The 100,036-nt window shown below is 60.4% G+C and carries 92 protein-coding genes; 43 read left to right on the top strand and 49 right to left on the bottom strand.

The window, feature by feature from the left end; genetic code table 11:
- Together GA0061103_RS28175 and GA0061103_RS28170 are read left to right on the top strand one after the other, a co-directional pair.
- The coding region (locus GA0061103_RS28175) for a methyl-accepting chemotaxis protein (protein WP_092717090.1) at positions 1 to 1,368 on the top strand (1,368 nt) is incomplete at its 5' end.
- A 173-nt stretch (positions 1,369 to 1,541) separates the two neighbouring features.
- Positions 1,542 to 2,507, top strand: coding sequence for a magnesium transporter CorA family protein (locus tag GA0061103_RS28170; RefSeq protein ID WP_092717087.1), 966 nt, complete (start codon positions 1,542 to 1,544; stop codon positions 2,505 to 2,507).
- Positions 2,508 to 2,767: 260 nt separating this feature from the next.
- Here the strand turns inward: GA0061103_RS28170 and GA0061103_RS28165 are convergent, their stop codons facing one another.
- Positions 2,768 to 3,226: a DUF3237 domain-containing protein gene (locus GA0061103_RS28165; RefSeq protein WP_092717085.1), complete on the bottom strand. Its 459-nt coding sequence runs from the start codon at positions 3,224 to 3,226 to the stop codon at positions 2,768 to 2,770.
- A 114-nt stretch (positions 3,227 to 3,340) separates the two neighbouring features.
- Here GA0061103_RS28165 and GA0061103_RS28160 point away from each other — a divergent pair, with 114 nt between their 5' ends.
- The 4 genes from GA0061103_RS28160 (at position 3,341) to GA0061103_RS28140 (ending at position 6,234) form a co-directional block, all read left to right on the top strand.
- Complete coding sequence (locus tag GA0061103_RS28160; protein ID WP_092717082.1) at positions 3,341 to 4,213, top strand: LysR substrate-binding domain-containing protein; 873 nt, start codon at positions 3,341 to 3,343, stop codon at positions 4,211 to 4,213.
- Positions 4,214 to 4,644: 431 nt separating this feature from the next.
- Positions 4,645 to 5,082, top strand: a complete 438-nt coding sequence (locus tag GA0061103_RS28150; RefSeq protein ID WP_092717076.1) for a curlin — start codon at positions 4,645 to 4,647, stop codon at positions 5,080 to 5,082.
- 64 nt (positions 5,083 to 5,146) lie between these two features.
- Entirely contained in the window at positions 5,147 to 5,545 is a 399-nt protein-coding gene (csgH, locus tag GA0061103_RS28145; protein ID WP_092717073.1) for a curli-like amyloid fiber formation chaperone CsgH, read from the top strand.
- A gap of 275 nt (positions 5,546 to 5,820) precedes the next feature.
- Complete coding sequence (locus GA0061103_RS28140) at positions 5,821 to 6,234, top strand: curlin (RefSeq protein ID WP_092717070.1); 414 nt, start codon at positions 5,821 to 5,823, stop codon at positions 6,232 to 6,234.
- Between the two features lie 300 nt (positions 6,235 to 6,534).
- Here the strand turns inward: GA0061103_RS28140 and GA0061103_RS28135 are convergent, their stop codons facing one another.
- Genes GA0061103_RS28135 through GA0061103_RS28115 form a run of 5 tightly spaced genes read right to left on the bottom strand, consistent with a single transcriptional unit; the run spans position 6,535 to position 11,449 of the window.
- A complete protein-coding gene (locus tag GA0061103_RS28135) occupies positions 6,535 to 7,311 on the bottom strand; it encodes an ABC transporter permease (RefSeq protein ID WP_092717067.1) in 777 nt (258 codons plus the stop codon).
- Between the two features lie 2 nt (positions 7,312 to 7,313).
- Positions 7,314 to 8,132, bottom strand: a complete 819-nt coding sequence (locus GA0061103_RS28130; protein WP_092717064.1) for an ABC transporter permease — start codon at positions 8,130 to 8,132, stop codon at positions 7,314 to 7,316.
- 33 nt (positions 8,133 to 8,165) lie between these two features.
- Complete coding sequence (locus GA0061103_RS28125; RefSeq protein ID WP_092717061.1) at positions 8,166 to 9,242, bottom strand: ABC transporter substrate-binding protein; 1,077 nt, start codon at positions 9,240 to 9,242, stop codon at positions 8,166 to 8,168.
- 14 nt (positions 9,243 to 9,256) lie between these two features.
- A complete protein-coding gene (locus tag GA0061103_RS28120) occupies positions 9,257 to 10,087 on the bottom strand; it encodes an ABC transporter ATP-binding protein (protein ID WP_092717058.1) in 831 nt (276 codons plus the stop codon).
- Between the two features lie 6 nt (positions 10,088 to 10,093).
- Positions 10,094 to 11,449 (bottom strand): LLM class flavin-dependent oxidoreductase, encoded by a 1,356-nt coding sequence (locus GA0061103_RS28115; protein ID WP_092717055.1) that lies wholly within the window; start codon positions 11,447 to 11,449, stop codon positions 10,094 to 10,096.
- 311 nt (positions 11,450 to 11,760) lie between these two features.
- On the opposite strand from GA0061103_RS28115, the gene GA0061103_RS28110 reads away from it, so the two are divergent.
- The 6 genes from GA0061103_RS28110 to GA0061103_RS28085 are packed head-to-tail and all read left to right on the top strand — an operon-like array spanning position 11,761 to position 18,076.
- Positions 11,761 to 12,939 (top strand): acyl-CoA dehydrogenase family protein, encoded by a 1,179-nt coding sequence (locus GA0061103_RS28110; protein WP_092717052.1) that lies wholly within the window; start codon positions 11,761 to 11,763, stop codon positions 12,937 to 12,939.
- 11 nt (positions 12,940 to 12,950) lie between these two features.
- Positions 12,951 to 14,306 carry an LLM class flavin-dependent oxidoreductase gene (locus tag GA0061103_RS28105; RefSeq protein ID WP_092717050.1) on the top strand — a complete coding sequence of 452 codons (1,356 nt, stop codon included), beginning with the start codon at positions 12,951 to 12,953 and terminating at the stop codon, positions 14,304 to 14,306.
- A gap of 11 nt (positions 14,307 to 14,317) precedes the next feature.
- The gene (locus GA0061103_RS28100) at positions 14,318 to 14,656 is read left to right on the top strand and encodes a DUF3088 domain-containing protein (protein WP_092717047.1); all 339 of its coding nucleotides are present in this window, start codon (positions 14,318 to 14,320) and stop codon (positions 14,654 to 14,656) included.
- A gap of 13 nt (positions 14,657 to 14,669) precedes the next feature.
- Positions 14,670 to 15,890, top strand: a complete 1,221-nt coding sequence (locus GA0061103_RS28095; protein ID WP_092717044.1) for an acyl-CoA dehydrogenase family protein — start codon at positions 14,670 to 14,672, stop codon at positions 15,888 to 15,890.
- Positions 15,887 to 17,215: an LLM class flavin-dependent oxidoreductase gene (locus tag GA0061103_RS28090; RefSeq protein WP_245304887.1), complete on the top strand. Its 1,329-nt coding sequence runs from the start codon at positions 15,887 to 15,889 to the stop codon at positions 17,213 to 17,215. Before GA0061103_RS28095 ends, GA0061103_RS28090 begins: the two co-directional genes overlap by 4 nt.
- A gap of 12 nt (positions 17,216 to 17,227) precedes the next feature.
- Positions 17,228 to 18,076, top strand: a complete 849-nt coding sequence (locus GA0061103_RS28085; RefSeq protein ID WP_092717038.1) for an NADPH-dependent oxidoreductase — start codon at positions 17,228 to 17,230, stop codon at positions 18,074 to 18,076.
- 8 nt (positions 18,077 to 18,084) lie between these two features.
- Here GA0061103_RS28085 and GA0061103_RS28080 read toward each other — a convergent pair whose 3' ends face one another.
- Positions 18,085 to 19,095: a LysR substrate-binding domain-containing protein gene (locus tag GA0061103_RS28080; protein WP_092717035.1), complete on the bottom strand. Its 1,011-nt coding sequence runs from the start codon at positions 19,093 to 19,095 to the stop codon at positions 18,085 to 18,087.
- 317 nt (positions 19,096 to 19,412) lie between these two features.
- On the opposite strand from GA0061103_RS28080, the gene GA0061103_RS28075 reads away from it, so the two are divergent.
- Positions 19,413 to 21,029, top strand: a complete 1,617-nt coding sequence (locus GA0061103_RS28075; protein ID WP_092717032.1) for an ABC transporter substrate-binding protein — start codon at positions 19,413 to 19,415, stop codon at positions 21,027 to 21,029.
- A 62-nt stretch (positions 21,030 to 21,091) separates the two neighbouring features.
- Here GA0061103_RS28075 and GA0061103_RS28070 read toward each other — a convergent pair whose 3' ends face one another.
- The 7 genes from GA0061103_RS28070 to GA0061103_RS28040 form a co-directional block, all read right to left on the bottom strand.
- The gene (locus GA0061103_RS28070) at positions 21,092 to 22,513 is read right to left on the bottom strand and encodes an FAD/NAD(P)-binding protein (RefSeq protein ID WP_092717029.1); all 1,422 of its coding nucleotides are present in this window, start codon (positions 22,511 to 22,513) and stop codon (positions 21,092 to 21,094) included.
- A gap of 3 nt (positions 22,514 to 22,516) precedes the next feature.
- Positions 22,517 to 23,752, bottom strand: coding sequence for an acyl-CoA dehydrogenase family protein (locus tag GA0061103_RS28065; RefSeq protein ID WP_092717026.1), 1,236 nt, complete (start codon positions 23,750 to 23,752; stop codon positions 22,517 to 22,519).
- Positions 23,753 to 23,813: 61 nt separating this feature from the next.
- A complete protein-coding gene (locus GA0061103_RS28060; protein WP_092717023.1) occupies positions 23,814 to 24,872 on the bottom strand; it encodes an aldo/keto reductase in 1,059 nt (352 codons plus the stop codon).
- Between the two features lie 14 nt (positions 24,873 to 24,886).
- Positions 24,887 to 25,822 carry an ABC transporter ATP-binding protein gene (locus tag GA0061103_RS28055; protein WP_092717021.1) on the bottom strand — a complete coding sequence of 312 codons (936 nt, stop codon included), beginning with the start codon at positions 25,820 to 25,822 and terminating at the stop codon, positions 24,887 to 24,889.
- Positions 25,800 to 26,795 (bottom strand): ABC transporter ATP-binding protein, encoded by a 996-nt coding sequence (locus GA0061103_RS28050; protein ID WP_092717018.1) that lies wholly within the window; start codon positions 26,793 to 26,795, stop codon positions 25,800 to 25,802. Before GA0061103_RS28050 ends, GA0061103_RS28055 begins: the two co-directional genes overlap by 23 nt.
- Entirely contained in the window at positions 26,792 to 27,796 is a 1,005-nt protein-coding gene (locus GA0061103_RS28045) for an ABC transporter permease (RefSeq protein ID WP_092717015.1), read from the bottom strand. The genes GA0061103_RS28050 and GA0061103_RS28045 overlap by 4 nt, the downstream gene beginning before the upstream one ends.
- Positions 27,793 to 28,782 carry an ABC transporter permease gene (locus tag GA0061103_RS28040; protein ID WP_092717012.1) on the bottom strand — a complete coding sequence of 330 codons (990 nt, stop codon included), beginning with the start codon at positions 28,780 to 28,782 and terminating at the stop codon, positions 27,793 to 27,795. The genes GA0061103_RS28045 and GA0061103_RS28040 overlap by 4 nt, the downstream gene beginning before the upstream one ends.
- Positions 28,783 to 29,070: 288 nt before the next feature.
- Here GA0061103_RS28040 and GA0061103_RS28035 point away from each other — a divergent pair, with 288 nt between their 5' ends.
- Genes GA0061103_RS28035 through GA0061103_RS28020 form a run of 4 tightly spaced genes read left to right on the top strand, consistent with a single transcriptional unit; the run spans position 29,071 to position 34,134 of the window.
- Entirely contained in the window at positions 29,071 to 30,675 is a 1,605-nt protein-coding gene (locus GA0061103_RS28035) for an ABC transporter substrate-binding protein (RefSeq protein WP_092717009.1), read from the top strand.
- A 23-nt stretch (positions 30,676 to 30,698) separates the two neighbouring features.
- Positions 30,699 to 31,877, top strand: a complete 1,179-nt coding sequence (locus tag GA0061103_RS28030) for an LLM class flavin-dependent oxidoreductase (protein ID WP_092717007.1) — start codon at positions 30,699 to 30,701, stop codon at positions 31,875 to 31,877.
- Between the two features lie 11 nt (positions 31,878 to 31,888).
- Complete coding sequence (locus GA0061103_RS28025) at positions 31,889 to 32,926, top strand: ABC transporter substrate-binding protein (RefSeq protein WP_092717004.1); 1,038 nt, start codon at positions 31,889 to 31,891, stop codon at positions 32,924 to 32,926.
- Positions 32,927 to 32,943: 17 nt separating this feature from the next.
- Positions 32,944 to 34,134: an acyl-CoA dehydrogenase family protein gene (locus tag GA0061103_RS28020; RefSeq protein WP_092717001.1), complete on the top strand. Its 1,191-nt coding sequence runs from the start codon at positions 32,944 to 32,946 to the stop codon at positions 34,132 to 34,134.
- On the opposite strand, the gene GA0061103_RS28015 is transcribed toward GA0061103_RS28020, so the two are convergent.
- Positions 34,107 to 35,708 (bottom strand): ABC transporter substrate-binding protein, encoded by a 1,602-nt coding sequence (locus tag GA0061103_RS28015; RefSeq protein WP_092716998.1) that lies wholly within the window; start codon positions 35,706 to 35,708, stop codon positions 34,107 to 34,109. The two genes, GA0061103_RS28020 and GA0061103_RS28015, sit on opposite strands and share 28 nt — an antisense overlap.
- Before the next feature lie 420 nt (positions 35,709 to 36,128).
- The gene (locus GA0061103_RS28010; RefSeq protein WP_092716995.1) at positions 36,129 to 36,707 is read right to left on the bottom strand and encodes a TetR/AcrR family transcriptional regulator; all 579 of its coding nucleotides are present in this window, start codon (positions 36,705 to 36,707) and stop codon (positions 36,129 to 36,131) included.
- Positions 36,708 to 36,848: 141 nt separating this feature from the next.
- Here GA0061103_RS28010 and GA0061103_RS28005 point away from each other — a divergent pair, with 141 nt between their 5' ends.
- The 5 genes from GA0061103_RS28005 to GA0061103_RS27985 all read left to right on the top strand — a co-directional run bounded on the left by GA0061103_RS28005 (position 36,849) and on the right by GA0061103_RS27985 (position 41,437).
- The gene (locus GA0061103_RS28005; protein WP_092716992.1) at positions 36,849 to 37,583 is read left to right on the top strand and encodes an SDR family NAD(P)-dependent oxidoreductase; all 735 of its coding nucleotides are present in this window, start codon (positions 36,849 to 36,851) and stop codon (positions 37,581 to 37,583) included.
- Between the two features lie 70 nt (positions 37,584 to 37,653).
- Complete coding sequence (locus GA0061103_RS28000; RefSeq protein WP_092716989.1) at positions 37,654 to 38,253, top strand: NADPH-dependent F420 reductase; 600 nt, start codon at positions 37,654 to 37,656, stop codon at positions 38,251 to 38,253.
- 10 nt (positions 38,254 to 38,263) lie between these two features.
- On the top strand, positions 38,264 to 38,884 hold the full coding sequence (locus tag GA0061103_RS27995; protein ID WP_092716986.1) for an NADPH-dependent F420 reductase: 621 nt from the start codon (positions 38,264 to 38,266) through the stop codon (positions 38,882 to 38,884).
- A 297-nt stretch (positions 38,885 to 39,181) separates the two neighbouring features.
- Complete coding sequence (locus GA0061103_RS27990) at positions 39,182 to 40,171, top strand: AraC family transcriptional regulator (RefSeq protein WP_092716983.1); 990 nt, start codon at positions 39,182 to 39,184, stop codon at positions 40,169 to 40,171.
- A gap of 57 nt (positions 40,172 to 40,228) precedes the next feature.
- The gene (locus GA0061103_RS27985) at positions 40,229 to 41,437 is read left to right on the top strand and encodes an MFS transporter (protein ID WP_092716980.1); all 1,209 of its coding nucleotides are present in this window, start codon (positions 40,229 to 40,231) and stop codon (positions 41,435 to 41,437) included.
- Positions 41,438 to 41,787: 350 nt separating this feature from the next.
- Here the strand turns inward: GA0061103_RS27985 and GA0061103_RS27980 are convergent, their stop codons facing one another.
- The 14 genes from GA0061103_RS27980 to GA0061103_RS27910 all read right to left on the bottom strand — a co-directional run bounded on the left by GA0061103_RS27980 (position 41,788) and on the right by GA0061103_RS27910 (position 55,033).
- On the bottom strand, positions 41,788 to 42,801 hold the full coding sequence (locus GA0061103_RS27980) for an aldo/keto reductase (protein ID WP_092716977.1): 1,014 nt from the start codon (positions 42,799 to 42,801) through the stop codon (positions 41,788 to 41,790).
- Positions 42,802 to 43,115: 314 nt separating this feature from the next.
- Positions 43,116 to 44,195: an ABC transporter ATP-binding protein gene (locus GA0061103_RS27970; protein ID WP_092716971.1), complete on the bottom strand. Its 1,080-nt coding sequence runs from the start codon at positions 44,193 to 44,195 to the stop codon at positions 43,116 to 43,118.
- Positions 44,192 to 44,992: an ABC transporter permease gene (locus tag GA0061103_RS27965; RefSeq protein WP_092716968.1), complete on the bottom strand. Its 801-nt coding sequence runs from the start codon at positions 44,990 to 44,992 to the stop codon at positions 44,192 to 44,194. The genes GA0061103_RS27970 and GA0061103_RS27965 overlap by 4 nt, the downstream gene beginning before the upstream one ends.
- 1 nt (position 44,993) lies before the next feature.
- A complete protein-coding gene (locus GA0061103_RS27960) occupies positions 44,994 to 45,866 on the bottom strand; it encodes an ABC transporter permease (protein ID WP_092716965.1) in 873 nt (290 codons plus the stop codon).
- Between the two features lie 114 nt (positions 45,867 to 45,980).
- The gene (locus tag GA0061103_RS27955; RefSeq protein ID WP_092716962.1) at positions 45,981 to 46,991 is read right to left on the bottom strand and encodes an ABC transporter substrate-binding protein; all 1,011 of its coding nucleotides are present in this window, start codon (positions 46,989 to 46,991) and stop codon (positions 45,981 to 45,983) included.
- Between the two features lie 55 nt (positions 46,992 to 47,046).
- Complete coding sequence (locus GA0061103_RS27950; protein WP_092716959.1) at positions 47,047 to 47,361, bottom strand: NIPSNAP family protein; 315 nt, start codon at positions 47,359 to 47,361, stop codon at positions 47,047 to 47,049.
- Between the two features lie 5 nt (positions 47,362 to 47,366).
- Positions 47,367 to 48,830, bottom strand: a complete 1,464-nt coding sequence (locus GA0061103_RS27945) for an aldehyde dehydrogenase (protein WP_092716956.1) — start codon at positions 48,828 to 48,830, stop codon at positions 47,367 to 47,369.
- Between the two features lie 5 nt (positions 48,831 to 48,835).
- A complete protein-coding gene (locus tag GA0061103_RS27940; RefSeq protein WP_092716953.1) occupies positions 48,836 to 49,876 on the bottom strand; it encodes an LLM class flavin-dependent oxidoreductase in 1,041 nt (346 codons plus the stop codon).
- Positions 49,873 to 50,808, bottom strand: coding sequence for a flavin reductase family protein (locus GA0061103_RS27935; protein WP_092716950.1), 936 nt, complete (start codon positions 50,806 to 50,808; stop codon positions 49,873 to 49,875). The genes GA0061103_RS27940 and GA0061103_RS27935 overlap by 4 nt, the downstream gene beginning before the upstream one ends.
- The gene (locus GA0061103_RS27930; protein WP_092716948.1) at positions 50,805 to 51,647 is read right to left on the bottom strand and encodes an alpha/beta fold hydrolase; all 843 of its coding nucleotides are present in this window, start codon (positions 51,645 to 51,647) and stop codon (positions 50,805 to 50,807) included. The genes GA0061103_RS27935 and GA0061103_RS27930 overlap by 4 nt, the downstream gene beginning before the upstream one ends.
- Positions 51,648 to 51,662: 15 nt before the next feature.
- Positions 51,663 to 52,265: an amino acid synthesis family protein gene (locus GA0061103_RS27925; RefSeq protein ID WP_092716945.1), complete on the bottom strand. Its 603-nt coding sequence runs from the start codon at positions 52,263 to 52,265 to the stop codon at positions 51,663 to 51,665.
- A gap of 351 nt (positions 52,266 to 52,616) precedes the next feature.
- Positions 52,617 to 53,528, bottom strand: coding sequence for an agmatinase (locus tag GA0061103_RS27920; protein ID WP_092717151.1), 912 nt, complete (start codon positions 53,526 to 53,528; stop codon positions 52,617 to 52,619).
- 21 nt (positions 53,529 to 53,549) lie between these two features.
- The gene (locus GA0061103_RS27915; RefSeq protein WP_092716943.1) at positions 53,550 to 54,245 is read right to left on the bottom strand and encodes a GntR family transcriptional regulator; all 696 of its coding nucleotides are present in this window, start codon (positions 54,243 to 54,245) and stop codon (positions 53,550 to 53,552) included.
- Positions 54,246 to 54,331: 86 nt separating this feature from the next.
- Entirely contained in the window at positions 54,332 to 55,033 is a 702-nt protein-coding gene (locus GA0061103_RS27910; protein ID WP_092716940.1) for an ArsR/SmtB family transcription factor, read from the bottom strand.
- A gap of 129 nt (positions 55,034 to 55,162) precedes the next feature.
- On the opposite strand from GA0061103_RS27910, the gene GA0061103_RS27905 reads away from it, so the two are divergent.
- The 9 genes from GA0061103_RS27905 to GA0061103_RS27865 all read left to right on the top strand — a co-directional run bounded on the left by GA0061103_RS27905 (position 55,163) and on the right by GA0061103_RS27865 (position 67,443).
- On the top strand, positions 55,163 to 55,930 hold the full coding sequence (locus GA0061103_RS27905) for a metallophosphoesterase family protein (protein ID WP_092716937.1): 768 nt from the start codon (positions 55,163 to 55,165) through the stop codon (positions 55,928 to 55,930).
- A 225-nt stretch (positions 55,931 to 56,155) separates the two neighbouring features.
- Positions 56,156 to 56,740 (top strand): tyrosine phosphatase family protein, encoded by a 585-nt coding sequence (locus GA0061103_RS27900; protein ID WP_092716935.1) that lies wholly within the window; start codon positions 56,156 to 56,158, stop codon positions 56,738 to 56,740.
- Between the two features lie 348 nt (positions 56,741 to 57,088).
- Positions 57,089 to 58,153, top strand: coding sequence for an ABC transporter substrate-binding protein (locus tag GA0061103_RS27895; RefSeq protein WP_092716933.1), 1,065 nt, complete (start codon positions 57,089 to 57,091; stop codon positions 58,151 to 58,153).
- A gap of 148 nt (positions 58,154 to 58,301) precedes the next feature.
- Positions 58,302 to 60,068 (top strand): ABC transporter permease, encoded by a 1,767-nt coding sequence (locus GA0061103_RS27890; RefSeq protein WP_208603576.1) that lies wholly within the window; start codon positions 58,302 to 58,304, stop codon positions 60,066 to 60,068.
- Positions 60,061 to 61,122 (top strand): ABC transporter ATP-binding protein, encoded by a 1,062-nt coding sequence (locus GA0061103_RS27885; protein ID WP_092716929.1) that lies wholly within the window; start codon positions 60,061 to 60,063, stop codon positions 61,120 to 61,122. The genes GA0061103_RS27890 and GA0061103_RS27885 overlap by 8 nt, the downstream gene beginning before the upstream one ends.
- 103 nt (positions 61,123 to 61,225) lie before the next feature.
- The gene (locus GA0061103_RS27880; protein ID WP_092716928.1) at positions 61,226 to 61,897 is read left to right on the top strand and encodes a response regulator transcription factor; all 672 of its coding nucleotides are present in this window, start codon (positions 61,226 to 61,228) and stop codon (positions 61,895 to 61,897) included.
- Positions 61,887 to 63,278 (top strand): sensor histidine kinase, encoded by a 1,392-nt coding sequence (locus GA0061103_RS27875; protein ID WP_092716926.1) that lies wholly within the window; start codon positions 61,887 to 61,889, stop codon positions 63,276 to 63,278. Before GA0061103_RS27880 ends, GA0061103_RS27875 begins: the two co-directional genes overlap by 11 nt.
- On the top strand, positions 63,275 to 64,378 hold the full coding sequence (locus GA0061103_RS27870; protein WP_092716924.1) for an ABC transporter substrate-binding protein: 1,104 nt from the start codon (positions 63,275 to 63,277) through the stop codon (positions 64,376 to 64,378). Before GA0061103_RS27875 ends, GA0061103_RS27870 begins: the two co-directional genes overlap by 4 nt.
- A gap of 263 nt (positions 64,379 to 64,641) precedes the next feature.
- The gene (locus tag GA0061103_RS27865; protein WP_092716922.1) at positions 64,642 to 67,443 is read left to right on the top strand and encodes an autotransporter family protein; all 2,802 of its coding nucleotides are present in this window, start codon (positions 64,642 to 64,644) and stop codon (positions 67,441 to 67,443) included.
- A 170-nt stretch (positions 67,444 to 67,613) separates the two neighbouring features.
- Here the strand turns inward: GA0061103_RS27865 and GA0061103_RS27860 are convergent, their stop codons facing one another.
- Together GA0061103_RS27860 and GA0061103_RS27855 are read right to left on the bottom strand one after the other, a co-directional pair.
- Positions 67,614 to 70,694, bottom strand: a complete 3,081-nt coding sequence (locus tag GA0061103_RS27860; RefSeq protein WP_092716920.1) for an efflux RND transporter permease subunit — start codon at positions 70,692 to 70,694, stop codon at positions 67,614 to 67,616.
- Between the two features lie 9 nt (positions 70,695 to 70,703).
- The gene (locus GA0061103_RS27855; RefSeq protein ID WP_245304886.1) at positions 70,704 to 71,825 is read right to left on the bottom strand and encodes an efflux RND transporter periplasmic adaptor subunit; all 1,122 of its coding nucleotides are present in this window, start codon (positions 71,823 to 71,825) and stop codon (positions 70,704 to 70,706) included.
- Between GA0061103_RS27855 and GA0061103_RS35160 the strand changes: the two genes are divergently transcribed.
- Positions 71,803 to 72,072, top strand: coding sequence for a hypothetical protein (locus GA0061103_RS35160; RefSeq protein WP_167376656.1), 270 nt, complete (start codon positions 71,803 to 71,805; stop codon positions 72,070 to 72,072). The genes GA0061103_RS27855 and GA0061103_RS35160 overlap by 23 nt on opposite strands.
- Before the next feature lie 276 nt (positions 72,073 to 72,348).
- On the opposite strand, the gene GA0061103_RS27850 is transcribed toward GA0061103_RS35160, so the two are convergent.
- Complete coding sequence (locus tag GA0061103_RS27850) at positions 72,349 to 72,822, bottom strand: VOC family protein (RefSeq protein WP_092716916.1); 474 nt, start codon at positions 72,820 to 72,822, stop codon at positions 72,349 to 72,351.
- Between the two features lie 206 nt (positions 72,823 to 73,028).
- On the opposite strand from GA0061103_RS27850, the gene GA0061103_RS27845 reads away from it, so the two are divergent.
- A complete protein-coding gene (locus GA0061103_RS27845; protein ID WP_092716914.1) occupies positions 73,029 to 73,556 on the top strand; it encodes a GNAT family N-acetyltransferase in 528 nt (175 codons plus the stop codon).
- Positions 73,557 to 73,875: 319 nt separating this feature from the next.
- Here GA0061103_RS27845 and GA0061103_RS27840 read toward each other — a convergent pair whose 3' ends face one another.
- Entirely contained in the window at positions 73,876 to 74,262 is a 387-nt protein-coding gene (locus tag GA0061103_RS27840; RefSeq protein ID WP_092717149.1) for a hypothetical protein, read from the bottom strand.
- Positions 74,263 to 75,019: 757 nt separating this feature from the next.
- Between GA0061103_RS27840 and GA0061103_RS27835 the strand changes: the two genes are divergently transcribed.
- Positions 75,020 to 75,655, top strand: a complete 636-nt coding sequence (locus GA0061103_RS27835) for a Crp/Fnr family transcriptional regulator (RefSeq protein WP_245304885.1) — start codon at positions 75,020 to 75,022, stop codon at positions 75,653 to 75,655.
- A 90-nt stretch (positions 75,656 to 75,745) separates the two neighbouring features.
- Here GA0061103_RS27835 and GA0061103_RS27830 read toward each other — a convergent pair whose 3' ends face one another.
- Positions 75,746 to 76,648, bottom strand: a complete 903-nt coding sequence (locus GA0061103_RS27830) for a LysR family transcriptional regulator (RefSeq protein ID WP_092716911.1) — start codon at positions 76,646 to 76,648, stop codon at positions 75,746 to 75,748.
- An 84-nt stretch (positions 76,649 to 76,732) separates the two neighbouring features.
- Between GA0061103_RS27830 and GA0061103_RS27825 the strand changes: the two genes are divergently transcribed.
- From GA0061103_RS27825 to GA0061103_RS27800, 6 genes are all read left to right on the top strand, one after another.
- The gene (locus GA0061103_RS27825; protein WP_092716909.1) at positions 76,733 to 77,167 is read left to right on the top strand and encodes a PACE efflux transporter; all 435 of its coding nucleotides are present in this window, start codon (positions 76,733 to 76,735) and stop codon (positions 77,165 to 77,167) included.
- Positions 77,168 to 77,449: 282 nt separating this feature from the next.
- Positions 77,450 to 78,475: an ABC transporter substrate-binding protein gene (locus GA0061103_RS27820; RefSeq protein WP_425349550.1), complete on the top strand. Its 1,026-nt coding sequence runs from the start codon at positions 77,450 to 77,452 to the stop codon at positions 78,473 to 78,475.
- Positions 78,472 to 79,512: a FecCD family ABC transporter permease gene (locus GA0061103_RS27815; protein WP_092716905.1), complete on the top strand. Its 1,041-nt coding sequence runs from the start codon at positions 78,472 to 78,474 to the stop codon at positions 79,510 to 79,512. Before GA0061103_RS27820 ends, GA0061103_RS27815 begins: the two co-directional genes overlap by 4 nt.
- Entirely contained in the window at positions 79,509 to 80,270 is a 762-nt protein-coding gene (locus GA0061103_RS27810; RefSeq protein ID WP_092716903.1) for an ABC transporter ATP-binding protein, read from the top strand. Before GA0061103_RS27815 ends, GA0061103_RS27810 begins: the two co-directional genes overlap by 4 nt.
- A 151-nt stretch (positions 80,271 to 80,421) precedes the next feature.
- Complete coding sequence (locus GA0061103_RS27805; RefSeq protein ID WP_092717146.1) at positions 80,422 to 81,189, top strand: SDR family NAD(P)-dependent oxidoreductase; 768 nt, start codon at positions 80,422 to 80,424, stop codon at positions 81,187 to 81,189.
- 246 nt (positions 81,190 to 81,435) lie between these two features.
- Positions 81,436 to 82,524, top strand: coding sequence for an ROK family protein (locus tag GA0061103_RS27800; protein ID WP_141694478.1), 1,089 nt, complete (start codon positions 81,436 to 81,438; stop codon positions 82,522 to 82,524).
- 7 nt (positions 82,525 to 82,531) lie between these two features.
- On the opposite strand, the gene GA0061103_RS27795 is transcribed toward GA0061103_RS27800, so the two are convergent.
- The 12 genes from GA0061103_RS27795 to GA0061103_RS27740 all read right to left on the bottom strand — a co-directional run bounded on the left by GA0061103_RS27795 (position 82,532) and on the right by GA0061103_RS27740 (position 95,396).
- Positions 82,532 to 83,539 carry an SIS domain-containing protein gene (locus GA0061103_RS27795; protein ID WP_092716899.1) on the bottom strand — a complete coding sequence of 336 codons (1,008 nt, stop codon included), beginning with the start codon at positions 83,537 to 83,539 and terminating at the stop codon, positions 82,532 to 82,534.
- Positions 83,540 to 83,607: 68 nt separating this feature from the next.
- The gene (locus GA0061103_RS27790) at positions 83,608 to 84,498 is read right to left on the bottom strand and encodes an ABC transporter substrate-binding protein (RefSeq protein WP_092717144.1); all 891 of its coding nucleotides are present in this window, start codon (positions 84,496 to 84,498) and stop codon (positions 83,608 to 83,610) included.
- Positions 84,499 to 84,561: 63 nt separating this feature from the next.
- The gene (locus GA0061103_RS27785; protein WP_092716897.1) at positions 84,562 to 85,350 is read right to left on the bottom strand and encodes an amino acid ABC transporter ATP-binding protein; all 789 of its coding nucleotides are present in this window, start codon (positions 85,348 to 85,350) and stop codon (positions 84,562 to 84,564) included.
- Positions 85,347 to 86,213, bottom strand: a complete 867-nt coding sequence (locus GA0061103_RS27780; RefSeq protein ID WP_092716895.1) for an amino acid ABC transporter permease — start codon at positions 86,211 to 86,213, stop codon at positions 85,347 to 85,349. Before GA0061103_RS27780 ends, GA0061103_RS27785 begins: the two co-directional genes overlap by 4 nt.
- Positions 86,210 to 87,163, bottom strand: coding sequence for an N-acetylglucosamine kinase (locus tag GA0061103_RS27775; protein ID WP_092716893.1), 954 nt, complete (start codon positions 87,161 to 87,163; stop codon positions 86,210 to 86,212). The genes GA0061103_RS27780 and GA0061103_RS27775 overlap by 4 nt, the downstream gene beginning before the upstream one ends.
- A gap of 218 nt (positions 87,164 to 87,381) precedes the next feature.
- The gene (locus GA0061103_RS27770) at positions 87,382 to 88,371 is read right to left on the bottom strand and encodes an NAD-dependent epimerase/dehydratase family protein (RefSeq protein ID WP_092716891.1); all 990 of its coding nucleotides are present in this window, start codon (positions 88,369 to 88,371) and stop codon (positions 87,382 to 87,384) included.
- 15 nt (positions 88,372 to 88,386) lie between these two features.
- On the bottom strand, positions 88,387 to 89,595 hold the full coding sequence (locus GA0061103_RS27765) for a glycosyltransferase family 4 protein (protein WP_092716889.1): 1,209 nt from the start codon (positions 89,593 to 89,595) through the stop codon (positions 88,387 to 88,389).
- Between the two features lie 315 nt (positions 89,596 to 89,910).
- Entirely contained in the window at positions 89,911 to 91,107 is a 1,197-nt protein-coding gene (locus GA0061103_RS27760; protein ID WP_092716888.1) for a glycoside hydrolase family 172 protein, read from the bottom strand.
- Positions 91,108 to 91,135: 28 nt separating this feature from the next.
- Entirely contained in the window at positions 91,136 to 91,984 is an 849-nt protein-coding gene (locus GA0061103_RS27755; RefSeq protein WP_092716886.1) for a carbohydrate ABC transporter permease, read from the bottom strand.
- Entirely contained in the window at positions 91,974 to 92,918 is a 945-nt protein-coding gene (locus GA0061103_RS27750) for a carbohydrate ABC transporter permease (protein ID WP_092716884.1), read from the bottom strand. The genes GA0061103_RS27755 and GA0061103_RS27750 overlap by 11 nt, the downstream gene beginning before the upstream one ends.
- A 61-nt stretch (positions 92,919 to 92,979) precedes the next feature.
- Positions 92,980 to 94,332 (bottom strand): ABC transporter substrate-binding protein, encoded by a 1,353-nt coding sequence (locus GA0061103_RS27745; protein WP_092716882.1) that lies wholly within the window; start codon positions 94,330 to 94,332, stop codon positions 92,980 to 92,982.
- A 59-nt stretch (positions 94,333 to 94,391) separates the two neighbouring features.
- Entirely contained in the window at positions 94,392 to 95,396 is a 1,005-nt protein-coding gene (locus GA0061103_RS27740; protein WP_092716880.1) for a LacI family DNA-binding transcriptional regulator, read from the bottom strand.
- Positions 95,397 to 95,602: 206 nt separating this feature from the next.
- Here GA0061103_RS27740 and GA0061103_RS27735 point away from each other — a divergent pair, with 206 nt between their 5' ends.
- Genes GA0061103_RS27735 through GA0061103_RS27725 form a run of 3 tightly spaced genes read left to right on the top strand, consistent with a single transcriptional unit; the run spans position 95,603 to position 97,315 of the window.
- Positions 95,603 to 96,193, top strand: coding sequence for a hypothetical protein (locus GA0061103_RS27735; RefSeq protein WP_092716878.1), 591 nt, complete (start codon positions 95,603 to 95,605; stop codon positions 96,191 to 96,193).
- On the top strand, positions 96,190 to 96,753 hold the full coding sequence (locus GA0061103_RS27730; protein WP_092716876.1) for a DUF4352 domain-containing protein: 564 nt from the start codon (positions 96,190 to 96,192) through the stop codon (positions 96,751 to 96,753). The genes GA0061103_RS27735 and GA0061103_RS27730 overlap by 4 nt, the downstream gene beginning before the upstream one ends.
- A complete protein-coding gene (locus tag GA0061103_RS27725; protein ID WP_092716874.1) occupies positions 96,743 to 97,315 on the top strand; it encodes a hypothetical protein in 573 nt (190 codons plus the stop codon). Before GA0061103_RS27730 ends, GA0061103_RS27725 begins: the two co-directional genes overlap by 11 nt.
- A 28-nt stretch (positions 97,316 to 97,343) precedes the next feature.
- On the opposite strand, the gene GA0061103_RS27720 is transcribed toward GA0061103_RS27725, so the two are convergent.
- Together GA0061103_RS27720 and GA0061103_RS27715 are read right to left on the bottom strand one after the other, a co-directional pair.
- The gene (locus GA0061103_RS27720; protein WP_092716872.1) at positions 97,344 to 98,732 is read right to left on the bottom strand and encodes a hypothetical protein; all 1,389 of its coding nucleotides are present in this window, start codon (positions 98,730 to 98,732) and stop codon (positions 97,344 to 97,346) included.
- On the bottom strand, positions 98,732 to 99,874 hold the full coding sequence (locus GA0061103_RS27715; RefSeq protein ID WP_245304884.1) for a LacI family DNA-binding transcriptional regulator: 1,143 nt from the start codon (positions 99,872 to 99,874) through the stop codon (positions 98,732 to 98,734). Before GA0061103_RS27715 ends, GA0061103_RS27720 begins: the two co-directional genes overlap by 1 nt.
- Positions 99,875 to 100,036 lie beyond the last annotated feature (162 nt).

Below are 100,036 nucleotides of genomic sequence, written 5' to 3'. Positions count from 1 at the left end.
CTGATCGCGCTTGGCGTTCTTTTCGCGGCTGCGGTCGTAATCGCGGCCTTTGTCTCGGCGCGCGGGATTGCCGCCCCGATCGAACGGCTGCGGGCACGCATGGTATCGCTTGCGGACGGCAAGACCGATGAGCAGATCGCCGGCATTGGCCGCAAGGACGAAGTCGGCCAGATGGCTGCTGCCGTCTCCATCTTCCGCGACCATGCCATCGAGCGGATAAGACTGGAACAGGAGGCGAGCGCCAATCGCAGCCTCTCCGAGAAGGAAAGGCTGGAGCGCGAAGCGCAGAAGGCCAAGGATGCGGCGGACACGCAATTTGCCGTCGATGGCCTGGCAAGCGGTCTGGCCGAGCTTTCGAACGGCAATCTGGTCTATCGCATCGAGCAGCCCTTCGTTGATCACCTCGACCGTCTGAGGGCCGATTTCAATGCCTCGATGGCGAAGCTGGAGGAAACGCTGCGCTCCGTTGGCCAGGGAGGTCAGGCCATTGCCGCCGGCGCCAGCCAGATCCGGTCTGCAGCCGATGATCTTTCCAAGCGCACCGAGCAACAGGCAGCCTCCGTCGAGGAGACGGCGGCCGCACTCGAGGAGATCACCACGACCGTCAAGGATTCCACCCGGCGCGCCGAGGAAGCAAGCTCGCTGGTCGGACGCGCGCGCATCGGCGCCGAAAAATCCGGGGAAGTCATGCAGGAAGCGATTGCCGCCATGGAGGCAATCTCGAAATCCTCGGGCGAAATCAGCAATATCATCGGTGTCATCGACGATATCGCCTTCCAGACGAACCTGCTGGCGCTCAATGCGGGCGTCGAGGCGGCGCGGGCGGGAGAAGCGGGCAAGGGCTTTGCCGTCGTCGCCCAGGAAGTCCGTGAGTTGGCACAGCGCTCCGCCACGGCCGCCAAGGAGATCAAGGCGCTGATTTCCACATCCGGACAGCAGGTCGACAGCGGCGTCGATCTCGTTACCAAGACAGGGCACTCGCTGCAGCAGATCGTCAAGGAGGTCGAAGACATCGACCGCAACGTGCGGGCGATCGTCGAGGCCGCCCGCGAGCAGGCGACCGGCCTGCAGGAGATCAGCACGGCGGTCAACAGCATCGATCAGGGAACACAGCAGAATGCCGCCATGGTCGAGGAATCCACCGCGGCAAGCTACAGCCTTGCCAAGGAGGTGACGGCCCTGAATGAGCTGCTCGGACAATTCGATCTGCAAAGTGGTCGCAGCCATGCGCGGCCAGCTGCCGCGACGGAGCGATCCAGCCCTGCCGCCTCGCCTGCACGGGCGCTGCGATCCAGGATCGCCGGCGCATTCGGTGGTTCCGGTACAGCCGCAGCCGCAGCGGCAGCCGCATCCTGGGAAGAGTTTTGACCTTGCGCGTTTCGGTCAATTCTTGAAAGGTGGTCAGACTTCAAAATCGAAGACCGCCGGAATATGTCATTGCTTCCGGCGGTCATCCTCGCCAAATGCTGTTCGGTCGACCGAGTTCCATTCTTGGACGAGCCGAGAGCTCCGCGCCACACTGCAGGGAGTGACCACGAGAGATGCTAAGTGTTTTCCCGGTGCCGCAAGAGGATAAAAAGGGCGAACGACAAGCGTTTGCAGACGCTCTATGGATCGACCTCCTGAGTCCCACCACTACCGAGCTCAGGCAGGTGGAAGAGGTCGTTGGCGCACCCCTCCCTTCCCTGGGCGCTCTCAGTGAAATCGAAACGTCGAGCCGACTGAGAAACCAGCATGGCGTGCTCTACATGAGTACGCCGTCGGCGGCCCGACATCCGGAGGGAGCCGATACAACCCCTCCCATCGGGTTCGTTTTATCCATGGATCGTCTCGTCACCGTCCGGTTTATGGCATTGCCGGCGGTGGACGCCGTCGCAGCCAGCTTTGCCGCACAGGATGCGCCGAAATCGAGCCTTGAGGTGTTCACCTTGCTCTGTGAGGATATTGTCGACCGCGTCGCCGATGCCCTTGAGCACCTGGCAGGAGAGCTCAATGGCCTTTCAACGGGCGCGTTTCGTGCAGAGGACCCTCGCGGCCATCACGCAGCCCGCGCCAACAAGCTGTTGCGAGCACAATTACGCCAGGTGGGGCGTCTGGGAGATCGTCTCTCGCAGATTCGAGACGGTTTGCAGGGCCTCGGACGCGTTGTGACCTATACAGAACAGCAAGCCAAGGGATGGTCGGAAAATCTTGAGCCGCGTCTGGCAGGACTATGCCGAGATATCCACTCGCTCGTGGATTATGAAGAGCAACTCGCCAATAAGGTACAGTTCGTGCTGGACGCTCTCGTCGGGCTGATCGGCATCGCTCAGAACGACATATTCAAGGTTCTTACCATCGTGTCGATCGCCGGCATTCCCCCGACCCTGGTCGCCGGTATCTACGGCATGAACTTCAAGAACATGCCCGAATATGATTGGGCTTGGGGATATCAATATGGTTGGGCGATCATCATATTGAGCACCGTCATCCCATTGGTTTGGTTCAAGGTGAAGGGCTGGTTCTAACGGAGCGTATGATGAGGGGGCCGAATTACCCTGCGACCCAGGCCCATAATAGGAGCATATCCCCACAAGACCCAGAGCTGCAGATCCCCACCACGCCGGGCGCCTGCGCGTCAGGGCTGCCACGGCACCCAGCGTGATTACAACCTGCAGCATCGCGACCGCGATCGCATGCATGCCAGAAGTCTCCGCAGCAAAACCAGCGCTGAAACAAAAGATCCTATTCTCATGAGGAAACCTAGCTCCAGACCTTTTTCTATTTGTCAGAGGATCTCAAAGAGCTCGTATTTAACGCCGCCGGGAAAGCGGCCGCCCTTTCCAACGCAGACGATCGCATTGATCCACGCGTATGCGGGCGAGGCGGTCTCGAAATACGGCGTCGTTCGTAGATAATATTCCGAAGGGTCGACGGTTTCGCCGCGCCCCAAACGCTCGGAAACGTCTGCCGACGCGTGGCGAACACCACGATAAGTCATGAGAATATGGGCGCCATCGTCAGCCTCGAGCAGAACCCGCACATCCTGCTGAAATGTTCCGTCCTGGCGGGTGACGAGAAGATCCGACCCGATCAGTGGTGAGACCTTGCCCTTGAGACGCGCTCCTTCGAAGTGGCCGCCCGACACGGGAAAAATGCGGCGCGCACCTGCGGGGCATGGCCCGATATCGATCGTAGGATGAAGTTCGAGATAAAGAGCAAACAGAGGACGCGATTGTAGCTCCATGAGGGCCTCCCATTTATGGAGCGCGCGATCGCCTCCATTTCAGGGGTGTATTAACTGCTATAATCTCGGAGCGAAAACGGGCATTACTTACCATTATCACAAGCGAAACTACATATGCGCCCTTCACTGGAATCCCTGAAAGTCCTTGAGATCTGCGTCGCTTCTGGCAGTTTCGCCCGTGCAGCCGAACGTTTGTTTCTGACCCCGGCCGCGGTGAGCCTGCGTATTCGAACCCTTGAGGAGGAACTGGGTGAACCACTCTTCATTCGGCGAGGACCACGTGTCGTGCCCACGCCGAAAGCCGTCCTCCTTGCAAAGGGCGTGCGACGCGGTATGGATGAAATTGACTCCGCCTTGGCAGCTTTTGAGGCGGCATCTCCTCCCCTGCGGGTAACCGCGCCTCCCACGCTTGCGACTCGCTGGCTCGCGCCGCGCCTTTCGAGCTATCAGCGCTGCGAAATCGAACTCGATGTTTCGGCCGATATTCGTGATCAGTCTGACTTCGACGTCGCTATCCGCACCGGAGCCGGCAACTGGCCGGGCCTGGAGGGCTTTCGATTGTTTCCTGTGCAGCTAACACCGCTTCTGGCTCCATCGCTTGCGGCGTTGCTAGAACCTTTAGTACCCGAAACGCTCGCAACCCTGCCGCTGTTGCCACATCCAGACTGGGAAAGATGGTTTCTGAGCGCAACAGGGAGTGTCCCGCCGGGGTTGAACTTCACCCGCGTGGAATATCCAAACCATGACCTGAACGTGAACGCTGCCTGCGCAGGCGAAGGCGTGGCGCTCGTACCGCTCGGTTTCTTCGAACCCCTCGTCAAATCGGGCGCATTGGTGATGCCCTTCGACCAAGTACTTGACGGTCCCGACTGGCACTTCGCGCTTTTCCGCAATGATGATGTCAGGCCGGGGCCTCGAGAATTCTGCGATTGGCTTTATGAGCAGAGTCGCATGACGTCAGTAGCGCTTGAGATACGCACCAAATGAGCCTCCACAGCGGCCGGACCGCCGTTAGAAGTCTGCAGCCTGCTCATGCGGATGTCTCTATCGTCAGCCGCACCACCCAGGACGGCGCGCTCCGCAGCGATCTCTCCGATCGCGATATCGTATTGGCCTTGATCCGCTTTGCGCGACCACTCGCAGCTGGGCTGCCTTCGAGCGAGGAGCGCGCGCTCGCACACAGGCATCTCGACTTTTACATTGATGGACTGCGCGCCGGGCAGCGCCGCCAAACAGTTTTGATGGCATTAGAGATCAGCCCGCCATCTTTGAATGATAGGACGGTTTAATTGCAAGGGGCAGGCACCGATCTCCGCGAATGAACCCGGGCTGAATGGTGCTTTCAGCTTCTGTTCCGAAGGCGGCGTCTAAAAGAAAGACGTTCAACCGCGGTCTTATCCGCCTGAGGAGACACAGTCATGATCCGCACGTCTTTCATTGCAACCGCACTCGTCGCTCTCGTCGGCCTCACCGCCGCAGCCCCTGCCATGGCCAACGATGTACGTATCGAACAATATGGCTGGTCGAACTCTACCGGTGGTGCGCAGGAAGGGTACGGAAACCGCATCAGAACCTACCAGAATGGTGGCTATAACCGGATTGTCGGCCATCAATATGGTCGCCACAACCTTTCGGCTGTCGGTCAGGAAGGCAATGATAACTACGGCGCCACCTATCAGAACGGTGACCGCAACATAGCCGGCATCGGCCAGTTTGGCTCCAACCACACGACCATCCTTACCCAGGACGGCAATGGCAACATCGCAGCTGGCGTCCAGGTCGGCCATGGCTGCAGCGCCAATGTCAGCCAGGGCGGCAACGGCAATGTCGCGGCCTTCGTCCAAGCCTGCCCGTAAGCAGCTGCGCGATGACGTGAAAGAAGTCAGAAACGCAACAGCAGACCATTTGGGGAGATGACCCATGCCAAATAGCGTCAAACATCCACGCCGTCTGATGACGATACTCGCTCTGGTCCTGCTTCCCGTCGGCGCCGTTGCGGCCATGACGACTGCCAACCAATCTGACGAGGCGGAGCTTTGCGAAATCAAAGCAACGCCTGGAGCAGGTATGGTGAGACTGGATGCGCTTGTCCACGCCGACAGCCATGTCGGCGGGACCTACACCTTCCATGTCGAGAAATCGGAAGACGGTGGAAGTTCCACGATCAACCAGAGCGGCGATTTTGATGCCTTAGCGGGGCATGCGGCAATCCTCAGCTCGGTCTCGCTCGGCTCCAAAGGAGCCGCGTACAAGGCAACACTGGATATTGTGATCGGAGATAAGAGTTTCAGCTGCACGAAGCAGGTCGGCGGCAACTAATCGGCCTCTGCACTCTGCAAATCCCTTTAAAAGGGCGCCGGTTTCTGGCGCCCTTTTGCTTTCGATCGGGTTTAGAGCGGTTCAGTTTTTCGCGGAGCCTCTGAACCCCTCTATCTCTTTGGTTTCACGCAATTCCGAACGGAAAGCCGCTACGCACTTTTCCTGGAATTGCTCTAGACGACTGAACGACAACTGAACGGGCAATTCCGACTGGGTTCAGCTTAAAGGTGCGAAAGTTGGTCATCGGCTAAGACAGCCGTCCAATGGAGATCAGGATGACCCGCAACGTGTTTAAGATCCTTACTGTCACTCTTCTTGCCGGGAGCCTGGGGCAAGTCGCTTTGTCCGTGCCAGCCTATGCCGGCGGCCGTATCTCGTTCAACCTTGTGCCTGATAATGCCGAGGATGCGGATCTTTTCTCGACCGGACTGCGCGTCTATTTGCTCTACCGCGGTCTGAAAGACGCCGACATCCGGCAGCTGGGCCGCGGTAATGCAGCTGGCATCGCTCAGGCTGGCCGAGGCAATCTCGGCTTCATCCAGCAGCAGGGCAGCGGTCATTCGGCAACCTTGCGGCAGAACGGCAACAACAATGCCTATGGCATTTTCCAGTATGGCCGAAATACAGAAACCGACGTGGTGCAGGATGGGGATAACGGCAGTGGCGCTACCTTCAGCTATGGCTGGTAAGGCAGGTCACAACAATCCCCGGGAGCGATGTCATATTGTTTGGTCAACGCCTGCACAAGGCGCTTGCCCAGAATTCAGGTAGGAGCCCTCTCCCAGCAAACAATTCCGGCCTTCCGACGACGGATCGACGGGATCTTTACCCTGCGCACCGACTATGATTGCTCTTGAGAGGAAGTGAACTGGAACCCAGCCTCGCATTTGAAGTCCCAATCGTTAAGAGCTGCCAACTGCTATTTCGCGCCAGACAATATCGAACAACGAGCTTAGCCGCTTGATACAGTGAAGCATGACATTTGCAGCCTACGCGGTCTGCTTAGGCCGCCAGCGCAACAAATAAGCTTCAAGCGCATAGGCGAGACGGTTTAAGGTAAAGCCGACGAAGCCGAGCACGAAGACGCCGACCATGACGAGCGCCATGTCGAACCGTTCTCGACCGGCAATGACCAGACCACCGACACCCGGACCGACCGCCAGGAAATATTCCGCCCCGACCGTTGCCAGCCAGGCATAGATCAGGCCCAGATGGACGCCGGTGGCGATCGACGGCATCGCTGAGGGAATATAGATCCGGAGAGCTTTCTGCCTTGCATTGAACCTCAATGCTCTTGCCACTTCCAAAAGATCCGCCGGCGCTTCGCGCATGCCGTCACAGGTATTGAGAACGATCGGAATGAAGGCGGCAAGCGCAACAAAGACGATCTTTGCCTGCTCGCCGAAGCCGAACCAGACCGAGATCAGCGGTATCCAGGCGAGAAGGGAGATCTGCTTTAGGCCATTGAAGGTCGGCATGATCAATCGGTCGGCAATTCGCGACAGGGCAAGCAGGCTCGCGAAAGCGACACCGAGCACGCATCCAATCAGGAATCCGGCAATATTGCGCATCAGGCTGAAGCCGAGTTCGCCGATGAGATCGTTATCGATCAGCTCACGCTTGGCCGTGGCGACGACATCCTCCAGCGACGGCAGGAAACGCGCATCCACCAGACCGGTCCGGCTTGAGACCTCCCACGCGACGAGGAGAAGGATCGGCAACGTTATGCCGCGCCGAAAACGAACGAAACGGCTTGTTTGCGCCATGGTCAGATCTCCTGCCGTTTCCAACGCTGGATCAGGAGCTCGGTCCGATCAAGACCCTTGTCCATGATGAAGCCAACCAGTCCGATCGCGATCATGGCAACGATAACCGTATCGAGCCAGAACATCTGCCGTCCCCAGACCAGCAGATAACCAAGCCCCTCGGAAGAGGCGAGCAGCTCCACACCGACAAGCGAAGTCCATGAATGGGTCAGGCCGTAGCGAATGCCGGTGAATATGGACGGGAGAGCGCCCGGCAGCACGATCAGACGCAAGGTCTGCCAGCGGCTGAATCGTAGCGCCCTGCCAACTTCGAGATATTTCGGCGAGACGCCGCGGATTCCGGCCAGCGTATTCATCGTCATCGGCACGATGGCGCCCTTGGCGATGATGATGATCTTCAAGGTCTCTTCGATACCGACAAGCAGCATCAAAAGCGGAATCCATCCGAGCGTCGGGATTTGGGCGAAGGCGAGGAAGAGCGGCTTGACATAATCCTCGACCCTTTCGGAAAGTCCCATGGCGATGCCGAGCAACAGGCCAAGTCCAGCGCCTATGGTAAAGCCAATGACGACACGGCCGAGGCTGACGCCGGTGTGATAGAGAAGCTCACCACTCAGGATCATGTCGCGGCCGGTCTGGTAGACATAGGCAGGCGGCGGCAGGATCTGTTCGGGCAGCCAGCCTCTGGCGGAAGCCACCCACCAGAGGCCAAACAGGCCAAGCGGAAAGATAAGGCCCGTCGCGAAAACGACGAGGCGCCGCAGCCTTGCCGACGATAGTGGGAGACTGCCGCGACCGACTGCCTCAGCAACAACGCTCATGGAAGCCTCCTTCGCCCATCCGGCCGGCAACGATCAGGAAGAGGCCGGCTTTCCGTCGGCACCATAGGGCTGCCAGAATTTCGTCAGCCCGAACCTTTCCAGCGCATTGTTGAGATATTTCGGCTCGAACCAGCCGTTGAGATCGACGTCGCGGCGGATCAGGCCATATTCCTTGCTCTTGATCGCCTGCTCCTTGTACTGCGAGACGAGGAGATCATCGATCAGCGGCGAGTTGCGGTAGGCCAGCGTATCGTTGCGGAAATATTCCTCCAGGATCGGAACGGGCGTGCCTGACTTATGCCAGAGTTCGAAGAGGGCCGCGCGGTTCTGCTCTTCCGACGACCATTGCGCCGCCTTGACGAAAGCATCGACGACACGCTGCGTGATCTCCGGATGAGCATCGATGAAGGCCTCGCGGCCGATGATGCCGGCATTGCGGCCGAAGCGCGGATCATCACCCTTCGTCGTATAGATGACATCGGCGCTGTCTTTTGCTGCGAGATTGATGAGCTGCGTGTCGCCGAAAGCGGCGTCGATATCCTTGCTGGTCAAAGCCGCGACCGTGCCGGCGGTATCCAGATTGACAACCTGGATGTCACGCTCGGTCAGCCCATGCGCCTGCAAGATCTTGATTGCCGAGAGGTGGCCGTTGGTACCGCGCTGCAGCGCGACCTTGCGACCCTTCAGATCCTCGATCGTCTTGATGCCGGAACCCTTGGCAACGGCGAGATAGAGCGGCTTGCGCGCGCCGCTCGCCAGCAGGAATTTCGTCTTCAGGCCCGTTGCCCGCCCGATCAGCGCTGGAAGATCGCCCTGGTAGGCAAAGTCGAGCTGGTCATTGGCAAAGCCTTCGTTGACGGCCGGGCCAGCGCCCTTGAAGAAGGTCCATTCGATCTTGACGTTCGGATCGTTGGCGAATTCCTTTTCCAGAAATTCGCCGGCGCGTGCCGTCGCTGCCGACGTTCCCTCGGCATAGGGTTTGTTGTCGACACCGATCGCGGCGTAGCCGACGTGAATGACAAGGGGATCCTGCGCCCAGGCAGAGGCGGATAGCAGGGTCAAGGCAACTGCTGCACCGGCGGCCAAACGGGAAATAATGGACAGTTTCATCTGTTGCTCCGTGATTATTCTGCGGCGATGACGGCAGGCCGGGTTTCAACCGCCGAACTTGCGATGCTCGATGGCGGGCGGGGCGTTGACGTCGTGGCGTTGAGGCTCTCAAGAACGCGATTGCGGACTTCGACCAGCCGGGGAGAGGTGCGATCGCGGGGGCGCGGCAAATCCACCGCAACGATGTCGCGGATGCGGCCCGGCCGGGGCGACATGACGACGACCCGGTCGCCGAGATAGACGGCCTCCTCGACATCATGCGTCACCAGAACCATGGTGATGCGCTCCTTCGCCCAGATCGCCTGCAACTCATCCTGCAGTCTTGCCTTGGTGATGGCGTCAAGCGCGCCAAAAGGCTCATCGAGAAAGAGAACATTGGGGCGATTGACCAATCCGCGCGCGATGCCGGCGCGCTGTGCCATCCCGCCGGAAAGCTGGTGCGGGTAGGCTTTCGCGAAACCGGAAAGCCCGACAAGTTCGAGGTGGGATTCGACAAGCCTGTCCTTCTCCGCCTTGGGCAGCTCGGAATTCTCCAGCCCGAGCGCTATATTGCGGGCGACCGTCAACCAGGGGAAAAGTCTTGGCTCCTGAAAGACGATGCCGCGCTCGAGGCTTGGCTCCGTGACGGGCCGCCCGGCGTGGCCGACAAAGCCTGATGTCGGAAGATCAAGGCCGGCACCGAGGCGCAGCAGCGTCGACTTTCCGCAACCGCTTGCGCCGACGATGGTCACGAATTCGCCCTCGGCGATATCAAGGCTGACATCGTCGAGCGCGGTCAATGTCTCGCCATTGACCTTGAACTGGCGGGTGACATGGCCGATCTGGAGATGCAGGGAATTGCCCATGGCTTGTTACTCCGCAGCAACGGCGTGTCGCGCCGGGTGCAGAGGCACCTTCAATCCCAGATTTTCGCGCAGCGTCTTGCCTTCGTAGTCGCTGCGGAAAAGGCCGCGACGACGCAGTTCCGGCAGCACATGCTCGACGAAATCGTAAAGGCCGGTCGGCAGCTGCGGCGGCATGACGTTGAAGCCATCGGCGGCCCCGGTCGTGAACCATTCCTCCATCTGATCGGCGATCTCGATCGGCGTTCCCACGATCTGCCAATGACCGCGCGCGCCAGCAATACGAAGATAAAGCTCCCGGATCGTCAGGTTTTCCCGCCGGGCGAGATCGAGTAGCAATTTCTGACGGCTCTTGCTGCCATTGGTCTCAGGCAGATCCGGAATAGGACCGTCGAGCGGATATTGGGAGAGATCGACTCCGCTTGACATGCCGTTCAGCATCGAGAGGCCGACAACCGGATGGACGAGGTCCTGAAGTTCGGCGAATTTTTGCTGCGCTTCCTCGCGCGTTCTGCCGACGACCGGGAAGATGCCGGGCATGATCTTGAGATCATCCCGATCCCTGCCGTATTTCGCCAGGCGACCCTTGATATCCGCGTAGAAGGTCCGGGCATCGTCGATGGTCTGATGCGCAGTAAAGACGACCTCGGCGGTGCGGGCGGCAAGCTCCCTTCCCGGCTCGGAAGAGCCTGCCTGCACGAGGACGGGTTGGCCCTGCGGCGTACGCGCCACGTTGAGAGGCCCCCGCACCTTGAAGTGCTTACCCCTATGATTGAGAATATGTTGCTTCTCCGGCTCATAAAAGACGCCGCTTTGCTTGTTGCGGGGGAATGCGTCTTCTTCCCAGGTATCCCAAAGGCCGAGTACGACATCGGCAAATTCTTCGGCACGCTCATAGCGCTCCGCATGGGCGTAGTGTTCGTCCCTGCCGAAATTATGCGCTTCGTGATCGCTTGACGATGTCACGAGGTTCCAGCCGGCACGGCCCCCGCTGATGTGATCGAGAGAGGCGAATTTGCGGGCGATGTGATAGGGCTCGTTGAATGAGGTCGAGGCGGTCGCGACGAAGCCAATGTTCTTCGTCACCGCCGCCAATGCCGACAGCAAGGTGATCGGCTCGAACTGCGCGACGTAACGCTGGGCTGTGCGATGCAGCGCCTCCGTATCCGATCCACGCGTCCCGACGCCATCGGCCAAGAAGATCAGATCGAACTTTGCCGCTTCAGCGATTTGCGCCAGCTCGACGTAATGGGCAAAGTTGGAACCGGCATCGGCCTGCGTCTGCGGATGCCGCCAGGCGGCAATGTGGTGACCGGTGGGATAAAGGAAAGCGCCCAGCTTCAATTGCCGTTGTTTGCCCGTCATCGTCTTCTCCGTCGTCGCTGCCGAAAGAAGGCTAAACGTTAAATATTATAATCTATAGAAATTATATTCTATTTACCGCCACCAGTTCGGATTTGTTCGTCACGCGACATGCCAAACCGGCGGAGATCGTTTCGCAGCAATGGGTCGTAACGGCTGGAAATTGCGACCGCCTAAGTTTTTCCGATAAACAGGGGAAAGAATTTCTTCCCACCGGATCAAATAGATATTGCTGGACTTGAGCCTGCAATCACCGAACCCTTCATGTCTCAAAACGGTGATACGCCGTTCAAATTCATGGGCGTGGAGCAGACATGTCTTTCCAATCAGACACATCCGATCCCCTTGTCGCAAAGGCCGTCGAGCTCAGAGAGGCCTTCGACCGGGATGCGGTCGAGCGCGACAAGTTAGGCGGCAGACCGACCGAACAGATCCGCCTGCTGAAGGAGAGCGGATTGCCCTCGGCACAGATCCCGACCCGATATGGCGGTCGTGGCGCTTCCTGGCTCTCCATCCTGCGGGCCGTGCGGGAATTCGCGCGCACCGACGGCTCGCTCGCGCATCTCTTCGGCTACCACCACCTCCCCCTGAACCTCGTGCTCTTTCGAGGGTCAGATGTGCAGAGGGAACGGCTGCTCAGGGCCTCCGCAGCGGGCAATTTCGTCTGGGGCAATTCCGGTAACGCCATGTCGAAGACATCGTCGGGACGACGCATCGACAATGGCTGGCTCATCAACGGCAAGCGCCCGTTTTCCTCCGGCTCGCACATTGCCGACTACATTCAGATCTCCTTCGAAAATGCCGATGGCGAGCGCCTGACGGCTGCCGTGCCGGCCGACCGCCAGGGCATCGTCATCGAAGATGATTGGGATGGCATCGGCCAGCGACAGACCGGCAGCGGCACGGTCAGCTTTCACGACCTCGAGATTGGGGACGACGAACTCATCAGCTCGCCGGCGGTCCCGCTGACCCCCTATACATCGTTGACGTCCCTGCTGCAGCAAAGCGTGCTGCTCAACGTCTTTGTCGGTAGCGCCCAGGGCGCACTGGAAGAAGGCCGAGCGTATACGAGGACATCGTCGCGGCCCTGGATCTATTCCGGTGTCGACAAGCACACCGACGATCCCTGGATCAAGCGGCAATACGGCGACCTCTACATCCGCACGCTGGCTGCCACCGAGCTTGCCGACAAGGCGGCCCGCAGCCTCGACGCTGCCTTCAACCAGGGACCGGGTCTGACGCATGAAGAGCGCGGGGCCGCGGCCATCGATATCGCCGCGGCCAATCTCTATGCCGGTGAGATCGGGCTTGCCGTCTCCAGCGAGATTTTTGAAGTCATGGGGGCTCGATCGGCGACGACGGCGAACGGTTTCGATCGTTTCTGGCGCAACGTGCGAACCCATAGCCTGCACAATCCCGCCGAGTACAAGAAGCGCACGCTCGGCACATGGCTGCTGACGGGCGAATTCCCCGTTCCAGCGATGTACCGCTGAAAGGACATCTCATGGCTAGACGCAAGGATCAGATCAAGCTCGGCGCCTTCCTGCTCTTCACGGGCCATCATATTGCCGCCTGGCGGCATCCGGAGGCATCCGTCGGGATCGAGTTCGAAAACTATCTCGAACTCGCCAAACTAGCCGAGGCCGCCAAGTTCGATACCATCTTCTTTGCCGACGGGGTTGCAGCTCGTTTGAAGGATTTGGATGCGGCAAGCCGGAAGGCGCATAGCGGCATCTATCCGTTCGAGCCGATTACGCTGCTCTCGGCCCTTGCCAGCGTCACCCGCAATATCGGCCTGATCGCCACCGCCTCGACAAGCTTTTCCGACCCCTTCAACCTGGCGCGACAGTTCGGCTCGCTCGACCGATTGAGCGGCGGCCGCGCCGGCTGGAACCTCGTGACATCCTCCGACCCGGACGCCGCCTTCAACTTCGGCCATGATGCACAGGTGCTGCATGCCGACCGCTATGACCGTGCCGAGGAATTTGCCGATGTCGTGCTTGGCCTCTGGGACAGCTGGGACGATGATGCCTTCGTTCGGGATCGCGACAGCGGCCGCTATTTCGATCCGGAGAAGCTGCATCGGCTCGACCACAAGGGACGCCACTTCAAGGTGCGCGGACCACTCAACATTCCGCGATCCCCGCAGGGGCGCCCGGTTATCGTGCAGGCCGGAGCCTCGGAGCCGGGTAAGGAACTGGCCGCACGCACCGCCGAGGCGATTTTTGCCGCACAGATCACCCTCGACGAGGCGAAAGCCTTCTATGCCGACGTCAAGGGTCGGCTCGGCAAATATGGCCGTTCGCCCGACGATTTGAAGATTCTGCCGGGAATCTTTCCTGTCGTCGGGCGAAGCGAGGCGGAAGCCGAAGACAAATTCCAGGCCCTGCAGAACCTCATCCAGCCGGAAGTGGGCCTCAACCTCCTCTCGCAATTGACCGGCGTCGATTTGAGTTCTTATCCGCTTGACGGTCCGGTGCCGCCCGAGCCGCCGGTCACCAACGCCGGCAAGAGCCGTCAGGAACTGGTGCTCGATCTCGCGCGCCGCGAAAACCTGACCATTCGTCAGCTCTATCTGCGCATCGCCGGCGCACGCGGGCATTGGCAGGTCGTGGGGACGCCGGCACAAATCGCCGATGTCATGGAAGAGCGCTTCGAGAACTTTGGCGCCGACGGCTTCAACATCATGGCGCCGATCATGCCCGGCGGTCTTGCCGATTTCATTACGCTCGTCGTGCCGGAACTGCGCCGCCGCGGCCTGTTCCGTAGCGAATATGAAGGCTCGACGCTGCGCGAAAATCTCGGCCTGAGGCGTCCGGCCAATCGTTTTTCCGCAGGCAGTGCGATCGCAGCAGAATAGGAGAAGATCAAATGGCTCGTGACAAATTGTTCCTCATTTCGCCCGGCTTTGCCGATCCGAAACACCCAGGTGTCAGCTTCGTATGCCCCTATTGCAACGCGATCGAGGGACTGCTCGCCTCCTTCCCGGATCTAACTTCTGCAATCGATGTCGAAAGGGTCGCCTTCCTGCGGCCACGGCAAAAGGTGATCGAGGTTGCCGGCGAGGAAAACCAGTCGCTGCCGCTTCTGATCCTTGCGGAAAGCCCGCCTGATGATGCCGGTAACTGGAACGGCACGCGCTTCGTCAATTCGACCGATCGCATTCTTGAGCTGCTTGCCGAACGGCACGGCTTTCCCCGCGTGCATTAGGAACGAGGCCGTCATGACCATAAAACCGGATGGCTTTGAGCCGCCCTACCCCACGCCCTCCCTTTTCGAGGCCGATCGATCAAATCCCTATCTCGCCAAAGCCGCCGAGCTGCGGGATATATTTGCCCTGGATGCCATAGAGAGGGATCAGTCAGGTGGTAGGCCTACCGAGCAGATCAGGCTCCTCAAGGAGAGCGGTCTCGTCAATCTGGTGATCCCGAAAGAGTTCGGCGGCGCCGGCGAACCCTATTCCACCGCCATGCGCATCGTGCGCGAATTCGCCAAGGTGGATGGCTCGCTCGGCCATCTCTATGGCTATCATTTCAGCCCGCTGCAAAATGCGGTCACAACGGCCCATGATGAGCGATCCCGCAACATACTGCGCCGCTCGGCGGCCGGACGCTGGTTCTGGGGCAATACAACGAACAGCTTCTCCAAAAGCCTCTTTGGTCGACAGGAAGGGGAAAGGGTCATCCTCAACGGCGTCAGGCCGTTCGCCTCAGGCTCGCATGTCGCCGATTATCTGATGGTCGCCTGGGAAGACGAGACGACCAACAGGCGGAGCTTCGCCTATATACCGGCCGACCGCAAAGGCATCACCATCACGGACGATTGGGACGGGATCGGCCAACGCCAGACCGGAAGCGGCCGCGTCCTCTACAAGGACGTCGAGATCGAGAAGAGCGAGATCCTGCCTGACAGGCCGCAGGTTCCGATCACCCTGTTGGCTCCCCTGCAGCAGCAGAGCGTCCTTCTCAATGTGTTCGTCGGCTCCGCGCAGGGGGCATTGGCGGCGGCGCGCGACTATACCGTCGCGAAATCGCGGCCATGGATCTATTCCGGCGTCGAACGCCATTCCGACGACCCATGGATCAAGAGGCAATATGGCGAGCTATGGACCAAGGTGCAGGCGGCAACGGCGCTTGCCGATCGGGCGCTTTCGGCCGTTGATGCCGTCTACGCGAAAGGGCCTGATTTGACAGCGGACGAGCGCGGCGAAGCGGCGATCGCCGTTGCTTCCGCCAACGTGCTTGCCGGCCGCGTCGCCCTTGAAGTGACGAGCGAGATCTTCGAGGTCATGGGCGCAAGGTCCGCCGTCAGACCGCTCGGATTCGATCGCTTCTGGCGCAATGTGCGCATCCACACGCTTCACAATCCCGCCGAATACAAGACCCGCAATGTCGGGACATGGTTCCTCAACGGCGAGTTTCCCGAACCGGGGATATTCCAGTGAGCCGGAAACGCGAACTCCATCTCAACATCAACATATTGCACTCCGGATTTTCACCGGCTGCCTGGCGCATGCGGGGAAGCGACCCGCGTGCATCCTTCGATATCAACCACTATATCAATGTCGCCCGTATCGCCGAACGCGGCACCTTCGACGCGGTCTTTCTGGCCGATCAGGCAGCCATTTCCGATCGCGTCGATTTTCGGCCGCTGACGTCTCTCGAGCCGACCATCGTGCTGGCATCGGTTGCGGCCGATACCGAGCATATCGGCCTGATCGCCACCGCGTCGACCACCTATAACGAGCCCTATAATATCGCTCGTCGCTTTGCGACGCTCGATCATGCCAGTGGCGGTCGCGTCGGCTGGAATATCGTCACCAGCGCCGATCTCCCGCAAAGCCGGAATTTCGGGCGGGAAAAACCGGTCGCGCATCAAAACCGCTATGAGCGCGCGGCAGAGTTCACATCTGTCGTAAAGGCGCTGTGGGACAGCTGGGAAGAAGACGCCTTCATCGGCGATGTCGAAAGCGGGCGGTTCGTCGACACGAGCAAGGTCCATGCGATTGCCCATCACGGCAAGCACTTTTCCGTGCATGGGCCTCACAATGTCCCGCGCCCGCCGCAGGGACATCCCGTCATCGTGCAGGCCGGCGGCTCGGATGATGGGCGCGAGCTTGCTGCCCAGCACGCCGAGGCGGTGTTCTCGGCCTCGCAATCCCTTGAGGAGTCTCTCGACTATGCGCGCGACCTGCGAACAAGGGCTGCTCGCTATGGCCGGGCGCCCGATCGCCTGCTGGTGCTCGCCGGCCTTGCCACCATCATCGGCAGCACCGAGGCGGAAGCCAGGCAACGACAGGAGGAGCTGCGCGAGCTCATTCCGCTGGAATACAGCCTCGCACGCCTATCGGGCGTCTTGCAGGTCGATCCGAACAGGCTGAAGCTCGACGAACCCCTGCCGGATGATATTCCCCTGCCGGCCGACGGCGGCCACACCTTCTTCAAAGCGACACTGGCCCTGGCCCATCGCGAGAAACTGACCGTGCGCAGCCTTATCCGCGCATTGAATGGCGGCACCGGGCACCGCACCATCGTCGGCACCCCCAGCGCCATTGCCGACGACATAGAGACATGGTTTGCCGCCGGCGCCGCGGATGGCTTCAACCTGATGCCGGACGTGCTGCCGCATGGCCTGGAGGTGTTCGTGGACGAAGTCGTTCCCATCCTGCGCCGCCGCGGCATGTTCCGAAAAGAATATGCGGGCCATACCCTGCGGGACCATCTCGGCCTTTCCCGGCCGGCGAACCCCTATGCCATTGCCGCCGAATGAAGGAGAAACAACATGACGTCAGCCACGACCGCAAGGCTTCCAGAGGGGGACAGGCTCGCCGCTCTCGTCGGCGAGCGCTATCGTAACAGCCACCATATCGGCGCCGACTGGAACGAGACGATCGAGACGCTGCTCTCCCATCGCAGCGTACGCGACTACCTGCCAAAGCCGGTTCCGGACGATATTCTCCATCTCGCGATTGCCGCAGCGCAATCGGCACCGAGTTCGTCCAATCTGCAGGCCTGGAGCGTCATTGCCGTCCGGGACGAGGCGCGCAAGGAAAAGCTGAACGCCGTCGCCAGAACACAGAGGCAGATCACGCAGGCGCCGTTGCTGCTGATCTGGCTTGCGGATCTTTCAAGGCCACGCCGTATTGCGGCGGACCAGAACTCTGCCGCCGATGGCCTGGATTATGTCGAAAGCTTCCTGCTCGGCGTCATCGATGCTGCCTTGGCCGCACAGAATGCCGTCGTCTCGCTGGAATCGCAGGGCCTCGGCACCTGCTATATCGGCGCCATCCGCAACGACCCGGAAAGGGTGGCGCGCGAGCTGGAGTTGCCAGAAGGCGTGTTTCCGGTCTTCGGTCTGACGGTCGGCTATCCCGACCCGGCCACACCGGCCGCCGTCAAGCCGCGGCTGCCGCAGACGAGCGTGCTTCATGACGAACGCTACGATCATCGCCGGCGGTCGGACGACCTGCGGCATTACAATACGGTCCTACAGGACTTTCAGGTCGAGCAGCGCATGCCGCGCATCGACTGGACGGTGCAGGTGAAGAACAGGATAGGCACGGTCGAAGCCTTGAAGGGGCGGCACCTTCTCGGCGTGGCCGCCCGCCGCCTCGGCTTCAGGCTGAAGTGATCGGCTGGCTATTCAGCGGCGGCGATATCGAGCCTGCGCAACGTGTTCCGCGACAGGATATCGCCGATCGTCCGCAGGGTCTTGACCTCCGCCTGAAGCCAGTTGCGGAACAACTCGACGCGTGTGAGACGCTCCTTGGCGGGCGTCGTGACGAAGAAATAGGAAAAGTTCACGGCTTGCGAGCCGCCGAACGGTGTGACAAGACGCCCGACCTTCAGTTCGGCCTCCGCCAGCCGGATTTTCCCGAGACCAAGTCCCTGCCCTGCCAGTGCGGCATCGATGACGAGCGATGACTGACTGAGGCGGAAGCCGCCCTGCGGCAAACGCAGGGACAGCCCTTCGGCGCGCAGCCAGCCATTCCAATCCGGGCAGGAATGGTCGTGCTCCGCGCCATCCTCGTGCAGCAGCGGCACCCCTTCGATCGCCTGCGGACCGTTCCACAGCCAATGCCGCTCGGCGAATTCCGGGCTGCAGATCGGCACGACAGCCTCGGAGAACAGATGGTCGACGACAAGGCCGGGATAGACACCGCTGCCGTAACGGATGGCGCAATCGGTATCGCCGGTATTCAGATCGGTCAAATGCGTCGAGGCGTCGACCAGAATCTGCAAGCCGGGCGCCGCCTCTCTCAGACCTTCCAGTCTCGGGATCAGCCATTTGCTGGCAAAGGACGGAGCAACCGACACGCGGATCGGCAGATCGTGATCGCTGGCCGTGAATTGCGTCATCGTTGCCAGAACCACATCGAATGCGTTTGTCAGCCCGGGTACGAGCGCAAGGCCGGCTGCCGTCAACTGCAGCTGACCACGAACCCTGTGAAACAGCGACTGCCCCAGATAGTCCTCCAGAAGCCGGATCTGTTGACCGACGGCCGCCGAGGTCACGTGCAATTCCTCCGCAGCACCGAGGAAACTTAAATGCCGGGCAGTCGCGACGAAGGCACGCAGCGAGGTCAATGGCGGTAGTCGCGCCAAGGTCGGCTGGATGGATTTTCTCCGGGTGTCGGCAATCGTGTTCATGATCCGATTGCAGCACGATCGACCATCTCAAGACGAGCACGCGCTTTGCGTTTACCGGCAAGCGGATGGACATTTTCTTCCATGCCTGGGCGGCATGGGGGAAGCAAAAACTAAAAATGCAAAATAGTCTATATTTTTAATAGACAAAAGATTTGACCTGCTCGTTTCGGGCGGATCTGGCGAAGCTTTTCTTTCTCGGGCGATGAGAAAAACATTCTTCCGTTTTGCCGGCCCTGCCGCCGAAGATGCGCCGATCGCGGACATCTCCGCCAGCGGTTCACAGAAGAACCGATCCGTTCAGCCGGCAAGGAAAACGAATGACCATCAACCGCCGCCGTTTCAATCAACTGCTTCTGCTCTCGACCGCAGCAACCCTTCTGCCAAGCTTTGCGACGCGCGCAGCCGACACACCGCCGCGCGGCGGCACGCTTAATTTCATCGTCGAGCCCGAACCGCCGACGATCCTGGCACTCGCCCATACCGCAGGCGGCACGCAGAAGATCAGCCCGAAGATCACCGAGGGTCTGCTCAGCTATGATTTCGGTCTGGTGCCGAAGCCGCAGCTTGCGACCGAATGGTCAGTGGCCTCAGATGGTCTCACCTATAGGTTCAAGCTCAGAGCCAACGTCAAATGGCACGACGGCAAGCCGTTCACCTCGGCAGACGTCGCCTATTCGATCGAACTCCTGAAACAGGTTCATCCGCGCGGGCGCGGCACGTTTGCCAATGTCATCGCGGTCGACACGCCAGACCCGCTGACCGCGATATTCCGGCTCTCCAAGCCAGCGCCTTACCTCCTGAAAGCGCTCTATGCGGCCGAATCCCCGATCGTGCCGAAACACGTCTATGAGGGCGTCAAGATCGCCGATGTTCCGACCAATCCGAACGGAAGCGCCCCGATCGGTACAGGACCGTTCGTCTTTCGGGAGTGGGTGCGCGGCTCGCACATCATCCTGGAGCGCAATCCCGACTACTGGGACGCCGGCAAACCCTATCTCGACCAGGTTGTCGTTCGCTTCGTACCCGATGGTGCCGCCCGCGCTGCCGGCTTCGAGACTGGAGAATTCGACCTTGGTGGCGACAATCCCATCCCGCTCGCCGATCTCGAGCGCATCAAGGCCCTGCCGAATATCGGTATTGATTCCCGCGGCTACGAGACGAAGGGCGACCAGACGCAGCTCATCCTCAACCTCGACAACGAGTATCTGAAGGATGTCCGTGTCCGACGCGCGATCGCCCATGCGATCGACCTCAACGTCATCCTCAATACCGTCTGGTATGGCTACGGACACGTCTCGCCGACACCGGTCAGCACCTTCCTGCCAAACTATCTGGATACGTCGATCAAGCCTTACGCCTTCGATCTTAAGGCAGCCGAGCAGCTGCTTGACGAAGCTGGCTACAAGCGAAGCGGCGGCGGCACCCGGTTTACGCTTCGCCTGACGCACAATTCCTATAATGAAGGTTTCAAGCGCGTCGCCGAATATCTCAAGCAGAATCTGGCCCGCATCGGTATCGATGCGCGGATCGATTCTTACGACTTCTCCACCTACATCCAGAAGGTCTATACGGAGCGCGCCTTCGACCTGACGGCGGAATATCTCGGCAACCAGTTTGATCCGACGCTCGGCGTACAGCGCATCTACTGGTCGAAGAACTTCAAGCTCGGATTGCCCTTCTCCAATGCCAGCCACTATCAGAACCCGAAGGTCGACCGGCTGCTGGAAGCGGCCTCGATCGAAGTCGACGAGGCAAAGCGCAAACAGGAATTCAACGACTTCCAGAAGATCATCGCCGACGAACTTCCCGTCATCAATCTGATCTCGCTCGAAAACGTCACCGTCTTCAACAAGCGCGTCAAAAACCACACGATCGGCGCCGAGGGCGTGCAATCGAATTTCGCCGACGTCTACATCAAGGAGGGACAAGGCTGAGGCTAAAAAGCAGCGCATTCTGCTTGAGGGGACGATGCGGCGCCCCCTTCATTTATGCTGGCTTACGAGGCGGCAAGAACAAGAGGGGTCAGTTTGCGCAGGATGCGATCGGCCAGAGCAATCGCCTGCACCCGTTGCTCCGAGATCGAGCTTGACTCCCAGGCAACGCCGCGCAGCGGATGACCGATGGCGCTGATGTTGCGATGAACGCGTCCCTCTTCCGAAATGACATCCCCTTGCTCCGTGGCATCGATGCCGAAGCCGGTGCTGTGCGGGCGAACCTCGCCGCTCTCGACGAGGTTCCTGACGAAGGGATCCGAAATGCGTTGCCAGTCATGCAACTGATGGCCGCGACAATCGATAACGCCGCCAAAAGAAAAAGTCTCGGTGCCGGCACGGGTTTTCAACGTTGCCGCGATCCGACGGCCGGAGGGCTTCATGGCCAGCAGTCGGGCTCGATGATGCCGCAGCCGGTCCTCGGCAATCGCGTTGGAGACGGCGCGATAGCTGTCTGGCGCGGCACGATGGGCCGTCACATCCCAGAACGCCCGCAAATGGCGGGCAAACCGCAATCTCTCCGCATCATCAGCCTTTTGCCACAAAGACAGGATGTAGGGTCGGATGGCAAGCGGCAGCGCCTGCCAATCCTTGGCCTCAGCCGCCAATGCGCGACGCTCGGCCTTGACGGTGGATAGCAAGGACCGCGCAGTGGTCGGTAGCGGGCTTTCAGCGAGGAAATCACGTTCCAGTACGGCATTTCGCCGATCCTCGATGAATTGGCCACGTCTGGATATGACCTGATATCGGCCCTGGAAGCCCCGTGCCTCCATGCTCGCGACCGCATCGACCATCGAGAGGCTCGAGCCGATGAGCAGGATCTCGTCTGCTTCCACCAGGCGGTCAAGGGCGGCGGCATCCCATGGAGACGCGGCAAATGCCGGATGACGAGTGACGGTTGCTTCCGGCCGGGCAAGAGCGGGCTGGAAGACGCCGAGGGCCAGAACCACCTCGTCCGCTTCGATAGTCTCGCCTTCACTCGTGGTGATCCGCACTTTGTGCGGAGCGGAAACCAGATTGCTCGCCGCAGCCCTGACATGACGGAATGTCGATCCGGCGCGTGCCGTCGATATCGCGCGGCGCAGCTCGTCGCGAACATAGGTTCCATAAAGGTAACGCGGCGGGAAGCTGCCGGCGATATCGACAGGCGGTGTCCAGCCGTAACGCGACGCGTTCTCGGCAAGCCAATGAACCAGATGGTCGGGCGTCTCCGGATGAACCGAAAACGTACCGGCGGGGCCATTGACGAGATGCACGGCCTCGGTGGTGCTATAGGCAACCCCGCGCCCAAGCTCCTCGCGGGGCTCCAATATCGTGATCGCAAGCGGCACTTCCGTCTTGTCGAGCAGCTTGATCGCCGTCAGAGCACCGGCAAAGCCGCCGCCGATGATGACGATGGAATGATGGGAATGTGGATCTATGTGCATGGCTCAGAAGACCTTGCCTTCTTCCAGATGCGTTGTGGTGCCGTTGATGTAATAGTCACCCACCACCCGCGCCTTGTGCAGCAGCGGATTGTGGTTGAGCACCGTGCGGATGTTGCGCCAGTGGCGATCCAGATTGAGATGGCGCGATGTCGCCGAGCCGCCGCCGAGCTCGAAGACGTTGGTCGCTGCACTAAGGGCGAGCTGCGAAGCAATGATCTGCGTGCGCGCCGTCGTCAGCGCGCTTTCGATCAGGACCTGCTCCAGTGCCTCCGGATCGTCGCTCGCGAAAGCCTCGACCGTGCGGTCGAGCGCTCGGGCGCTTTCGCGGATCAGCGTATCGACGGCAAAGGAACCGGCGGCGATCTCGCCGAGGATCTTTTGCACGAAAGGATCGGCATTGGCTGTCTCGGCAGCGCTGTGGGCAGCCGAGCGCGCCTGCCTGCGGACGTAATCCGTGCCTTCCGCCAGCGCGCCACGGACCGCGCCCGCCATCGAGGCGGCAAGATGAAGCTGGCGCAGCGTCGAGGTATGCCTGCCGATCAGCGTGCTGAGCCCGCGGGTCGAAATCTCATGCGGCAGCACCTCGACGTCGTCGAGAAGCACGCCGCCGCTTGCCGTCAGCCGCTGCCCCATGCCATCCCAATCGTCGAGGATGCTGATCCCCTTGCGATCGACGGGCAAAAGCACGCTGACGAGCTGGTCGTCATCGTCCTTGGCGCTGAACGAGGCAAAATCGGCAAATGCCGTGCCGGTGGCATACCATTTGCGCCCGTTGAGCCTGTAGCTCTCGCCGGATTTCGTGAGCCGCGTCGCGACATCGCCGGGGCGCTTTGTTCCCTGCTCCGTATGAGCGCCGCCGAAGAGCTTGCCGCCAAGGACGCGGGTCAGCTGGGTGCGATCGACGGAACTGTTCGGATTGAGCAGCAGGGCTTCGGTAAAATTGAAATGGCTGCGGAGGGCATGGGCGACATTGGAATCGGCCGCGCCGATCGTCATCACCGTCTCGATGTAATCGAGCACCGATCCACCCGGCCCGCCAAGCGCCGTCGGTATGCGCAATGCACCGAGGCCAGCCTGCTTGAACAGCTTGAATGCCTCATATGGCAGCTCGCGTTCGAGATCCCGCCGCGCCGCCTCCTTGGCGATCTCCGCGGCAAGGTCGGGTATTTTTGCAAGTAGCGTTTCCCGACTGGTTTCAACGGGTAAAGAGGGTACGGCTGATGAGGCTGGTATAGGCATGAAAGGCTCTTTTACGCCGGAAGGAAAAGGCCCCGCTCAAACGGGGCCTTGGGCTTGATGATCAGGCGACAGCGCGGGCAAGCGGCACGATGTTTTCAGCGGTGCCAGCGGCACTGACGGGAACACGGCCTTCGACCGGGTGGCTCGGATCGTTAAAGCCCGGGGTCGACGGATGGCCTGTCGTGACCAGGCGGTCGACCAGAGCCTCGTCTTCGGCATCGAGCTTGACATCGAGAGCCCGGATATAGCTATCCCAATGCTCTTCCGTGCGCGGCCCGGTGATAGCCGACGTAATCAGCCTATTGTTCAGCACCCAGGCGATTGCGAATTCCGTCGGCGTGACCTTCCTGGCGTTCGCATGGGCGACAATTTCCTTGGCGATGGCGATCGATTCCGGACGCCATTCGGTTTCGAGGATGCGCTTGTCGCCGCGGCCGGCGCGCGTATCGGCCGCCGGTTCCTTGCCCGGCTCATATTTTCCGGTCAGCACGCCACGTGCCAGTGGCGAATAGGAGACGACGCCGAGGCCGTAATGATGAGCGGCCGGAAGCTGCTCTGCCTCGGCCGTGCGGTTGACGATGTTGTAGAGCGGTTGGCTTGCGACCGGGCGGTCGATGCCGAGCTGGTCGGCCAGATGCGAGATCTCTGCAATGCGCCAGCCGCGGAAGTTCGACACACCGAAATAGCGCAGCTTGCCCGCGCGGATGAGATCGGCAATCGCCCTCACCGGCTCCTCCAGCGGTGCGTCGAAGACGGCACGATGGAAATAGAGGATGTCGATATAATCGGTGTTGAGGCGGCGCAGCGAGTTCTCGACCGTCTCGATCACCCATTTGCGCGAATGGCCGCCGAGGTTGGGACCCTTCTTGTGCGAGTTGACGAACTTCGTCGCCAGCACCCAGTGATCGCGATTTGCCTTGATGCCGCGGCCGACGACCTCTTCAGATTTGCCGTCATGATAGACATCGGCGGTGTCGATGAAATTGATCCCCTGTTCGCGGGCCTTGTCGATGATGCGGAAGGCGACGTCGTCGGGCGTCGGGCCGCCGAACATCATCGTCCCAAGGGTAAGAGGTGAAACCTTCAGCGCGCTGCGCCCGAGATAGCGATAGTCGACCATGTCATTTCTCCATTTTATTCTGCGTGGTGGCAGGCGACCGTGTGGCCGCTGCCCATTTGCCGATAGGCCGGATCATCGCTCCGGCAGATGTCTGTTGCGAGCGGGCAGCGCGTGTGAAAGCGACAGCCGGACGGCGGATTGTGTGGGCTCGGCAGATCGCCGGTGATCGGGGCGGCCTGCTTGCGCCGCGACGGATCGGGCACGGCGGCAAGCAGCGCGCGCGTATAGGGATGCTTGGCATCGCTCCAGAGCCTTGCCGTCGGCGCACTTTCGACGATGCGGCCGAGATACATGACCAGCACCCGATCGGCGAAATAGCGCACGACCGACAGATCATGGGAGATGAAGAGATAGGAGAGCGACAGTTCCGTCTTCATCTCGACGAGAAGGTTGAGGATCTGCGCCTGGATCGAGAGATCGAGCGCCGAAACAGGCTCATCGCAGATGACGAGTTCCGGCTGCAGGATGAGCGCGCGGGCAATGCCGATGCGCTGTCGCTGGCCACCGGAGAACTCATGCGGATAGCGATCGAGCGCGTCCGCCGGCAGGCCGACATGGACGACCATCGAGGCGGCGATGGCGTCGCGGCTCTTGCGGTCACCAATCCCGTGGACGGCAAGCGGCGCCGTCAGGATCGCGCGGATCGTCTGGCGCGGATTAAGCGAGGCAAATGGATCCTGGAAGATCATCTGAATATGCCGGCGGACCGACTGCAACTCCCTGCCCGACATGGCCGCGACATCGCGCCCCTTGAAGGTAACGCGGCCGGAGCTGGGATCGACGAGGCGGATCAGGGATTTGCCAAGCGTCGACTTGCCGCAGCCGGATTCTCCCACAAGCGCTACGGTCTCACCCTCAAGGATCTCCAGCGATACGTCATCCACGGCCCGCACCGTTCCGGCGGCAGCCGGATAATGCGTGGAAAGCCTATCGACCGACAGAAGCGACATGGGCTCTCTCCGCAGGGACTGGAACATAGGGACAGGCCACTTCACGGTCGACCGAGACCTCGACAAGCGCCGGCACGGATATGCCGCAGGCCGGTCGCGCCACCGGACAGCGCGGCCGGAACGAGCAGCCCTTTTCGCCGGCCGCCGAAACGATCGAGCCGCGAATTTCCGTCAATGGCCCATCGCGATAGTGATAATCGGCCTTCAATCGCGGCGAAGCCGCAAGCAGCCCCTGCGTATAGGGGTGGTAGGGTGTTTCGAATAACGCACCGGGCAGACCCTGCTCGATCTTTCGCCCCGCATACATCACGACGACACGATCGGCCCATTGCGCGACGATACCGAGATCATGCGTGATGAGGATCACGGCCATGTTGAGCTGGCTGCGCAGGCGATCGAGCAATTGCAGCACCTGCGCCTGGATCGTAACATCGAGCGCCGTGGTCGCCTCGTCGGCAATCAACAGCCGTGGATTGCAGGCGACTGCAATGGCGATCATCACGCGCTGGCGCATGCCGCCCGAAAGCTGGTGCGGATAGTCGTCGACACGCTTTGCCGCCTCCGGAATGCTGACGAGATCGAGGAGGTCGATCGCGCGCTGGCGCGCCTGCTTGCCGCTCAGCCTTTCATGGATGCGCAGGACTTCGATGATCTGGGCGCCGATGGTCATCACGGGATTGAGCGAGGTCATCGGCTCCTGAAAAATCATGGCGATGTCGTGCCCGCGAATGCTTCGCATCTCCCGTTCGCGCAATTTCAACAGGTCGCGGCCGTCGAAGAGGATCTCGCCCGCCGTCTTCGCGTGCCGAGGCAGAAGTCCCATGAGGCCGAGCGCGGTCAGCGACTTGCCGGAGCCAGACTCGCCGACAATAGCCAGCATTTCACCGGCCGCCGCGGTGAAGCTGACGCCCTTGACCGGTTGCGCACTACCGAAACCGACCGAGAAATCGCGGACGTCCAGAAGTCCCGTCATCGACGCTCCTCCGAAAAACGCGGATTAAGGGCATCGTTCAGGCCATCGCCGATGAGATTGAGCGACAGCACCGTGAAGACGATGGCAAGGCCCGGCAGGGCGGTGAGATACCAGGCGGTGCGGATGACATCGCGCCCCGCGCCGATCATCGAGCCCCAGGAGACGCGATTGGGATCGCCAAGCCCCATAAAGGACAGCGCCGATTCCATCAGGATCGCGCTCGCCACCATGACGGACGATGTGACGATCAGGGGCGGCAGGGCGTTCGGCAGGATTTCCCGAAAGATGATGCGGCCATGGCCAAAGCCGAGGCTACGGGCGGCGAGAACATAGTCCTTCTCCTTTATGCCACGGAATTCGGCGCGCGTCAGGCGCGCGACCGTCGGCCAGCTGACCAATGCGATCGCAACCGTCACGGTCGTCGTGGTCGGCTGCGCGATCGCGACCAGCACGACAAGCAGAACGAAACTCGGCATGGTCTGGAAGATCTCGATGAGCTTGACGAGGAGGTCATCGACCACGCCGCCGAAATAGCCGGCAAGCGCGCCGATCGTCACGCCGGCGCCAAGGCCGAGCAGGGTCGCGGTGATGCCGACGGTCAGCGAGATCTGGGCACCGTGAAGAATGCCCGCCAGCACGTCGCGCCCCATGGAATCGGTGCCTAACGGATAAGCGGAATTTTGACCCGGCCAGAGGAAAGGTCGCGCCACCATCTCCAGGGGATCACCCGGATAGAGGATCGGCGCAAGCAGGGCCGCAAGCACGATCGCGGCCAGGACGGTAATGCCGAAGAGTGCGTTGGGGTTGGAAAGAAAGATCCTGAGCTCGCGACGGCGCCCCTGCCATCGCGGGGCCGAAACCGCCGTCGTGCGCGCATCGGGCGCATGGATATGGGTCCAGCGGCGCTCGGGAACGGGTGCAGGCTTTGCTGCTGTTTCGGCTATATCGGCGCCGAAATCATCCGCCCTGTCCGCATAGATCTTGAGCTCCTGCGCTTTCATCGGCTTGCTCCGATCCTTGGGTCGAGCCAGGCCTGCAGAAGGTCGACTGCGGCATTGGCGATGATGACGAGAAGTGACGAGAGCAGCAGGATGCCGAGCAGGACGCTGAAGTCGCGGGCCATGACGGCCTCGAAGGCCAGCCGCCCCAAGCCGGGCCAGCTGTAGACGGTCTCGACCACGACGGCACCGCCGAGCATACCGCCGAAATGCATCCCAGCCATGGTCGTAATCGGGATCAGCGCGTTGCGCAGCACATGCCGGGTCGTCAGCATGAAGGGCGAGACGCCCTTTGCCCGCGCCGTGCGCACGAAATCCTGTGACTTGACCTCCAGCATGGCGGCACGCGTCAATCTTGCGTAGATGGCGAGGTAGAAGAGGGCGAGCGAGATGGCCGGCAGCACCATGTAGCGCGCCCGGTCGAGCAGTGCCGGCAGGCCGGTGAGCCGCGAGCCGATGGTGCTGTCGCCGCCGCTCGGCAGCCATCCGAGCTTGACGGAAAACAACAGAATCAGCATCAGCCCGATCCAGAAACCCGGGATCGAATAGAAGAGCAGCGAGACGATCGAGATCAGCCGGTCCGGCAGCCGCCCGGCAAAGGTCGCCATCAACGATCCAAGGATCAGGCCGATCGCGATCGCAGCGATCAGCGCTGCCACCATCAGCGTCAGGGTACCCGGCAATCGCTGGCCGATCAGGTCAGCGACCGGCATGCCATAGCGCGGCGAGAAGCCGAGGCTGAAATGTGCGAGATTGTTCAGATAGTTCGCCAGCTGCACGAGGATCGGATTGTCCAGGCCGAAACGTTCGCGCAGCGCCGCCATCGTCTCGACCGTTGCCGAACCGGCTTCGGCCGCCATGACATCGGCTGCGTCTCCCGGCGCCAGCTTGAGCAGGAAGAAATTCAGGATGACGATGCCAAGCATCGTCGGCACCGCCTGGATGGCCGTACGGCGCAGCGTTCGTCCTATCCGCATGTAAGCCGACATCGAAACTCCTCGGCAGCGCCACCGAAATTTCAAGCGCTGCATCGCAATAGTAGTTGACTAAATCTGTAGGTTTTGTCAAATCGATATTGGTAGATATTTCCGAAAATTCTCAGATCAACAGGATAAATTAGCATAAATTTTCGACTATATGCAATTTTCGCATCAATTTTCCCAAGAAGTGAGCGCACGGCAATAAAGCAACCTACGAGAACCGCTTCCTTCGAGAACATAAAACCAGCAACCGTTCAGGCTCGGCAACACCACCTTAGACAGACGAGGCAACTTCAGATGACCAGACTTTCTACAATTACACGCCGGAGTTTCCTGCTCTCGTCGGCAGCGCTCGGTGCGATCGCCGTAACGGGAACAGCCGTCCATGCGGCTCCATCGCGCGGCGGTACCGCAACGCTTCTGCTTTCGGCTGAACCACCGGTCCTGACGACGATCGCCCATACGGCCTTCAACTCTGTCTATGTCTCGCCGAAGGTGACCGAGGGGCTGCTGACCTATGATTTCGATCTCAATCCGCAGCCGCTCCTCGCCAAACAATGGTCCGTCAGCGATGACGGGCTACGCTACAGCTTCAAGCTGCGCGACGGCGTCAAATGGCACGATGGTAGACCCTTCACCGCCGAAGACGTCGTCTTCTCGATCAAGACACTCAAGGACGTGCATCCGCGTGGACGCAATACCTTTCTCAACCTCGTCGACATCGAAACGCCCGATCCCCTGACCGCGATCCTGGTTCTCTCCAAGCCGGCTCCCTACCTGATCACAGCACTCGCCGCGTCCGAGTCTCCGATCGTCCCACACCATCTCTATGAAGGCACGAAGGTCGCTGAAAATCCGGTCAATCTGGCGCCTGTCGGCACCGGGCCGTTCAAGTTCAAGGAATGGATACGCGGCAGCCACATCGTGTACGAGCGCAATCCTGATTATTGGGATCAGCCGCGTCCCTATCTTGACCAATTGATTGTCCGCTTCATTCCCGACGCCGCCGCCCGCTCCATCGCGATTGAGACCGGCGAGATCGATCTGGCACCGTCGACGCCCGTTCCGCTCAGCGATCTCGATCGCCTCAAGGGCGTGGAGAGCCTCGCCTTTGAGACAAAGGGATATCAATATTCGAACGGCGTCAGCCGTATCGAATTCAACCTTGAAAAGCCGGTCTTCAAGGATATCCGCGTACGGCAGGCCTTTGCGCATGTCATCGACCGCAAGTTGATCCGCAACACGATCAACTACGGCTACGGCGAGCCGATCCCCGGCCCGATCAATCCCAATCTGACGAAATGGTTCGTTGCCGATCTCAAGACCTATCCGATCGACCTTGCCGCAGCGGAGAAACTGCTAGACGAGGCCGGCCATCCGCGCGGTTCGGACGGTGTGCGCCTGCGCCTCAATCTCGACTATGTGCCGAGCGGCGAACCCTACAGCCGTGGCTCGGAATATATCCGCCAGGCTCTCGCCAAGGTCGGCGTCGAGGTCACGGTGCGCAGCCAGGATTTCGCCACCTATACCAAGCGCATCTACACCGATCGCGATTTCGATTTTGCCTACGAGGGGATGAGCAATCTCTTCGACCCGACGGTCGGCGTCCAGCGGCTTTACTGGAGCAAGAACTTCAAGCCGGGCGTGCCCTTCTCTAATGGCTCCGCCTATAGCAACCCCAAGGTCGACGCTCTTCTTGAGGTCGCCGCCATCGAAGTCGATCCCCAGAAGCGGGTCGAGCAATGGCGGGAGATCCAGAAAATCCTGGTCGAAGACCTGCCTGCCCTCGACATCGTCAGCCAGCCAGAACTCACCATCTACAACAAGCGCATCTCCGACCACACGCTCGGTGGCGAAGGCATCGCCGGCAGCCTTGCCTACGCATACATCGCAACTGCTTGAAGCATCGAAAGCAAGGGAACGCCATGTCCATTCAGCACCGTCCCGGCTCCATCGTGGGCCTGCCGAAATTCGCAGCACCTACCGATTTTCCCGATAGCCCTCTATCGCAGGCCTTGAAGCAGCCCGTTCTTCTCGGCCTTTTCCTGCCGATCCAGGCCGGCGGCTGGACGCAATCGACGCTGGAGCGCTCCACCGACTGGCGCTTCGACTACAACAAGGCGCTGACGCTGCGCGCCGAGGAGCTAGGTTTCGACCTGGTTTTCGCCCTGTCGCAATGGCTTCCCAAGGGCGGCTATGGCGGCGTCTTCGACGGCCACGCGCTCGACAGTTTCGTCTCGACCGCAGCACTTGCGAGCCTCACCAAGAAGATCATGCTCATCTCCACGATGCATGTGCTTTACGGTCCCTGGCATCCGCTGCACCTCGCCAAATTCGGCGCCACGCTCGATCACATCACCGGCGGTCGCTGGGGCATCAATGTCGTCACCGGCCACAGGGCCGTCGAGCACGAGATGTTCGGCTGGCAGCGCATCGAACATGACAAGCGCTATGAGCTTGCGGCGGAATTTCTCGAGGTCGTGCAGCGGCTGTGGAGCGACGACGAGAACTACTCCTTCGAAGGCGAAAGCAGCTGGAAGCTCGGCGGTGGCTACGTGACGCCGAAACCGAATTTCGGTCGGCCGATCCTGGTCAACGCCACCGGCTCGGATGCCGGCATCGCCTTTGCCGGCCGCTATTCGGATATCGTCTTCATCACCAGTCCGACGGGTGCTGACATCGACAGCGCCCTTGCCTCCCTGCCGGCTCATACGGAGAAAGTGAAGAATGCCGCCGCTGATGTCGGCCGTAGCGTGCGCACCCTGCTCAATCCGATGGTCATTTGTCGGCCGACCGAGAAGGAGGCATGGGAACTGGCCGACCGGATCGTCGCCCATGCCGACCAGCGCTCCCGCAAGGGCTTCCAGTCGCTCAACTCCGATGCCCATGCCTGGAAGGGCCGCGACGCGGAGGATCCCTATCGCTTCATCGGCGGCAATATTCGCGTCATCGGTTCGCCGGAGCAGGTGGTCGATCAGTTCGTCAAGCTGAAGGCGGCGGGCATCGACGGCTTGCAGCTCAGCTTCTTCGATTTCCGCGACGATCTGGAATTCTTCGGCAAGGAAGTCTTGCCGCTGATGAAACAGGCCGGGCTTCGCCACTGAAAGGAACGATCATGACCAGCAATGCCATTTCCGAAATCTGGTACACACGCTGCCCTGTTCCGACGCCTGTGGGTCTGGCCGCACAGCTCGGCTATCTCGAAGACGGCTTTCGCAGCGAAGGCGTCATGCTGAAATCCATCATCGATTCTCCGGATAGAAACATCCGGCAGAGCCATTTCAACCATACGCTCGACTGGTCCTTCCGCCACGGCGGCAATGTGCCGCCCATTCGCGCCCGCTCGGAAGGCCGCCGCACGCGTCTTGTCGGCATTACCTGGACGGATGAGTTTCAGGCGATCATCACGCTGCCGGAAACCGGCATCAGGACGACTAGAGATCTCAAGGGCCGCCGCTTCGGCATCGCCCGCCGCCCAGAGGGAATCGTCGACTTCATGCGCGCCACGGCGCTCAAGGGCCTCATCTCCGCCCTTTCGCTTGAAGGTCTTTCCAAGGACGATGTCGACATCGTCGAGATTGCTCTTGCCGATTCCGTGCTCGCAAGCCAGGAGGGGCCGTCGCTCTTCGGTCTTAAGCGCAGGCAAGCCTACGGCGAGGAGATCGCCGCTCTGCTGCGCGGCGAAGTGGACGCGATCTACGTCAAGGGAACCGCCGGGATCAACGTCGCCAATCTCATCGGCGCCGTTCAGGTTCTCGAATTCGGTTTTCATCCCGATCCGAAGATCCGCATCAATTCCGGCTCGCCGCGCGTGCTGACCGTCGACGAGCTGCTTGCCGAGGAACGTCCCGATCTCGTGCGCAAGCTGATCGAGGCGATCTTCAAGGCAAGCGCCTGGGCGGAGGCCCATCCGGAGGAAACTCGTCGCTTCGTGGCGCGGGAATCCGGCGCCACCGAAGAACAGGTCCTTGCCGCCAACGGCCCGGAAATCCATCGCCACCTTGGCCTGGGATTGGAGCCGGATCTGATTGACGCCGTCGAGCACTACAAGAATTTCCTGCGCGACTTCGGTTTCCTCGCCGGCGATTTCGATATCGGCGAATGGGTCGACCGCCGCCACATCGACGGCTTTGCCGAACGCGCTGTCGCCTGAGGGATGTTGCAGAGCCAATGACGGAGACGGTTGACGATCTGATCGACAAGGCAAAAAGCCTTGCCGAGGATTTTTCCAGGACGGCCGCGCATCACGATGCGACCGGCGCCTTCCCCTTCGAAAATTTCGACAGGCTTTTCGATGTCGGCCTGCTCGGCCTCGTCAGCGGCCGGGATTATGGCGGCCACGGCGAAGGCCTGACGGTAGCACAGGCCGTCATCAGCGAGATCGCCCGCGGCGAGCCATCGACAGCGCTGGTGCTCGCCATGCACTACACCTCGCACTTTGCCATCCGTCGCCTCGGCAAATGGCCCCGACATCTGGCGGAGCGGGTGCTTCTGGCAAACAGGCAGGGCGTGGCGCTGATCAACAATGCCCAGGCCGAACCGCGCATCGGTTCGCCCGCCCATGGCGCCCTACCGGAAACCATCGCACGCCGCGACGGCGATCGCTGGCGCATTTCCGGCCATAAGAGCTACGTCACCGGCATCCCGGTGCTGAAATGGGTGTCGCTTCTTGCCGTCACGGACGAGAAGGAGCCGCGCCTTGCCTCGTTTCTGGTGCCGACCGAAGCCGCCGGCTTTCGGATCGAAAAGAGCTGGAATGCGACCGGCATGCACGCGACGGCAAGCGACGACATCATTCTCGACGACGTATCGATCCCGATCGACGACGTCATCGAGGCACAGCCCGCCACGGAACCGCTCCGCCGCGACGAACATGCGGCCGCCTTCTTCTTCGGGCTGCTTGGCGCGGTCTATCATGGCGTCGCCCGGGCAGCGCGTGACCGCGTTCTTGGCTTTGCGAGCAACCACACGCCCGCCAGCCTCGGTACGCCGATCGCGACGGTGCCACGCATTCAGGATGGCTTAGGCGAAATAGAGGTCCGGCTTGCAACAAACGCGCGGCTGCTGCGCTCGCTTGGAGAGGATGTCGATGCCGGAAGACCGGTCGGAATGGACGGTATGCATGTTCGTCATGTCGTCATCGACAATGCCGTTTCCGTCACCAGCCTGGCGCTCGAACTTGCCGGCAATCCCGGTCTTAATCGCGATTTCCAGTTGGAGCGTCATCATCGCGACGCGATCACCGCCCGTTCGCACGCACCGCAGAGCCACATGATCCGTACGATTGCGGCGAAGAACGCATTGAGCCGGCTCAATCGTCGGCATCAAGTTCGTCACGCGCTCGGGCTTAACCAGATCTGACCGAAGCTATTGTTGATGCCTTGTGCCCCCGGCGCGAAATTCTTGACCCGCTTGTTGGCAACGATCTGCGCTCCTGCCGCCACCAGATCGACGGAGACGACATCATCATGGATGATGTGCTGGAATTTGTACCAGAGCTCCCGGCGCTTGCCCTCGTCCGGCTCGACTGCGGCCGCCTCCAGAAGAGCATCGACCTCCGGATTGGAGTAATGGCTGGCATTGGAGAATACCAGGCCGATCTTGAAGTTCTTCGACCAATAGGCGCGCTGTACTCCGAGCGTGGGATCGAAGGTGTTGGAGAGGGATTCGATGACCAGATCCCAGGCACGATCCGTGTAGACGGTCTTCAGGAAGGTGGCGAGATCAAGCTTCAAGATTTCGGCATCGATGCCGACTGCCGCCAGCGACTGCTTGATGAAATCGGCATAGGAGGGCTGCAGGAAGGAATTATAGGCAAGCCTCAGCTTGAAACGCGTGCCATTGGCGCCGCGCGGATAGCCGGCATCGTCAAGCAGCTTGTTGGCAAGCTTCAGATCGGGTTCGCGCGCTTTGATGCTCGGATCATACCATTTCGGCAAGGCTGTGCTGATCGGGCTCGGCGAAACCTGCGCGTAGCCGAACAGGGCGATGTCGACGAGCTTCTGTAAGTCGATGGCATGGGCGATCGCAAGCCGCACATCCTTCTTTGTCAGGATCTCGTTCTCATAGTTGAAGAAGAGCTGTTGCTGTGGCCCGGAATAGGCATAGGTCGTGGTATCGACGACCAAGTTGGCATTGGCCTTCAGCCGCTCGATATCCGACAGCGGCACCGGGTTGGCACCAATATCGATTTCCCCCGTCTCAAGCGCCGCCGCCCTTGCCGCCGGGTCGAGGATGACGCGCAGGACGACGCGGTCGAGATAGGGCTTCGGTGCATCCCAGTAATCGGGATTGCGATCGAAAATCAAATGGCTGCCCGGCACCCATTCCTTGAGAATAAACGGGCCGGTGCCGATCGTCTGGGCAAGCGTCGGCTGCGCCGCTGGCTTGAAGGTCTCATAGACATGCTTCGGTACGATCGGCGATTCCGAACTGCTGAGGGCCGAAATCAGATAGGGGGCCGGTTTCGAAAGAACGATCACCGCGGTCAGCGGATCGGGCGTCTCGACATCGGTAACGTTCTGGAAGGTGATGCGTCCGCGCGGATGCGCTTCCTTCAGGCGGAAGATGGTGAACTTGACATCCTCGGCGGTGAAATCCTTGCCGTCGTGCCATTTCACACCCTTGCGCAGCGCGAACGTATAGCGCAGACCATCGTCACTTGCCGACCATGACGTCGCCAGAAGCGGGGTCGGGTTGAGGTCATAATCGAAATCGAACAGGCCCTCGTTGACCTTCGGCCCGATCGCCTGTCCCGTGCCGGAGGACGTGTTGATCGCGATCAGCGCCGTCGGATCGGGATAATAGGCCCAGTTCAGAGTTCCACCGCTCACCGGCGTTTCCGCGGCGCTTGCCCGTGACGGGGCGCCTCCCAAGGCAAGACCTGCGCCTCCAAGAAGCAGCAATTGATTGAAGTGACGGCGATTGATCGACATTTGTTCGCTCCGAAAATTGGCGTTACCGGGCACCAGTCCCGTCGCGGAAATGATCGTGGCGAAACCAGAAGATCCAAAGGCAGTTTTTCTAGCGCGAGGCGAAAGCAATCCTTCCCGCAAGCATTATCGGGCGTTTGCCGTATGGAGCGGTCTTGACGTCCACTCCCCTTCCGATCGCCAGAAATTATGCGAGTTGGCGCCCGCATTTCATGGCATTTGCGCAGCCGCTTCAGGCTTCCGCAACCACAGGCACAGCTTTGCACACGGACAGCGGTCTAGTCCGCTTCCTTGCCTAGGCCTGGGCCATCCATTGCTTGCTATTGATGGATGAAGCAGGGTGGACCTGTTTAGCGATGCATGGCGCTTAGCCGGTTTGCGCGCGGTCGAGGCCGACCATCGGTCCTCCGATGCCGATCTTATTCAACCCGTTGCCTTCTTGACATCGTTGCGGGGCAAATTTGTCAGAAGAGCGCTCGTCATGAGGTGAACGAGATGATCTGCCCGCGGCGCGAACGAGGGTTGGTCGACCGCCCAGCTGAGGGCCGTTATCAGGGCGAACAGGTCGTCGCCATTCATATCGGCACGTGCCGTTCCCTCAGCCTGGGCGCGGAGCAGTAGTCGCGCGCCTGCCGAATGCACGGCTGCGCATGAAGCATAAAGAGCGGAGTCCGGGTTTGTGTGGGCGGCCGCCATCATGGCGACAACGCCCCTATAGCTTTGGGTGAATGTCACCAGTTCTCGAAACCAGGAGAGAAGTGCTTCGTCGGCCGAAGTCGACGTCTCGAGTTCGGCTGCCTTCTGCGTCAGTTCGTCCAGATTGGTACACAGCAACGCCTCGAACAGGCTTTCTCGCGTCGGGAAATGACGAAGCAGCGTGGCCAACCCGACACCGGCACGGCGGGCAATGTCACGCATCGACGCGTCCGCACCATGCTCGGCGACGACGTCACGCGCGACGGTGAGAATTTGGCTGCGGTTCTTTTCTGCGTCGGCTCGCATATATTACCTTGATAAACGGATCAGTGATCCATATATGTGGATCGGCGATCCAATTATAAAAATGGATCAGTGATCCACTGGATATAGTGGCATGCGTGTAAATAGCAACAGGCGCTGTCCAAAAGGACGGAAGGAGAAGTCATGGGAAAGCTTGAGGGTAAGGTTGCAGTCGTCACGGGTGGCGCCACCGGCATCGGCCTCGCCGCAGCAAAGCGGTTCATCGGGGAAGGCGCCTTCGTGTTCATTTTCGGCCGCCGGCAGGAAGCGCTGGATGCCGCTGTGGCCGATCTCGGGCCGAATGCCCGCGCGGTGAAGGGCTCGGTTTCCGATGAGGCCGATCTCGACCGGCTCTACGCGGCGGTAAAGGCCGCGCGCGGAACGGTCGACATCGTCTTCGCCAATGCCGGGTCGGGCAGCCCGCTCCCACTCGGCAAGATCACCGCCGAGCACATTGACGAAACTTTCGACACCAATGTGAAAGGCACGATCTTCACGGTCCAGAAGGCGCTACCGCTGATGAGCCAGGGCGGTTCGATCATCCTGACCGGATCAAGCGCCGGCACCACGGGCGCCCCGGCATTCAGCGCCTACAGCGCGAGCAAGGCGGCGGTGCGCAACCTCGCACGGACCTGGGCGGAGGACCTGAAGGGTACCGGCATCCGGGTAAACGTGCTGTCGCCTGGGGCGACGGCAACCGAACTCGCAAAGGAGGCGCTTGGCGAGGAGGGTCAGAAGGCCTTCGCCGCGATGACACCGCTCCAGCGCATGGCCGATCCGGCCGAGATCGGAGCCGTAGCTGCCTTTCTCGCCTCTTCGGACAGCAGCTTCATGACCGCCAGCGAAGTCGCCGTCGACGGCGGCCTCGCCCAACTCTGATACGCAACCCTGCGACGCTTCATCCAAGCGTTCGAAGCGTCGTGGGGTTCGGTAAAGCAAAGGAAAACCTATGAGCTACGCAATTATCGGCTTCGGCAAGATCGGCCAGGCCATTGCCAGGGCGTTCGCCAGAAGCGGCATCGATGTATCCGTCGCGACGACCCGCGCGCCGGAAAGCTTTGCTGCCGCTGCGGCCGCGATCGGACCCACGATCTTTCCCAAAAAATTGGCGGACGCCGTCAAGGCAGACATCATCTTCTTGGCTGTTCGCTTCGAACAGCACCCGGATGTCGCGAAGGTGCTGCCCACGTGGCAGGGCAAGACCATCGTCGATGTGACCAATGCCTACGGCGTCCCCCCGGAGAAACTGGGAGGGCAGCCGTCGTCCAAATTCGTCGCGCAGGCCTTTTCTGGTGGAAGACTGGTCAAGGGCTTCAATCACCTCGCTGCCGCCGTCCTTGACCAAGATCCGGCCGTACATGGTGGCAGGAGAGTCGTGTTCCTGGCAAGCGACGACGGCAGCGCGACAGCGGAGATTGCTGCGCTTGCCGAACAACTCGGCTTCTCGCCGGTCAACCTCGGCGGCCTTTCGGAAGGTGGGCTGCTCGTTCAGGCACGCGGCAATAGCTGGGGTCAACTGATCTTTAAGGACTTGGTAAAGTTCGATTGAGGAATCGTACATGAGCACTATCAGCATCATCGGATCCGGCGGCATGGCCGCGGCAATCGGCGGCATGGCCGCCAAGGCCGCGCATACCGTCGAGGTGGTCAGCCGCGATCCCGCCAAGGCGCGGGCGCTCGCCGGGCGGGTCGGAGCCGGAGCGACGACAGCGACTTACGGTGCCGCTCCGGCCGGAGACATCGTCATCCTGGCCGTGCCATACACCAGCGCCGCGGCGGTAGTCGCCGATTACGGAGACTCGCTTGGTGGCAAGGTGATCATCGACATCACCAACCCCGTTGCCTCCGACCTTTCGGGTCTCGTCACCCCCCACGGCAGTTCCGGTGCGCAGGAGATCGCCAAGGGCCTCCCTGCCGGCACGCCTATCGTGAAGGCGTTCAACACCATCTTCGGTCACGTGCTGGCCAAGGGTGGGCACCTCGACGCATTCATCGCGGCCGACGATGCGAAGGCGAAGGCAAGCGTCTCGACCTTCCTCGAAAGTCTCGGGCTGCGTCCGTTTGACATTGGCGGTTTGCACATGGCCCAGACGCTGGAAGCGCTCGGCCTGATGATGATCGGCCTGGCCAGAAACGGCGTCGGCACCTGGGATTTCGCCATGAACGTCGATCTTGGCTGAACCACCGGCGATGCGATCGAATACCGGCAGCCCGCATTTGATGCCGAGGCGGCACTCGCATGAAGGAGACCTCGTTCCTCGCTATCGAAGAACCGCAAATCCTAGGCTCGTGAAAGGATATGAACCTTTGGTCTCACCTTTCGGACTTGATTTCAATCCAGCGGCTGAAAGGCATAAAAGAGGCCGCGGCTAGGAGCGATCACATTTGAGCTCAGGAACAACACAGCGCAGGAAATTCAATTGTGACGCGTCGCCGACCTGCTTGAATGCTGGACGCTTGAGACCTAAATTGGCTCAATGCTTGATCATTCGTCTCAACCATTGTCGCCGTCAAATGTCCCAATGGACGCCCTAAGCGAAGTCCTGCAAGACTTTCGTTTGAGTGGTGTCAATTATGGACGCTGCGAACTCAGACATCCTTGGAGCATCGCCTTTCCGCAACAACAGCTGCTTCGGTTTCACTTCGTCAGCCAGGGTCCGTGCTGGATCCATATCGAAGCGCAAGGATGGCAGGAATTGAACGATGGCGATCTGGTGTTGCTGCCGCAAGGCATCGCACACCGGTTGGCCAGCGCGCCAGACGTTGAGGGCGACTCGCGCAAGAGCTGCCAGATAACAAGATTGGGAAGCAACGTATGCGACGTGGTGCGGGACGGAACGGGTGCAACCAGCACCCTCTTCTGCGGCTCCATGGCCTTGGGGGCGCATGCGCTTAATCCTTTGATCGCCTTGATGCCGCCAATCATCAAGGGCTGCGATGTGGCCGGCAACGACCCGATCGTCGGCCCCCTGCTGGCGGCCATGTCGGCGGAGGCGACACAGCCCCAGATGGGAAGCGCGACCGTCTTGTCGCGGATGGCGGACTTGCTCACAGCGCGGCTCATCCGCTGCTGGGTCAATTGCAGCGGGGCCTCGACCACCGGTTGGCTCGCCGCCATCCGCGATCCCCATGTCGGTCGTGTGTTGGCGGCCATGCACAGAGACCCCGGCCGTAACTGGACCCTCAAAAGCCTCGCCGGCCTGGCAGGTCAGTCGCGTTCGATCTTCGCCGAGCGCTTCAACACCATGTTGGGAGAAGGCGCGGCCCATTATCTCGCCCGTTTGCGGATGCAGCTTGCCCGCGACTTGTTGGGGCAAAGCGGCATGTCAGTTGCCGAAGTTGCTTCTCGGTTGGGTTATGAATCCGAGGCATCCTTTGCTCGCGCTTTCAAACGCATCACCAGCGTCTCACCGGGCGTTGTGCGGCGCACAAGTTCCGGACGAATAGACATGGATTTCGGATTTTAGGACACATACCGTCCCGAATAGTTCGTCTAAGACCTCTCCCAACTCAAGGAGATACCTATGACGGACACGACATCGCAACTTGACGGGGTAGCCATTGACCCGGATACCCCGGAACCATCCACGTGGAGTGCGGCGACCTGGTTTGCCGTCCTTTCGATGGCGGCCACCAGTTTTGCGCTGGTATCAGCCGAATTCCTGCCGGCGGGCCTGTTAACCCCATTGGCGCGCGATCTGGCGATTACCGAGGGAACAGCCGGACAGGTCGTCACCGCTACAGCTTCCGTCGGTGCTGTCACTGCCCTATTAAGCAATGTTCTGATCGGCAGACTGAACCGCAAGACGGTGCTGGTCGGCCTCAGTGCCTTGGCGATCGGCTCCAATGTCCTTGCGTCATTGGCGACGGACTTTTGGCTATTGCTGTTGGGCCGGGCCGGGCTGGGTATCGCGCTGAGCGGTTTCTGGGCGCTTTCAGTTGCCGTCGTGGCGAGACTGGTCGGCGCCAATTCGACGGGCCGGGGCATGGCTATCGTCACCCTCGGCGTCTCGCTCGCCACCATAGCCGCACCCTCGGTGGGCGCTTTGATCAGCGACTGGCTGGGATGGCGCGCAGCAATGGCGATGACCGCCGGACTTGCCGCGCTTGCCATGCTGCTGCAGGTACTGAGCCTACCGACACTGCCTGCGAGCACAAGCAACAGTCTCGCCGATGTTTTCCGGCTGACGCGGCGGCGTAGCATTCAGCTGGGGATGCTTGCCATTCTTTTGCTGATGACGGGCCATTTTGCCGGCTCGGTCTATGTGCGTCCCTTCCTCGAACAAGTGACGCTCCTTGAAACCAGATCGATCGCCCTGGCCCTGCTTGGGTTTGGCATCGCCTCCGTGATCGGCAATGTCGCCGGTGGCCGAATGGCCGACACCAGCATCCGCCTGGCCCTCGCTGTCACGGCGGCGCTGATGGCGTTTGCCGCACTTGCTTTGGTGCTTTGGGGCGCTCAAACCGGTCTTGCATTCGGCCTCGTCACGCTTTGGGGCTTTGCCTTCGGCATGGCACCGGTGGTACTGCCGACCAATCTTTCCCGCGGGGCGGCCGACGCTCTGGAGGCGGCCGGCAGCCTGATGGTCGTCTCATTTCAGGTCGCCATCAGTATCGGTGCGGTTTTCGGCGGCTATATCGTCGACCGCTACGGCGCTGTTGGACCTCTGACGCTCACCGCCATCCTAGCTGCATCGACGGTCGCCTTGGCGCTGACGCAACCTCGCGGCTGATCTTTGCTTCTCGGTTGAGAAACAAACGCAATCGGACCGAAGATGCTATGAGCCTCGGCGCATCTACAAGCGCCGATTGGGCAATGCATGCCAAGCCGCGTGGCGCTCTTACCGTGCTCGGAGATGAGGCCGCCGCCGATCGCCGGCGGCCTGGGCAGTGCAGTTGAAGGGATGCGAATGCACGACCCTTCCAACCCAGATCACCAAACCGCTGAAATCGACGAGGTTATCTTTCGCGGTCACGAATGCCTGCGGCCAAAAAGGAAATTCCAATTAAGAACAGACTGCCGCTCGGTTATTGCACCCACGGCACGACGGCAAAGAGACCTAACCCGTCATGCCCCGCCATCCTATCCATGGAGCGACGGCTGGAGACCTGCCAGCGCCTGATCGACCGCCGCCATGACATCTGCCGACAACGGTCCCTTAGCCAGGGCACCGGCGTTTTCCTCGACCTGGGCAACCGTGCGGAAGCCGGGAATTGGCAGCGTGCGCGGCGAGCGCGCCCACAACCAGGCAAGCGCACCCTGTGTGAGCGTGCGGCCGCCCTCAGTCAGTAGATTGCGGACCGCCTCCAGGCGCGCGGCAAATTCGGGAGCAATCCTGCCGTCCTTGAAGTAGACCATCCAGTCGAGGCTCGCACCACGCACATCTTTTTCGCCGACAGCCTTGTCAGGCGTGAACTTGCCGCTGAGTAGCCCCATGGCGAGCGGACCGCGATTGATGGAAATCAGACCATTGCGCTCGATGACATCGATCATCGCCGGAACCGGCTCGAAAACGTTCATCGTATGCTGAACCGAGACAAACCCTGCGCGATGCACATGACGTGCGGCGCGATCCGGATGATCCGTGCTCCAGCCGAAAGCGTCAATCTTGCCCTCCGCCCTGAGCATTTCGAGTGTCTCAAATACCTCATCCGACGCTTCCAGCGGAAAATCGTTAAGATGGAACTGCAGCAGATCCAGACGATCGCGGCGCAGGCGGCGCAATGACGTCTCAACGGACTGCCGGATAAAGGCGGGATCGGAAAAGGCACCTGTCGCTTGCTTGGTCTTCTCGTCCGTCGCGAAGCCGAATTTGGTGGCGATGGTGATATCGTCTCGATTGCCGATCGCCCTGCCGACCACCTCTTCGGAATGCCCAGCGCCGTAATTCGAGGCGGTGTCGAAGAAGCGAATGCCGAGATCCACCGCCCGGTCGATAGCGCGGACCGATTCATCATCATCGACGTCGCCCCAGCCGAGCGGCACATCACCAGCGTAAAACGGTCCGCCGATTGCCCAACATCCCATGCCCAGACGTGGAATTTCACGGTCATTCCAGAGTGTTATTGTGGTCGTACTATCGGGTTTGGTCAGCATGTCGTCCCTCACGATTATCTACCGTTGCAGGCAGACATAGGGTGAGATGTCTGAGTGATAAACAGCCAAATCTGCAGGGTATTTTTCATTGATGAAAAACGGTCAGCGGCTGCGTGGCACGAATGCAGGAAGCTCCGCATGCTCATAGAATGCACTCTGGCGCAAATACGGCGAATCAAAATCCGCCAAATATTCCAGTTTGATGGAATCGAGGAATTCCACTCGTTTCCGATTGCTTCTCATGACCTTGATGATTGCCGTCCTCGCACCCGTTGTCTTCATCGCGCTTCGAGAGCGCCGGCCTCCGGCTAGCGCTAGCAGAAGACATGTGCGGTGTCGGGATCGAACTCCAGATGCACATTATCGCCGCGGCTGAGACCGGAAATGGCTTCGTGGCCGAAGGGTAGGCGCACGGACAGGGTTTCGCCGGCGGCGATCCGTGTCGTCACATGCACATTGTTGCCGAGGAAGGTGATATCGTTGACGGTCGCGCTGAGGCCCTTGTTCGCAGTCGCCTTGCGCCCGAGCCGGATGCGTTCCGGCCGCAGCATCAATGCCGCTTTGCTCCCCGACGTCGGCCGGCCGTGAACCGGGATGCTGTCGAAAACAGTCTTGTCGCCGAGCGAGATCGTGGCCTGGCCATTGTCCGAGGACAGCAGATGACAGGAGATGAAGTCGCTGTCGCCGATGAATTCCGCCACGAAACGGGTGCGGGGATTGGCGTAGAGTTCGGGTCCGGTGCCGATCTGATCGATGATACCCTTGGAGAACACGGCGATGCGATCGGAGAGCCGCAGGGCCTCTTCCTGATCGTGGGTGACGTAGAGGATCGTCACTTCGGTCTGCTGGTGGATCCTCTTGATCTCGTGCTGGATCTCCTCGCGCAGTTTCTTGTCGAGGGCCGACAGCGGCTCGTCCATCAGGAGTACCGGCGGATCATAAGCGAGTGCCCTTGCAAGAGCCACGCGCTGCTGCTGGCCGCCCGACATTTGCGCGGGCTTGCGATCCTCGAAGCCTTCTAATCGGACCAGACGGAGCATTTCCCTGACCCGGCTATCGACCTCTGCCTTGGATTTGCGGCGGACCTTCAACGGAAAGGCGATATTCTCGCCGACGGTCAAATGCGGAAACAGCGTATAGCGCTGGAACACCATGCCGATATTGCGTTTGTGCGATGGCGTCGACAGAAGCGTCTCGCCGTTCAGCAGGATATCGCCCTTGGTCGGGTTCTCGAAACCGGCGAGGATATAGAGCGTCGTGCTCTTGCCCGATCCCGAAGGGCCGAGGAAGGTCAGGAACTCGCCACGCTTGACCTCGAGATTGACGTCATGAACCGCGACGACGGGGCCGTATTCCTTGCGGATGCCTTTGATCTTCAGGAAAGATTCGCTCATGATTTCAGAACCTTGCGTACGATCGCGGCCAGCGTCATCAACATGACCGTCAACAGAATGAGAAGAGTGGAGGCAGCGGCGACCACCGGGGTCAGATCCTGCCGAAGCGTCGCCCAGACCTTGACCGGCAGCGTCTGCAGCGTCGGGCTTGCCATGAAGATCGCCACGACCACCTCGTCCCAGGATGTCAGGAACGAAAAGACGGCCGCGGAAAACAATCCGTGGCTGATGGCGGGCAGCGTCACCCTGATCTTCGCCTCAAGCGGAGACGCGCCGCAAAGCACGGCCGCGTCCTCGATCGACTTGTCGAAGCCTTCGAGCGCGCCGGCAATCGACAGAATGGAAAAGGGCAGCGCCAGAACAAGATGAGAGAGCACGAAGCCGATCAAGGTGCCTCCCAGCCCAATTCGCAGGAAGAAGGCGTAGAGGGCGACGGCGAAGACGACGACGGGGAGGATCATCGGCGTGAGGAACAACGCCTTCAGCGCATCGCGAAACAGGAATTTTCCGCGCACGAGGCCGAAGGATGTCACGAGGCCGAGCAGTACCGAAAGCACGGTGACGATCGCAGCGATCTTGAAGCTCGTCCAGGCGGAAGCCAGCCATTGCGGATCGGAGAGCAGCTCCGCATACCAGCGCCAGGTCCAGCCCGGCGGCGGAAAGATCAGCCATTGCGACGAACCGAATGACAAGGCCGCGATGAACAGGATCGGCATGAGAAGAAAAGCCGCAGTCAGGACGGTAATGGCAAGCAGCACATATTTCCACCAGCCGAGACGGTCGAAGTTCAACAGCATCTCAACGCCCTCCCGTATTCTGCACGCCGAAGAGCCGCAGTTGCACGGCATAGAGCGTCAGCGTGACGACAAGCAGGACGAAGGCGGCAGCACCGCCCATGCCCCAATTGACGAGGGATTGCACGAACTGGGCAATGAGTTCGGCAAGCATCATGTTCGCCGTACCGCCCAAGAGCGAGGGCGTCACGTAGTAACCGAGCGACATGACGAAGACCATCAGGGCGCCCGCCATCATGCCGGGAGCGGCAAGGGGCAAGAGAACGCGGGTGAGGCACTGTAGCCGGCTCGCGCCGCAGAGCGCTGCTGCCTGCAGCACAGCCGGATCAATCTTCCTGATGACGCCATAGAGCGGCAGGATGATGAAGGGCAGCATGATATAGGTCATGCCGATCGTCACGCCTGTGAGGTTATTGACGAGGGCAAGCGGCTTGTCGATCAGGCCCATGCCGATCAACATCTTGTTGATCAAACCCGTGCGCTGCAAAAGCACCATCCAGGCATAGGTGCGCGCGAGCAGATTGGTCCACATCGACAGAAGCAGGATCGCAAAGATCACGGAAGCCCATCGTGAAGGCATGATCGCCAGGGTCCAGGCGACGGGAAAGCCGATCAAAAGCGATATGAGAGTGACGAGGCCCGACACGATGAAGGTGTTGGCAAAGATCTTCAGATAGGTTTCGGAGCCCAGCAATTCCGCGTAATTGCCGAAGCCGACCGCCGGCTCCATCACGCTGCGCAAAAGCAGCGCGATGACCGGAAAGATGAAAAAGACCGCGACGAAAGCGAGAGCCGGCGCCACCTGGGCAAATCCGGTGGGCCTTGCCGTCTTGCACGCCGGTGCGGCCTCGTCCGCAACATCTATATATGTCGACATGGCAATCCTTTCCCACCATGGGCGCCGATGAACAGCGATCGCTACTCACGGCCCTGGACCTCGCATTGCCCCACCGCGGAGATTTATCCGCGGTGGTCTGATTATCTCCGCTGTTTACTGCGCCTGCCAGGCGTACCATTTCTTGCCGATGGCATCCCGGTTTGCGGCCCAGTAATTCATGTCGGCATTGACCTGGCTGGCCGTCTGCTGGTCCGGCAGGGTCTTGGCGGTTTCGGGGTCCATCAGCTTGGCCGAACCGAGATTGGTCGGCGCGTAACCGGTCGCTTTCGCGAGATCGGCCTGCGACTGTGCCGAAGTGGCGAGCGCGATGAATTTCATCGCCGTTTCGAGGTTCGGAGCCCCCTTGGGAATGACCAGGGAATCCGCAGCCGTGATGTTCTGGCTCCAGGAGGTTTCCGTCTTGACGCCGCTATTGGCAAGCGCGGTCATGCGGCCGTTCCAGAGGCTGCCGAAGGGTGCCTCTGCCGATGCCAAAAGCTGCTGCGACTGCGCCCCGCTCGACCACCAGACGATGTCCGACTTGATCGTATCGAGCTTCTTGAAGGCGCGGTCGAGATCGAGCGGATAGAGCTTGTCGGCGGGAACGCCGTCGGCCAGCAGCGCGGCTTCGATCACGCCCGGAGCCGACCATTTGTAGAAGGTGCGCTTGCCCGGAAATTTCTTCGTGTCGAAGAGATCGGCCCAGGTCTTCGGGCAGGCGCTCACGGCATCGGAGTTGCAGCCGATGACGAAAGAATAATAGAAGCTGCCGACCGAATAGTCGCTGACGAAACGCGGATCGAGCTTGGACTTGTCGATCACGGAGAAGTCCAGCTTTTCGAGCAGACCCGCCTTGCCGGCCTGTGCGGCGTAGTCGCCCTCGACGTCGACAACGTCCCAGCTGACCTGACCGGCTTCGACCATCGCTTTCAGCTTGCCATAATCAGTCGGACCGTCCTGCATGACGCCGATACCGGTCTTTTCGGTGAACTGGTTGGCCCAGGCGACCTTCTGCGCATCCTGCGTCGTTCCTCCCCAACTCGTGAACACCATGGTGTCGGCCTTGGCGGGCATGGATGCGGCCATCATTGCGGCAAAGGCCGCGAGTGCAATTCTTGCTTTCATGTTCCCTTGTCCTTGTTTTTCAGTCTTTAGAGGCATGCCTTACGCACCCGCCCGTTCACCCCAAGGGGGAGAAACCGGCGGGCTTCATAATCTTGTTTTCCGCTTGCTCGATCAGATCGCGGATTTTTGGCAGGAAAGCCTGCCACTCGGGATCTGCCGCCAGCCGCCCGCGCCGCGCCTCGCGATCGTCGAGGCTTGCATAGGCCCAGATGTGCACGATCTCGTTGATGACACCTATTTCCGAGTAGAAGTAGCCGACGAGATTGCCGAGATGGGCCTTCTGGATGGCAATCCCTTCCTCTTCCACCACCTTTAGATATTGCGGGGTCGTGCCGTTCTTCAGCCGATAGGTGCGGATCTCGTAAAACATCGGACTCACCTCATGACGAAGGGATCGGGGATCGGATCGTCCGATGTCCGCAGCCAGATCGTCTTGGTGCGGGTATAGTCGAGCGCGGCTGCAAGGCCGCCTTCCCTGCCATGGCCGGAAAGGCCGAAGCCGCCGAAGGGCGCGATCGGCGATACCGCGCGATAGGTGTTGACCCAGACGACGCCGGCGCGGATGCCCTTCATCAGGCGATGGGCGCGTGTGAGGTTCTGGGTGAAGACACCGGATGCCAGGCCGTAGCGGGTGTCGTTTGCCAGCTTCAGGGCTTCGGCCTCCGTCTCGAAGGAAACAACAGACAGAACCGGCCCGAAGAATTCCTCCGCCAGCGACGGCGAGGCGACATCATCGCAATCGAGAATCGTCGGCGGGAAGTAATAGCCGATGCCATTAGGCCGTTGTCCGCCAGTCACGAGCCGGGCTCCGCTCTGGAGGGACTTCTCGACGAGAGCTGCAACATGATCCTGCTGCCGCTTGGTGGCAAGCGGACCGACCTCCGTTGCCATGTCGAGCGGCGAACCGATGCGGATCGCCTCGGCCTTGCGCTTGAGGATCGAGAGAAACGCTTCCTTGACGCTGGCCTCGACGATCAGCCGCGAGCCGGCCACGCAGCTTTGGCCGGTTGCCGCGAAAATTCCGGCGACCTGTGCATTGGCGGCGCTTTCGAGATCGGCATCGGCAAAGACGATGAAGGGCGATTTGCCCCCGAGCTCTAGGGATGTCGAGGCAAGGTTCTCGGCCGAATTGCGGATGACATGACGTGCCGTCTCCGGGCCGCCGGTAAAGGCGATATGCGCGACCTTCGGATGCCGCCCGAGTGCCGCGCCGCAGGAAGGACCGAAACCGGTGATGATGTTGACGACGCCGGCTGGAAAACCGGCCTCATGAACCAGGCGCGCGAATTCCAAAAGCGGCGCTGGGCCATCCTCCGACGCCTTGACGACCATGGTGCAGCCGGCGGCGAGCGCCGGGCCGATCTTGACCGCCGACAGGAAGAGCTGGCTGTTCCAAGGCACGACCATGGCAACGACACCGACCGGCTCGCGACGCAGCCAGACATCCATATCCGGTTTGTCGATTGGCAGATACGAGCCCTCGATCTTGTCGGCGATGCCGGCATAATAGCGATAGTAGTCGGCGACATAGGCGATCTGCGCCGAAGTCTCGCGGATGATCTTGCCGGTGTCGCGCGTCTCCAGTTCGGCCAGTTTCTGCGCATTGGCTGCGACAAGATCGGCGAGCTTATAGAGAAGCTTGCCGCGCTGCGTCGCATTCATCTTCGCCCAGGTGCCATCATAGAGCGCTTTCTCGGCTGCATTGACGGCACGGTCGACATCGGCCTCGCGCGCTTCAGGCATCTCTGCCCAGACGTCACCGGTCGCGGGATCGATGCTCTGGAACCGGGCTTCCCCGTCCAGAAACTCACCATCGATATAATACTGGAAGCGCTGCATGGCGTTCACTCCGCAAATGCCGGCATGACGTCCGCGATGAAACGTTCGAGCGAGGCTTTCTTGCGCTCGAACGACATACCGGTGTCGATCCAGAAAGAATATTCGTCATAGCCCATCGCCTCATAGGTCTTTAGCCGGGCAATCACTGTCGATGCATCGCCGACCACATTGTTGCTGCGCATGACCGCATCCGACAGCATGGCGTTGGCGCGAATATCCTCTTCGGGGATGCGCTCGATCAGGCCTTGATGGACCGGCTTCTCGTTCTTGAACCAGGCGAAGAAGTAATTGTAGTAGACGCTGAGCTCGTGAGCAGCCCGTGCAATGTCCTCCTCGGACGAGCCGACATAGGTATGGCGCAAGAGCATGATCTTCGGGCGCTCGATGTCAGGGTTCTTCGCACAGGCATCGTTGAAGCGGCCCATCAGCGCTTCGACCTCGTCATCGCCCTGCCAAAGCGGCGTCACCTGGACATTGCAGCCATTGGCGACGGCAAATTCATGCGAGTTCGGGTCGCGTGCTGCGACCCATATTGGCGGATTGGGCTCCTGTAGCGGCTTTGGCGCCGAGGTGGTCGACGGGAACTTGAAGAACTCGCCTTCATGGGCGTAATCCCCTTGCCAAATGCCTTTGACAGCAGGGATCAGCTCGCGCATGCGCTGGCCGGCACCCCAGGCGTCGAGACCCGGCAGCAGCCGTTCATATTCGAAAGAGTAGGCGCCGCGGGCAATGCCGATATCGAGGCGGCCGTCGCAGATGATGTCGGCCATGGCCGCTTCACCGGCAAGCTTGATCGGATGCCAGAAGGGCGCGATCACCGTTCCCGTTCCGAGCCTCGCCCGCGATGTCCGCCGCGCCAGATCGGCGATCGTCACGAAAGGATTGGGCGCGATGGTAAAATCCATCCCGTGATGCTCGCCCGTCCAGATCGCGTGCATGCCGCCCTTGTCGGCGATCTCGCACAGCGCAACGAACTCCTCATAGAGGCTCTTGTGCGTCTGGCTCGCGTCGAGGCGCTCCATGTGAACGAAGAGAGAGAATTTCATGCTCGCACCGCCTTTCCGGAAACCGGCCGCACCATGCCGGAGGTCTCGTCGCCAAAATAGACCCCGAAATTACCGATCTGGCTTTCCAGCGCGAAGCGAGCGACGATGTCAGCCGTCGAACTGGTCTTGAAGTGCGCGGCCTTCAAGGCATCAGGCTTGAGGAACCTGCCCTCGCGCGGCTCACCTTGAGAGGCGAAAGCGCGATAAACGATGTGATGCTTGCCGTCGCTCTTGCCTTCGTAGACAGAATAGAGGAAGCCGACCGTTATCGTGAGGCCTGTCAGCGCCTGCAGGTAGTGGCCAAGGATGTCGGCGGGACTTCCTTCGCTGCCCTCGCAATTCGGGAGAGCAAGAACATCCTCCCCGAGCAGCAGGATTTCGCCGTCGCGCTCGACCACCGCGCCAAGTTCGATATTGCCTTCCGCGGCGGCGGAGACCGCCTTGCTTGCCAGGATCGGCGTGAAATAGCCACCGCGGGCATAGCCAAGACCGTTGCGGCCGCTATTGTCGAACGAGACGATGCGCCCCATCAGGACGACATGATCGCCGGCCTCGATCACTTCGCTCATGGCGCATTCGAACCAGGCGGCAACATCGGCAAGGATCGGACAGCCATCCGCCCCGGAACTCCATTCGACAGCGGCAAACCGGTCTTCAACGGGCCGGGCAAAAGTGTTGGAGACGGCCTTCTGCGTCTCCGACAGCACATTGATGGCAAAATGCTTCGCGCTCGTCATGGCCGCAAAATTACGGGAGCTCTTGGCGAGGCAGACGAGAAGGAGCGGCGGATCGAGCGACACCGACGTGAAGGAATTCGCCGTAAAGCCGATTGGCAAACCAGCCTGATCGCGCGCGGTTACCACCGTGACACCGGTCGGAAATGCGCCGAAGGCGTCACGCAACGCCCTTGGGTCGAAATCTTGTGTCGTCATCTTGCGTCCTCCCCGCATGAAAGCCACTCGGCGAGCAGCTCATTGACGATGTCAGGTGCCGTCAGGTTCACCATATGGCGGTGGCCCTCGACGATCCGCACCCAGCCTTTGGGTGCGGCAGCAGCCATCTGTTCGGCCATCAGCGGCGTCGAATTCGGATCGTCCGATCCCGTCAGGAACAGCGCAGGCGCACCGACATCGGACCAGCGATCGGCATAGGTCTCATCGCCGCCGGCAAAGGCGGCATAGGCCGTGGCATAGCCTTGTGGATCGACGAGGCTCAGCCAGCTGCGGGTGAGCTCCCTCGCCACCGCACTTTGTGCATCGTCGCCAAACCAGCGCAGCAGCGGGCCCTCCTTGTCGACGCCTGCGAGCGGTATTGCCGCTGCGCGCGCAAGCACAGCCGCCTTGGCTTCGGGATCGCGACGATAGACACCGTTGAGATAGGCAACCCGCTTGATCCGCTCGCCGAAAGTGGCAGCAGCCCCTCCGACAACGAGCGCACCCATCGAATGGCCGGCAACATTGACCTCACTGAGCGCCAGTTCATCGAGGAAGCCACCGAACCAGGCGACGAAGGCCTCCAGCTTGCTACCGGCAGGCAGGGCGGCGCTTTCGCCATGCCCCGGCATATCGACGGCAATGACCCGATGACTCTGTGAAAAGCCCGCGATTTGCGGAGACCAGGCTTCGAGCCGCATGCCGACGCCATGAATGAGAACCAGCGGCTCCCCCTCGCCCACTTCATGATAGGCGGCCCCGCTCGCCGTATGCTTGCGGAGCAGACCTTCCGTCTTCAGATCGGCCTTGTCGTGGTCCATGGTTTCCATCGCCGGCATCTGGGCGCCCGATCCTTACACGCCGGCCGGATTGGCGACGTCTTGCCCCAGATCCTTGAGGTCCTGGTAGCGATCGCCGATGCGATGATGCGGCCTTCCGCCGACCGAGGCACCGAGCGCGACGACGATCTCGTCAGCGGCAGGCGCATCGGGAACCGACGTCTGGATCGTCAGATAATGCGAACGCCGCCCTTCGTCATTCTTGTCCATGAGCGGGATCATGATCGGCGCATTGGCGGGGCCGCGCGTGTTGCAGAAGGCGAGATAGGACTTGGCGCCAACGGCATGGCGATAGTGATTGCCGAACCGCAGGGTGTGGATCAGCGCAGATGCATGCTCGATCTCGCCATCCAGACCGACGACGGCCGATTTTCCATAGGCCTCGACCGCTTCTCCTGATCCTATCGCGTCGATAATCATCTTGGTGAGCAGTTCGCCCAGAATAGGCGCAGCGGCGTGAATCTCTGGCTTCAGATCCGCGACGAAGCCACGACCGGCCCAAGGGTTTTTGACGATGGCGCATGCCGAGAAGAGCTTCAACGGAATGGCTGCCGCCTTTCCCCCTTCAACAAGCGTCGTTTCGATCTGCAGGACAGTTTTTCGGATCTGAAGGCTCATGGCTCGCTCTCATCTAAGATTACGTATGATGGTATGCCATAATACTACTCTGTCAAGCAGCTTTGAACGACGGGACTGAAAAACCTGCCGCCTACCAGAAATGATCAGCTATATCAGTGCCTTATTGATAGGCAGCGGCAAGCGCCCGCGAAAGCGATGCTGGTCGTCGCATCTCTTCAGCTGTCGATGTTCAGTTTTTGTATTCGTTATTATGGTATACCGTCACACCGAAGACATGAGAGAGTCAACCCGCTTCACCAGGCAAACGACAATTTGATGAGGCATGACGCCCAGCGGCATCATCAGGCGTCGTGCAGGTCGGCTCGCCACATGGCGGGAATTTCGCCGGCGTTACCCCTGGCGGACGATGGCGCCGATCGCATTGACGACGATGCGCGCGGCGGTCAGAGCCGAAAGGCCGTCGATGTCGGCGGGAGGATAGAGCTCTACCAGATCGAAGCCTGCAATCTTCGCCCGCCGGCCGAGGCCGGCGATCAGGTCGATGACCTGCGTATAGGTGAGGCCGCCCGGCGTTCGCGCTGCCACACCCGGCATGATGCCGGGATCGATGCTGTCGCAATCCAGGGTGACGACGACCCGAGCTCCCTCCGGAATATGCCGGAGAGCGGCCTCGACCCCTTGGGCATGGATCTCGCGGGCCGTGACAAAGCGGCTGCCATAGCGCTGCGCCGCCTCGACATCTGAAGAACGAGCGCTGCCGACGCTACGCAGGCCGACCTGCACCAATCCGGCGACATGCGGCATCTCGCTTGCCCGCCGCATCGGGCTTGAATAGCCGTAGCGTTCGCCATGCAACTCGTCGCGCCAGTCGATATGGGCATCGATCTGCAAGATCCAGACCGGCCCCTCATCCGCAAAGCCGGCAATGAAGGGGAGCGTGACCGAACAATCACCGCCAAGCAGGATCGGGATGGCCGGCAATGCAAGTACACTGCGCGTCCTTGCCTCGATCCGATCGCGGTTGCCTGCATTGTCGTGCATGACAGTCTCGATGTTTCCGGCATCGACGCAGCAAACCGGCTTGCCGTCGAACAGCGGGCCGCCGAGATCGAAATCCCAGTGTTCGACCAGCCCTGCATCGTCCTGGCTGGCGGCCCGGATGGCTCCCGCCGACAAGGCATAACCGCTGCTGTCCTTGCCGGGATAGGTACTGCCGTGACCGGCCCCGAAGATCACCACACGCGGCAGGCAACCATCGTCAAAGCGGTCCGAGAAGCCGAGAAAGGAAGAGGAAGCAGTCATCTCCATGGCCTTCGTGGGAAATCAATCGATCGGCTGACGCCCGGAAAGCACGGCCTGGGCGATGGCGCTTGCGCTGGTGACATGATCCATCGCCGCCTGATAGGCACCATCGCCGTCACCGCGCCTGATAGCATCGACGATACGCGCCATCTGCGCAGGCCCTTGAACATCGCGGTTTTGCGTCTTGATCGTCATGGAGCGCAGGTGATTGATGCGCACGGTCAGAAGATTGACGACGCCCCAGGCGACATGGCGGTCGACCATGCTGAACAGCGTCTGATAGAAGGAGGATGTGTGGGCGAGCACGCCGGCCATGTCTTTCTCGCGGTAGCTATGCCTTATGTCCTCGAGCGACTTGTCCAGGGCATCGGCGATCGCAGGGTTGTTCTGCTCGGCGCAAAGCCGTGCCGCCATCCCTTCGAGTGCGGCGCGGATCTCGTAGATCTGCTTGGCTTCGTCATGATTGAGCTGCGCGACGATCGGCCCCTTGTTCGGAAGATTGGCGACGAGCCCTTCGGATTCGAGATGGCGCAGGACCTCGCGCACGATCGTGCGGCTGACGCCGAGCTGCGCGCAAAGATCGCGTTCGACCAGGCGGTCTCCGGGGCGGAAATAGCCGTTGATGATCGCCTCCCGCACCTTGTCGAGGGCGAGCTCCCGCAACGTCTTCGTCGGACGCTCTACGCGAATTGCGGCGCCATGCGCATCATCATTCATTTCCGCACCCTCGATCTCCGGATACCATAATATGGCCTACCAAAATCATCCATTGTCGAAATGAAGTCAATGCAGCAGAGATCGCCTCAGAGCAAGGCCTGTTGCTGGATGCCGAAATGCTCTTTCAACACCTTCCAGCCTTTCGGCGTGACGTCAACGGCGCGGGACGAAGGCGCCCGCCGCATGCAACCCTCCGCGAAGAGGAGGTTGGTCAAATGAACGCCAAGCGGTCCGGCAAGATGATGTTCTCTCTCCGTCCAATCGAGGCATTGCCGGGCAAGCCCGTAGCGCGTGGGTCTGATACTGGCCGTGTTCATGCCCATGCGGTCGAACCACTCCGCACCATCAGGCGTGAGTTCGAACCGCTTCTTTTCGGCCGCGACAAGGAACCCCTTCTCCAACAATCCATGGGTCACGGCGATCCCGACGCGGCCGGCCAGATGATCATAGCAGCAGCGCGCGAACCGAAGCTTTTGCGCATCCCGGGTCAGCGGCTTTCTTCGCACGGATTCCGCCGGACCGATCGAGGCCAGGGTCTCGAGCGCAAGCGCGACATGAGGGCCGGCGAGACGATAATATCGATGCCGCCCCTCGGTTTCCACGGCCAGCAGCCCGCCGGCCAACAATTTGCCCAGATGGGAACTGGCCGTCTGTGCCGTCACACCGGCCGCATAGGCAAGCTCGCCGGCCGGCCGCGCCCGGCCATCGAGGAGCGCCGACAGCATGGCGACCCGCGCAGGATCGGCGATCAGAAAGGCAACGGCGGCTATATTCGGCTGAGTCGTCATGTCTGGGCCTCTTCATATCAGGCTGCATCATAACACCGAAATAGTTCGCATGCTTCGACACGTATCGAAGCATTGGGACGGATGGCCGTCTTAGACTGAACGTACAAGCAATTGCCACGGAACCGGCCCATGACGAAGACCATCCTCGCCTTTTTCACCGACACCCATCTCGGCCAGAAGCTGATCGCCAAGAGCGAAATTGCCGGCGACAAGATGGGCTATGAGGAGACGCCGCAAGAGCATGAGCATCATCTGCGCTTGGTCCTCGACGACATCGCTCGCAAAGGTATTTCCAAGGTCGTCTTCGGCGGCGACATTGGCACCGCACATTCGGTCGGCGGCTTTTTCGAGCGTCTGCGCGCTTATGCCTTCGATGTGTCGCTCATCCTCGGCAACCACGATATCTATGGCAATGTCGCGCCGTACTACGACATGGGCGGCAGTACCGTGGCAGGGAAATTGTGCTACTCGCAGCAAGATCCGCATCTGAAACGGATTTTCCTCGATACATCCGACAACGCCGTCGGCGACGGCCAGCGCAAGTGGCTCGCCCGCGAACTCGAGGGTGTGAGGCAGGCCGCAATCTTTCTGCATCATCCGATCCTGCCGCTCGACACACCCGTGGATCGAACCGGTGCCGCCCTGCGCGATCGGGATGAGGTCAGATCGCTTCTGATCGGCATGGATTGCCGGATATCCCTGTTCTGCGGCCACTACCACATGATCGACGAAGCCCGGGAAGCAAACATCAGGCAATATGTCTCGCCAGCGGTCTCCTATCAGATCGTCAAGCAATCCGAACATCTCAACGCCGATACCGGGACATTCGGCTATCGTATTCTGGAGATGGACGAAGAAGAGATCAAAACGCAGGCCGTCTTGTTTTCAAAGACCTAGAGCAGCTCAGCTTTCACGGAAACTCTGAACCGCCCCAGGTCTTTGCTTTCTAGCAATTCCGGACGGAAAACCGCTACGCATTTTTCCTGGAATTGCTCGGCGGCGCGGACGTCTTGCCGCGCCACTTCGCGGCAACAGGGAGCAAAAGCACTTTCACTTCAGAGCGATGACACTATAACGTATCGAAGCACTGCGGAATCGCCAGCTGATTTGAAGGATATGACAATGGGCGTGCCTTTCTCCCCAGAACTCACGGTTTGTGGCATTGAGGAGTTGCCCGATCAGCGCGCACGGAACGTCACCCACGTGCTTTCCCTCCTCGATCCGGAATATCCCGAGCTCGATGTCTTCCACTCCTATGCCAAGCATCATCGCACGACGCTGCGTTTCCACGATATCATCGCGACGGCTCCGGGGCGGGTCATGCCCCAGCCGGAGCATGTCGAAGCAATCCTGAAATTCGGCTCCGAGTTTCAGGCGCAACAGGATCCCGAGGCTTCGAGCCATCTGCTGGTGCATTGCCATATGGGCGTATCGCGCTCGACCGCTGCCATGCTGTCACTGATGGCGCAAGCAAACCCCGACGAGTCCGGCGAGAGCCTGTTTGCTCGCCTGATCGCCATCCGCCCGCAGGCCTGGCCGAACTCCCAGATGATCGGCTTTGCCGACGAGCAGCTGGGCCGGAAGGGCGATTTGAACGCGGCACTTGCCCGTCATTATGGCCGGCAGATCAAGGGGCGGCCTGACTTTGTCGACTGGATGACACATCTCGGACGTCAGGCAGAACTCAATATGGCGATTCCGGCGTAAGGATCGCCTCTCCTGCCTGACGACCAGCCGCCGGCACGATAGTCTCATTATGCATCTTCTTCCGCCGTGACAGTTCTCTGACAGGAATCGATGTCACCTTGGCTGCAATCTGTAGAGGACAGGGACGGTCGGCTCATGAGCCGGCTAGCCATTGGGGAGGAAATATCATGAAAACCGCGCTCGGCCGCGACTAGCGCCTGTCATCCGGCATCCGTCGCCGGCCACCATCAGCCAATCACATCTTATTCACCGGCTTTCCGCCAGGAGAGCCGCGCCGTTTGCGCACGTCCCTAACTCAGGGGCGCAGGCGGCAATCAAAACCACGAGCAGTCAACGGGAGGGATTCAAATGTCACTGCTATTCAACAAACTCAGCATCGCAGCCGCCATGGCGATCGGTATCAACGGCGCAGCCTTCGCCGCAAGCGAAGAACTCATCGCCGCCGCCAAGAAAGAAGGCGTGATCGCTGTCTATGCCGCAACCGATCTGTCGCAGGCCCAGGCTTTGCTCGATGCCTTCACCAAGAAATATCCGGGCATTCGCATCGACTACAACGATATCGGCACCAACGGCGTCTACAACCGCATCATTTCCGAAGCCGCGGCCAGCCAGGTCGGTGGAGATCTCGTCTGGACATCGGCGATGGACCAGACCGTCAAGCTCGCAGCCGATGGCTATCTCGCGTCCTATGCCTCGACGGAAATCGGTTCGCTCCCAAGCTGGGCTGTTTACGACAAGACGGTCTATGCCACCACGCTCGAGCCGATCGGCATGATCTACAACAAGCTCGCCTTGAAGGAAGAGGACGTTCCGCGCACTCGCGCGGCCCTCATCGAATTCCTCGGCAAGGCGGATGTCGCCGGCAAGGTCGCCACCTTCGATCCGGAAAAGTCCGGCGTCGGCTTCATGATCCAGACGAATGACTCCAAGCAGCGCAGCGATTATTGGGATCTGGTCACAGCCTTCGGCACGGCCAAGGGCAAGACCTATTCCTCGACCGGCTCCATGCGCGAAACGGTTGTTTCGGGCGAGAACGTCATCGCCTTCAACCTGATCGGTTCCTATGCACTCGATTGGGTCAAAAGCGCCTCCAATCTCGGCGTCGCCTTCGGCCAGGATTATACGCCGGCCTTCTCGCGCGTCGCCGCCGTCATCAAGAATGCGCCGCACCCCAATGCCTCGCAGCTCTTCCTCGATTTCATGCTGTCTCAGGAAGGCCAGAACGCCATTGCCTCGAAGGGCATGCCGTCGCTGCGCACCGATGTCGACCAGGGATACAATCTCAACACCATCAACGCGCTGGTCGGCGGCAACCTCAAGCCCATCGCACTTGACGACTCGCGTCTCGAGTTCATGGACCCGGCAAAACGCCTCGACTTCCTCAAGAAGTGGCGCGGATCTGTGAAGAGCTGACACGGCATCAAATCATCCAGAGCAATCCCAGTGGAAGTGCGCAGCGGTTTTGCTGGAATTGCGAGAAAACAAAGAGATAGAGCATTTCCGCCATTCGAAACGGGCGGAAATGCTCGCAAACAGCAACCATCGAGAAGGAGGAGCGCCGATGTCGGCACCGTCGACGCCAGTATCGACCCTGTCTCACGCCGGGCAACCAGCGGCTCATGCGAGCCCAACATTCAAACCGATCCCGCAACCGGCCAACGCCCTCGGCTTCAGGCGCATCGTCATCGGTCTGCTGGCCGTCATCGTACTGGCACCGATCGCGCTCATCATCTATCAGAGCCTGCTCGATGGGCCGTTCTTCGCGCCGAAGAGCAAGCTCTCCATCGAAGCCTATCGCTATATCCTGACCGATGAAATGTTCTATGACGCGCTCTGGAACACGGTCATCATGGCAGTCGGCATGGTGGCGATCGCGGTGCCGCTCGGCGCCGCCCTCGCCTTCCTTCTCACCAGAACGGACGTCAAGTTCCGCAAGGCGCTCGAAGTCGTCGTTCTCGTACCGATGTTCATCTCGGCCATCGTGCTTGCCTTCGGCTACACGGTCGCCGTCGGCCCGGCCGGCTTCCTTACCATGCTGTCGCGTGATCTCTTCGGGGTCGCACCTTGGAACCTCTATTCCCTGACCGGGATCGTCATCGTCACGGGGCTTGCCCACGTGCCGCATGTCTATCTCTACGTCTCCGCCGCCATGCGCAATCTGCCCTCCGATCTGGAAGAGGCGGCGCGGTCGATGGGATCGCCGATCTGGCGGGTCTGTCTGGATGTGACGCTACCCATGGTCCTGCCGGCGCTGGTTTTCGCCACCGCGCTCAACCTGCTGATCGGCTTCGAGATGTTCGGTGTCCCCTATGTGCTCGGCGATCCGAGCGGCATCATCGTTCTCACAACTTATGTCTACAAGCTGACGACGCTGTTCGGCGTCCCGACCTATCAGCTGATGGCCGTCGTCGTCGTCCTGCTCGTGCTGCTGACGCTGCCGCTCGTCTGGTATCAGCGCCGCCTGTTGCGCCACAGCCGCCGCTATGCTGCCCTCGGCGGCAAGGGACCACGGACGACGGTGATGCGGCTCGGGCCGACCGGTCAGATCATCTCTCTTTCCTTCATCGGCTTCTGGCTGTTCGTGTCGGTGCTGCTGCCGATCGGCGGCATCGTCCTTCGCGCTTTCGTCGATGCCTGGGGCCAGGGCGTCAATCCGCTCGCGCATCTGACGGTCGCGCATTTCGCCACGCTCCTGGAAGTACCGACGCTCTTTCGCGGCATCATCAACACGGTCATCCTTTCCGTGGTGGGGGGTGCGGCCGCGGTCGCGATCTATCTCCTGATCGGTCTTGCCGGGCACCGCCACCGGGGGCTCTCAAACACCGTGCTCGACTACATGGTACTGCTACCGCGCGCCATGCCGAGCCTCATCATCGGTCTCGCCTTCTTCTGGCTGTTCCTGTTCGTGCCCTTCCTCATTCCGCTCAGAACGACGCTGATCAGCCTGTTCGCCGCCTATGTGATCGTCGGCCTTTCCTACGGCCTCCGCCTGCTGCAGGGCACGCTCATCCAGGTCAGCCCCGAGCTCGAGGAGGCCGCGCGCACCACGGGCGCGACCATTGGCCGGAGCTGGCGCGACATCGTCATCCCGATCATCCGGCCGGGCCTGGTGGGCGCCTGGGCTCTGATCATGATCGTGTTCCTGCGCGATTACGCCACCGGCATCTATCTGATGAGCGCCGGCACCGAGGTCATCGGTTCCCTCATGATGGCGCAACTCCAGTCCGGCGCCATGGATACGATCGCAGCCCTCGCCTTTGTCAGCATCCTTCTTACCGGCAGCGGCCTTGCCCTCGCCCTTCGTCTCGGAGCCAAGATCCATGACTGATCTCATCGTTCAAAACGTCCATAAATATCTCGGCGGCCTGCACATCCTCCAGGGCGCTTCCTTTACCGCCAATCGCGGCTCGATCGTTTCGCTGCTCGGGGCTTCGGGCAGCGGCAAGACGACCCTGCTGCGCTGCATCGCCGGCCTCGAACAGCCCGAGGTCGGGCAGATCAAGATCAGCGGTTCTGTGGTCTTCGACGGCGACAAGCGCCTTACGGTCGCGCCGGAAAACCGCAATATTGGGCTGGTCTTCCAGTCCTATGCGCTGTGGCCGCACCGCTCCGTCGCCGAAAATGTCGCCTATGGCCTGAAGCTGCGCGGCGTGAACAAGGCGGATGCGGAAAAGCGCGTTCTCGACACGCTCGGCAAGATCGGTCTCGGCCACCTCGCCGAGCGCTATCCGGACCAGCTTTCGGGCGGACAGCAGCAGCGCGTCGCCATCTGCCGCGCCCTTGTCTACGAGCCGAAGATCCTGCTCATGGACGAGCCGCTGTCCAATCTGGATGCGAAGCTGCGCGAAGAGGCCCGCTACTGGATCCGCAAGCTCGTTCTCGATCTCGGAATTTGCGGCGTTCTCGTCACCCATGACCAGGCCGAAGCGCTCGCAGCATCAGACAATATCCTGCTGCTGCGCAACGGCAAGGTCGCGCAGGAAGGCCCGCCGCAGGACATCTATTCGAAGCCGACAAGCTTCTACGTTGCCGACTTCCTTGGGGCGAACAATGTAGCCTCCGGACGCGTCAAACGCGATGGCGCCACGGCCAGCATCCATGGTAGCAACTGGCAGCTCGACGGCGTGATGATGGGAGACGGGCCGGAAAGCGATGGCAAGGCCGTCATCCGTGTCGAGCAGGTCGCCGTTTTCGACCAGCCAGGACCGGGTCGTATTGAGATGCAGCTGGAGGCATGCCTGTTCCTCGGCGATCGCTGGGAATACCGCCTGTCCTACGGCGAATTCAAGGCCAAGGCCTTCGGCCCCAAACTGATGGCGGCGGGCACGGTCTGGACCGAGATACCGCGGGAGAGCGTTTGGCTCTACCCGGAAGCGGCCTGAAGCAATAGGAGAGCGGTTCGGAGATTCCATGAAGAACCGGACCGCTCCGGAAAGGGAGGAACTGTGCGTCTGCAACTCATGAGGATCGGGCCAGGCGAGCGCCATGCGCATTCTGCTCGTTGAAGATACGCAGGATGTCGGCGAGGCCATCTGCCGGCGCTTCCAGGCGACCGGCCACACTGTCGACTGGCAGACGGATGGCGGTGTCGCGGCCGAGATCCTTGCCTTCACCGACTACGATCTCGTCATCCTCGATGTGATGCTGCCCGGTCTTAACGGCTTCGAAATCCTCAAAGGGCTGCGGCGCGCCCGGGTGACGACGCCCGTCCTGATGCTGACGGCACGCTCCGAGGTCGACGATCGTGTCGGCGCCCTCGACCTAGGCGCCGACGACTATCTCGTCAAGCCCTTCGACTTTCGCGAGCTTGAAGCCCGCGCCCGGGTGCTGCTACGTAGGCGCAGTGGGGACGCCACCAACTTCGTCACCTGCGGCGACATCGTGCTCGATCGTGCCAGCCGCTCGGTGAAGGTCGGCAAGCGCGAGGTGCAATTGAAGCGCAGGGAGATGACGCTACTGGAAATCTTTGCTTCCCGGCCGGGGCGCGTCTTCAGCAAGCAGGAGCTGCTCGACCAGCTCTACGGCTTCGACGAGGCCGTCAGCGCCAACGCCATCGAACTCTATGTCGGGCGGCTGCGCAAGAAGCTGGAAGGGGCAAAGGCGCGCATCGTGACGCTTCACGGCATCGGCTATCAGCTGGTCTCCGATGACGCTTGAACGCTCACTTTTTGCCCGCCTGGCGGTCGTCATGTCGGTTCTTCTGACGGCTGGCGCCGGAATACTGATAACCGCGAGCTGGTATTCCGCACGCACCGCGGCCGATGATGCCTATGATCGGGTTCTGGTCGGCGCAGCATTGCAGATCGCCGATGGTCTGGCGGTTCAGGAAGGCGCACTGATCGTCGATCTGAGGGCGTCGGCATTCGAAATGCTGGGGCTGGCCGACCGCGACCGCATCTTCTATCGCATCCTCGACCCCTCCGGGAAGACACTCACCGGTCACCGCGATCTGGAAACCGATGTCGACCTCGCCACCGTTCGCCGCGAGCCGGTCCTGAGCTCCGGCCTCTACAAGGGTGAAGCAGTGCGCATCGCGGTCGTCGGGCGAGCCCTCTCCGACCCCGCGGCCTCGGGCTGGGCACATGTTATCCTCGCCCAGACCGTCGAAGCGCGCCGGGGACTGACGCATGAACTGACGCTCGGCGCCGCGATCACCATCGTCATCATGTGCTTCCTGGCGCTGGTAGTGATGATCCTTTCCATCCGCCAGGCGCTGCGACCGGTCAACCAGCTGGGCGGAGCTCTTCGCCGCCGCGATCCCCAGGATCTCACGCCTCTTTCCGTATCCGTGCCGCGTGAGCTTCGCCCCTTCGTCGGCTCCATCAACCATTTCATGGGTCGCCTCAACGAACGCGTCGTGCTGCTGCAGCGTTTCATCGCGGATGCAGCACACCAGATACGGACACCGCTGACGGCGCTGACAGCCCAGCTCGACCTCTTGAACAATGACAAGCTGGACGAGGCGGACAGGCAGCATCTTGGACGCGTCCAGCAGCGCGCCGACGAGCTGGCGAGATTGACCAATCAGCTTCTGAGCCATGCCATGGTCATCCACCGCGCCGAATCCGTGCAGCTCGAACCCGTCGATCTCAATGAAATCGCCAGGCGTGCCTTCCGCGTGGCCGTGCCGATCACGGTCGACCCCGATATCGTCGTCTCCTTCGAAGAGGCCGATGTCGAGCTTGCCGTTCTCGGCGATCCGGTCAGCCTGCGGGAAGCGATCGTCAACGTTATCGACAATGCGCTTCGCCACGGAACCCTTTCCAGGCTGGAGGTGCGGGTGCGCGATGCAGGCCCCCTTGCCCATGTCGAAGTGGAGGATGACGGCCCTGGCATTCCCTCCGAAGAGTGGCCGCATGTCACCCAGCGCTTTCAGACATCGAAAGCCGGCGAAGGAAGCGCCGGACTTGGCTTTGCCATCGCCTCGGAGGTCGCGGCCGCGCATGGCGGTGCGCTGCAGTTTCGGGCCAAGGGCGAGGATGCCCACGGCTTCACCGTCATTCTTGGTCTTCCGCGCATTCACAGGGAGGGAAAATGAAACCGCGGCTTCTCATCGCCTCCTGGCTGTGCCTCACCATCCTCGCCATTACACCGACCCTGGCAATCGCCGTTGAAGGCACGTCAAAGCTCTTCCCGGCCATCAGTGGCGAGACGGCTCGCCTGTCGATCCATGGTGCTGCCGATCTCCAGGCCATGGAGCCATTGATCCGGGATTTTCAGGAGATGGCGCCGGATATTACGATCGACTATTCCGACTACGTCACGAATGAGCTGCACCGGAAGGCGAGCGTCGCTTGCGATGAGAACACGTCGCTTGGCGATCTGTGGCTTTCCTCCTCGCTCGATCAGCTCGTCAGCCTGGCCAATAATGGCTGTGCCTCGGCCTATAGTTCATCGGAAACCGCCCAGGTGCCCAAATGGGCCAATTGGCGCAACGAGGTCTTCGGCTTCACCTTCGAGCCGGCGGTCTTCGTCTACAACGCGCGCTACGTACCAGCGAGCGATGTCCCGCGCACCCGCGCCGAGCTTGCCGATCTGCTGCGGCGCAGGCTCGACTACTACGAGGGGCGAGTGGGTACCTTCGACATCAGGACATCAGGTGTCGGCTATCTCCTCGCCTTCAGCGATGCCCGTCAGGCAACCGCGACCTATGGCCGTCTTCTCGAAAGCATGAGCCGCGCCGACGTGAAGGTCAGCTGTTGCACCGGGACGATCCTGCAGGAGATCGCCAGCGGAAGAATCTACCTCGCCTACAACATGATCGGCTCCTATTCCTACGCCGCTGCTCAGGCCAATCCCGATCTGAAGGTCGTCGTTCCACGTGACTACACGCTGATCCTGAGCCGTGGCGTGCTGATACCGAAAACAGCACGGCGGCCGGATCTTGCCCGGCGCTTTCTCGATTATCTCCTCTCCAAACGCGGCCAGGACCTGGCACGGCGCAAGGCCTTTTTCTTTGCCGAGAAAGGCAATATTCCCGAAGGGGTCGACGGTCCGTCGACCCTCGGCGAACTGAGCTTCGTTCAGCCGATCCGCATCGGTCCCGCATTGCTTGCCGCACAGGATGAGGCGCAACGGCGTCGCTTCATAGACGACTGGAGCCACTCGATGCTGAGCCAGCCTGCATCCTCGCCCTGAGCAACAGCGCTTGCACTACCGCTGTAGCCCGACGAAACATTAGACTTCGAAGATGCACTCCTGACGCTCATTCGAGGTTGCCATCGCGCATGTTCTATTTTGCGACAGCGTCAGACGATCGCGCAATTCTGAAGCTAACTTAATGTATGAATTACATTATTAGCTTTAAATTTTTGAGTTGATGCGAATCTTCTACTATGCTCTTAGTTGAGTGGGCGGGCGATCCATCGGCTGGAAACAGCTGGTGAAGTTGGGGGAGAGCGATGCGCCATATCAGGAATTCAGGTCCGAAATCCGCTGTCATTTCTCTGAAAGCAGCGCTTGTGTTGGGAACAAGCCTTGTCTCACCCGAGATAGCTCAGGCGGCATGCAACAGCTTCGCGCCGGCGAACGGCCAGACGGCAACCTGCGACGCGACGTCTCCCAATCCTGTCACCACAGGCGTCTACGGGACAGCAGGAAGTTCCGGCGTCACCATCGATATTCTCGGGGGTGCGATCGTCAATATCGTCCGCGCACCGACCGCCAATGCCGGCGCTCGCGTCGTCGATTCCAGCACCATCGTCAATTCCGGCGCCATCTCCCTTACCGGTTCCGGCAGCAGCGGTCTCAATCGCGGCGCCGGGCTCGTCGGCACCGGCAGCAACAACAGCCTCACCAATAACGGCTCGATCAGTACGACAGGCCAGTACAATGACGGCATGGCCGCCGACGGCAGCGGCAATACTTTGACCAACAACGGCTCGATCACGACGACGGGACCAAATGCCTATGGCATGACCGCGAGCTGGGGCCAGAGCGGTGGTGGCTCGCCAAACAACACCATCATCAACAACGGCACCGTCTCGACCGCCGGCAGCAATGCGCGTGCGGTATCGATCCTCGGCGCAAACGGCTCGGTCACCAATACGGGCACCCTGACGACGAGCGGCAACAGTTCGCCGACCGTCTACATTCAGGGCGGCAACGGCACTCTGATCAACAGCGGCACGATCCATGCGAGCGGCGGCGCGGCCTCGGGCGGCCTGCCGTCGGACGGCGTCTTCTCCAATACGCTCGGCTCGACCTTCAATGCGACGATCGTCAATCTTGCCGGCGGCCAGATCATCAGCGACCAGGGTCCCGCCATCCGCACGCTCAACGGCCAGACCTCCATCACCAATGCTGGGCTGCTGAACGGCGGCAATGGTTTCGCCATCAGCGGCGGCAACGGCAATATCTCCCTCACCCTGCAAACCGGTTCGAAAATGATCGGGACGGCCAATGGCGGCGGCGGCAGCAACATGGTCACGCTGCAGGGCGAAGGCCTGATCGACAATGCATTCACCAATTTCCAGACGCTCTACATGACCGGGACGGATTGGATATGGGCCGGTACCGGCGACTTCCACGACAGCTTCATAGAGAACGGCACGTTTCAGCTTCAGAGCGACCTGACGGGCAATGTGACGGTGTCTTCCGGCGCCAGCCTGCTTGCCGGCGGCGGCTTCAATCCTTCGATCACCCCCTATCCAGGCGGCTCGGCCGTAACGCTCACCAATTCAGGCGTGATCGATCTGACCAATGGCGGCTCCCAAACCATGAACAGCCTCACCGTTGTCGGCAATTATGTCGGCTCGGGCGGCTCTCTGCTTCTCGATACAGTGCTCGGTGGCGATGGCTCCGCTTCCGACAAGCTGGTGATCGATGGCGGGGCGGCATCGGGCTCGACGGCCATTACCGTCAACAATTTCGGCGGCGGCGGCGCAGCCACCATGCTCGACGGCATCAATGTCGTCGAAGCCACCAACGGCGCCACCGCCAGCAGCAACGCCTTCTATCTGAATGGCCGGGCCGCCGCAGGCGCTTATGAATATTACCTTTTCAAGGGTGGCGTCAGCGCCGGGACGAGCAACAACTGGTATCTGCGCTCGGCCTATGTCGCACCGGTCCCGACGCCTGATGACCCGGATCCGGAAGGCCCCATTCTGATTCCGACGACGAATGGAACCTCCGGAATCCAGCCGCCGCTGGTGACCCCAGGCGATCCGGCGCCGACACCGCCCAATTCGGGCGCAACGCCGATCTCTCCCGAAATCATGAACATCGGCGGCGTCGACGTGGAAGTCATCCCGTTGATCCGGCCGGAAGTCGCGACCTATACGGCCATCCCGCCGGCGGCACAGGTCGCGACGCTCGCCACGCTTGGAACGTTTCATGAGCGCCGCGGCGAGCAAAGCGTGGTGACGTCGGGCAATATTGCTTCGGCCGTCTGGGGAAGAGGTTTTGGAGAACATGTCGATCAAGGCTGGTCCGGCTCGGTATCGCCGTCGATCGACGGTTCGCTCTGGGGCCTGCAGACCGGTATCGACATCCTCCGCCACGAGAGCGACAGCGGGCATCGCGACATTGCGGGCCTGTTCTTCGGCTATGCCGATCTCAGAGCCGATGTCACCGGCCAGGCGGTCGGCTGGAACAATGTCAAAACCGGCAGGATCAACCTCGATGCGACCAGCGTCGGCGCCTATTGGACCCATATCGGCCCCACGGGCTGGTATCTCGATGGCGTGCTGATGGGGACCTGGTATGGCGGCAACGCCAACTCGATCGGCGGCACGGGGATCGATATCGACGGCAGCGGCTTCACCGCTTCGCTCGAAGGCGGCTACCCGATCGCGCTCGGCGGCAACTGGTCGCTCGAACCGCAGGCGCAGCTGATCTGGCAGGATATATCGCTCGACGACAAGCGCGATGCCTATTCAGCGGTTGCCTTCGGTTCGGATACCAGCTGGACCGGACGGGTCGGCGCCCGCCTGCAGGGCAATTTCCAAACATCTGCCGGTCTGCTTCAACCCTATCTGAAGACCGACATCTGGCACAATTTCGACAGTACGGACACCGTTCGCTTCGATTCAGATGCGATGAATACTTCGATGAAGGGCACCTCGATGGAAGTCGGCGGCGGCGTGGTCTATGCCGTCAACACAACCTTCAGCGTCTTTGCGACGGCGGACTACCGGTTCGATGTCAGCGGCGAACATCAGCGTACGTTCCATAGCAATGTCGGACTGCGAATGAAGTGGTAAGGACGACCGGCGACGACTGAGCTTCTCCGGCCGCCGCGCAATACCGGACGAATATGATCGCGCCGGCAAGGGAGACGGCGCACTTTCGTCAGAAGCTGACGCAAACCCACCATCAATGCCTCAGCTGGCCGGCCGGCGACTTTCTCAAGCCCATCTTGCTGCCGACCCCATTAATGCGTGGGGGCCGGCTCTGCTTCTGTTTCCGGCGCATCTTTCTTGTGATGATCGGCTGCGAGCAGCATATAGACTGCGGGCACGACGAAGAGCGTGAACAGCGTTCCGATGGCAAGACCGGTGGCGATCACAAGGCCCATGTTGAAGCGAGCGGCGGCACCGGCGCCGGTCGCCAGGATCAGCGGCACGACGCCGAGAACCATGGCGCCCGTCGTCATCAGGATCGGCCGCAAGCGGATGCCGCAGGCCCCCTCGATCGCTTCGCGCTTGGTTTTTCCCTCCGCCTGCAGCGTGTTTGCCACCTCGACGATCAGGATGCCGTGCTTGCTGATCAGCCCCATCAGCGTCACCAGGCCGACCTGGGTATAGATGTTCATCGTCGCGCCGCCGATGCCAAGGCTGATGAAGGCGAGCGCGCCTGCGATCGACATCGGCACGGAGACGAGGATGATGAACGGGTCGCGGAAGCTGTTGAACTGCGCAGAGAGTGCCAGGAACACGATGATCAGGGCGAGGGCAAAAGTGGTCGCCATGCCGCTCGATTCCTGCACGTACTGGCGCGACTGCCCGCCATAGTCGACCGAGTAGCCCTGCGGCAGCGTCCGCGCCGCAATCGACTTCAGCGTATTCAGCGCATCGCCGACGGCGACGCCCGGTGCCGGCACGCCGGAGATCGTGGCCGAGTTCAATTGCTGGAAGTGCGCAACCGAGCGCGGGGTGGCCTGGAGTTTCGCAGTGGCGATCGCCGAAAGCGGGATCTTGTTGCCGTTCACGTTTGCGATCGGATAGTTCATGATCTGATCGATGGTCTGGCGCGACCGCTGTTCGACCTGCGGGATGACCTGATACGAGCGGTTGTCGATACTGAAATAGTTGACATAGCCGCCGCCCAGCATGGAGGCGAGCGCCGAACCGACATTGTTCATGGACAGTCCGAGAGCCGAGGCCTTGCTGCGGTCGATCTGGATCGAATATTGCGGATTATCGACGTAAAGATCCTTCGTCAGGAAGATGAATTCGCCGGACTTCTGCGCTTCCTGCAGGAAGGCGGTGGAGACCTCGTTGAGCTGTTCGAAACCGCTGGTGCTGCCGATGGCGAACTGCACCGGCAGGCCGCTGGCGCCGGGCAGCGGCGGTATCTGGAAGACCACGGACTGTCCACCGGCGATCTTCGCCAGATCGGCCTGCACCAGTGGCTGCAGCTGATCGGCCGTTCTCGTGCGCTGATCCCAGGGCTTCAGCACCATGCCCTCGAAGGACGTGCCCGGCACCTCGACCTGCAGGGTCTTGTCGGTTTCGGGGAAACTGCGGAAGATTTTGGTGACCTGGTCGGAATTGAGCAGCTTCTGCTGAAGCGTTGCATTGGGAGGGTTCGTCACCTGTGCGGCCAGGAAGCCCTGGTCCTCATTGGGAGCCAACTCGGTCTTGGCGCTGGTATAGAGGAAATAGATGCTGCCAAGTACGATTACGGCAAAGACCAATGCCACCGGCACAGTGTTCAGGCTGCCGTGCAGCATGCGCACATAGGGCCGATGGATCTCCGAAAAGCGGCGGTCGATGAAATCGGAGATACGCTCTTCCCAGCCGCTGCGATCGGTCAGGTGCGGCTTCAGGATGCGGGAGCACATCATCGGCGTCAGCGTCAACGCAATGATCATGGACACGGTAACGGCGCCGACCAGCGTGAAGGCGAATTCCGTAAACAATGCGCCCGTCAAGCCGCCCTGGAAACCGATCGGCACATAGACGGCGATCAGTACCACCGTCATGGCCAGGATCGGTCCGACCAGCTCATGCGCGGCATCCAGCGCCGCCCTCATGGGCGTCGATCCCTCTTCGATGTGACGGTTGACGTTCTCCACCACGATGATGGCATCGTCGACGACGAGGCCGATCGCCAGAACCAGCGCAAGCAGCGTCAGAAGATTGATCGAGAAGCCGAAGATCAACATCATCGCGAAAGTGCCGACCAGCGATAGCGGTATGGCGACGACGGGAATGGCGACCGATCGCGGCGAACCGAGAAAGGCGAAGACCACGAAAATGACGATCACGAGAGCTTCGACCAGGCTCTTCACAACCTCATCGATCGAGGTGGTAACGAAGGTGCTGGAATCATAGACGATGTAGCCTTCGAGCCCCTGCGGCAATTGCTGCTGGATGCTTGGAAAGACCGCGCGCACGCCGGCGATCACGTCGAGCAGGTTGGCCGTCGGGGCGATCTGGATACCCATGAACACGCCGTCCTGCCCATCGAAGCCGATCTGGACGTCGGGATTTTGAGATCCAAGGGCAACGGTCGCGACATCCTTCAGCCGCACGATCGTGCTGCCGATCTGCTTGACCACCATCTCCTTGAATTCATCAGCCGAATGCAGGTCGGTCTGCGCGGTCAGCACCGTCTGCGTCATCTGGCCGCGCGTTGTGCCGATGCCGGAAATGTAGTTGTTGGCTCCGAGCGCGGTCCAGACATCGCCGGCCGACAGACCATAGGCAGCAAGCTTGTCCGGCTGCAGCCAGGCTCTCAAGGCAAAGGTTCGCGCGCCGAGGATTTCGGCCGTCTGAACGCCGTTGACCGCCTGCAATTTGGGCTGGACGACGCGGGTCAGATAGTCCGTGATCTGGTTGCTGGCCAGAACGTCGCTTCGGAAGCCGATATACATGGCGTCGATCGACTGACCGATGGAAACCGTCATGATCGGCTGCTGCGTGCCCGTGGGCAGCTGGTTGAGAACGGAGGATACCTTGGCGTTGATTTCGGTCATCGCCGCGTCGGCGCTGTAGTTGAGCCGAAGATTGACGGTGATCGTCGACGTGCCGCTGGTGCTCGTCGAGGTCATGTAATCGATGCCGTTGGCCTGCGCGATGGCGTTTTCGAGCGGCGTCGTGATGAAGCCTGCGATGACGTCGGGCGCCGCACCGGGATAGGTGGTCGTCACCGTGACGACGGCATTCTGGGTCTGCGGATACTGGCGCACGGTGAGCGAACGGAACGACTGGTAGCCGATCACGATAATCAACGCGCTGACCACGAGAGCGAGAACGGGGCGCTTGATGAAGATATCGGTGATATTCATCGCTACACCTCAGTTGGGATTTGCCGGGTTCGCATGGGGATCGTTCGACGGCTGCACCTCGTTGTTGATGATGACAGGCGAGCCGTTGTTGAGTTTCAGCTGACCGGAGGTCACCACCACTTCGCCTGCGTTCAACCCTTTGGTCACCGAAATCTGGTCGCCACGGGCCTGCCCCGTGCTGACGAACTTCTGATTGGCGACGAGTTGCGGCTTTCCATCAGCGCCATTGCCCTTGTCGGTCACCACATAGACGACATTGCCGTAAGGATTGATGGTGACGGCGGTCTGAGGCAGGGAGATATATTCCTTCGGCTCCCCGACCACCACCGTTATGTTGCCGAACATGCCGGGCAGCAGCTTGCGGTCGGCATTGGCGAAGGTTGCCCGGATGGTGATGTTACGGCTCTGGGTATCGACGAGCGGGCTGATCGCCGTGATCTTGCCGTCGAAAGTCTGGTTGCCGTAGGCATCGACCGTTGCCGTTACCGCCTGTCCGACCTTCAGCTGTGACAGAGCCTGCTGCGGCATCGAAAAATCGAATTGGATCGGGTCAAGCGATTGCAGGGTCACGACGGCGGTTCCCGCGGACAGATACTGGCCGAGGCTGACCAGCCTGATGCCGAGGTGGCCATCGAAAGGCGCGCGGATCGAATATTGATCGATCAACGCCTGCTGCGACGCGACCTGCGCCTGCGCCGCCTTCCATGTCGCCAGATCGCTATCGACCTGGCTTTGCGCGATGGTGTTCGCCTTGATCAGCCTGGAGTCGCGATCATAAGCGATTTGAGCATTGGCCATCGTCGCCTTGTATTGATCCAACGTCGCGATCTGCTGATCGGCAAGCAGCTGCACGATAAGATCGCCCTTCTTGACGTCCTGGCCATCCTCGAAACCGATCTTCTGGACGATGCCCTGGACCTGCGCCGAGAGATTGGCACCTTCGACGGCATTGAAGCTGCCGATCGATTGCAGCGTCGTCTGCCACGGGCTCATCGCCGCGGTAATTGTCGAGATGGTCTGCGGTGGCGACTTGAGATTAGCCAGATAGGCCGCAATCATGCGGTTCTTGAATGCCTGGAAGCCGAAGATCCCGCCAAGGATCAGGCCGATGATGATCAGCATGATTATCATGCGTTTTATCATGAGTGGTAACTCTACTCTTCGGAAACAGGTCGGGAGGAATTCTGGTGGTGTCGGCGCGACAGGATTTCACGGCAATCCTCTCGGAAACCTGCCGGCACCGAAGCAGTCGCAAACACATGCCTGCCTGCGGCCGATTCTCTGCATGGAAAGCGACGATTATGGGAACTGGCAGGTTCGATCAGCCAAATTCCTCGGCGAAGACGTTCGCCACGCAGTCGTGCACGTCGCACGCTAAAGACGGCGCTGATCTTGCAATGATTCCAGCTGGCGGCGTTCCGTGTGGCCATCCTCTGTAAACCTCACCAGTCAAACGCCATTGGCCTGCCTCTGCATTCGATCAAGGATAAGTTGTTATTATCCGATCCACAACAGCCGATTTCATGTGCCTAAATCCATATTTAATGGAGTCTTGAATAAAAGCAATCATAGCCCCGCACACGACAGCCATCCCAAAGCGCCATGGCATCGGCGACCCTGGGATGGGATGCAGCTGGGCAAGCCGCTTCAGCCCTCAGCCACGCCGGGCCGCCTCGATCGCCGCCACATCGATCTTCTTCATGGTCATCATCGCGTCGAAAGCGCGCTTTGCCTGATCGCCGCCCTCGCGAAGCGCCTCCATCAGAATACGCGGCGTGATCTGCCAGGAGACGCCCCATTTGTCCTTGCACCAGCCGCATTCGCTCTCCTGGCCGCCATTGCCGACAATGGCGTTCCAATAGCGATCTGTCTCTTCCTGATCCTCGGTATGGATCTGAAATGAAAAGGCTTCGTTGTGCTTGAACACCGGGCCGCCATTCAGGCCGACGCAGGCGACACTCGCGACCGTGAACTCGACGACCAGCACATCGCCCTGCTTGCCCTCCGGATAGTTTCCCGGTGCGCGGATGACGGCGCCCATGACGCTGTCTGGAAAAGTCTCGACATAGAAATTGGCGGCGGCCTCTGCATCCTTGTCGTACCATAAGCAAATCGTGTTCTTTGCCATTACTCTGGTCCTCCTGCTCTCCATTCCCGTTTCTTTGAAATAGGCACAGAACCGCATTTCTCCACCCTCATCAACGCCATTTCGGCTGGGCAATGACCGGCTTCCTGTCGTAGCCTCGACATCCAACGGGCCGTTGAAGGATTCAGACATGTCGACCTGCCGCCCGCTCGTTTCGTAAAGCATTCAAATATGGAAGACGAAATCATATGAGGAACGTCGGATCGCAGATCGAAACACCAAGACTGCTGCTCCGCCCTTCGCTTCTGTCCGATACCGCCGCCCTGTTCGAATTTCTGGGCGACAAGGAAGCCATGAGGCACACCCATGTGGACGCGACACCTGCCGCCTGCCGTCGCCGGATTGCCGTTCACGAATGGCGGCGTCGACGCGACGGATATGCTCCCTGGACGGTGATCAGAAAGGATGATGCAGAAATCATCGGCTGGGGCGGCCTATACGACGATCCGTTTGAACCAGGCTGGGGCTGCGAAATCGGATACTTTTTCCATCGGGATGCCTGGGGACGTGGATATGCATCGGAATTGGTCACGGCGGCATTGCATCAGGCAGACAGGGAGCTGCGGATTCGAGAGGTCCGCGCCTTTGCCCACCTTGAAAATGCAGCCTCAAGGAAAGTCTTGGAGACAGCAGGCTTCAGAATGGTTCGCTTCGTTCCAGAGATGAACCGCCTGCTCCTTTCCAGACCCAGACGCGAGGATAATATCGCCGATTGAAGCCGTTGAAAGGCGCATCTTCTATCGGGACCGCGCAGGCACGATTTGCGAATGCCCGGCGGCTCCATACTCAGATCAGCGAATTTAATGGAACTCCAACGACCCGGACGCCCCGGCCGGGCGAGGCAGGTCGAGGCTTTGAACGATGCGGACCGAAGCGGCGGCGGCAGATCTGGCCAAGGTCATTCCGCATGCGCATATTCGGCGAAGGCAAAGCCTGGAGCGGCTCAGCTTTTCACGGAATTTCCGAACCGCTCCATCTCTTTGTTTTCACGCAATTCCGGACAGAAAACCGCTACGCACTTTTCCTGGAATTGCTCTAGTGGCGATCGTGGCCATGACCGTGGTCGCCGCCATGATGCTGCGACGAGGTGGACGACGTCGATGGCGTACTCACACCGACATTGCCTGAGTCAATCAGGTCGGCGGAGGATGCGGTGCGGTCAAGAAGTGCGTCAACGCGATTCAAATCTCCCTCGCATCGTCCGTCCTGCCGATTGTGATGGGCATCCATGGCGGCCGAATAAAATCCCATGGCTTCGCTCTTCTGCTGACCCGCCGGAGCATCACGCAACTCCGTTCCGGTGAGCTGAAGACCTTCCACACAGCTCAACGCAGCGAAGCTTGGAACGGATGAGGCCGCAAGAGCGGCAAAGGTCGCTCCCAGGACAGCGAAAACGAACGTCGGTTTGGGCATTTTCAACATTGCAACCTCCATCAGGAGCGATTGCCGGTTCTGCCGAACGGGCATGATTTCCGATTTGTGAAAGCCCGGCGGTTTCCAGCAACGCCGGCATCATACAGTCTGAACCGCTTGGGACAGGCCCGATATGATCTGGATCAATGCGTTCAACCTTTCGGCTGCATCGATCTCGATAAAGATGTCAGAAGTTGAATTTTCTGTTCGAGACCAGGAAGGACTCGGTTGGCCACAGAGATGGTGATCGATCCTGACGCATTGTCACCAGAGGACGAGGTTATCGGCAGCTTAGCCATTGTTCCCAATATGAAATTTCGTATGGCTAATTACCGAAACAGGGCACGCTTAGCCATGTCATCTTCTAATAGCGCCTGGTTATTCTCTGCGTAATCTTCTGCTGTTGCATGGGTGTTGAACACATCATCACAACTGTTTCACTAAGAAGTGCTCGGCTCGTGATACCGATCGTCCGCCAGTCAGTGTCTTGCTAATACGTTGTAAGACTTCAGGAAATCTTCAAATTAACCGGAAGGTGCAGCCTGCGTCCCCCCAATTGTTAATTCGAGTTAAGTTTTCGAAAAATACTCTCCATTATAATATTGCCTGAAGGGGTAGTGTGCCGGTCTCGAACCTTGAAGGCATCCTTATGCCACATGATCTGCTCCCGCTTGACAGCAAATCTCGCCTTCCTTCTATCCCAACAAACCGGAATATATATCATTCAACCTCGCATATATCTTACTTGACTATGGGTAGGGAATCCGTGGATGCGCTTGTCAGCCGCAAACATATCTGCATGAAAGGATGCGACCTCATCCACGATAGAGAAGAAAGTCGAAAAGCATATATAATTTACACTGGCTGGGCCTGTTCCTACAGGTTACTGCGCGATGGAACGCGGCAGATTATTAATTTCCATATACCCGGCGACCTCTTGGGTATGAGGCGGCTTCTGACTCCCGATTGCGACGATAATCTTTGCGCCATAACCTGTCTTGAAGTCGGCGATATAGACATTGAAAGTCTTTTGTCGGCGCTTTGTACAGATAATTGCCTCGCCATGTCTGTTCTTTGGTCTGCGTTTCGCGATGAAGCCATCGTAGCCCAGCACCTGGTTGATATCGGGCGACGTAAGCCTATCAATAGGACGGCTCATTTTTTTCTCGAACTCGGTGCCAGATTGAACATTGCTGGCCTCGGCACGAGGGCTGCATATGAATGTCCCTTGACGCAGTCACTGATTGCCGATGCACTCGGGCTGACCGCCGTTCATTTCAATCGCGTTCTAAGGCAGCTTCGCGAATTGAATGCCATGACATTTCATGAGGGACGAGTGGCGCTTCTTGATAGCGGAAAGCTGGAGCATCTGGCTGATTTCGACTCGGCGTATCTGCGATAGCCAACGTGCGGCGAATATCGACTGTTGCTACTGGCCGATATGATATGAGCGGCTAAACCGCACACCGGGAGGCAGCCCTTCGCATCCTGGCTAAGCAGTTTCGGACTTTCGATAGTCGATCCCGTTTGCTGCAAATTGTTCCCGGAGCCACTTCGCCGCCGGGCCGGCCGGGCGCTGCTTGTGCCAGACGAGCTCAAGCGCGACCGGATGCGCTCCTTCGTCGAATTGAAGCACTGGCGTCGCCAGCTGGGAGGCCAGTGGCGAATTTTCCAGAATATGGGCAGGGATCAGCGCCCACCCGATCCCCTGCTGCAGGATCTGCAAAATAACCCAGTGGCTTTCGACCCACCATACTTCCGCGGCAACACGCAGGCGGTGAGTCTCCGTGCCGTCGCTCCGCTTCGTCACCATGATCTGACGGTGACGCTTGAGCTCCTCCCAGGTGACGGGAGCTTGCGCCAGGGGATGGTCGCGGCCACAAACCAGAATGAGGGGAACCCAGCCGATCGTGTGAAAACCAAGCATGGGCGGAAGATCCTCCTGCCGCCACATCACGCCGAGGTCGGCCTTGCCGTTGAGAACGAGGCCAACGACATCCTTGGTCGGCGGAAACAGCAGTTCCAGCTCGACATGCGGGAAGCGATCGGCAAAGGCGGCAAACAGCGCCCCGGTCGATGGCTCCGGATACAATTCGTCGATCGCAACGACAAGCCGAGTCTCGACATGCTCCTCGAAGCTTCTTGCGACGCCGATCAGATGTTCGCGACGATCGAGAAGCAGCCTTGCCTCCGGCAGCAGTCGCTTGCCCGCCGCAGTCAATGTCGGATTCCGTGTCGCCCTGCTGAAAAGCTTGATGCCGAGATCATCCTCCAGCGTCGAAACGAGAAGGCTTACTGCCGATTGTGCCTTGTGCAGACGCCGAGCCGCCGCCGAAAACGAGCCTGCTTCGACAGCGGTGACGAAGGCTTCCAATTGTTCGAGCGAAACCGCCATCTATCTTAATTCCAGATACTATCTAACTTTACCTATGAGGAATATCAGATAGAAACATCGCCGACAACAATAGAGGACTTTGAAATGCGTAGCTTCAAGGACCGCGTCCGGCATGCGGTCATGTTCGAACTCATCGGTCTGGCGATCTTTACGCCGGGCGCCGCCTTGCTGTTCGATCAGCCCGTCGAACACATAGGGATTGTCGGCATCATCTCCGCCACGGCGGCGACGGTGTGGAATTTCATCTACAATGTCGGGTTCGACAAGGCGATGATGCGCATCAAGGGCAGCATACAGAAGACCATCCCGATCCGTATCGCCCACACGGCCTTGTTCGAAGCCGGCCTGATCATCGTGCTCATTCCCTTCATCGCCTGGTATCTCGGCATCAGCCTGATGGCGGCATTGGCGATGGATATCGCGATCGTCGCGTTCTACCTGGTATACGCCTTCTTCTTCAACATTGCGTATGACCGCGTATTTCCCGTTGGGATACTGCCATTGCCACGGGCATCCTGAAGACCGGGGCACTTCGCCTTGAAATCTGATCGGCGCGTCGCAGTAGTGCGCCAGCTTCGGCATGATGACCGGGCCTCTGCCCTTCAGCCACACATAGTGTAGCCGCGTGTTCCCTCACCCCACGCGCTCTGTGCAGCCTCTCGTCGGGAAATGCCCGACGAGAGGCTTTTGGCACAAAGAAATAATATGACTTTTTTCCTCTTGTTTGTAACCGGGCGACAAGGCTATATCGCGCGGGCGCTTTCGTCCGATCGCGCTGACAATAGCCACCGGGATATTTTCGTGACCATATTGAAATCAGTTTTGACCATTTCAGCTCTTTGCGCGGCGCTCGGTTTTGCCGCAACGGCAGCTTCCGCCGCCTCCACCAGCTATCCGTTGACCATCGACAATTGCGGCGCCAAGGTCACGTTCCAGAAGGCTCCGGAGCGCGCGATCGGGCTCGGACAGAATAGCGCCGAAATTCTTCTCCTGCTCGGCCTTGAGAACAAAATGGCCGGCACCGCCTTCTGGCCGAGCAAGGTTCTGCCGCAGCTCGCGGAAGCCAATTCCAAGGTCAAGCTGCTGACGGTCGAGTTCCCGACCTTTGAATCGATCCTCTCGGAAAACCCTGATTTCGTCGCAGCCGCCCTACCGAGCCTGATGGGGCCGAGCAGCAAGGTCGCCAAGCGCGAAGATTTCGAAAAGCTCGGCATCCCGACCTATCTGTCGCCAAGCACCTGCCTCAGCACCGCCGTGGTCAAGGACCAGTATGGCAGCCGCGGAGAGCTGTGGAATATGAACCTCCTCTACAAGGAGATCGATGAACTCTCGCAGATCTTCAATGTACCGGATCGCGGGCAGGCTCTGATTGCCGATTTCAAGGCCCGCGAAGCGGCACTGCGCTCCACTGTTTCCAAGGATGGCAAGCAGCTCTCCTATGTCTTCTGGTTTTCCAGCCAGTCGCCCTCTTCCGATGCCTATCTCGGCGGCAAGAACAGCGCATCCGGCTTCATCGCCGATCTGCTGGGCGGCCACAATGCGATCACGGCGGAAGCCGAGTGGCCGACGCTCGGCTGGGAGAGCATCATCGCGGCAAACCCGGATGTCATCGTCGTTGCCAGCCTCGATCGCAATCGCTGGGAATTCGACAAGCCGGAAGCCAAGATCAAGTTTCTCACCACCGATCCCGCCGTCAGCCAGCTAGCCGCGGTCAAGAACAAGGCAATCGTCGTCATGGACGGCCAGGCCATGAACCCGACCATCCGGACGATCTATGGCGCCGAGCAGGTCGCCCAGCAACTCAAGGCGCTTGGTCTCCTGAAGTGACCGACACCTATCGACCCCTGAGGCAGCTGGCCGCCATCGGCCTGCTGCTTTTTGCCTCTCTCGCGGCGATCAGCCTGACGATCGGTGTTAGCGTCGGCATCGGCGACCTGCCGATCCCGCTTTCAACGACCTTCTACGCCATCACCAACAGGCTGGGATGGACGGGGATCGAACTTAACCGCATCCACGAAACGGTGATCTGGGACTATCGCCTCAGCCGTGCGTTGGTGGCCGCTTTCTGCGGAGCGGGCCTGGCACTCTCAGGCGCGATCATGCAATCGCTCCTTCGCAACCCTCTTGCCGAACCCTATGTGCTCGGCATCTCGGCGGGCGCTTCGACCGGCGCGGTCGCCATCGTCATACTCAATATCGGCGCCGGCGCTGTTTCTCTTTCGGCCGGCGCCTTTGCCGGCGCGTTCGCGGCCTTCTTCTTCGTCGCTCTGCTTTCAAACGGCACGCGAGGCGGCGCCGACCGCACGATCCTTGCCGGCGTCGCCGCCTCCCAGCTGTTCAACGCTGCCACCTCCTATATCGTGACGACATCGGGAAACGCACAGCAGGCCCGGGATGTGATGTTCTGGCTGCTCGGCAGTTTTGGCGGCGTCCGCTGGCCGGAATTCATGCTGGTCGCGACCATTGTCGGCTTCGGTCTCGCAGTCTGTCTGCTCTACGCCCGTGTCCTGGATGCGTTCGCCTTTGGCGATGAGGCCGCGTCGTCTCTCGGCGTCAATGTCGGACAAGCCCGGATCGGGCTCTTCGCGCTGACCGCGATGATGACGGCGACGATCGTGAGCATGGTCGGATCGATCGGCTTTGTCGGTCTCGTCGTGCCGCATGCGGCACGCTTCTTCGTCGGCCCGCTCCATATCCGGCTGCTGCCGGCCTGCGCCATTGTCGGAGCAATCTTCATGGTGCTGGCGGATATCGCCTCGCGCGCCCTCATCCCTCAGCAGGTTCTGCCGATCGGAGTGGTCACGGCGCTGGTGGGCGTTCCCTTCTTCTCCATCATTCTCTATCGGTTCCAGCGCGCATCATGAGCATCAAGGCCGACAACATCGTCTGGAAAATCGGCGCGAAGACTGTACTCGACGGGGTCTCTTTCGAGGCACCCGCCGGCAAGATGCTCGGCCTGCTCGGGCCGAACGGCTCCGGCAAGACCTCGCTCCTGCGTCTGCTTGCCGGCTTGAAACGGCCGAATTCCGGTCGCATCACTCTCGAACAGAAAGATCTGCAGCGGATGTCCCGCCGTTCGATCGCAAGGCGCGTCGCCTTCGTCGAGCAGCACAGCACCACCAACGCCAATCTCAAGGTCATCGATGTCGTAAAGCTCGGCCGGTTTCCGCATCGCTCGATGTTTTCCGGCTGGACATCGGCAGATGACGAGGCGATCGAAGACGCTCTCGTACGTGCCGGCATGAGAGAGAAACGCAACGACCGATGGCAGAGCCTGTCGGGTGGGGAAAAACAGCGCACCCACATCGCACGGGCCTTGGCACAGGCGCCGAAGGAACTGATCCTCGACGAGCCGACCAACCACCTCGATATCCAGCATCAGATCAGCCTGATGCGGCTGGTTGCCGGCCTGCCGGTCACCAGCATCATCGCTCTTCACGATCTCAATCATGCCGCCATGTTCTGCGATGAATTGATTATCATGCAGCAGGGCAGGATAGTCGCCTCCGGCACCCCGGAGGGCGTGTTGACCGAAGATCTGCTGAAAAACGTCTTTGCCGTCGAGGCAAGGATCGAAACCTCTCCTCACCACTCCCGGCCGCATATTCACTATCTGCGATGAGATAATCCGGAATCGACCCTTGATTGCCCTTGCCTCGCCATGGAACCGAGCGCATCTTTCGCGACAACCTCGACAGGTTCGAGGATTTTGAAGGGCATCGGCAAAAGATCGCAAGGCGCCGGTCTTGGGCATGCGGCAGATGGGGGAATGCGTGACGGATAGGCTCAAGGGCAAGATTGCCATCATTTCGGGCGGCGCCACCGGCATGGGCGGGGCAGCTTCGCGCCTGTTTGCGGCCGAAGGTGCGAAGGTCGCGATCATCGACAGAAACGGCGATGCGGCGGCAGAGACCGTGCGTGAAATCCGCGATGCCGGCGGCATCGCCGACCATTGGGTTGCCGATGTTTCGGATGAAGCGGCCGTCAATGCCGCGGTCAAGGATATCGAGGGCCGCTTTGGCGCCGTGACCGTGCTCTTCAACCATGCCGGCACCATCGTCATCAAGCCGTTCCTCGAAACGACGCTGGAGGAATGGGAGTGGCTGCACGGCGTCAACGTCCGCTCGATGTTCCTGATGACCAAGGCAGTATTGCCGGGCATGATTGCTGCCGGCGGCGGCTCCATCGTCTGCACGTCGTCGATCTCGGCGGTCGCGGCAACCCCGATGGAGGTGCTCTATGACACGACGAAGGGGGCCGTGCATATGTTTGCCCGCGCCATCGCCGTCGAGTTCCGCGATCGCAATATCCGCTGCAATGCCGTCTGCCCGGGCTTCATTCGCACGCCGCACGGACTGCGTGAGGTGGCCGAGCTGCAGGCGCTTGGCGTCGATGTCTCGGATGCGGCGATCGCCGCGCAGCAAGGACGGATCGGCGAACCCGAGGATGTGGCACGCGCCGCCCTCTATCTGGCCTCCGACGAGTCCAACTTCGTTAATGGCATCCACCTCTTCGTCGACAATGGCTTTACCGCCATCTGACAGGAAAGCATCCGCACGCGATCATCCAAGCAAATTGATATTTTTCAATAGGATATGGCTGTCAATTTCGTAAAACCGATGGTAAGGGAGCTTTACGAATGACTTCACTGCCCCGGGTGTCCTTTGAGTACAGCTTGGCAACAGACCGGAATCGACGCGCCGCCGCTGACGGAGAGTGCGCGGGCAGTGCTGCGAACCATCGCGAGCAGCGGCCCTGCGACAAGACCGCAATTGAGCGCGGCGCTGATGTTTTCGAAACCCACCATGTCGGCAGCCGTCAGCGAACTTGAACGGCACGACCTGCTTGCGCCGGCCGGCATCAATCGCGGCTCGGTCGGACGAACCTCCGTCACCTACGGTCTCGGCCCAAAAGCGGGCTTCGTCATCGGCGTCGACTGCGGCACGACCCATATCAACGCCATTGCCCGCGGCCTTGACGGCACGACACTCGGAACCGTCGAAATGCCGCTTGTCGACAAATCCGCCGATGAACGGTTTCTTCTTATAGAAGATGTCGTCGCACGGTTGCTTTCCCAGTTCGAAACGCGATCGACGCCGTTGCGCGCAATCGCGATCGCCCTGCCCAACATCATCTCGGCATCGCTGGAGAGAATGTTCGGCCGCGAGACCTTGATACCAGTTCTGGAGCAGCTACAAGCCACCTATGGCGCACCCGTATTGCTTGAAAACAACGTCAATTGCGCTGCCCTTGCCGAATATCACGAAGGATCGGCAAAACAGTATTCCTTCGCGATCTACATGCAGATCGGCGTCAAGACCGGCATGGGCATCGTGCTGGACGGCCGGCTTTTCCGAGGCTTCAAGGGTGGCGCGGGCGAAATCGGCCACCTACCCTTTCCTTGGTCGGAACATGAGCGGCCGAAATGGCAGCAAGTGGAAACCTATATGGGATCCGCGGCCCTTCTCGAGCGCGCGGCGGCAGGCTGGCCTGAAAATGAAGGTGCGCCGCCGAAAAGCACCAGCGAGCTTTTTGCCCGCGTGGAACAATCCCCGACGGCTCGCGCCATTGTCGAGCAGCATGCCCGCGATGTCGGAAACCTCGCTGCCGCCTGTGTCAGCGTGCTCGATCCGCAACTGATCGTGCTTGGCGGCGGCGTCGGGCAAAACCCGCAATTGCTGTCTGGCGTGAGGGATGTGGTGAAGGAATTGTGCTGGCCGGTGGAAGTGGTCAATGGCCAGCTATCGAATCAGGCGACCGTTCTTGGCGCCGTGCGTCTCGCCATCGACTTTGCAATGGCGAGACTTTTGGGAGAGGAAGGCAAGACCACTTTCCTGTATCCGAGTGCGCTGACCGCAGGTCAGATCAGCATCTGAGCGAGGCTCAGATATCCCGTTTCGTGTCCGTCTGACGGTAGCGGAATTCGCAGACCGGCAGACCGGCATCCTCCGAGAGCGTCGCAATCAGCAACTGTGCGGGAATAGCCTGCAGAATGGCATCGCCAATGCCTTCGGAGAAGGCCGGCACATGGATGATGACGAGATTGTCGGCATCCGCAATATCGGTCCGCGCGGTGACGAGGACGGAGGGAATGCCGAAACCGGCGAGATCCTGCGCCAGCTTCACCTCGCGACCATTGCCGAACAACAGGACGCCACTATCTCTGCTGTTCGGCTCCATCGGCCCATGGAGGAAGTTCAGCGTATCCCAGTCCTGGGCAGCGACGCGCGCCGCTTCGCGGATCAGGAGCGCCGCATAGCCGGCCGTGCCGAGTGCCGTACCCGCGCCGACACAATCGATTGACGTCTTGCCGGCCAGCAACTTGGCGGCCTTGTCGGCCTGAGCGCGCGTTTCGGTCAATACAGCCTCGGCGCGATCTGAAACCTCTTGCCAATTCGCGCTGGACGGGCGACCGGCCTTGTCGATAAGCAGGGCTGCGCTCAGCAACGATCCGAGATAGCTCGTCGTGTTCGGACCACTGTCCGCACCGCTCTCGGTTGCGATCATATGCTTCACGACCCGCGAAATCGGCGTGCCGTCCGCCTTGGCAATACCGTAGGAATGAGCGTTGGGACGGAGCTCCATCGCGCGCGCCGGTTCTTCGCTGCGGCCGGAGGCGGAAAAAGCAATATAGGCCTCGCCGGCATCGACCGATGGGTCATAGAGATCAGTGCCGGGCAAGGCGAAGGCACGCAGGCCCTGCACGCGCATCTGCGCCGCGGCGACGACCGCCGCATAGAGGCTGGCGCCGATCCCGACGAGAACCGTCGGTCCACGCCTTACCGGCTCCAGGTCGAGCGTTTCCAACCGCCGGGAAACGGCGCTGAAGCAGGTTTTGAGGGCAGCGGGCTGCAATGCGATCGCTTCGCGGTAGGGCACTCTGTCTGTCATGATCATTCCTGTATCTTTGTAAGGAAAGGCGGCCACACAAATTGCGGCCGCCTGAGGATTGGCGGATCTCAATCCAGCTTCATATAGTCGGCAAAGCGCGCCGCATCGTTGATGGTGACCTTGTCGAGCTTGTTTTCGCCAAGACCCCATTTCTCGAAGATCTTGGCATAGGAGCCGTCGTCAATCATCGACTGCATGGTGGCGGCCAGCGCATCGCGCAGCTTCGGATCGTCCTTGCCGACGAGCATTGCCTGGTAACCGACCGCATATTGGGCACCGGACACGAGCTCCAACTTCTTGTTGCCGGCAGGTTGATGCTGCAGGCTGTAGGCCGCAACGCCTGTCGTATCCATGGAAAGGTCGACGCGACCGCTCTGCAGCGCGATCTTGATCTGGTCGTTCGATGGGAACTGCATGACGTTGAGCGGCTTGTCGGCCGGGCAGAGCGTCTTCTGCTTGTCGAGAAGCTGAAGCGGGATCGAGCCCTGGACTGCACCGGCGTTGAGCCCGCAGGCGTCCTTCAGCTTGTGTACGCCCTTCGGATTGCCCTCCAGCACGATGATGCTGGTGCCCTCAAGCATGTAGTTGACGACATCGACGATCTTCTCGCGTTCGGCAAAGTCGCCGAAGGCGGACATACCCATATCGAAGCGGCCGGCCTGGATGCCGGGGATGATGCTGGCGAACTGCGCCGGCACGTCGACAAATTTCACTCCAAGACGGGCGCCCATTTCGTCGCGCAGTTCGCGTTCGAGGCCGATGATCGTCTTGTTGTCCTCACCGTAGAAATCGTAGGGTGGTGTCTGCGGCTCCGTACCGACCTTGATCTCGCCCGAAGACTGGATCTTTTCGGGCAGCATGGCGTGCAGCTTCTGGTCGACGCCGGCGGCCCATGCCGTGGAGCTTCCCAGTATCATCGCCAAGGCGAAGGTGATTGTCAGTTTGGTCTTCCCTGTCATTGTCATTCCCCTTTTTTCCTGGTGCACGTGAAGGACGTGCGGCCTCATGGCGGTGCCTGCCAGTCAGTGCATCCGTCTCAAAAACGCCTGAGTTCTTTCCTGCTGCGGATTGTCGAGTACGTCGCGTGCCGGCCCCTCCTCGACGACGACACCCTGATCCATGAACACGATCCGATCGGCAACCTCGCGGGCAAAGGAGAGTTCATGCGTCACGACGATCATCGTCATGCCGTCGGCGGCGAGCTTGCGCATCACATTCAGCACCTCGCCGACGAGTTCGGGATCGAGTGCGGATGTCGGCTCGTCGAAGAGCATCAATTTCGGGTTCATCGCCAGCGCCCGGGCGATCGCCACACGCTGCTGCTGGCCGCCGGAGAGCTGATAGGGATAGGCGCCGCCGCGACCTTCGAGATCGACCATCTTCAGAAGCTCTCGTGCGCGAGCTACCGCCTCCTCGCGCGACTTGCCGCGATTGAGCATCGGCGGCTGAGAAATGTTCGTCAGCACGTCCTGATGGGCGAAAAGATTGAAACGTTGGAACACCATTCCGATGTCGCGGCGCTGCGCGGCCAGTTCCTTGCCGCTCATCTCGTGCAGGGCATCGCCGCGCTCGTGATAACCGATCAACTGGCCGTCGACGAGAATGCGGCCCGCTGACATTCGCTCGAGATGGTTGATGCATCTGAGGAAGGTGGATTTTCCGCTTCCCGAGGGACCGAGCAGGCAGACGACCTCGCCCTTGTCGACGGAGAGATTGATGCCCTTCAGCACTTCGAGCGAACCGAAGGATTTGTGGACGCCGACCGCCTGGACGAGGGCCTTTGCCGAGGACGATGTTGTAGGAGCACTCATCCGTTTCTCCCTTCCGCGCCCATGAGGCGCAGTGCGCCTTGCAGGAGGCCGGGCGCCTGGTTCGTGGATTTTCCAAGCCGGCTTTCGATGACGAGCTGGATGGCGGAAGCGATGGTGGTCATCACGAGGTACCAGATGCTGGCGACGATCAGCAGTTCGATGATCAGGAAGTTCCTGGCATAGATATTCTGCGCACGCGTCAGCAGATCCTGGGCTGCGACGACGGAGACGAGAGAGGTCGTCTTCAGCATCGAGATCGTCTGGTTGCCGATCGGCGGGATGATGACGCGAAGCGCCTGGGGAAAGATGATGCGCAGCATCGATTGGGCCGGTGTATAACCGAGCGCCTTGGCGGCTTCATGCTGGCCGCTATCGACGGCGAGCAGTCCGCCGCGAATGATCTCCGCCATATAGGCCGCCTCATTGAGGCTAAGGGCAAGAAGCGCTGCGACGAACGCAGTTACGATCGAATTGGTGTCGATATGGATCGATCCGACATCGATGCTCGGAATGAAAAGCTGGATGTTGAACCAGAAGATGATCTGGACCAGCAGCGGCGTGCCGCGGAAGAACCAGATATAGAGGCTTGCGAAACCAGACAGCACCGGATTGGACGCAAGCCGCATGGTGGCAAGGATCGCACCGGCAACGATGCTGATGATCATCGACAAGACGGTGAACAGGATAGTCAGCCGGATGCCATCGAGAATCGTCTCGTCGAAGATATATTGGGGTATGGCCGACCACGCGATGTGGCGGCTGGTGCCGACCATGAATACAAGCAGCGCGACGACCGCGATCAGCAGGGCCGCGATCACGCGCTGCCCCCAATTTCGTGCGGGAATGATTTTTTGGGAGGTCATGCGGCTCTCCAATCATCGGCAGTTTTCAGCTCACCGTCGATATGTGGCGGCGGCAAGGTGGCCGGCAGATCACCACGGCTGAGCTTGCGGGCCAGCACCATCGCCCCCACCACCGGCGGCTCGTTGAGAAGGGTCAGCGTCAGATCAGGCAGACGGTCGCCGAGGGCGGTCTTGAAGGCCGCGAGAAGCCGCGGTTGACGAGCAATGACACCGCCGCCGGTAACAACGTCGCCACGCGGCGCGCCACGTTCCAGCAATTGCGCCGTGAGCACGGCGAGTGAGGCACCCGCCTCCGTGATGACCTTGTTAGCGTATCGCGAACCTGCATCCGCGGCGTCGAATACCAGCGGTGCGAGCCGGCCTATGCCGGCTGCCGATCCAATCTCGCCCAACGCCCGCCCGATCTCGATCGGCGACGATATGGCAAGGGCGTCGATGAAGCTTCGACCGAGGGGATCAAGCGGCTGCCCCTGGTCAAGCGCAAAGCGGATGGTCCGAGCCGCTTCCCGCACAAGACCGCTCGCACTTCCTTCGTCGCCCAGATACCAGCCCCAGCCGCCGGATGCGATCATCCTGCGCGCAGCGTCGCGCGAGACCGCAATCGAACCGGTGCCGCTGATGACGGAAATGCCCCTCGTCTTGCCCGCCGCCGGCAGCAACAGCTCGGAGTCGTTGAGAACGAGCACGGCACCGGGCAAATGCCGGGCAAGCCTTGTTTGCAGCGCAAGCCGATCCTCGTCGCTGTCGCAGCCATGCGCGCCGACGACCGTGATCTCCGGTGTCGCTCCAGTCGTTGCGACAAGCAGCGAAACGAGCGCCTGCGCATCCGCATCATGATCGATGCGGGCGCGCCATTCGGCTGTGTAGACGACCCTTTCGCCAACCGTCTCGCCACCCATCTCGGCGATGAGCTGCGTTTTGGTTCCGCCAATATCAATTCCAACAATCATGCGTCCCAATCAATTTGTTAGGTAACTTACCTAATTATAAGAGGGGCGCAAGCGTTATTTCGCGATTCTCTCGGATCGGTGAACAATCTTGATGCTGAACTGACCCGTCCAAATTCATGGCCTGAGCGAGTGCTGCAAAGCAGCCGAATTCAGAGGGGCACAACCGGTCGGCCCCGGACCTCATCGACGGGACACGACAGCTATGATTGGTGATGGGGTCACATGGCGAGTGCGTATGACGCCTGCTCGGCCTGAAGATATGCGAGCGTCCGCGCAATCCCCTCCTCCAGACCGACCGAGGGGGTCAGTCCGTAGGAGCGTTGCAGGGCCGTGTCGCCGCAGCGATAGAAGACCCCTTCCGGATGGTTCGATCGCCCGGTGACAGCCGGTTGCCAGCCGATCTGCCGACTGATCGTCTCGGCCAGCTCGATGAAGGAAGTGGCGGTGCCGGTCGATAGATTGAGGCTTGCCCCGTCGGGAAGCAGCTCCCTCGTCTGCCAGATGAAGTCGATGCAGTCCGAGATATGGATAAAATCCCGGCACTGACGGCCCGAGCCCCAGACGAAGACTTCGGGCGCACCCTTTTCCGCGAGCAAACGGCGGCAAATCGCCGGGAAAGGATAGGCAAGATCCTGATCCTCGCCATAGCCGCTGAACGGCCTATAGGCGATGGCTCGCCGGCCGTAGCGTTCGACATAAAGTTTCATCAGATATTCGCCGGTCAATTTTGCCCAGCCATAGCTGAGATCGGGGACACCGATGGCGGCGTCGAAATTGATCATGTCCTCCGACAGCAGCCGATGGTTGGCGACGGTCTGTAACGACACCGGATAGGCCGCACTGGAGCTGAAGAATATTACCGAACCAGGTTTGGCACGTGATGCCCACTGCCACAGTTCCGCATCGACCGCCAGATCCTCGGCAACGTCGAGCGCGCGCGTCTCGAGCGTCAAGCGACCGCCGACGAGCGCGGCCAGATGGAAGACATAGTCGAAATGCTCCGGAGGGCGTGCGAAGAACGTCCGGCAATCCTCTTCGCAAAAGGTGAAGCGGGAACGCTGAAGCGGCTGCCACAGTTCCGGATGCAGCGCGCCCGTTCCCGCGACCAGTGAATCGACGCAAACGATATCCAAGCCCTCGGCAAGAAGTCGCCGGACAAGATGCCGGCCTACGAAACCGCAACCACCAGTCACCAATGCGCGTGCCATTGTCTCCCCCAACCACTATGCAGAAAAATCACCCCGTCCCAGATAGATATCGACCATGCGGCGCCCCCATTCCGCTCTGCTCGGCGCGATGCGGCGGCCAAGGGCCAATGCCCCTTCGCTCAGCCGCCGCATCAAGCGGTCGTCATCCGTCGCCACCAATTTCTCGGCCAGCGAATCCGCATCGCCGCTATCGAATACCAGACCGGCGCCATTCTCCTCGACCTCCGTCGCAATCAACGCATTGCTGCTGACGATGACCGGGATGCCGGACATCAATGCCTCGGCGGCGACCAGGCCATAAGGCTCGGGCATGCGCGACGGCATGACGAAAACGCGCGCTTTGCCGGCGATCTGAGTCACCTCTTCGTCGCTTAGCCAGCCAGGCACATAGCAATGCGGCAACAGCCGCTGCATCTCGGCAAGCAGCGGCCCGCGCCCGATCAGCGTTGCCGTCCTGCCCGTCTTGTTGAGCGCGTCCGCCAAGGTATGAACCCCTTTTTCCCAGCACATGCGGCCGAGGAAAACAGTGCGGCGGTTGCGCCACGCCTCGACCGGCGCCGGCGTCAATGGCTGCGTCGGCGTGCGCAATGTCGTGAAATGCCGGAAGGGGCCGGTGCGCAGAAACGCCTCCATGCTTTCATGCGCCAGGACGATAGCCACGCGGCTCCAAAATCCCTCGCCGACCCCCTGCTGCGTCAGGGTGCGACGGAAGCGCCAAAGCTTATGGAGATAGCTGCGCTTGTCGCAATTGGTCGTCAGACAGGCGAAAGACAACGGCTTGATGTCGCAAACCTCGCCGCTGCGGAAATTGATAAGGCCGCCATTCGGGCAGGTCAGGAAGAAATCATGCGCCGTGACGATGACTTTGACCTGATGCCTGGCAAGCGCATAGAAGATCGATGGCGAGAGGATCTGCGACCAGCCGTGCACGTGGACAACGGTTTCCTCATCCGATTCCCGAAGCAGGCCCTCCATCGCCTCATAAGCCCGCCGATTGTAGTTCTTCGCAAGGATATCGGCGGTCGCCGGGCCTTCCCGAAGGGCGCGTTCGCCCAACGCAACCGTCCGGATACCGGCAAAGCGCGGCTTGAGGCCTTCGCCATCATCGCCGACCAGTATGGCGCATGTCAGCCCGGCATCTCTGCTTGCCTCAAGACATTGCAGCGCCACCTTGGTTGCGCCACCGCGAACGATCGAAACATCATTGACAAGTATGAGACGCATGAGATCAGCAACTCGCCTGTGGCATTAACCAGGCGCAGCGAAAGAAACCATACTCTTACGTTTTGCGCCCGATACATAAAGCGCCCTAACACACCAGCTTTTCAATTCATCCATTCGCACGAGAACATCCCGCTTTCAGGTTGAATCCACAGGGTTTCGCCGATGCAAGAGAGGGAAATGCCGATAGCGTATGCTTGCCGATCTATGCACCTTCGCTTCGTTACTTGCGCGATTGCCAGGCGACGCCCGACAGACGGGATATGATCGCCGCTTCAAGCAATCAGCCCTTGCAGTCAGGTCTGAAGCGCGCCGCTCTCAGCCCCTCGCCTTCCTCACGGCGATCTCCATTTCCTTGAACGGCCGGCGGAAGGTCGGCACGCGTTCCGCAACCTCGGGGAATGCGCCGAACGGCTTGTGCGGCTCGGCCTGATACCAGAAGGCGACTGAAGAAACATCATCGGAGCGGCGATTGGCGTGACCGTGCTCGATCGTCACGCGGATATGCCTCTGGAAGATCGCCGGATCTTCGATATGCCAGCGATAGAGCGTCACCGGCTCGGTCCAGTTTGGGCCGCCGGCGGCGATGATGCCGTGATAGGGTGCACTGTATTCCTGGGTCGGGCACCAGGCAGTGTTGAAATAATCCTCCGTGCCGGTGCCATGCAGCGTCGGCGGCCAGGCGTCATTGGTGCCGGGTGCGGTTTCATCTCGCGGTTCGATCAGCGCCGCCTTCCGCCCGATGCGCGGATCAGGCTTGCGCACCGTGTCCGGCACCGAGAGCCCCCGTTCGCCGTCGATGAAGATCATGTCATCGCCTTCGCCGTACCAGTCCCACACCTCGGAGCGCCGCCGCGAATAGACGCTGTAGAGAACGCCGACATAATGACCGCGACCCTCGGCCTCCAGGATCGTGTAGTTTTCCTTGCCGTCGACGTTTTCGCCGCCGAAGAGATATTCCTCATTGGTGAGGCCGGCGTCGCTCATGCCCTGCGGCTGCGATTGGCGATACTGCGCGTGGAAGCGTCCCATGTCCTCCTCGAGTTCATCATGCAGTTCGAGATCGACATAATAATAGAATAGCAGATCGTGTTCGGCTTCGTTCGTCACCGTTAGCTTCATGTGCGAACCGAAGGGCATGGGGAAGTAACAGTTGAACGCCTTGCCGTCCTCCGGGCTCGCCTGCATCGGCAGGCTGGCGTAGTTGGCGGTGCGTCCATGACCCATGCCGAAGAAATCGCCGATCGGCGCCTCGATGCTCGGCTCTGTCTCGCCATCCCAGTAAGCGCGAAGCACGATCTTGCGCAGGAAATTCTCGCTCTCGCAGGCAAGCGTCGCCCAGATATGAGTAATGATGCCAGCACCCGAATGTTCGGCGATTACTTCAGTCTTCCCCGGCTCGATATGGAAGCGATCGTCGTTGCCGCCGGTGCGGTCGTAACTCGAAAACCGGTGCGTTTTTGCTTCGCGCAGTTTGGCGAGCCCACGCAGGGGGGAAAGGCCGAGATTGCTCATGAAGGTCTCCTGTCTTGAATGAAGCCGGCTATTTCAGCCCGCTGGTCTTCAGCGAATCCATGATCTGCCGCTGGAAAATCACGAAGAGAATGAGGGTCGGGATGGCGACGATGGTGGAAGCTGCCATCATGTAGTTCCAGGATGCCGAATACTGGCTCTTGAAGTTGGCGATGCCGACCTGCACCATCCAGAGGTTCGGATTGGAGGTGATCGTCAACGGCCAGAGGAAGGAATTCCAGTTGGCGAGGAAAAACAGGATGGCGAGCGCCGACATGATCGGCCGGCTCAAGGGCAAGATGACGCTCCAATAGATGCGCCAATAACCGGCGCCGTCGATCACCGCTGCCTCCTCGATCTCGCGCGGCAATGACAGATAGTATTGCCGCAGCAGGAAGATGCCGAAGGCGTTGAAGATCGCCGGAATGATGAGCCCCGCATAGGAATTGATCATGCCCATCGCCTTGACGATGATGAAGAGCGGCACGATCACCACCGGGAGCGAGACGAGAAAGGTCGAGAAGATCGCCAGAAAGATGATCTCACGCCCGGGAAAGCGCAGACGCGCGAGCGCATAGCCAGCCATGGTGTGGAAGAACAGCGCGACGATCGTTACCGTCGCCGACACAAAGAAGCTGTTCAGCATGTAGCGGATGAAGGGTACTCCGGTCAGTACGTAGATGAAATTGTCGAGCGTCGGCGCTTCCGGTAACAGCGATGAGGAGAAGGATTCGGCTGCCGGCTTGAAGGCGATCGAGACCATCCAGAGCAGCGGAAACAGCGTCATCAGTGCCAGGATGGCAGCGATCAACATCCACAGGCAGCGCACCAGCGTTACCTGCGATCGTGCAAAATAGGCGTTGGAGGCGTCATTCCGCATGATCGAAACGTCCTCCGCGCGTGACGATAAAGAAGATAGCTGTCACGGCCATGAGCGCAATGACCAGGATCGACGACATCGCTGCCGCATAGCCGAAGGCGCCGAAAGAAAAGGCTTGCTGATAGATGTAGACGATCAGTACCGCCGTCGAATTGGCAGGCCCGCCCTTGGTCATGACGTAGATGATGTCGAAGGCCTGGGCACCGGCAACGGCTGCAACCATCGACACCATGAGAACGAAGAAACTGGTGGGCTTCAGCAGCGGCAGCGTAATGTATCGGAAGCGCTTGACCGGCCCCGCGCCATCGATCATCGCCGCCTCGTAATATTCCTTCGGTATGTCCTGCAGGCCACCCAGGAAGATCAGCATATAGAAGCCCATCAGGAACCAGACGCTGACAAGCACGACGGTGATCAGTGCGAAATTCGGATCGCCGAGAAATGAAATAGCGGGAAGACCGAGGTTCGCCATGGTCTGACCAACGACGCCGATCTTGTCGATCACCATAAATTGCCAGACAAGGGCGACGACCACGAGGCTCACCATGTTTGGCGCGAAAAACATCGACCGCATGACGGCATTGAAGCGATTGGTCTGCTGCACAAGAAGCGCCAGCCCCAGGCCGGTCACATAGAGCGAGGGGACGAGCATGACGGCATAGAGCGCGGTCACCCTCGCCCCCTTCCAGAACAGAGGATCATGCCAGATGCGGATATAATTCTTGGCGCCGACGAAATTGTAGCCGCCAAAACCGTTGACTTCATAGACGCTCAAGGCGAGCGACAGAAGCATCGGCACGCCGAGAAACAGGAACAGGCCGAGCGCGTCGGGCAGCACGAAGAGGTAGCCCGCGATCCACTCACGATGCCGGGCGGAAAGACCCTTGCGTCTGCCATTCGCATGGCGTGTCGTCGCATCTGCAATTGTCGTCATGATCTCATCCCGTAAAGAGAGACGGCCGCTGCGCTGACTGCGTAGCGGCCGACATTTCTTCTTAAAGGATCGGCGCGCCGCTATAGGAACCGAGGAACGCGTCGAGCTGCTGCGAGGCTGAGGTTGCCGTTGCTTGAGGATCGGCGCCGCCGAGCTGCGTCTGCTGGATCGCATCGGAGATGATCTTGTAGACCTCTGGCGGCACGCGCGGTTCGGCGCGGGCTCCGGGATAGACATCAGCGGCGAATTTGCCGATCATGCCGGTCTTGAAGGCATCTCCGCCGGCGGCAAGCGCGCTTTCACGCGGCGGCATGTCCGATTTGCCCTTGGTGCACCAGTCGGCGACGCGCTGGACGGAGTCTTTTTCCTTGGAAGCCAGCGCCCAGGCGCAGAATTGCGCCGCCGCATCCGGATTCTTGCTCTTGGCATTGGCAACGAAGGCCCAGCCGCCGCCGACGGTGACATATCTGCCGCCCGGCGGTGTGGGCAGACGGAAGACGCCATATTTGAAATCCTTGGCATTGCTCTGCAGTTGCGAGATGCCCCAGATGCCGACATTCTGAATGGCACAGTAACCCGATGCGAGGTTGGCGACCGTGTCGTTGGCGCCGCTACCCATGACCTGGCGCGGAGCAGCCCCTGAATTGACGGCATCCTGCCAGAACTTCAAAGCCTGCACCGTGGCCGGAGAATCGAAGGCGCTCTTGCCGTCCTTACCCTGGAATTCCCCGCCGCCCTGCCAGAGGAAAGGATACCAGGTAAAGTTCTGGTAGTAGCCCGGCTGGGTCTCGAACAGCATGCCGAAGCGTTTCGGCGTCGTCAGCTTCTTGGCAAGCTCAAGCAGGTCGTCCCATGTTTTCGGAATATCGTTTTCGTTCAGCTTCGCTTCTTCGAAAGCCTTGACTGAATAGTACATCGCCATCGGCTCGACTTCCATCGGAATGCCGTAGATCTTGCCGCCGACCATGCGGTTGGCAATGACGCTCTCCGGGAAATCTTCCTTGGCGTCGATATGGGGTGTCAGATCCTGCAGGACGCCACCATTGTAATAACGGAGGAAATCGCCCGGCGAGATGAGGAAGATGTCCGGCCCCTCGCCGGAGGCGAAGGCGGTCGCGAGCTTCGGTCCGTTGATATACTCCGCGTTCGGCACATATTCGAGTTCCACCTTTTGCGGGTGGCTGTCGTTCCAGGCTGCGACCGCTTTCTCGAACCAGTCGATCTGGCTCTGGACCGGGCCGCCCGGCGCGTAGAACTGCCAGAACTTCAGCGGCGCACTCTGCGCGCGGACGGCCATGCGCGATATATAGGGAAAACCGCTCAACCCGGCAGCCGCACCGGCGGCGAGGATCGCGCCGCCCTTGAGCACGCTGCGACGGGTTGCGGGGATGATGAATTTATCCTTACCAGTCATGACTTCCTCCCATTTTGCGTTGCCGTCACCACACTCCTCCCGGGTGACGGAGCCTCAATTCATGCGGTATCGAAGGCGTGCAGATTGCAGGGGATCACTTCCGAACGCGCGGGTCCTGCATAAGCTCCCGAAAGCCTCTCCAGCAGCATTTCGGTAGCGCGATGGGCAAGCAGCGACGGTGTGTTGCCGACCCTTGTAATCCGCGGCCGGACATATTCGAGCTGCGGCTGATCGCCGAAGACGGCAATGCCGATATCCTTCGGCACGCTGATGCCGCGATCGAAGAAGGCGGCGAGCGCGCCCGCAGCCATCAGGTAGTTTCCGAAGAAGATCACCGAGGGCAGGTTGTCGCCATAGTTCGCCAGAAGCCAATCGACCGCCTCTTCCCCTGACGGACCGAGATAACTTCCTTCCCGCCGCAGCTCGGCAATCGGCTCGATGCCGTTGTCGCGCAGGCCCTGTTCGAAACCGGCCGCGCGCGCCATGGCTTCGGCGAAGAAGGATGGGCCGGTCACATGCGCGATCCGGCGATGACCCTTCTCGGCCAGATAGGTTCCCATCTGATGGCCACCGCCGAAATCATCGATCTTGACGCTATCGACTGCCCGGTTCGGCAGATCGCCGATGAACACGGTCGGCAGATCGATTTCCAGCAATGCGTCATGCATGCCGTGCAACGCGAAATCGCCGACGATGAGACCATCGATGCGCCGGCTGCGGATCTGGCGAAGATAGTGCTTGCCGTGCTCCTGCGAATGGCCGCCGGGGACATCGGTATTGAAGACCAGGAGATCGATCCCGGTCGCCTCGAGATCGGACTGCGCCGCCTGCACCATTTCCGGGTAGAAGGGGTTGCGGATGTCCGGGATCAGCATGGCTACGAGATTGGTGCGGCCGGTCCTGAGGCTTTGGGCGAGCGGGTTCGGCACATAGCCGAGCTCGGCGATCGCTTCCTGAACGCGCTTGCGCAAATCCGCCGAGACACGGTCGGCATGATTGAGCACATGCGACACAGTGGTCGGCGATACTCCGGCACGCTTGGCAACTTTGGCGATTGTGGTCATTTTCGCAGGCTACGGTATTGTAAATCGATTTGCAAATGCTTTTGCAAATCGATTTACAATGTATCTTCGCGGCAATATCCGCACATAATTCGTACGTTCGGGTACCACTCACCCTTGCCGGATTGGCCGGCTGAGCCAAATAGGGATTGTCGCCGGGCTTCCCTGAGTTGCGGGCGGCCAGTGTCACCACTCGATCGCATCAGGCAATGACCCCATCGGCTGTCAGCAAGGCGAACAAGGCGCTCTACACACGGATCATCGCCGGTATCGGCGGACTTCTGGCGGGCGCACTGTCGCTTGGATTTTCGATCTACGAAACCCGCACGGGAACGGAGGTGGCACAGGTGGCACCCGGCAAACCCGTCAATGCGGGCCAATGGATGGTCACTCTCAATTCCAGTAGCATCGCCGCTGAGACACCGGATGGCCGACGCCTTCCCGATGGCAAGAAAGCGCTGACACTCGATCTGACCCTTGAAAACATGACGGCGGAAAGCTCGAATCTTTATCGGGATACGCTGAAGCTCGAAAATCTTGCGAACCCGCCATCCCCACAATTCTATCTTGTCCGGGACAATGATCTGCTTTGGGACCTTCAGCCGATGATGCCGGAAAAGGTCAAGGTCGTCTGGCAATTGCCAGCGACGCTGGCACTTCCCAAGGTGCTGAACGTTTCGATCGTAGGCACCACCTATAAGCCAAAGGATAATCTCTATGCGGCGCCGGGCTGGTTCAACCCGAATGATGTGGCGCGCATCGGCTTGCCGCTTTCGGTGGGGCAAGGAGCAAATCCTTGATACGCCTTTTGCTTTCCTTGTTGCTCGTCGGCGTCGCCGCCCTGCTTTTGGCCTACCTGCAATCGACCACACCGAGCTATGCCGTCCTGACCGGCCCCATCGAGACCACCGGACTGCAGAAGGACACCGTGTCGAGCAAGACGTTCAGCGTCAAGGTCGCCAAGCTTCTGCGCGCGAAAACGATCACATTTACCTCTTACGGCAAGCCGGTCGAGCGGCAGACCGAAGGGGTCTGGCTGATCGTCAGTGTCGAACTGCAGTCGAAATACGATACCATGACCATCCAGGCCGCCGCGATTGAAGGGGCTTCCGGCCGCTCCTATCGGCAGACCCATCGCGCCGACGGCGCACCGCGCCTCCTACCGTCCAAGGATTTGCAGCCGGGCCTGCCGACTTCAGGCATCTTCATCTTCGAGCTGCCGGAGGATGAAACGAGCAATATGACACTGGTGCTTTCCAGGCAGCCATCCCCCCAGCTGGATTCGGAAATTCGCGTCAAGCTCGACGGCGGAAGCGTCGAGACGCGTGATCGCGCGGAGATCGGCAATAATGGCGTCTAGACGGGAGCAACGGCTCTGGCTGGCATCCTTGCTAAGCCTGCCCTTCTTGCTGGCTGGCTATTATGCCATCAACGCATGGCGCAATGCCGAGGATTACATCAAGCGAAACGAGCTGCGCATAAGCGACAATGCCGGCGGACAGACCTATGCCAAGGCCTCCTGGGCGCTCAACCAGGCGAGGGTGATCGGCGATGGGCGCGACGGGAAAATTACCTTTCCCGGCCAGATGCGCCTGGTGGTCGTAAGGCTGACTGCAAAAGCCGAAGACGATATCGGACAGTCCTGGGCTCAATGCAGCCTGACCCTGACGGACCCGAAGGGGCGCCGCTGGCAGCCCCTCAATTTCATTCTCTCCAAAGATCTCAGCCGCGACCTCGATCCACAGGCCACCCCCATCGATGGCTGCGATACCATATCCCGCCAGCCGCCTGCCAAAAGCGCAAACGCGCTCATGGAGGAAAAATTCGTCGTGCCGGCCGACGCAATCCCCTCTTTGTCGGCGCAGCTGAGCTTCGCTTCGACGAGGCCGGACGCCATATCCTTCCCGCTGCGGCTGAACTAAAACAACTTCGGCCAAGCCGCTCCGGGCATCAGCTTCCGCCGCGGCGCCATTCCCGCCCCTGCGCGAAGCCGATTTCCAGAGCCGCGGCAAGTAGGCATATTTTGATCGGCATGATGAGAACACCGTCGCCCGGCGCACTGGGACTGCCGAAGAAAAGCGAAATGGCCTGCGCAATCATCTGCCACAAGGGCAGATCGTACGGACCGATCAGCCTGGAGGTGCCGTACCAGGCCCAGGCCGAACCCCAATCCAGCAGCCGGTATAGCAGAATGACTGATAGCATCAGCCCGAGGCCGGAACCGAGGGTAAGCCCGACACCTTCCGCCAATGCGCGATAGCGTTTCGCTGTCCCCGCGATGAAATGCGAAATGAAGTCGCGGATCGCTTTCGGCAGCGACTGCCAGCGTGAAACCGCGCGCGCAAGACGGCCTTCCGTCAGCGGGCGTTCGCCATTGATGTCATAACCATAGACCAAGGCGGCAAGCGTCAGCCAGACGACGGGATAAAGTGCGTAGAGGAAAAGACCGCGCATTTGCCTGGAAAAGGAAAACGACGCGTCCTCCGCCGTCGGCGGCAAGATGGTGGCTGCTGCGGCATCTCCCACCGGATTGAGAAAGCCGAGGAAATGCCCGATCGTTTCGGGAAGCTTGGCAATCCAGGAACGGATGTCGTCCTGCCAGGTCGAAATGACAAAGAGACCGATGAAGGCCCAGTTCGCCTCGCAAACGACGATGATAACAGCCCAGATCGGCGCTTTCGAACGGGCATGCATGAATTTGGCGAAGCGCCTGACCACCCAGGCGACGGCGACCGACACGAGGAGCCAGGCACTGCCGCCGAATTTAAGGGGGTTGTAACTTTCGCCGAACAGCATCAGGTCGAGCGACAGCCGGGAATATTCCCTTACCGTATCGCCGAGAAAACCCCAGGCAGCGTAGTAGGCGAAGAACGGCACGAGTGTCAGCGCGAGTATCGACGTGAAGCCCGGCGTTGCAGGACTGTCGCCAGTATCTGTCTCCGGCCGGGCAGCCGCAACGCGCGAAGCGGCATCAAGCGACGGGAGTCCGGGCCGTACAGTCTCGAACAGCGCGACGATGATGACAAGCTTCAGGAGTACGACAAGGGCCAGAGTGGAAAGCCCGGCCAATGCATTCAGCCGGCCGATCATGACAGCCAGTTCGTTGAGAAGCGAATTTCCAATCAGCCCGAGCAACCACAGCGCCATCAGCTGCGGCCAGAAGCGCCACAGCAGTTGCAAGGTGAGCGATGGCAGCCGGAACAGAAGCCGGAGCGGCGGGCGGGTATCCTGGGAGAGAACCGTCATGACGCGCATAGTAGCAATCGAACCGCCAGTCGCCAAGACGCTGCTAGAGGTTGCCAGGCGAACGGATCGCCCGCGGCCGCCGGCGGAATCCATCAAACCTTTCGCACCTTGCGCCCGGTTCTGATGCCAGCCGGTGCGGCAACGGATGCACGTTTGACAAGCGAGCATTCGAGCTTGGTGATCTGGTAGCGGCGTTCGCGCGGCAAAACCGCCGTTTCCAGATGCTCAATCGCCCATTGGCCCATTGCCATGTGAGGAAGGACCGAGGTCGTCAAGGGCGGCACGAGATGGCGGCAGATGTCTTCGTCATCATAACCCATGACCGACATGTCCTCCGGAATATGGAGGCCAGCTTCCTTCAGCGCTTCATAGCAGCCGATGGCGGTGCGGTCGTTCTGGCAGAAGATCGCCGTCGGACGCTCGGGAAGCGAAAGCAGTTTCATGGTGCCGGAATAGCCGGCACTCGCCGACCAATCGCCTTCGATGACAAGCTCGGGATCGAATGGAATATCCGCCGTCGCCAAGGCTCGGCGATAACCAGTCAATCGATCCTGGGCGGCCTGCATCCACGGTTCGCCTGTAATCGTCGCAATGCGATGGTGGCCATGCGAAATCAGATGCCGGGTAGCGGTCTGCCCACCGGCTATTTCGCTCGGAACGACAGCCGGAAAGGCATAGTCGGACGTATAGCAATTCAGAAGAATGATCGGGATATTGAGATCGTAGAGATAATCCGGCACCTCCACCTCACGGGTGAAGATCGTCATGTAGATGAGCGCCGAGATACCGCTGTTGCTGAGCGCCTTGATCGCTCTCGGCTCCATGACGGGATCGCTCATGGTCTGTGCGACGAGCAGAACGTTTCCGGCATTCCAACAGGCCTCGCGAGCCCCTTCGATCGCGACAACCGCCTCCGGACTGGTTGCAAGTTGGTCGACGGCAAAACCGATGACGCCATCGAGCTTCGACGGAAACAGGAGTGCCGGCGGCGTGGCAAGCACCGGCGCGACATAGCCAAGCTGGCGGGCTGCCTCGATGACCCTCTCACGGGTCTGCTGCGACAGGCGCATGCCGGGCGTATTGTTGAGAACGAAGGATACCGCGCTCTGCGAACATCCGGCCGCCTTGGCAATATCGGTCATCGTGACCCTGCTGCCGGACCGACGGCCGCTTCGCTTCGATATCCTCTTGTCGACGGCCGTGCGATCGCCGTTTGCGGCCGATATCTTCTTCATAACTGCGTCTCATCTCCCCTGAAGCGAAACCGGCCTATAATCCCCATGGCCGTTTTCATGCGCTAATATTTATTATCATCAATCACGCAATCCCGGCAACCGGTGCGGACGCGCATATAATCGCCACCCACATCTTCAAGCTCAAGATCGCTGGCGATTGAA

The organism is Martinezella multihospitum (assembly GCF_900094585.1).
GTDB lineage: Bacteria > Pseudomonadota > Alphaproteobacteria > Rhizobiales > Rhizobiaceae > Rhizobium > Rhizobium multihospitium.
The sequence above is the reverse complement of the archived record's forward strand: the minus strand, read 5'-3'. Positions and strand labels throughout refer to the sequence as shown.

Bases quoted from the DNA above. Each gene is read 5' to 3' on its own strand.
- GA0061103_RS27865 (WP_092716922.1), top strand. From the start codon at position 64,642: ATGCGCCATATCAGGAATTCAGGTCCGAAATCCGCTGTCATTTCTCTG.
- GA0061103_RS27940 (WP_092716953.1), bottom strand. From the start codon at position 49,876: ATGAAATTCTCTCTCTTCGTTCACATGGAGCGCCTCGACGCGAGCCAG.
- GA0061103_RS27715 (WP_245304884.1), bottom strand. From the start codon at position 99,874: ATGAAGAAGATATCGGCCGCAAACGGCGATCGCACGGCCGTCGACAAG.
- GA0061103_RS27970 (WP_092716971.1), bottom strand. From the start codon at position 44,195: ATGAGCGAATCTTTCCTGAAGATCAAAGGCATCCGCAAGGAATACGGC.
- GA0061103_RS27780 (WP_092716895.1), bottom strand. From the start codon at position 86,213: ATGACCTCCCAAAAAATCATTCCCGCACGAAATTGGGGGCAGCGCGTG.
- GA0061103_RS27945 (WP_092716956.1), bottom strand. From the start codon at position 48,830: ATGCAGCGCTTCCAGTATTATATCGATGGTGAGTTTCTGGACGGGGAA.
- GA0061103_RS27990 (WP_092716983.1), top strand. From the start codon at position 39,182: ATGCTTGATCATTCGTCTCAACCATTGTCGCCGTCAAATGTCCCAATG.
- GA0061103_RS28085 (WP_092717038.1), top strand. From the start codon at position 17,228: ATGACGTCAGCCACGACCGCAAGGCTTCCAGAGGGGGACAGGCTCGCC.
- GA0061103_RS27735 (WP_092716878.1), top strand. From the start codon at position 95,603: ATGACCCCATCGGCTGTCAGCAAGGCGAACAAGGCGCTCTACACACGG.
- GA0061103_RS27895 (WP_092716933.1), top strand. From the start codon at position 57,089: ATGTCACTGCTATTCAACAAACTCAGCATCGCAGCCGCCATGGCGATC.
- GA0061103_RS27810 (WP_092716903.1), top strand. From the start codon at position 79,509: ATGAGCATCAAGGCCGACAACATCGTCTGGAAAATCGGCGCGAAGACT.
- GA0061103_RS28075 (WP_092717032.1), top strand. From the start codon at position 19,413: ATGACCATCAACCGCCGCCGTTTCAATCAACTGCTTCTGCTCTCGACC.
- GA0061103_RS27985 (WP_092716980.1), top strand. From the start codon at position 40,229: ATGACGGACACGACATCGCAACTTGACGGGGTAGCCATTGACCCGGAT.
- GA0061103_RS27965 (WP_092716968.1), bottom strand. From the start codon at position 44,992: ATGCTGTTGAACTTCGACCGTCTCGGCTGGTGGAAATATGTGCTGCTT.
- GA0061103_RS28070 (WP_092717029.1), bottom strand. From the start codon at position 22,513: ATGCACATAGATCCACATTCCCATCATTCCATCGTCATCATCGGCGGC.
- GA0061103_RS27925 (WP_092716945.1), bottom strand. From the start codon at position 52,265: ATGAGCCTTCAGATCCGAAAAACTGTCCTGCAGATCGAAACGACGCTT.
- GA0061103_RS28110 (WP_092717052.1), top strand. From the start codon at position 11,761: ATGTCTTTCCAATCAGACACATCCGATCCCCTTGTCGCAAAGGCCGTC.
- GA0061103_RS28165 (WP_092717085.1), bottom strand. From the start codon at position 3,226: ATGGAGCTACAATCGCGTCCTCTGTTTGCTCTTTATCTCGAACTTCAT.
- GA0061103_RS27935 (WP_092716950.1), bottom strand. From the start codon at position 50,808: ATGACGACACAAGATTTCGACCCAAGGGCGTTGCGTGACGCCTTCGGC.
- GA0061103_RS27960 (WP_092716965.1), bottom strand. From the start codon at position 45,866: ATGTCGACATATATAGATGTTGCGGACGAGGCCGCACCGGCGTGCAAG.
- GA0061103_RS28045 (WP_092717015.1), bottom strand. From the start codon at position 27,796: ATGAAAGCGCAGGAGCTCAAGATCTATGCGGACAGGGCGGATGATTTC.
- GA0061103_RS27770 (WP_092716891.1), bottom strand. From the start codon at position 88,371: ATGGCACGCGCATTGGTGACTGGTGGTTGCGGTTTCGTAGGCCGGCAT.
- GA0061103_RS27720 (WP_092716872.1), bottom strand. From the start codon at position 98,732: ATGGATTCCGCCGGCGGCCGCGGGCGATCCGTTCGCCTGGCAACCTCT.
- GA0061103_RS27875 (WP_092716926.1), top strand. From the start codon at position 61,887: ATGACGCTTGAACGCTCACTTTTTGCCCGCCTGGCGGTCGTCATGTCG.
- GA0061103_RS28010 (WP_092716995.1), bottom strand. From the start codon at position 36,707: ATGCGAGCCGACGCAGAAAAGAACCGCAGCCAAATTCTCACCGTCGCG.
- GA0061103_RS28170 (WP_092717087.1), top strand. From the start codon at position 1,542: ATGCTAAGTGTTTTCCCGGTGCCGCAAGAGGATAAAAAGGGCGAACGA.
- GA0061103_RS28030 (WP_092717007.1), top strand. From the start codon at position 30,699: ATGTCCATTCAGCACCGTCCCGGCTCCATCGTGGGCCTGCCGAAATTC.
- GA0061103_RS35160 (WP_167376656.1), top strand. From the start codon at position 71,803: ATGATGATCAGCATGATTATCATGCGTTTTATCATGAGTGGTAACTCT.
- GA0061103_RS28000 (WP_092716989.1), top strand. From the start codon at position 37,654: ATGAGCTACGCAATTATCGGCTTCGGCAAGATCGGCCAGGCCATTGCC.
- GA0061103_RS28060 (WP_092717023.1), bottom strand. From the start codon at position 24,872: ATGGTCGACTATCGCTATCTCGGGCGCAGCGCGCTGAAGGTTTCACCT.
- GA0061103_RS28125 (WP_092717061.1), bottom strand. From the start codon at position 9,242: ATGAAACTGTCCATTATTTCCCGTTTGGCCGCCGGTGCAGCAGTTGCC.
- GA0061103_RS28120 (WP_092717058.1), bottom strand. From the start codon at position 10,087: ATGGGCAATTCCCTGCATCTCCAGATCGGCCATGTCACCCGCCAGTTC.
- GA0061103_RS28140 (WP_092717070.1), top strand. From the start codon at position 5,821: ATGACCCGCAACGTGTTTAAGATCCTTACTGTCACTCTTCTTGCCGGG.
- GA0061103_RS27745 (WP_092716882.1), bottom strand. From the start codon at position 94,332: ATGACTGGTAAGGATAAATTCATCATCCCCGCAACCCGTCGCAGCGTG.
- GA0061103_RS28135 (WP_092717067.1), bottom strand. From the start codon at position 7,311: ATGGCGCAAACAAGCCGTTTCGTTCGTTTTCGGCGCGGCATAACGTTG.
- GA0061103_RS27915 (WP_092716943.1), bottom strand. From the start codon at position 54,245: ATGAATGATGATGCGCATGGCGCCGCAATTCGCGTAGAGCGTCCGACG.
- GA0061103_RS27900 (WP_092716935.1), top strand. From the start codon at position 56,156: ATGGGCGTGCCTTTCTCCCCAGAACTCACGGTTTGTGGCATTGAGGAG.
- GA0061103_RS27725 (WP_092716874.1), top strand. From the start codon at position 96,743: ATGGCGTCTAGACGGGAGCAACGGCTCTGGCTGGCATCCTTGCTAAGC.
- GA0061103_RS27905 (WP_092716937.1), top strand. From the start codon at position 55,163: ATGACGAAGACCATCCTCGCCTTTTTCACCGACACCCATCTCGGCCAG.
- GA0061103_RS27995 (WP_092716986.1), top strand. From the start codon at position 38,264: ATGAGCACTATCAGCATCATCGGATCCGGCGGCATGGCCGCGGCAATC.
- GA0061103_RS27785 (WP_092716897.1), bottom strand. From the start codon at position 85,350: ATGAGTGCTCCTACAACATCGTCCTCGGCAAAGGCCCTCGTCCAGGCG.
- GA0061103_RS27830 (WP_092716911.1), bottom strand. From the start codon at position 76,648: ATGGCGGTTTCGCTCGAACAATTGGAAGCCTTCGTCACCGCTGTCGAA.
- GA0061103_RS27750 (WP_092716884.1), bottom strand. From the start codon at position 92,918: ATGACGACAATTGCAGATGCGACGACACGCCATGCGAATGGCAGACGC.
- GA0061103_RS28065 (WP_092717026.1), bottom strand. From the start codon at position 23,752: ATGCCTATACCAGCCTCATCAGCCGTACCCTCTTTACCCGTTGAAACC.
- GA0061103_RS27795 (WP_092716899.1), bottom strand. From the start codon at position 83,539: ATGACAGACAGAGTGCCCTACCGCGAAGCGATCGCATTGCAGCCCGCT.
- GA0061103_RS27800 (WP_141694478.1), top strand. From the start codon at position 81,436: ATGTTTTCGAAACCCACCATGTCGGCAGCCGTCAGCGAACTTGAACGG.
- GA0061103_RS27850 (WP_092716916.1), bottom strand. From the start codon at position 72,822: ATGGCAAAGAACACGATTTGCTTATGGTACGACAAGGATGCAGAGGCC.
- GA0061103_RS27910 (WP_092716940.1), bottom strand. From the start codon at position 55,033: ATGACGACTCAGCCGAATATAGCCGCCGTTGCCTTTCTGATCGCCGAT.
- GA0061103_RS28095 (WP_092717044.1), top strand. From the start codon at position 14,670: ATGACCATAAAACCGGATGGCTTTGAGCCGCCCTACCCCACGCCCTCC.
- GA0061103_RS27740 (WP_092716880.1), bottom strand. From the start codon at position 95,396: ATGACCACAATCGCCAAAGTTGCCAAGCGTGCCGGAGTATCGCCGACC.
- GA0061103_RS27870 (WP_092716924.1), top strand. From the start codon at position 63,275: ATGAAACCGCGGCTTCTCATCGCCTCCTGGCTGTGCCTCACCATCCTC.
- GA0061103_RS28100 (WP_092717047.1), top strand. From the start codon at position 14,318: ATGGCTCGTGACAAATTGTTCCTCATTTCGCCCGGCTTTGCCGATCCG.
- GA0061103_RS27760 (WP_092716888.1), bottom strand. From the start codon at position 91,107: ATGAGCAATCTCGGCCTTTCCCCCCTGCGTGGGCTCGCCAAACTGCGC.
- GA0061103_RS28130 (WP_092717064.1), bottom strand. From the start codon at position 8,132: ATGAGCGTTGTTGCTGAGGCAGTCGGTCGCGGCAGTCTCCCACTATCG.
- GA0061103_RS28150 (WP_092717076.1), top strand. From the start codon at position 4,645: ATGATCCGCACGTCTTTCATTGCAACCGCACTCGTCGCTCTCGTCGGC.
- GA0061103_RS28015 (WP_092716998.1), bottom strand. From the start codon at position 35,708: ATGTCGATCAATCGCCGTCACTTCAATCAATTGCTGCTTCTTGGAGGC.
- GA0061103_RS28025 (WP_092717004.1), top strand. From the start codon at position 31,889: ATGACCAGCAATGCCATTTCCGAAATCTGGTACACACGCTGCCCTGTT.
- GA0061103_RS27855 (WP_245304886.1), bottom strand. From the start codon at position 71,825: ATGATAATCATGCTGATCATCATCGGCCTGATCCTTGGCGGGATCTTC.
- GA0061103_RS27890 (WP_208603576.1), top strand. From the start codon at position 58,302: ATGTCGGCACCGTCGACGCCAGTATCGACCCTGTCTCACGCCGGGCAA.
- GA0061103_RS28160 (WP_092717082.1), top strand. From the start codon at position 3,341: ATGCGCCCTTCACTGGAATCCCTGAAAGTCCTTGAGATCTGCGTCGCT.
- GA0061103_RS27980 (WP_092716977.1), bottom strand. From the start codon at position 42,801: ATGCTGACCAAACCCGATAGTACGACCACAATAACACTCTGGAATGAC.
- GA0061103_RS27880 (WP_092716928.1), top strand. From the start codon at position 61,226: ATGCGCATTCTGCTCGTTGAAGATACGCAGGATGTCGGCGAGGCCATC.
- GA0061103_RS28040 (WP_092717012.1), bottom strand. From the start codon at position 28,782: ATGTCGGCTTACATGCGGATAGGACGAACGCTGCGCCGTACGGCCATC.
- GA0061103_RS28005 (WP_092716992.1), top strand. From the start codon at position 36,849: ATGGGAAAGCTTGAGGGTAAGGTTGCAGTCGTCACGGGTGGCGCCACC.
- GA0061103_RS27845 (WP_092716914.1), top strand. From the start codon at position 73,029: ATGAGGAACGTCGGATCGCAGATCGAAACACCAAGACTGCTGCTCCGC.
- GA0061103_RS27840 (WP_092717149.1), bottom strand. From the start codon at position 74,262: ATGTTGAAAATGCCCAAACCGACGTTCGTTTTCGCTGTCCTGGGAGCG.
- GA0061103_RS27885 (WP_092716929.1), top strand. From the start codon at position 60,061: ATGACTGATCTCATCGTTCAAAACGTCCATAAATATCTCGGCGGCCTG.
- GA0061103_RS28020 (WP_092717001.1), top strand. From the start codon at position 32,944: ATGACGGAGACGGTTGACGATCTGATCGACAAGGCAAAAAGCCTTGCC.
- GA0061103_RS27950 (WP_092716959.1), bottom strand. From the start codon at position 47,361: ATGTTTTACGAGATCCGCACCTATCGGCTGAAGAACGGCACGACCCCG.
- GA0061103_RS27930 (WP_092716948.1), bottom strand. From the start codon at position 51,647: ATGCCGGCGATGGAAACCATGGACCACGACAAGGCCGATCTGAAGACG.
- GA0061103_RS28080 (WP_092717035.1), bottom strand. From the start codon at position 19,095: ATGAACACGATTGCCGACACCCGGAGAAAATCCATCCAGCCGACCTTG.
- GA0061103_RS27955 (WP_092716962.1), bottom strand. From the start codon at position 46,991: ATGAAAGCAAGAATTGCACTCGCGGCCTTTGCCGCAATGATGGCCGCA.
- GA0061103_RS28050 (WP_092717018.1), bottom strand. From the start codon at position 26,795: ATGACGGGACTTCTGGACGTCCGCGATTTCTCGGTCGGTTTCGGTAGT.
- GA0061103_RS27860 (WP_092716920.1), bottom strand. From the start codon at position 70,694: ATGAATATCACCGATATCTTCATCAAGCGCCCCGTTCTCGCTCTCGTG.
- GA0061103_RS28035 (WP_092717009.1), top strand. From the start codon at position 29,071: ATGACCAGACTTTCTACAATTACACGCCGGAGTTTCCTGCTCTCGTCG.
- GA0061103_RS27775 (WP_092716893.1), bottom strand. From the start codon at position 87,163: ATGATTGTTGGAATTGATATTGGCGGAACCAAAACGCAGCTCATCGCC.
- GA0061103_RS27790 (WP_092717144.1), bottom strand. From the start codon at position 84,498: ATGACAGGGAAGACCAAACTGACAATCACCTTCGCCTTGGCGATGATA.
- GA0061103_RS27755 (WP_092716886.1), bottom strand. From the start codon at position 91,984: ATGCGGAATGACGCCTCCAACGCCTATTTTGCACGATCGCAGGTAACG.
- GA0061103_RS27920 (WP_092717151.1), bottom strand. From the start codon at position 53,528: ATGACTGCTTCCTCTTCCTTTCTCGGCTTCTCGGACCGCTTTGACGAT.
- GA0061103_RS27765 (WP_092716889.1), bottom strand. From the start codon at position 89,595: ATGCGTCTCATACTTGTCAATGATGTTTCGATCGTTCGCGGTGGCGCA.
- GA0061103_RS28105 (WP_092717050.1), top strand. From the start codon at position 12,951: ATGGCTAGACGCAAGGATCAGATCAAGCTCGGCGCCTTCCTGCTCTTC.
- GA0061103_RS27825 (WP_092716909.1), top strand. From the start codon at position 76,733: ATGCGTAGCTTCAAGGACCGCGTCCGGCATGCGGTCATGTTCGAACTC.
- csgH (WP_092717073.1), top strand. From the start codon at position 5,147: ATGCCAAATAGCGTCAAACATCCACGCCGTCTGATGACGATACTCGCT.
- GA0061103_RS28115 (WP_092717055.1), bottom strand. From the start codon at position 11,449: ATGACGGGCAAACAACGGCAATTGAAGCTGGGCGCTTTCCTTTATCCC.
- GA0061103_RS28055 (WP_092717021.1), bottom strand. From the start codon at position 25,822: ATGTCGCTTCTGTCGGTCGATAGGCTTTCCACGCATTATCCGGCTGCC.